Annotated in this window: 91 protein-coding genes and 1 tRNA gene (1 of these 92 running past the window's edge); 48 read left to right on the plus strand and 44 right to left on the minus strand. The window is 55.6% G+C overall.

Annotated features, from left to right (window positions below; translation table 11 throughout):
• Positions 1-598 precede the first annotated feature (598 nt).
• From AC2FJF_RS08405 to AC2FJF_RS08425, 5 genes are all read right to left on the minus strand, one after another.
• Complete coding sequence (locus AC2FJF_RS08405; protein ID WP_496724598.1) at positions 599-1,495, minus strand: EamA family transporter; 897 nt, start codon at positions 1,493-1,495, stop codon at positions 599-601.
• Positions 1,496-1,553: 58 nt separating this feature from the next.
• On the minus strand, positions 1,554-2,177 hold the full coding sequence (wrbA, locus tag AC2FJF_RS08410; protein ID WP_496724600.1) for an NAD(P)H:quinone oxidoreductase: 624 nt from the start codon (positions 2,175-2,177) through the stop codon (positions 1,554-1,556).
• Positions 2,178-2,283: 106 nt separating this feature from the next.
• Positions 2,284-3,153: a LysR family transcriptional regulator gene (locus AC2FJF_RS08415; RefSeq protein WP_496724602.1), complete on the minus strand. Its 870-nt coding sequence runs from the start codon at positions 3,151-3,153 to the stop codon at positions 2,284-2,286.
• A 1,309-nt stretch (positions 3,154-4,462) separates the two neighbouring features.
• Positions 4,463-4,834, minus strand: coding sequence for a helix-turn-helix domain-containing protein (locus tag AC2FJF_RS08420; RefSeq protein WP_496724604.1), 372 nt, complete (start codon positions 4,832-4,834; stop codon positions 4,463-4,465).
• A 170-nt stretch (positions 4,835-5,004) separates the two neighbouring features.
• Positions 5,005-5,493, minus strand: coding sequence for an Lrp/AsnC family transcriptional regulator (locus tag AC2FJF_RS08425; RefSeq protein ID WP_496724606.1), 489 nt, complete (start codon positions 5,491-5,493; stop codon positions 5,005-5,007).
• Positions 5,494-5,575: 82 nt separating this feature from the next.
• On the opposite strand from AC2FJF_RS08425, the gene AC2FJF_RS08430 reads away from it, so the two are divergent.
• Together AC2FJF_RS08430 and AC2FJF_RS08435 are read left to right on the plus strand one after the other, a co-directional pair.
• Complete coding sequence (locus tag AC2FJF_RS08430) at positions 5,576-6,775, plus strand: methionine gamma-lyase (RefSeq protein ID WP_496724608.1); 1,200 nt, start codon at positions 5,576-5,578, stop codon at positions 6,773-6,775.
• A gap of 14 nt (positions 6,776-6,789) precedes the next feature.
• Positions 6,790-9,162 carry a thiamine pyrophosphate-binding protein gene (locus AC2FJF_RS08435; RefSeq protein WP_496724610.1) on the plus strand — a complete coding sequence of 791 codons (2,373 nt, stop codon included), beginning with the start codon at positions 6,790-6,792 and terminating at the stop codon, positions 9,160-9,162.
• A 713-nt stretch (positions 9,163-9,875) separates the two neighbouring features.
• Here the strand turns inward: AC2FJF_RS08435 and AC2FJF_RS08440 are convergent.
• Both AC2FJF_RS08440 and AC2FJF_RS08445 read right to left on the minus strand, forming a co-directional pair.
• Positions 9,876-10,127, minus strand: coding sequence for an SH3 domain-containing protein (locus tag AC2FJF_RS08440; RefSeq protein ID WP_496725206.1), 252 nt, complete (start codon positions 10,125-10,127; stop codon positions 9,876-9,878).
• A gap of 318 nt (positions 10,128-10,445) precedes the next feature.
• Positions 10,446-10,583 (minus strand): hypothetical protein, encoded by a 138-nt coding sequence (locus AC2FJF_RS08445; RefSeq protein WP_496724612.1) that lies wholly within the window; start codon positions 10,581-10,583, stop codon positions 10,446-10,448.
• On the opposite strand from AC2FJF_RS08445, the gene AC2FJF_RS08450 reads away from it, so the two are divergent.
• Complete coding sequence (locus AC2FJF_RS08450; protein ID WP_496724614.1) at positions 10,582-10,755, plus strand: hypothetical protein; 174 nt, start codon at positions 10,582-10,584, stop codon at positions 10,753-10,755. The genes AC2FJF_RS08445 and AC2FJF_RS08450 overlap by 2 nt on opposite strands.
• Positions 10,756-11,041: 286 nt before the next feature.
• On the opposite strand, the gene AC2FJF_RS08455 is transcribed toward AC2FJF_RS08450, so the two are convergent.
• Positions 11,042-12,733: a thiamine pyrophosphate-binding protein gene (locus AC2FJF_RS08455; RefSeq protein WP_496724616.1), complete on the minus strand. Its 1,692-nt coding sequence runs from the start codon at positions 12,731-12,733 to the stop codon at positions 11,042-11,044.
• A 434-nt stretch (positions 12,734-13,167) separates the two neighbouring features.
• Here AC2FJF_RS08455 and AC2FJF_RS08460 point away from each other — a divergent pair, with 434 nt between their 5' ends.
• The 3 genes from AC2FJF_RS08460 (at position 13,168) to AC2FJF_RS08470 (ending at position 16,131) form a co-directional block, all read left to right on the plus strand.
• On the plus strand, positions 13,168-13,731 hold the full coding sequence (locus AC2FJF_RS08460; protein WP_496724618.1) for an AMP-binding protein: 564 nt from the start codon (positions 13,168-13,170) through the stop codon (positions 13,729-13,731).
• 10 nt (positions 13,732-13,741) lie between these two features.
• On the plus strand, positions 13,742-14,728 hold the full coding sequence (locus AC2FJF_RS08465; RefSeq protein ID WP_496725208.1) for a class I adenylate-forming enzyme family protein: 987 nt from the start codon (positions 13,742-13,744) through the stop codon (positions 14,726-14,728).
• A gap of 215 nt (positions 14,729-14,943) precedes the next feature.
• On the plus strand, positions 14,944-16,131 hold the full coding sequence (locus AC2FJF_RS08470) for a YbfB/YjiJ family MFS transporter (protein ID WP_496724620.1): 1,188 nt from the start codon (positions 14,944-14,946) through the stop codon (positions 16,129-16,131).
• Positions 16,132-16,230: 99 nt separating this feature from the next.
• Here AC2FJF_RS08470 and AC2FJF_RS08475 read toward each other — a convergent pair whose 3' ends face one another.
• Together AC2FJF_RS08475 and AC2FJF_RS08480 are read right to left on the minus strand one after the other, a co-directional pair.
• Positions 16,231-17,883 carry an NAD-dependent malic enzyme gene (locus tag AC2FJF_RS08475; RefSeq protein ID WP_496724622.1) on the minus strand — a complete coding sequence of 551 codons (1,653 nt, stop codon included), beginning with the start codon at positions 17,881-17,883 and terminating at the stop codon, positions 16,231-16,233.
• Positions 17,884-18,124: 241 nt separating this feature from the next.
• Entirely contained in the window at positions 18,125-19,093 is a 969-nt protein-coding gene (locus AC2FJF_RS08480; protein WP_496724624.1) for a LysR family transcriptional regulator, read from the minus strand.
• A 129-nt stretch (positions 19,094-19,222) separates the two neighbouring features.
• Between AC2FJF_RS08480 and AC2FJF_RS08485 the strand changes: the two genes are divergently transcribed.
• The 6 genes from AC2FJF_RS08485 to AC2FJF_RS08510 all read left to right on the plus strand — a co-directional run bounded on the left by AC2FJF_RS08485 (position 19,223) and on the right by AC2FJF_RS08510 (position 26,404).
• Positions 19,223-20,230, plus strand: coding sequence for a TAXI family TRAP transporter solute-binding subunit (locus AC2FJF_RS08485; RefSeq protein ID WP_113788396.1), 1,008 nt, complete (start codon positions 19,223-19,225; stop codon positions 20,228-20,230).
• A gap of 81 nt (positions 20,231-20,311) precedes the next feature.
• Positions 20,312-22,525, plus strand: coding sequence for a TRAP transporter permease (locus AC2FJF_RS08490; protein WP_496724627.1), 2,214 nt, complete (start codon positions 20,312-20,314; stop codon positions 22,523-22,525).
• Positions 22,526-22,529: 4 nt separating this feature from the next.
• Entirely contained in the window at positions 22,530-23,768 is a 1,239-nt protein-coding gene (locus AC2FJF_RS08495) for an NAD(P)/FAD-dependent oxidoreductase (RefSeq protein ID WP_496724629.1), read from the plus strand.
• Positions 23,769-23,796: 28 nt separating this feature from the next.
• Positions 23,797-24,540 carry an aspartate/glutamate racemase family protein gene (locus AC2FJF_RS08500; RefSeq protein ID WP_496724631.1) on the plus strand — a complete coding sequence of 248 codons (744 nt, stop codon included), beginning with the start codon at positions 23,797-23,799 and terminating at the stop codon, positions 24,538-24,540.
• Between the two features lie 102 nt (positions 24,541-24,642).
• On the plus strand, positions 24,643-25,377 hold the full coding sequence (locus tag AC2FJF_RS08505) for a TSUP family transporter (RefSeq protein WP_496724633.1): 735 nt from the start codon (positions 24,643-24,645) through the stop codon (positions 25,375-25,377).
• Between the two features lie 55 nt (positions 25,378-25,432).
• Positions 25,433-26,404, plus strand: coding sequence for a D-cysteine desulfhydrase family protein (locus AC2FJF_RS08510; protein WP_496724635.1), 972 nt, complete (start codon positions 25,433-25,435; stop codon positions 26,402-26,404).
• Positions 26,405-26,640: 236 nt separating this feature from the next.
• Here the strand turns inward: AC2FJF_RS08510 and AC2FJF_RS08515 are convergent, their stop codons facing one another.
• Positions 26,641-30,324 carry a DUF3857 domain-containing transglutaminase family protein gene (locus tag AC2FJF_RS08515; RefSeq protein WP_496724637.1) on the minus strand — a complete coding sequence of 1,228 codons (3,684 nt, stop codon included), beginning with the start codon at positions 30,322-30,324 and terminating at the stop codon, positions 26,641-26,643.
• A gap of 736 nt (positions 30,325-31,060) precedes the next feature.
• Here AC2FJF_RS08515 and AC2FJF_RS08520 point away from each other — a divergent pair.
• Positions 31,061-33,853 carry a bifunctional aconitate hydratase 2/2-methylisocitrate dehydratase gene (locus AC2FJF_RS08520; protein WP_496724639.1) on the plus strand — a complete coding sequence of 931 codons (2,793 nt, stop codon included), beginning with the start codon at positions 31,061-31,063 and terminating at the stop codon, positions 33,851-33,853.
• Positions 33,854-33,890: 37 nt separating this feature from the next.
• Here the strand turns inward: AC2FJF_RS08520 and AC2FJF_RS08525 are convergent, their stop codons facing one another.
• The 6 genes from AC2FJF_RS08525 to AC2FJF_RS08550 form a co-directional block, all read right to left on the minus strand.
• Positions 33,891-34,823: a hypothetical protein gene (locus AC2FJF_RS08525; protein ID WP_496724641.1), complete on the minus strand. Its 933-nt coding sequence runs from the start codon at positions 34,821-34,823 to the stop codon at positions 33,891-33,893.
• A 6-nt stretch (positions 34,824-34,829) separates the two neighbouring features.
• Positions 34,830-36,143, minus strand: coding sequence for a TRAP transporter large permease (locus tag AC2FJF_RS08530; protein WP_496724643.1), 1,314 nt, complete (start codon positions 36,141-36,143; stop codon positions 34,830-34,832).
• A 4-nt stretch (positions 36,144-36,147) separates the two neighbouring features.
• A complete protein-coding gene (locus tag AC2FJF_RS08535; protein ID WP_496724645.1) occupies positions 36,148-36,681 on the minus strand; it encodes a TRAP transporter small permease in 534 nt (177 codons plus the stop codon).
• Between the two features lie 68 nt (positions 36,682-36,749).
• Entirely contained in the window at positions 36,750-37,727 is a 978-nt protein-coding gene (locus AC2FJF_RS08540) for a TRAP transporter substrate-binding protein (RefSeq protein WP_496697866.1), read from the minus strand.
• 52 nt (positions 37,728-37,779) lie between these two features.
• Positions 37,780-39,030, minus strand: coding sequence for an NAD(P)/FAD-dependent oxidoreductase (locus AC2FJF_RS08545; RefSeq protein ID WP_496724647.1), 1,251 nt, complete (start codon positions 39,028-39,030; stop codon positions 37,780-37,782).
• Complete coding sequence (locus AC2FJF_RS08550) at positions 39,027-40,160, minus strand: enolase C-terminal domain-like protein (RefSeq protein WP_496724649.1); 1,134 nt, start codon at positions 40,158-40,160, stop codon at positions 39,027-39,029. The genes AC2FJF_RS08545 and AC2FJF_RS08550 overlap by 4 nt, the downstream gene beginning before the upstream one ends.
• Before the next feature lie 99 nt (positions 40,161-40,259).
• Between AC2FJF_RS08550 and AC2FJF_RS08555 the strand changes: the two genes are divergently transcribed.
• A complete protein-coding gene (locus AC2FJF_RS08555; protein WP_496724651.1) occupies positions 40,260-41,180 on the plus strand; it encodes a LysR family transcriptional regulator in 921 nt (306 codons plus the stop codon).
• Here the strand turns inward: AC2FJF_RS08555 and AC2FJF_RS08560 are convergent.
• A complete protein-coding gene (locus tag AC2FJF_RS08560; protein WP_496724653.1) occupies positions 41,141-42,835 on the minus strand; it encodes a thiamine pyrophosphate-binding protein in 1,695 nt (564 codons plus the stop codon). The two genes, AC2FJF_RS08555 and AC2FJF_RS08560, sit on opposite strands and share 40 nt — an antisense overlap.
• Before the next feature lie 110 nt (positions 42,836-42,945).
• Between AC2FJF_RS08560 and AC2FJF_RS08565 the strand changes: the two genes are divergently transcribed.
• The 7 genes from AC2FJF_RS08565 to AC2FJF_RS08595 all read left to right on the plus strand — a co-directional run bounded on the left by AC2FJF_RS08565 (position 42,946) and on the right by AC2FJF_RS08595 (position 48,808).
• Complete coding sequence (locus tag AC2FJF_RS08565; RefSeq protein WP_496724655.1) at positions 42,946-43,650, plus strand: GntR family transcriptional regulator; 705 nt, start codon at positions 42,946-42,948, stop codon at positions 43,648-43,650.
• Entirely contained in the window at positions 43,647-44,366 is a 720-nt protein-coding gene (locus tag AC2FJF_RS08570; protein WP_496724656.1) for an aspartate/glutamate racemase family protein, read from the plus strand. Before AC2FJF_RS08565 ends, AC2FJF_RS08570 begins: the two co-directional genes overlap by 4 nt.
• A 129-nt stretch (positions 44,367-44,495) precedes the next feature.
• Complete coding sequence (gene queC / locus AC2FJF_RS08575; RefSeq protein ID WP_496724658.1) at positions 44,496-45,194, plus strand: 7-cyano-7-deazaguanine synthase QueC; 699 nt, start codon at positions 44,496-44,498, stop codon at positions 45,192-45,194.
• Positions 45,194-45,547, plus strand: a complete 354-nt coding sequence (gene queD, locus AC2FJF_RS08580) for a 6-carboxytetrahydropterin synthase QueD (RefSeq protein ID WP_496721555.1) — start codon at positions 45,194-45,196, stop codon at positions 45,545-45,547. The genes queC and queD overlap by 1 nt, the downstream gene beginning before the upstream one ends.
• Positions 45,544-46,245: a 7-carboxy-7-deazaguanine synthase QueE gene (gene queE / locus AC2FJF_RS08585; RefSeq protein ID WP_496724660.1), complete on the plus strand. Its 702-nt coding sequence runs from the start codon at positions 45,544-45,546 to the stop codon at positions 46,243-46,245. The genes queD and queE overlap by 4 nt, the downstream gene beginning before the upstream one ends.
• Before the next feature lie 16 nt (positions 46,246-46,261).
• Positions 46,262-46,726 carry a preQ(1) synthase gene (gene queF / locus AC2FJF_RS08590; protein WP_496724662.1) on the plus strand — a complete coding sequence of 155 codons (465 nt, stop codon included), beginning with the start codon at positions 46,262-46,264 and terminating at the stop codon, positions 46,724-46,726.
• Between the two features lie 225 nt (positions 46,727-46,951).
• A complete protein-coding gene (locus AC2FJF_RS08595) occupies positions 46,952-48,808 on the plus strand; it encodes an SLC13 family permease (RefSeq protein ID WP_496725210.1) in 1,857 nt (618 codons plus the stop codon).
• A gap of 53 nt (positions 48,809-48,861) precedes the next feature.
• Here the strand turns inward: AC2FJF_RS08595 and AC2FJF_RS08600 are convergent, their stop codons facing one another.
• The 3 genes from AC2FJF_RS08600 to AC2FJF_RS08610 all read right to left on the minus strand — a co-directional run bounded on the left by AC2FJF_RS08600 (position 48,862) and on the right by AC2FJF_RS08610 (position 54,007).
• Positions 48,862-50,124 (minus strand): HlyD family type I secretion periplasmic adaptor subunit, encoded by a 1,263-nt coding sequence (locus tag AC2FJF_RS08600; RefSeq protein WP_496724664.1) that lies wholly within the window; start codon positions 50,122-50,124, stop codon positions 48,862-48,864.
• A gap of 62 nt (positions 50,125-50,186) precedes the next feature.
• Complete coding sequence (locus tag AC2FJF_RS08605; RefSeq protein ID WP_496724666.1) at positions 50,187-52,283, minus strand: peptidase domain-containing ABC transporter; 2,097 nt, start codon at positions 52,281-52,283, stop codon at positions 50,187-50,189.
• A complete protein-coding gene (locus tag AC2FJF_RS08610; protein ID WP_496724668.1) occupies positions 52,280-54,007 on the minus strand; it encodes an ABC transporter transmembrane domain-containing protein in 1,728 nt (575 codons plus the stop codon). Before AC2FJF_RS08610 ends, AC2FJF_RS08605 begins: the two co-directional genes overlap by 4 nt.
• Before the next feature lie 155 nt (positions 54,008-54,162).
• Between AC2FJF_RS08610 and AC2FJF_RS08615 the strand changes: the two genes are divergently transcribed.
• Complete coding sequence (locus tag AC2FJF_RS08615; protein ID WP_496724670.1) at positions 54,163-57,441, plus strand: PA14 domain-containing protein; 3,279 nt, start codon at positions 54,163-54,165, stop codon at positions 57,439-57,441.
• Between the two features lie 6 nt (positions 57,442-57,447).
• Here AC2FJF_RS08615 and AC2FJF_RS08620 read toward each other — a convergent pair whose 3' ends face one another.
• From AC2FJF_RS08620 to bioB, 6 genes are read right to left on the minus strand one after another with little or no spacing between them, the layout of a single operon-like run.
• A complete protein-coding gene (locus AC2FJF_RS08620; RefSeq protein WP_496724672.1) occupies positions 57,448-58,206 on the minus strand; it encodes a methyltransferase in 759 nt (252 codons plus the stop codon).
• Positions 58,203-58,823, minus strand: a complete 621-nt coding sequence (locus AC2FJF_RS08625) for a pimeloyl-ACP methyl esterase BioG family protein (protein ID WP_496724674.1) — start codon at positions 58,821-58,823, stop codon at positions 58,203-58,205. Before AC2FJF_RS08625 ends, AC2FJF_RS08620 begins: the two co-directional genes overlap by 4 nt.
• Positions 58,820-60,106, minus strand: a complete 1,287-nt coding sequence (gene bioA / locus AC2FJF_RS08630; RefSeq protein ID WP_496724676.1) for an adenosylmethionine--8-amino-7-oxononanoate transaminase — start codon at positions 60,104-60,106, stop codon at positions 58,820-58,822. The genes AC2FJF_RS08625 and bioA overlap by 4 nt, the downstream gene beginning before the upstream one ends.
• Positions 60,103-60,723 carry a dethiobiotin synthase gene (gene bioD, locus AC2FJF_RS08635; protein ID WP_496724678.1) on the minus strand — a complete coding sequence of 207 codons (621 nt, stop codon included), beginning with the start codon at positions 60,721-60,723 and terminating at the stop codon, positions 60,103-60,105. Before bioD ends, bioA begins: the two co-directional genes overlap by 4 nt.
• Entirely contained in the window at positions 60,720-61,853 is a 1,134-nt protein-coding gene (locus tag AC2FJF_RS08640; RefSeq protein WP_496724680.1) for an 8-amino-7-oxononanoate synthase, read from the minus strand. Before AC2FJF_RS08640 ends, bioD begins: the two co-directional genes overlap by 4 nt.
• Positions 61,850-62,830: a biotin synthase BioB gene (gene bioB, locus AC2FJF_RS08645; RefSeq protein ID WP_496724682.1), complete on the minus strand. Its 981-nt coding sequence runs from the start codon at positions 62,828-62,830 to the stop codon at positions 61,850-61,852. The genes AC2FJF_RS08640 and bioB overlap by 4 nt, the downstream gene beginning before the upstream one ends.
• Before the next feature lie 388 nt (positions 62,831-63,218).
• On the opposite strand from bioB, the gene AC2FJF_RS08650 reads away from it, so the two are divergent.
• Positions 63,219-65,198: a bifunctional 2',3'-cyclic-nucleotide 2'-phosphodiesterase/3'-nucleotidase gene (locus tag AC2FJF_RS08650; RefSeq protein ID WP_496724684.1), complete on the plus strand. Its 1,980-nt coding sequence runs from the start codon at positions 63,219-63,221 to the stop codon at positions 65,196-65,198.
• A 102-nt stretch (positions 65,199-65,300) separates the two neighbouring features.
• On the opposite strand, the gene AC2FJF_RS08655 is transcribed toward AC2FJF_RS08650, so the two are convergent.
• The 5 genes from AC2FJF_RS08655 to AC2FJF_RS08675 all read right to left on the minus strand — a co-directional run bounded on the left by AC2FJF_RS08655 (position 65,301) and on the right by AC2FJF_RS08675 (position 72,735).
• Entirely contained in the window at positions 65,301-66,335 is a 1,035-nt protein-coding gene (locus AC2FJF_RS08655) for an AI-2E family transporter (protein WP_496724686.1), read from the minus strand.
• Between the two features lie 81 nt (positions 66,336-66,416).
• A complete protein-coding gene (locus AC2FJF_RS08660; protein ID WP_496724688.1) occupies positions 66,417-67,208 on the minus strand; it encodes a TIGR03084 family metal-binding protein in 792 nt (263 codons plus the stop codon).
• A gap of 100 nt (positions 67,209-67,308) precedes the next feature.
• On the minus strand, positions 67,309-69,282 hold the full coding sequence (locus AC2FJF_RS08665) for an acetyl/propionyl/methylcrotonyl-CoA carboxylase subunit alpha (protein ID WP_496724690.1): 1,974 nt from the start codon (positions 69,280-69,282) through the stop codon (positions 67,309-67,311).
• Positions 69,283-69,331: 49 nt separating this feature from the next.
• A complete protein-coding gene (locus AC2FJF_RS08670; protein ID WP_496724692.1) occupies positions 69,332-70,951 on the minus strand; it encodes an acyl-CoA carboxylase subunit beta in 1,620 nt (539 codons plus the stop codon).
• The gene (locus AC2FJF_RS08675; protein WP_496724694.1) at positions 70,951-72,735 is read right to left on the minus strand and encodes an acyclic terpene utilization AtuA family protein; all 1,785 of its coding nucleotides are present in this window, start codon (positions 72,733-72,735) and stop codon (positions 70,951-70,953) included. Before AC2FJF_RS08675 ends, AC2FJF_RS08670 begins: the two co-directional genes overlap by 1 nt.
• A 167-nt stretch (positions 72,736-72,902) precedes the next feature.
• On the opposite strand from AC2FJF_RS08675, the gene AC2FJF_RS08680 reads away from it, so the two are divergent.
• The 3 genes from AC2FJF_RS08680 to AC2FJF_RS08690 all read left to right on the plus strand — a co-directional run bounded on the left by AC2FJF_RS08680 (position 72,903) and on the right by AC2FJF_RS08690 (position 75,003).
• Entirely contained in the window at positions 72,903-73,484 is a 582-nt protein-coding gene (locus tag AC2FJF_RS08680; RefSeq protein WP_496724696.1) for a TetR/AcrR family transcriptional regulator, read from the plus strand.
• A complete protein-coding gene (locus AC2FJF_RS08685; RefSeq protein ID WP_496724698.1) occupies positions 73,481-74,638 on the plus strand; it encodes an acyl-CoA dehydrogenase family protein in 1,158 nt (385 codons plus the stop codon). The genes AC2FJF_RS08680 and AC2FJF_RS08685 overlap by 4 nt, the downstream gene beginning before the upstream one ends.
• Before the next feature lie 167 nt (positions 74,639-74,805).
• Positions 74,806-75,003, plus strand: coding sequence for a hypothetical protein (locus AC2FJF_RS08690; RefSeq protein WP_496724700.1), 198 nt, complete (start codon positions 74,806-74,808; stop codon positions 75,001-75,003).
• 212 nt (positions 75,004-75,215) lie between these two features.
• Here AC2FJF_RS08690 and AC2FJF_RS08695 read toward each other — a convergent pair.
• Positions 75,216-75,300: transfer RNA gene (locus AC2FJF_RS08695), tRNA-Leu, on the minus strand.
• 787 nt (positions 75,301-76,087) lie between these two features.
• On the opposite strand from AC2FJF_RS08695, the gene AC2FJF_RS08700 reads away from it, so the two are divergent.
• The 12 genes from AC2FJF_RS08700 to AC2FJF_RS08755 all read left to right on the plus strand — a co-directional run bounded on the left by AC2FJF_RS08700 (position 76,088) and on the right by AC2FJF_RS08755 (position 91,878).
• Positions 76,088-76,483 carry a hypothetical protein gene (locus AC2FJF_RS08700; RefSeq protein ID WP_174822482.1) on the plus strand — a complete coding sequence of 132 codons (396 nt, stop codon included), beginning with the start codon at positions 76,088-76,090 and terminating at the stop codon, positions 76,481-76,483.
• A gap of 2 nt (positions 76,484-76,485) precedes the next feature.
• Positions 76,486-78,498, plus strand: a complete 2,013-nt coding sequence (locus tag AC2FJF_RS08705) for a dynamin family protein (protein ID WP_496724702.1) — start codon at positions 76,486-76,488, stop codon at positions 78,496-78,498.
• Between the two features lie 8 nt (positions 78,499-78,506).
• Positions 78,507-80,231: a dynamin family protein gene (locus AC2FJF_RS08710; RefSeq protein ID WP_496724704.1), complete on the plus strand. Its 1,725-nt coding sequence runs from the start codon at positions 78,507-78,509 to the stop codon at positions 80,229-80,231.
• Positions 80,232-80,263: 32 nt separating this feature from the next.
• A complete protein-coding gene (locus AC2FJF_RS08715) occupies positions 80,264-80,665 on the plus strand; it encodes a hypothetical protein (RefSeq protein ID WP_058276616.1) in 402 nt (133 codons plus the stop codon).
• Between the two features lie 23 nt (positions 80,666-80,688).
• Positions 80,689-81,549, plus strand: coding sequence for a hypothetical protein (locus AC2FJF_RS08720; protein WP_496724706.1), 861 nt, complete (start codon positions 80,689-80,691; stop codon positions 81,547-81,549).
• Between the two features lie 66 nt (positions 81,550-81,615).
• On the plus strand, positions 81,616-83,658 hold the full coding sequence (locus AC2FJF_RS08725) for a dynamin family protein (protein ID WP_496724708.1): 2,043 nt from the start codon (positions 81,616-81,618) through the stop codon (positions 83,656-83,658).
• Positions 83,655-84,941, plus strand: coding sequence for a dynamin family protein (locus tag AC2FJF_RS08730; protein WP_496724710.1), 1,287 nt, complete (start codon positions 83,655-83,657; stop codon positions 84,939-84,941). Before AC2FJF_RS08725 ends, AC2FJF_RS08730 begins: the two co-directional genes overlap by 4 nt.
• 338 nt (positions 84,942-85,279) lie before the next feature.
• Positions 85,280-87,442, plus strand: a complete 2,163-nt coding sequence (locus AC2FJF_RS08735) for a serine/threonine protein kinase (RefSeq protein WP_496724712.1) — start codon at positions 85,280-85,282, stop codon at positions 87,440-87,442.
• Positions 87,443-87,647: 205 nt separating this feature from the next.
• Entirely contained in the window at positions 87,648-88,649 is a 1,002-nt protein-coding gene (locus AC2FJF_RS08740) for an FHA domain-containing protein (RefSeq protein ID WP_496724714.1), read from the plus strand.
• 3 nt (positions 88,650-88,652) lie between these two features.
• Positions 88,653-89,438 (plus strand): PP2C family protein-serine/threonine phosphatase, encoded by a 786-nt coding sequence (locus tag AC2FJF_RS08745; protein ID WP_496724716.1) that lies wholly within the window; start codon positions 88,653-88,655, stop codon positions 89,436-89,438.
• 22 nt (positions 89,439-89,460) lie between these two features.
• Positions 89,461-90,723, plus strand: a complete 1,263-nt coding sequence (locus tag AC2FJF_RS08750; protein WP_496724718.1) for a type 2 periplasmic-binding domain-containing protein — start codon at positions 89,461-89,463, stop codon at positions 90,721-90,723.
• A 45-nt stretch (positions 90,724-90,768) separates the two neighbouring features.
• Positions 90,769-91,878, plus strand: a complete 1,110-nt coding sequence (locus AC2FJF_RS08755; RefSeq protein ID WP_496724719.1) for a peptidoglycan-binding protein LysM — start codon at positions 90,769-90,771, stop codon at positions 91,876-91,878.
• Positions 91,879-92,154: 276 nt separating this feature from the next.
• Here AC2FJF_RS08755 and AC2FJF_RS08760 read toward each other — a convergent pair whose 3' ends face one another.
• The 8 genes from AC2FJF_RS08760 to AC2FJF_RS08795 all read right to left on the minus strand — a co-directional run bounded on the left by AC2FJF_RS08760 (position 92,155) and on the right by AC2FJF_RS08795 (position 101,524).
• On the minus strand, positions 92,155-94,368 hold the full coding sequence (locus tag AC2FJF_RS08760) for an NADP-dependent isocitrate dehydrogenase (protein ID WP_496724721.1): 2,214 nt from the start codon (positions 94,366-94,368) through the stop codon (positions 92,155-92,157).
• A 333-nt stretch (positions 94,369-94,701) separates the two neighbouring features.
• Positions 94,702-95,250, minus strand: coding sequence for a tetratricopeptide repeat protein (locus AC2FJF_RS08765; protein ID WP_496724723.1), 549 nt, complete (start codon positions 95,248-95,250; stop codon positions 94,702-94,704).
• A gap of 124 nt (positions 95,251-95,374) precedes the next feature.
• Entirely contained in the window at positions 95,375-96,400 is a 1,026-nt protein-coding gene (locus AC2FJF_RS08770) for a trans-3-hydroxy-L-proline dehydratase (protein ID WP_496724725.1), read from the minus strand.
• A gap of 9 nt (positions 96,401-96,409) precedes the next feature.
• Positions 96,410-97,648: an NAD(P)/FAD-dependent oxidoreductase gene (locus AC2FJF_RS08775; RefSeq protein ID WP_496724727.1), complete on the minus strand. Its 1,239-nt coding sequence runs from the start codon at positions 97,646-97,648 to the stop codon at positions 96,410-96,412.
• A complete protein-coding gene (locus tag AC2FJF_RS08780) occupies positions 97,645-98,577 on the minus strand; it encodes a 4-hydroxyproline epimerase (protein WP_496724729.1) in 933 nt (310 codons plus the stop codon). Before AC2FJF_RS08780 ends, AC2FJF_RS08775 begins: the two co-directional genes overlap by 4 nt.
• Entirely contained in the window at positions 98,568-99,527 is a 960-nt protein-coding gene (locus AC2FJF_RS08785) for a dihydrodipicolinate synthase family protein (protein ID WP_496724731.1), read from the minus strand. The genes AC2FJF_RS08780 and AC2FJF_RS08785 overlap by 10 nt, the downstream gene beginning before the upstream one ends.
• A gap of 135 nt (positions 99,528-99,662) precedes the next feature.
• Positions 99,663-100,721 (minus strand): ABC transporter ATP-binding protein, encoded by a 1,059-nt coding sequence (locus AC2FJF_RS08790; protein WP_496724733.1) that lies wholly within the window; start codon positions 100,719-100,721, stop codon positions 99,663-99,665.
• Positions 100,718-101,524, minus strand: a complete 807-nt coding sequence (locus AC2FJF_RS08795; RefSeq protein WP_496725212.1) for an IclR family transcriptional regulator — start codon at positions 101,522-101,524, stop codon at positions 100,718-100,720. Before AC2FJF_RS08795 ends, AC2FJF_RS08790 begins: the two co-directional genes overlap by 4 nt.
• Before the next feature lie 150 nt (positions 101,525-101,674).
• On the opposite strand from AC2FJF_RS08795, the gene AC2FJF_RS08800 reads away from it, so the two are divergent.
• The 10 genes from AC2FJF_RS08800 to AC2FJF_RS08845 all read left to right on the plus strand — a co-directional run bounded on the left by AC2FJF_RS08800 (position 101,675) and on the right by AC2FJF_RS08845 (position 112,939).
• Positions 101,675-102,934 carry an ABC transporter substrate-binding protein gene (locus AC2FJF_RS08800; protein ID WP_058271992.1) on the plus strand — a complete coding sequence of 420 codons (1,260 nt, stop codon included), beginning with the start codon at positions 101,675-101,677 and terminating at the stop codon, positions 102,932-102,934.
• Between the two features lie 96 nt (positions 102,935-103,030).
• The gene (locus tag AC2FJF_RS08805) at positions 103,031-103,954 is read left to right on the plus strand and encodes a carbohydrate ABC transporter permease (protein WP_058271993.1); all 924 of its coding nucleotides are present in this window, start codon (positions 103,031-103,033) and stop codon (positions 103,952-103,954) included.
• 1 nt (position 103,955) lies between these two features.
• Complete coding sequence (locus AC2FJF_RS08810; protein ID WP_058271994.1) at positions 103,956-104,804, plus strand: carbohydrate ABC transporter permease; 849 nt, start codon at positions 103,956-103,958, stop codon at positions 104,802-104,804.
• 22 nt (positions 104,805-104,826) lie between these two features.
• Entirely contained in the window at positions 104,827-106,167 is a 1,341-nt protein-coding gene (locus AC2FJF_RS08815) for an alpha-glucosidase/alpha-galactosidase (protein WP_496724735.1), read from the plus strand.
• A gap of 25 nt (positions 106,168-106,192) precedes the next feature.
• Positions 106,193-107,902 carry an IlvD/Edd family dehydratase gene (locus AC2FJF_RS08820; protein ID WP_496724737.1) on the plus strand — a complete coding sequence of 570 codons (1,710 nt, stop codon included), beginning with the start codon at positions 106,193-106,195 and terminating at the stop codon, positions 107,900-107,902.
• Positions 107,902-108,669 carry an SDR family NAD(P)-dependent oxidoreductase gene (locus AC2FJF_RS08825; protein WP_496724739.1) on the plus strand — a complete coding sequence of 256 codons (768 nt, stop codon included), beginning with the start codon at positions 107,902-107,904 and terminating at the stop codon, positions 108,667-108,669. The genes AC2FJF_RS08820 and AC2FJF_RS08825 overlap by 1 nt, the downstream gene beginning before the upstream one ends.
• Before the next feature lie 4 nt (positions 108,670-108,673).
• Positions 108,674-109,567, plus strand: coding sequence for a 2-dehydro-3-deoxygalactonokinase (locus AC2FJF_RS08830; RefSeq protein ID WP_496724741.1), 894 nt, complete (start codon positions 108,674-108,676; stop codon positions 109,565-109,567).
• A complete protein-coding gene (locus AC2FJF_RS08835; RefSeq protein WP_496724743.1) occupies positions 109,564-110,169 on the plus strand; it encodes a 2-dehydro-3-deoxy-6-phosphogalactonate aldolase in 606 nt (201 codons plus the stop codon). Before AC2FJF_RS08830 ends, AC2FJF_RS08835 begins: the two co-directional genes overlap by 4 nt.
• Positions 110,166-111,026, plus strand: a complete 861-nt coding sequence (locus AC2FJF_RS08840; protein ID WP_496724745.1) for an SMP-30/gluconolactonase/LRE family protein — start codon at positions 110,166-110,168, stop codon at positions 111,024-111,026. Before AC2FJF_RS08835 ends, AC2FJF_RS08840 begins: the two co-directional genes overlap by 4 nt.
• Positions 111,023-112,939 carry a beta-galactosidase gene (locus tag AC2FJF_RS08845; protein ID WP_496724748.1) on the plus strand — a complete coding sequence of 639 codons (1,917 nt, stop codon included), beginning with the start codon at positions 111,023-111,025 and terminating at the stop codon, positions 112,937-112,939. The genes AC2FJF_RS08840 and AC2FJF_RS08845 overlap by 4 nt, the downstream gene beginning before the upstream one ends.
• A 37-nt stretch (positions 112,940-112,976) precedes the next feature.
• On the opposite strand, the gene AC2FJF_RS08850 is transcribed toward AC2FJF_RS08845, so the two are convergent.
• The 3 genes in view from AC2FJF_RS08850 to AC2FJF_RS08860 are tightly spaced (at most 11 nt apart) and all read right to left on the minus strand, a layout consistent with a single transcriptional unit that may run on beyond the window.
• Positions 112,977-114,242 (minus strand): ABC transporter permease, encoded by a 1,266-nt coding sequence (locus AC2FJF_RS08850; protein WP_496724750.1) that lies wholly within the window; start codon positions 114,240-114,242, stop codon positions 112,977-112,979.
• Positions 114,239-115,159, minus strand: a complete 921-nt coding sequence (locus AC2FJF_RS08855; RefSeq protein ID WP_058272003.1) for an ABC transporter permease — start codon at positions 115,157-115,159, stop codon at positions 114,239-114,241. Before AC2FJF_RS08855 ends, AC2FJF_RS08850 begins: the two co-directional genes overlap by 4 nt.
• An 11-nt stretch (positions 115,160-115,170) precedes the next feature.
• Positions 115,171-115,343, minus strand: the end of a protein-coding gene (locus AC2FJF_RS08860) for an ABC transporter ATP-binding protein (RefSeq protein WP_496724752.1). 940 nt of this gene lie beyond the right edge of the window; the window shows 173 of its 1,113 coding nt (coding positions 941-1,113); its start codon lies beyond the right edge, outside the window; the stop codon is at positions 115,171-115,173.

A 115,343-nucleotide genomic window follows, 5' to 3' on the forward strand; every position in this document is an offset into this window, starting at 1 on the left:
ACTTCGGAGAGAACCAAGACCCCGGCGGACAACAAATCCAACGCCCTTGACAATACCGCGATCAGAGAACCGCTTTCCGCCCATTCTGTTAAAAGACAACCTGTCGCTGACGCAGAATGCGATGATCTGAACACGGCGCAAACGCCTTTCTGATCAGGCTTTTCGTGTTTGCTGCGGTGCGGGAAGGCTTTGGTCGAGATATTATTACCGGGCGGCGACCGTTCAAAAGTGCACTTCATCCGGAAATGGGCAGTTGCAACCGCGCTTCGATGGGGACGACAAGAGGAAACACCGAAGCGGTCGCCTCTGTACTCCGGCAGCACTTCTGATTTCGTTGACAATGTGGCACTCAGAAAGAGTTATCTTGATCTTTATGATGTGCGCTAGAGAACCCAGACAACCCAAAATTTGGCATAGCGCGTTTATGGGAGGATCCAACCACCGCGACGCTGCGGCACCAGAAACCATCCCCTTTATCATACGTTGGAAAACCTAGGACTTCGATATTGTTGGGTTCTGGCGAACGGGCTTGAGCGAGGCGCTGAGCCATTCCTCGCCCACTTGCGTGATCGGGCCCATTGTTTGCGACTCAAACCCATCAAACAGACCCAGCTGGTGCAGGTCTCCATTTTTTCAAACCCGAATTGTCCCTTCGACTCACGCTCTGGCCAACCACAACAGAACCGATAACTATGGCTGCTCCTACAGACTGAGTGATGCTAAGCGTTTGTCCCAGGTATGCCCAGCCGAGCACGACGGCAGTCAAAGGACTCATCATGCCAAGCATCGAAACTGAACTAGGTTCAAGGCGCGTTATCCCACGAAACCAAAGAGCATAGGTTGCTGCAGCACCAATCAACCCAAGCCAAATCAGACCGGCGACATTTGTCGCGCTGAGCGCAGGTAGAGGCGGCTCAAGAAACAGAGCGACTGGCAGCAGTATCAAACCACCGGCTGTTAATTGCCACGCAGTGAAACTAAGCGCCGAGACCGGAGGTTGCCATTTCCGACTGAGAACAGTGCCAGCAGCCATTGACGCGGCTCCTCCCAATCCCGCTGCTATACCGATCCAATCAAGTTGTGCTTCTGGTCCGATCAGCAGCAGAGACACACCCATCACGCCAGTCGCGGCGGCACCGAGTGCACCAAGTCGTATTGGGGTTCCCAGCCATCCCCACGCCATCAAAATCACGATCATTGCTTGCAACGATCCTAGGGTGGCGGCCACACCACCGGGTAACCTATACGCAGCAACGAAGAGGAGCACCCAGAACAGAGCGAAATTGAGGCTGCCTAAGACGAAAGTTCGACCGAGCCAATCGCGTGGTGGAACGCAGCGCGTCACTGCAAGCAATAACAAGCCAGCCGGCAGAGCTCGTAACGCAGCCAGGGTAATCGGATAGCCAGCCGGGAGCGCTTCCGTAGTTACCAGATAAGTGCTTCCCCATACCGCTGGGGCGAGGGAAGTAAGAAGAATATCGGTTGAGCGTGACATAGTATGTCTCCCGGCTGAGGCGTTTGAGAATTTGAGTGAGACGCCAGAGGCGCTCGGATTAAGCTGCTTCCGCTTGCAGGTTTGATCCAGCGAGGCACGCTGCAATCCTTGCAACATGAGCGCCCTGGAACCGCGCTCCGGCAAGGTCAGTTTCGGTAGGTGTGCGGGAACCATCAGCGCCGGCGATCGTTCCGGCACCATATGGTGCGCCGCCAATGATATCTTCTGATGCAGTCTGGCCAGCAAATGTGTAGGGCATTCCGGCAATCAGCATCCCAAAGTGTTGAAGAGGGACTTGCGTTGTCAGAAGGGTCGCCTCGTGCCCGCCATGTTGCGAACCTGTTGATGCAAAGACCGCTCCGACCTTACCAACCAGTGCATTCCTGGCCCAAAGCCCTCCGGCCTGGTCAAGGAAGGACTTCATTTGGCCAGCCATCATTCCAAATCGGGTCGGTGTTCCAATGATGATTGCATCATAGTTTTCCAGATCTGTCGGCAAGGCGGCAGGCGTATCATCCACGACATAGCCAGCCTGCTGGCGGACTTCCTCAGGGACAGTTTCGGGCACACGCCGAACGTCAACTTTGGTGCCGGGAACACTTCTGGCGCCTTCAGCTTCGGCATCGGCCAATGTGCGGACGTGGCCATAGCTTGAATAATAGAGAACGAGAATACGTGACATAGGATACCTCTCAGGGCTGTGACTTGTTCCCTGAGAGAATGGAATTTGTGGCGCCGCCAATTAAGTCACGCTCTTTGACATCACTCTTTACCTGTATTGAATAATGTCAGGACCTGAGAGCCAGACGCAGATGATCAAGAAAGGCTGTAACCTTTGCGTCCATTCCCAAGCGAGATGCTGTAACGGCGAATACTTCTGGCGCGGGCAATTCGTGGTCAGGAAGAACTCTCACCAAGGCCCCGCTGGCTTCAGGAGCATCAGAAACGAACTCGGGCAGAGTTCCAATACCCTGCCCCGCTATCAGCAGATCCCGCAAAACGAGGCTGTTGCCAACCCTCACACGCGGATCAAGTTCCAATGATGTGACGCCGTCGGCGGCCGAGAGCTTCCAACTCGTCAAATGATCAGCAAGCAAAAAGCCGATGATTGCGTGGGTTTTCAGATCCGCCGGCTGGGTCGGCGTCCCACATCGCTCCAAATAGTCGGGAGACGCAAATATTCTTTGCCGCATCACGCCGATCCGTCGGGCAACAAGTGCCGAATCCGGCATGGCAGCGCGGATACGTATCGATAGATCGAAGCCGCCCTCGACCATATCGATCACCTTGTCGTCCATCGAAAGAGTAAATCGCAGATCTGGATAAGTTTCCAAGAACTCTGGAAGCATCGGTGCGATAACGGTTTGGCCGAAGGAACTTGACGCATTCACCCGAAGGTGCCCACGCATCGCTTTGGAACCTTCCCTGATGGTCTGTTCCGTTTTTTCGACCGCGTCGAGAATTCCAATTGCATCTTCGTAATAAAGACTGCCGGTGTCAGTCAGTGACATGGATCGGGTCGTTCTGGTGAGGAGGACGGTTCCCAGACTTTCTTCCAGAAGCTTGATTTCTCTGCTGAGAAGCGCAGGAGAAACACCAAGGTCTTCCGCCGCACGGGCAAAGCTACCGCGTTCAACGATACGGCGAAAAGCTTGCATGACTGACAGTTTGTCCAACTCCAGGCCCCCGAGCAGTTTTTTTGAGCCGCCCAGTTGGGCGTAACGAACTGCAAGTTATACGACTGCGTCACTGGTGCGAAGGGGCGACGCGCCTGTGGTGCTGGCGTTGATCTCCGGGCGGTTGCCAGAAAACAATCATCGGTCTGTTTTCGTTAAGGCTAGGAGTTAGGGGCAATGGCAAAATCTAAGAATCCGCATACACCGAAAAACGTTCCAAGCCGGTCGAACAATGAAAAGTCGGATCGCCCTGTCGAGAGCAGGCCCATACCAGTTAGCGACGCTGTTAGTGAGCCAACTCGACAGGAAAGACTCATGGCGATTGCAAAAGATGCGGAACGACGCCTCAAGGGTTCAATGAAGCTGCTCTCTTGAAGTCGCAATAGGATCTTCCAAAGGAATAACAGCACATACAATCGAAGCACTGCCTTCTTTACGCTGCACCGCAAGTTACCGGCTCTCCAATGAGTGCATAGAAGCAACGGAGCATATAAGAGGTCTGGTAAACACAAGCGCAAATTGGGTGCCGCCGCTGAGCACTCCCTCCTACGATTACCCCTCTACACACGCGCATCTCTTTCCTCTAGGCACATGCTCATCTCTTACACGCATTCTCTCTATCGGTCGCTCTCTAGGTGCATCTATTACCGCTCTATGTGCAATCGTCGGTATTTCGTCTCCGGAGTAGCTCAATAGCTTTGCTGGCCTAGACCTGTGTGTTTGCTCTCTATGAGGTTTTAGCTCAGGCGCTCTCTACGCTGGCCTGAGTTGTGTCCGTCTTCTTCTATGTGTCAGGTGTTAGCTGGCCTGTGTTTCGTCGCTCTGTGCGCTTTTCTGGCCTTGGTTCGGATGTGTTATTTTCAGAGAGCCATGTTTTATTGGGTTTCTCTGGTTCAAAGGTTTACATTTTGGTCTGAAAAACTGGTTTTGAGCCGAAATCTGTCAACTTAATGTAAACTTAGTGTAAACCTTTTGGCCTGAAATCGGCTGCTTTTAGAGGTATAAGGTTTACATTCCGTCGATCCCGGGAGAGCGGATGTAAACCTTTGTCAACCTTATGCAACCTCAGTTCAATCAGCGAGGGACCCGGCGAGGCAGGGTTCACGAGCCATTCCTCGCCGCAATCTCGAAAACCCATTTCATTTTTCTTTGTGAGGTCGACAAAGGCGCCTCAATAGCTGCACTCTCCGTAAGGTAGGCTCAGGATCACTTCCGTTGCTCACGTCACGGAGGAACCGCAACCAGGCGCGCTCATTCAATGTCAGGTCGTCTTTCTGGTCATACATGGCACTTACTTCCCGAAGATGGTCTTGATCGCCGTGTCTGACCGGCTGGTCAATCGAGGATCGGCGTTGTTGGAGGCCTTGCGAATTGCTTTCAGCCAGCCAAGTTCATTCGACGTGACAGGTTCTCCGAACACCTCGACAACTGCCTCGGCTGCAGTCAGGCCGATCGACTGCTCAATTGAGAGGCGCATAAGGTAGGCAGCGTCGCATTCCAGAGCTTTCGCCAAAGCCGGGACGCGATCCAATGCCACCTTGGAACTACCCTGCTTGATCATCGTGATCATGTTCGGGTTGACGTATCCCACCTGCGCCGCGATCTCGGCTTGGCTCTTGGTAGGTTTCAATTCGAGCACCCTCCGTTCGACATACTTCGCCATCCGGGTGTCTCCATACGGTTTATTTGTCATCGCTATCCTCTCAGAAGTGATACAGCACGCGCTGCATGTCTCCGATATAGCGACGGTGAGAATGGGAAATTGCGGAGGGAAAAAATCAATTAACTAAAATGTTTAGCCGATTGGCAACAAGTCATTCTAACTGGGCCCATCTATCCGGGCGGAAAAACAGCGGTCTTTTTTACCGTTCCATAGACAAAGCTGGTATCGATCGAGGCTATCCCACCGATAGGATGAATTCGGTGACGAATAAATTCCTCGTAGGCCTCGAGATCCGATACCAAAACCCGCAACTGGTAGTCCATTGCCCCGGTAAGAACATGGCATTCAAGAACTTCATCGATCATCCGAACCCGCTTTTCGAAGTTCTGAACGTCCGTTTCATTGTGTCGCTCCAACCTGATACGCACGAAGACGGTAATGGCCATCCCATACGCTGCGGCGTCAACGTCGGCACTGTATCCCTTTATCACTCCGTTGGCTTCAAGGTTTTTGACCCGGCGCAAACACGGTGAGGGAGACAAGTTCACCTCGTCAGCAAGATCCTGGTTCGTCATGCGCCCGTCCCGCTGCAGCGCTCGAATGATTTGCCTGTCCTTAGCGTCCACTCTACCTTCTTTCTTAGCAGAATCTGCCAACATTGACTCTCGGATTGGCATACTTTGCAATCATAAACTCAAAACTAAGGCGCAAACTAGCTCCAACATGATTCAGGAGCTTGTAATGACTCGTTCAACCGGATTTGCCACCCGCGCCATTCACCATGCTTATAATCCACTGGAAAATGACGGGGCGCTGACACCACCGCTGCATTTGACGTCCACGTTTACCTTTGAAACCGCAGAGGCTGGCGGAGAGATGTTCGCTGGAGAGCGTGAAGGTCATATCTACAGCCGTATTTCAAACCCCACATGCGACCTTCTTGAACAACGTATTGCCGTGCTTGAAGGAGCCGAGGCCGGGCTAGCTCTCTCAAGCGGCATGGGGGCGATTACGGCAGCGCTTTGGACCCTGCTGTCGCCAGGTGACGAAGTCATCGTGGACAAAACGCTCTATGGCTGCACCTTCGCCTTCATGCGTCACGGTTTGGCAAAATGGGGAGTCACGATCACACACGTCGACATGACAGACCCTGAGAATCTGAAAGCTACCGTTTCTGACAAAACCCGCGTTGTCTATTTCGAAACTCCTGCCAATCCGAATATGCGATTGGTGGACATCTCCGCGAGCGCCGAAATTGCGCATTCGGTCGGTGCAACGGTCGTCGTCGATAATACCTACGCTAGCCCGTATTTGACCCGCCCGATCGAGCACGGGGCAGATATCGTTCTGCACTCCGCCACCAAATACCTCGGTGGGCATGGCGATGTGGTTGCCGGTCTGGTTGTCGGGTCCGCCGAACAGATTGCTGAGATCCGCCTTGTTGGGATGAAGGACATGACCGGCGCGGTAATGGCGCCTTTCAACGCGATGCTGATCCTGCGTGGTCTGAAAACACTGAACCTGCGTCTGGATCGTCACTGCGCGTCCGCCAAAGTCGTCGCAGGTTTCCTCGAAGCACATCCCGCCGTCGGTGAGGTTTATTTCCCCGGTCTTGAGAGCTTCGCACAGCACGATGTAGCGAAGCGACAGATGTCCGAACCGGGCGCTATGATAGCGTTTGAAATCAAGTCCGGTCTGTCCGGTGGAATTGAATTCATGAACCGCCTGAATATGATCCAGCGTGCGGTGTCGTTGGGCGACGCGGAAACACTGATCCAACACCCAGCCTCCATGACTCATTCGACGTATACGCCCGAAGAACGGGCCGAGCATGGGATAAGCGATGGCCTAATCCGCCTGTCCGTCGGGCTGGAGGATGTCGAAGATATCCTTGCAGACCTGGAGCAAGCTTTGCCCTACCCTGCCCGCAGCGCCGCCTAAACCCGGAGACCACCATGCACATTGATCCCACCCAACTGAAGATCGTCGAACAGCGCCTGCTGTGGTTGTCTCATTGGGTGATCCACCATTCCAACCACGTCCGACCAAAGGTGGATGGGATCAAGATCGGTGGCCATCAGGCTTCGTCTGCTTCGATGGTATCGATCATGACCGCGCTCTATTTCTCAGCCTTACGCCCTGAGGACCGGGTTGCAGTCAAACCTCATGCTTCGCCGGTGTTTCATGCGATGCAGTATCTCATGGGTAATCAGACCCGCGAAAAGATGCAGAATTTCCGCGGATTTGGGGGTGTGCAAAGTTATCCAAGCCGGACAAAGGATATTGATGATGTTGATTTCTCGACCGGGTCGGTGGGTTTAGGTGTCGCGATCACCTCGTTTGCCTCGATCATTCAAGACTACATCAAGGCCAAAAGCTGGGGGTCCGACGCGCCAATGGGACGTATGGTTGCCCTGGTAGGCGATGCCGAACTGGATGAAGGCAACGTCTATGAGGCATTACAAGAAGGCTGGAAAAACGACCTACGCAACACGTGGTGGATCATCGATTACAACCGACAGTCGCTGGACGGTATCGTCCGGGAAGGACTGTTTGAACGGATCGAGAAAATCTTCGATGCTTTCAGCTGGGATGTCGTTCGCGTGAAATATGGTGTCTTGCAACGCGCTGCCTTCGACGAGCCCGGCGGCGACCGACTGCGCGACTGGATTGATGCTTGCCCCAACCAGGATTACTCCGCTTTGACTTTCATGGGTGGTGCGAATTGGCGGCAGCGTCTCATGGACGATCTGGGGGATCAGGGGGATGTGACCGCTCTGATCGAACGGCGCACGGATGCAGAGCTCGCGGCCCTTATGGAAAACCTGGGCGGCAACTGCGTCGAGACCATGGCCCAAACATTTGCCGACATCGATCACGATCGCCCGACATGTTTCCTGGCCTACACGGTAAAAGGATGGGGCACCCCTATTGCAGGCCACAAGGACAATCACGGCGGGCTGATGAACAATAGTCAGTTTGCCGCGTGGCAGTCGCATATGGGCGTGCCAGAAGGCGAGGAATGGGAGCCGCTTGCGACGGTGCAAGATCCAGACGCATTCAAAGGTTTTCTGGCCAGCACCCCGTTTTTTGCCAAAGGTCCGCGCCGCTATTTTGATGACAAATTGGATGTGCCGACAATCGAAATCGACACCAGTCGCGAAATCTCGACCCAGATGGCGTTTGGCAAGATCCTAGACGATCTATCAAAAGGCGACAGCCCAATGGCTGAACGCATAGTGACAACCTCTCCGGATGTGACAGGCACGACAAGCCTTGGTCCTTGGGTGAACCGGCGCAAACTGTTCGCCCGATCCGAGCAAGCCGACGCCTTCATAGAACACCGGATCCCTTCGACGGCGAAATGGGAATTCACGCCGGAGGGGCAGCATATCGAGCTTGGCATCGCCGAAATGAACCTCATGTTGCTCCTAGGAGCGGCGGGTCTGTCGCATTCCCTGTTCGGTAAGAGGCTGATCCCAATTGGCACCGTCTATGATCCATTTGTCAGCCGCGGCCTCGATGCGTTAAATTACGCCTGTTATCAGGACGCGCGTTTCATGCTGGTTGGCACACCTTCGGGTGTCACACTCGCGCCAGAAGGTGGAGCACACCAATCCGTTGGAACACCGCTCATCGGGATGAGCCAAGACGGGTTGGCCGCTTTTGAACCCGCCTTTGCTGATGAACTGGCGGTGATCATGGAATGGGCCTTCGACTACCTGCAGCGCGATGGCGAAGGGCAGCCCGACGAGCGCACATGGCTGCGCGATGAAACCGGAGGGGCTGTCTACCTGCGCCTGACGACCAACCCGATTGAACAGCCCGGCAAACGTTTCGATGACGAGTTCCGCCAAGGTGCCATTGATGGGGCCTATTGGTTACGAAAACCGGGACCCAATTGCGAAGTTGTAATCGCCTATCAAGGAGCAGTCGCGCCAGAAGCAATCAAGGCTGCCGGTATGATTGGTGAAGGCCGTCGCGACATAGGTGTATTGGCCGTGACATCCGCAGATCGCCTGAATGCCGGATGGACCGCCGCTCAACGAGCGCGTTCGCGCGGCAATCGAGCGGCATGCTCTCACATCGAAACACTGATGTCCGACCTTCCGCCACACTGCAAGCTCGTCACTGTTATCGATGGTCATCCTGCAACTCTATCCTGGCTCGGGGCAGTGCTTGGACATCAGACTATCCCAATGGGTGTCGAGCATTTTGGTCAGACCGGAACAATCGGCGATCTATATCGCCACCACTGCATTGACGCAGACGCTATCCTGGAGAAAGTGAATGGCCTGACCCATGGCAAAACTCTTCACCGTGTATAAGTGGATTGGAGTTGGGCAATAATGCAGAGACCAAACTGGCACTGAGCATAAGGTGCTGGATGACCTACTGAAAAACAAGAGCTTGCCAACATACGACAGAGGCCGGGTTTGCTCGCAATGAAACCGCAACGTTATCGCAGCGCTATCTGCCACTGAAGTGCAATGGTTGGCATTCAAGGCCCTTATTTTATTTACTTTCACCCCGGGAGCTCGCCTTCGGGAGGCAGGGGTCGGAGGTTCGAATCCTCTCACTCCGACCAATAAACAAGGCGTCAAATGCAGGGATAATTGGCCTTTTGACCAGTTAACTTACCGTTTCGCCAACTAAAGTTACCTCTGGTGGTCTGATTTTTTTGCAAGTTCCAGCTCTCGTTCTGAAAAATCGGCTCTGCCCGGATCTTCGACTACCTGACAATTGCTGCTGTGGGGCCGACCAATCCGGCCATTTGCGACGCATGGAAAATCTTAAACTGGCAAACTCACGTTCAGCGGACCAAATCGGAGTCTTCAAAGCGGCTCTGGTAAACAGGTTTATACGCGTCGCACTCAATAATTCCTTTTAGGCAGATATTTTCGGCAGGGTCGCGACTGATCTAGCAACTGAGTTACTTACGGCGGCCAGGAAAAACAGTCGCCGGATAGCCAAACAGAAAAGATAGCTTTTTCCGACCTTTCATAGCGCTGAAAATTCGGCGGCCGTTGGAATCGTCACATCACAATTTTCGCAAATAGGCCCAAGACACATATCCCTTAAGCTGACGTGCACGATCAAGCGACACTCGGCACCAACGCGTGCCGCCAGTTTGTTCGCAACTGTGAACCCGCAGAGCGGTTCCATTCGGAAGCCCAACGATAACGATATAGCCTGTCCCCGGCCCAGCACGCATTTTCAGCATGTCACCCTCTTCGACCGCAAAAACCTCGTATCGTCCAAGTGAGGCCGCTGTTGCAGTCTCAGTGGTCATAAAAACCCCTAGAACAAATGCCGCCAAGGGGAAGAAGATTGTGTTACGCATCGGGTTTTCCTGCTTGTTGCCTCGGGCACCATCTTAGCGAACCGGATCGACAAGCGGAACAATTCCCAGCAATTACTTTAGACGCCGTTCGGCATCCAAAGTGTGGTCAGCCCGAAATAGCGCTTCGCAAAGGCAAACGGATGTTTGGTTTGTCGATGCTCCTCCAGCGCAAGGCACTTCGACTGCATCCTGCAGTTGCAGCGTTGTGACCTCATCCCAATGACCTGAATTGTTAGACACCATCGGGGTCCGGAAGGTGACGCAATCCTAGTCACCGTAGCTGAGAGCGTTTTCCACCAGAACCGCGTCCACGTTCTTTTGTACGTGGGTATTCGGCACCTGAATGGCAATCCGCAGACCAGTCTCGGGAGTGAACCTCTCATTATTGAGCTTGGGAAAGATCATGGTTATCGCCAACACCTTTTCCGATCAGAAAGCCCAAGTTGGCGGCTATTCGGGAAAAGACGGTTCGTTATCGGCCGTACCATCACTCTCGTTTCCGGCAGCCGATCGTTTCTCGGCTCAGAGCAACCTGGCGTTCCAAGCCGTTAGACCCGTCATCGGCTACTGGTCGTGACTTGCCGGGAATGGACGACGACATGCAAGTCGAAAAACAAGCCGACCAGACCGGTGTATAACGTTACGAGTATCCATGCTGTTCGCTGTACCCAACTTGTTACGCCGTTGCTGATCGAATCCCAAATGACAGAACCCACGCTGACGCTAGTTACAAGAAACCAGACGAGCATCGCCCCATTCAGCAGACTAATCCCCTATGTTCGGCGGAATAATCGCTGTGGATTGGATTGCGCCCGCCAGACTTTGTCAATCAACCGACAGCCCGGTTTTTCCCGAGTAACTCTCTATTTGCATCGATTGGGTCGGCCGTTGTTTCGCGCGACCTGATTGCCCCACCGCAACAGGTTGACGTTGCAATCGTCCCGATCAATCAGAACCTCGATCAGGCAAAGACCATCATGGTCCAATGCTGTTTTGATGGCCAGGTCCAACTCGCCTTCTGTTTTCACCTTGCATCCCCAGGCGTTACCCTCTCCGGCGCTAAACACGTCAATCAAACCGGCGTAGTCCCAATTCTTGATGGTATTATAAGGGCCATCGTGGATTTGAACTTCGATGGTGTAGCCGCCGTTGTTGATGAGGAAAATAATCGGCTTTGCGTCATACCGGATCATGGTCGAAATCTCTTGGGCGGTCAGTTGGAACGAACCGTCGCCAATGCATGAGATCAACCGGCGCCTCCTGTTGCCTAACGCGTATCCCAGCGACGCACCGACAGACCAGCCAATGGATCCATACTGCATTTGTATCTCGAACCGCGTGCCTTCGGGCAGTTTGGTCTCAATGCCGTTGAACCATGAATCACCCGTCTCCACGAGTAACGTGCTGTCCTCATCCAGCATCTTCTGCACACGGGCGAATAGTTGGCGAACCGTCACCGGTGTTTCGGCATCATCAGGCTCGGGCGGGATTTGTTCGGTTCTGACACGTTCGAAGGCCGCGACAGCACCGCTGTTCGGCGTAAGTTTGTCAGTCAACGCATCCAGAAACTCATCCATGCGGACATTGCTGAAATGTGTGTCACCCAGCTGTATGGACGTCGGATGCACCATAACCGCTTTACCGGGATCAAAACCAAGCTGATGACCCGTCGTGGTGTAATCCGTGAAAACAGGCCCAACAAACAGCAGCCCGTCCGCGGCATCGACAATTTCCCCACAGCCCGGTGTGCTGACTGGCCCCCAATAAATCCCAATGAAACTTTCGTTTGTCTCAGACAGAAAACTCTTAGCGTTGGGCATTGATGCCTGGGCGTATTCGCAGGCCACGGCAAGGCTTCGCAAGGGGCGTTCGGCCTGACCCGCGCGCACTTTGCTTCCGGCGACAAGTACTGGCCGCTTTGCCGCATTCAGGAATTCAGAAACTTGTGCGACCGCAGTCGCTAATGTGTTCGGATCACTGCTGGACTGCCTGGCGAAACTACGCGGAACGGGCGCGGACGTAGGTGCACCCGCAATGTTCGAGGCGATTTCGATATAGACCGGTTTGCGTCGAAGCATTGCGGTGTCTATCGCCCTGTCGATTGCTACAGGCGCAAGGGACGGATGATGAATCGTGACAGCCTCTGCAGTGACGCGGGCGAATATCTCGCGCTGGTAATCGTAATCAACTTCGCCAAGCGTGTGGTGCAGGTATTCCCACTCGGCTTCTGAATTTGTGTTCGGCCCACCGGAAATCGCGATCAATGGAAGATCTTCGGTATAGGCGCCTGCGACGGCATTCAAAAGGCTCAACCCTCCTACCGAATAAGTGACGACAGCCGCTGACGGCCCCCCGGTTGCGCGGGCATACCCGTCTGCTGCGTAGCCTGCGTTGAGCTCGTTACAGCAACTGATCATTCGCAGATCCCGATTGCCAAGCAGCTCATCCAGCAGCACCAAATTGTAATCGCCGGGAACCACAAAATAATCCGCAATTCCAGCCTCTTGCAATCTCCTTGCCAGATATGATCCGACAGTCCAGCGCTCTGTTGCCATGCCCTTACTCCAATACAATTTATCAAAAAGAACTGGGCACATCCTATTCACGAAAGCCGGATTCGCAAAACCAAGAGAGTTGCGATTGGCTCTGTCACAGAGGTGTTGGAATCGGAAATCTGTATTAGATTAGTGGCTGCTGTTTGCGCAAAAGCTCTACTATCGGTCTGCGCGGCCAACCTGGCCAATGACATTGCGCGATCAAATCAACGGAAAGGAATCTGAACCTGAGGGGGCTTTGGTGGCAACTCGAACCACGGATTGGGCAAATTCGCGTTCTGCAGGCGTTCCTGCCGCTCCCTATTGGAAGTGGATAACAATGCAGTATGCTCGATCCACCGACCAACCGATTGAGTGGTTGGTTTCCGCTCGTTGGGTGTCCACTGAGGAAAGTTGAAGGCCCTTCGGAAGCGGGTTGATTTGGAGAGAAAAGCATGCCGGTAACCGGGCCGCCGCTGGCCGCTCCTGCGGATTTGACGAACCTTTTTCGCCGGGGATTGTCGGCGGATCCCAAGGCGATTGCGCTTTACGCTTTGGACGGGGCTTTGACCTGGCAGGAGCTGGATGCCGCCTGTACGCGGCTGGCGCTTCGGTATCTGAGCCTGGGGCTTAATCCGGGGGACCGAATAGCTTCGATTATGCCGAACCGGGCGGTGTTGGTGATCCATTATCTGGCCTGCATGCGGGCCGGTTTGGTGGCGATGCCGCTCAATTATCGCTACACAGCCGCGGATATCGACCATGCGCTGCGGTTGGCGACACCGGCGGCGCTGTTGGTGCATGGCGAACGCGCAAAGGATGTGGCCGCAGTCCCAGGCATAGGGCGGCTGCCTTTGGGGTTGGTTTCCTATGCAGGCGAAGTGGACGGGGCACTCGCCTTGAAGGACCTGATGGATGGTGAGGCTGAGGGGACACTGCCGACAATTGGGGCGGACGCGCCAGCGTTAATATTTTTTTACTTCCGGGACCACGGGCAAGCCGAAGGGCGTGACGCATAGCCATGCCAGCATGGGGGCTATGGTGGCAAGCAATGCTCAGGGGTTGGGGTTGAGACCTGGGGATGTGGTGCTTCCGGCGTCGTGGATTTCCCATACTGCCGGGTTGCGGCTGACGTTTGCAGGGCTTTGGGCCGGTGCCAGAACGAACGTAGTGCGGCAGTTTTCACCCGCCGAGCTCCTGGGGCTCCTGCGACAGACAAAGCCGACAGTGGCGCAGATATTGCCCGCGCCATTGGCTGCATTGGTAACGGGGCACGGTGCAGTGCGCGAAGACTTTGGTTCATTAAGAACGATGATGGCAGGTGGCGACAAACCCTCGCAGACACTGGTCGACGCATTTGGCGTGCTGGCAGGTGTGCCGATCGGGGCGTTTTATGGAATGACTGAAATGGGGACGTCACATTCGAACACCCATGGAGGAGTTGAGAAAGTCGGTGCCATTGGATTGAACAATCCAGGGTATGTCTCGGCGCTTCGTGATGAGGCCGGGGTGGAGGTGCCCGTGGGAGTGGACGGCAGGCACTGGGTCAAGAGCCCGACTATGATGACGGGGTATTGGGACGACCCGAGTGCGACAGCGGCAGCGTTTCGGGATGGCTGGCTCGATACTGGCGATTTGATGCGACGGGATGAGTATGACTATTTCTGGTTCCGGGGGCGGCAAAAACAGATCATCGTGCATGACGGCTCGAACATCAGCCCCGCGGAGGTGGAAGATGTACTGACAGCGCACCCCGCCGTTGCAGCGGCAGTGGTGGTTGGGGTGCGAGATGAGATGCACGGTGAAGATGTATGGGGCTTTGTGAGCTTGGTCGAAGGGGCGAAACCGGTGCGCCCCGGAGATATTGTCGACTTCGCGCGGAAACAGATCGGATACAAGGCGCCGGATGTGGTGCGGGTAGTTAATGCATTGCCATTGACCATGGGTGGCAAGCTGGACCGAATGGCGTTGAAACGGATGGCAGCGAAAGAAAGCGGTGCCGCGCACGTGCTCTAAAGCTTTGGCGGTTGGATCGCATTGGCGGACGGCTTGCTCATATGACGTAAGCAAAGACTGCAGACAGATCGACCGGAAGCAACCCTTCAACTCACATCAAAATAGTACAATCTTAAATTGTCCAAGCAGAGCTGCAATGCGCTGGGGCCGATTAGCTGGGATTGCACGTCCAAGCGCATTGGGGCACGGTGACCGTTCAACTTGGAAGAATGTTCATGGCCACCGCAAAACCTACTAACCCGTGGCTCATATTGCTGGGCCTTGCGCTTGGGGTCAGCATATCCAACGCATTTGGTCGCTTTGCATACGGACTAATCCTGCCATCCATGAAAAGTAGCCTTGGCTGGAGCCTCACTCAATCCGGTTGGCTCAATACAGCCAATTCGATTGGCTACATAGTGGGTTCGATTTTAACGCTTTTGCTGATCCGGCATTTTTCTCCGTCGCGGTTGTTTGCAAGTGGAACTGTGGCGACCGCACTGTGCCTTTTGACGACCGGGTTTGATGAAAGCCTCGTGTTTCAAACTGCCTGTCGTACTTTGGTGGGACTGTTTGGCGCTCTTTCCTTTGTGTCAGGCGGCGTGCTGGCAGCATCGCTGTTCCAGAGCAGCGCCCGAAAGAATGCGCTGGCCATCGCCTTATACTTTGGCGGTGGCGGCGGATTTGGTATCGCGTTATGCGGCGCAACCCTTCCGAGTATGTTGGACGTATTCGGACCACAAAATTGGGACTGGGCGTGGATCGGGGTCGGGTTGGTGGCCCTAGTCATTTGCCCATTTTCGGTTTGGGCTTCCACAAAATTGAACGAAACCGAACACGACACCGCGCTTCCTTCCATCCCACCGGTGCGCAAAATGCTTGGCCAACTCGGGGGGTATGCGCTGTTCGGATTGGGTTACATTGTCTACGTCACTTTCATCTCTGTCTGGATGAAAGAGCAGCATTCCAGTGTCCTGTTGACTACGGCAACATGGATGGTTCTTGGGGTCAGTATTATGGCGTCTCCTTTTGTTTGGCGCGGGGTCTTGGCCCGCTTTTCATCCGGAACGCCGTTGGCGCTGATCCTTACCGGGGTTGCATTTGGATCAGCCCTGCCAATCCTGGTTCCATCTGGATATGGGCTGATTTTGTCGGCACTGGTGTTCGGGCTATCGGTCTTTATGCCACCCACTGCAGTCACCAGCTTTGTCCGTCAGAACGTGGATCAGCAGGATTGGGGTGCAACCGTAAGCTTTTTCACAGTTGTTTTCGCTATTTCACAGACGCTGGGACCTATCGGGGCTGGTATCATTGGCGACTTGACCGGGGAAATTGGAGATAGCCTTGTGGTGGCCTCTGCGGTCCTGCTGATGGGTGCCCTTTGTGCTGCGATGCAAAAGCCGCTCAGGCGTAAGGTGGCGTAGCTGTCGTATTCAGAACTATGCTGAATCATTCCCTACTTGGACGCCGTGGGTTCTGAATGCGCAATGAGTGACCTTCCGGTCACTCCAACCTGACCTGCCTTAGGCAATCTCCTCATAATGCGGGGTCCAGAACTTCGCATCCATTGCCGCTTTCAAGTCATCCCCCGTGGATTTAGGCGCAACCCCATCCAACTGCGCCTGTTGACCAACGGCAAATGCAATAGCTTTGCTGACCTCGCGAATGTCCCCCACATCGGGCAGCAAGCTGGCTGTGCGATCGGAATTCGCAGGTGACAACGTGGCGAGCGCCTCGGCGGCGGCCATGAACATTCCGTCCGTGACGCGACAAGCGCTTGCCGCCAGAACGCCCAACCCCATACCGGGGAAAATGTAGGAGTTGTTGCACTGCGCCACATGATGCGTCTTACCGTTGTAGACAACAGGATCAAATGGGCTTCCGGTGGCGACCAATGCATGACCATCTGACCAGCGGATAATATCCGCAGGCACGGCCTCAATTCGCGATGTCGGGTTTGACAGCGGCAATACGACAGGATGATCAGTGTGAGCTGCCATCGCCCGAATGATCTCTTCAGAGAACAAGCCTGCCTGACCGCTGACACCCACCAATATGTTGGGTTCGGCGTTGTTAATCACATCCAGCAGTGAAATTTCACCATCGGACCAGCTCCCCACTTTGGTGAGAGGTTGGACAATTTGCGTTTGGAACGGCAGAAGGTCCGTCATCGCATCGGTTAACAACCCATTCCGGTCCACCATGTAGATGCGCGCGCGTGCCTCGCTTTCTGGTAATCCTTGGCGGATCATGAACTGAACCAGTTGCTCAGCGATACCCACTCCTGCTGATCCCGCTCCAAGAAACGCGATGGTAGCGTCCTTTAGCGGAATTCCGGTGACATTTGAGGCAGCCAGCAAGGTGCCGGCCGTTACCGCCGCCGTGCCCTGAATATCATCATTGAATGTACAGAGCTGATCGCGATACCGCGCAAGCAGAGGCGCTGCATGTTGCTGTGCGAAATCCTCGAACTGCAGCAACACATCCGGCCACTTGCGCTTTACCGCCTGCACAAAAAGATCGACGAATTCAAAGTACTCATCCCCGCTGACGCGCTCATTCCGCCAGCCGATATAGAGGGGATCTTCCAGCCGTTCCTGATTGTTGGTACCGACGTCCAGTACCACCGGAAGCGTTACAGACGGGCTTATTCCACCCGCAGCGGTATAAAGTGAGAGCTTTCCGATCGGAATTCCCATGCCGCCCGCGCCTTGATCGCCCAAACCCAAAATCCGCTCTCCATCGGTGACGACTATGGCCTCGACAGAGGGCAGGACGGCGTTCTCAAGTATGTCATCAATCCGGTCAAGCTCGGGGTACGAAATGATCAATCCGCGTGGGTGATCGTAGATCTCACTGAACCTCTTGCAGGCGTCGCCCACAACGGGTGTGTAAATTATCGGCATCATCTCGGTTAGATGCCGCACCAATAGAGCGTAAAACAGAACCTCGTTGTCATCCTGTAGGCCGCGCAGATAAACATGCTTTTCCAGCGGCGTCTCCTCACGTTCAAAGGCGGCATAGACACGGTCAACCTGGGTTTCGAGCGTTTCGATGTGTGGCGGAAGAAGACCCAGCAATCCAAGTTTTTCTCGTTCGTGTAGAGAAAAGGCAGTACCTTTGTTCAGCAGCGGGTTTGTCACATAGTGCAAATTTGCAGGATCAGTATCGGCCATTGGATGCCCTTTCGGATCGGCATGCACAGGTTGCACGCATCTGTCCGGTAAGGTCAGCATTATACGACAAAAAATGCAACGAACTTGCGACTGGAACTTTCCCGCATTGGGCCAACACACTCGCGCGCGATCGCGTGCCCGAGTAATTCGCGGCCCAGAGCCACCATTCGTCGCGTTACTGCATATTGGTCAAAGCCGCCCGTCGATCTCGCTGAATTTAGGGTACGCCAGCTAAAAAACTTCAACTTTGCTCGCCTCGCGTGCCTTCAATCGATGTGGCGCGAGGGTTTGCCATCACCGCTTCCAACTTCCTCAACACTTCGGCTTTCCAACCTGCTTTGATCTGTATTGCCAATTGGGACGGTGGCCTGTGGTCGGGTTCGAGGAGAGCGTATTCATATCTTAATGGTTTCTCGAAAGGTAAAAACACAAGCTTTCCATTGGATAGATTAAGCTCTTTTTCGGTCGCAACAGTTAGCGGGTCAACGATGCTGCAACACTGCCCCGAACTGACAAAGGGGATAAGAGGTAGAAAATACTGGCAGGTAACAGTCTGATTGTACTCGGCGGCAACGTCCTCAAACTCCTGCCGGACTTTCCGTTGGAACGGGTGTGAAGGATGCAGGCCGCCCATTGGCGTTCCGTCAAGATCCGATAGTTTCAGGATCTTGCGCGACGCAAGAGGATGTTCACAGTCAATAGCACAGAAGCAATCAGCCCGGATAAGTTCAGCGGAATACTGGGGTTCTTTGCCGGCTGAATGCTCGAAGTCAGCAAAGCCGAAGTCGATATTTTGCGTCCCCGCAAGCTCCATAATCTGCGGTGAACTGCGTGTCGAAAGCGTGATGCGAATATCGGGGTTTTCACCAACTGATTGGCTTATGAAACGTGGGAACAAAAAGGCAGATGGACCCGGCATCGTTGCAATATTCAAGCTTCCGGCATGCCCTTTGATAAGTCCTTCCATCGTGCTGGAAATTGTCGCCAAGCGGTCCAAAATACCCGTAGTTTCGGCTAAGAGATAGTGCGCCTCGGGGACTGGCACCAATCTTCTTCCCTTACGTTCGAACAACGTCAGGCCCAATGTCTTTTCAAGGTTTTTCAACGCTAGGCTAATCGCAGGCTGCGTGCGATTTAGTTTCTTGGCGGTTTGAGAGATGGATCCGGTCTCCATCACCTCACGAAATACGGTTAGCTGAGTTAGGTTCATATTCTTAAACATAAGCAAAACTTTAGTTTAGTGAAATATAACAAATTTGTATTTATGCAGTTTGTCTCTACGCTTGTGGGATCGAAGTTTGGGAAAACCAAAACCGAAATTCCAACAAGGGAGATGATAATGAAATTTGTGAAATGCTTGACTGGTCTTGCATTGGCGGGCGCGCTGGCAGCCCCCGCGCTGGCGCAGGACCCAACGTTCTTCCGTATTGGCACCGGTGGCGCTGGCGGAACCTATTTCCCCATCGGTGGCACCATTGCAAATGGAATCTCCGCCCCTCCGGGATCGCGCCCGTGTGAAGAAGGCGGCCAGTGCGGTGTTCCGGGCCTGATCGCGATCGCGCAATCCACCACCGCTTCGGTCTTCAACAATGCCGCTGTGCAGAATGGAGAACTTGAGGCCGGGCTGGCTGCAGCCGACGTCACCCGTTCGATGTATCTGGGTGAAGGTAAGTTCGAAGGCAAACCCCATCCCAAACTGCGCATCGTAGCCAATCTGTTCCCAGAAGACCTGCATCTGGTGCTTCCGGCCGGCTCGACGATTAACGATCTGAGTGACCTGGAAGGCAAGCGTGTTGGTATTGCTCAGGCTGGTTCTGGCACGCAGGTAGCCGTTTTGCAGATGCTGGATGCTTGGGGTGTCAACCGTGACAACATGGATGAGGCCGAGTTGAACAACAGTCAGAGTGCCGAACGTCTGGCCGATGGTCAGCTTGACGCCTATTTCTATGCCGCAGGCTGGCCGGTTGCTGCGATGGTGCAGCTATCTTCGACCAAAGGTATGAACCTGCACTCTTTCTCCGACGAAGATCTGGGCAAGATCAACGAGATCATTCCAGCCTATATCCCTTCTGCCATTCCAGGTGGCGTTTATGAAGGCATCGACGGCGAAACCAAGACCCCTGCGGTCAGCGCGATGCTGGTTGTGTCGTCGGACCTGTCTGACGACCTGGTCTATGAGCTGACCAAGGCGATGTGGAACGACAACACCCGCAAGCTGCTGGATAACGGTCATGCCAAGGGCAAGCAGATCACCCCTGATACCGCTCTGGATGGTGTCGAAGCACTGGGCGTTCCGCTGCATCCGGGTGCTGAGAAGTTCTACAAAGAAGCCGGGCTTCTTCAGTAACCTGATCTCAACTCAACTCATCGTCCGGTGCCCCTATTTGGGGCACCGCACACTCGAAATGCGCGAAATCAGGGGGCCATCATGTCCACGACTAAAAATCTTGATGACCACGAACTCACAGCCGAAGAATTAGCGGCTATCGAAGAACAGTTCGACGAGGGTGCTGCCGTCCGGCAGGTTACGCCGTCAACCGGAAAGGTCCTGCGCGTTGTGGCCCTGATCTTTGCGTTTTACGAATTCTTCACGGCCGGTTTTGGCCTGCCGGCCGATCACTGGCACATGGGCATCTATCTGGCACTGCTGTTCATTCTGGTCTACGCGACGATCCCGATTATCGGGGCCAAAAGCCTTTACGCGCTAAAGGTCAGCCGGTTTCGCATCGGCAACATCCCTCTTTACGATCTGGTCTTCATGGCCCTTGGGATCATCGCGGCGCTGTACGTGGGCGTCGCCTGGCGCGGCATTCCGTTTCTTGGGATTGAGGAACAGACCTTCCGTATGGGTAACCCCAACAGTTATGACGTGATTTTGGGTGTGATCATCATCCTGCTGGTGCTGGACATCGCACGCCGCACGCTTGGTTGGGTGCTGCCGCTGATCATCTGCGTATTTATCTCATACGCTTTGCTTGGGCCGTATTTCCCCGGATTGTTGCAGCATCCTGGCGTGAACTTCAAAACCTTCGTTTCGTCGATGTACTTCCCGCAGGAGGGCATCTACGGCGTCACGTTGTGGGTCGTCTCGACAATCGTTTTCCACTTTGTGTTGTTCGGCGTGATCGCGCAGCGCACAGGATTGGGACAGCTTTTTATCGATAACGCTACAATTTTGGCGGGCCGCTATACTGGCGGTCCGGCAAAAGTGTCGGTGGTATCCTCGGCCTTCTTCGGCACGATCTCGGGTTCTTCGGTGGCCAACACCGTTTCAACCGGCGCGCTGACAATTCCCAACATGAAGCGCCTTGGATACCCCGGCCATTTTGCGGGTGGGGTCGAAGCGGCTTCTTCGGCCGGTGGTCAGATCACTCCGCCGATCATGGGTGCCGCTGCCTTTATAATGGCAGAGTTTCTTGAGGTTCCCTACACCACCATCGTTATTGCTGCTATTTTCCCAGCACTCCTGCACTATGTTGGCGTCTTTGCTGTCGTGCACCTGATGGCACGCAAGCTGAATCTCAAAGGTCTCACCAAAGAGCAACTGCCGCAGCTCAAAGCCGTCTGGGCTGAAGGCTGGGCCAACATAGTGCCCCTAATCGGCCTGCTAGTGGTTCTGTTCACGGGTTACACGCCCTTCATGTCGGCCTTCTGCGGCATATCACTTGCGGTAATCGCGGGCATGTCGCGCTTGAGGCAACCACCGACATTGATCTACGCGGCAGCGTTCCTCAGCTTTGTACTGTGGAAGTTCTCAGACGGCGGCTTTGATCTGACCATGACAACAATCCTGTGCGGATTGACGGTGGTCGCAACTATGAACCCTCAGAAACGCATCGAAGTGCCCGAGATGCTGCAGGCGGTAGAATTGGGTGTGAAATACTCGCTGGCCGTGGGCGCCGCCGCTGCTGCGGTCGGTATCGTGGTGGGCGTGATCAACACCACTGGCATCGGGTTCCGCATCGGTTTCATGGTTACACAGGGCGCAGGCAACCTGGCATCGGATCTGTACAACATGATCTCGTTCGGCAGCTTCCAGTTCATTGTGATGGAAGACTTACAATTGTTCATCTCATTGGTGTTCATCGCCGTCGTCTGTATCCTGATGGGCGCCGGCATTCCGACCACTGCGCTGTATATCATGCTGGTGTCAGTGGCGCAGCCTGCGCTGGCGCAGCTGGGCGTGCCACCCATCGCCAGTCATCTGTTCGTGCTTTATTACGGTGTGGTATCCGAGATTACGCCACCGGTCTGTACTTCAGCTTATGCGGCTGCAGCCATTGCCAATTCAAACCCGTTCCGAACGGGACTATCTGCCTTTACCCTTGGATTGGGCAAAGTGATCGCGCCCATGGCCTTTGTCTATGCGCCGGTGCTGCTATTCGTGTCTTCAACCGGGTTTGACCTGTGGGAGTTCACTTATACTGCGACCAGTTGCATCGCCGGGGTTATTGCCCTGTCAGCAGCCGTGGTCGGGTATTGGTTGAGCCCGCTGAATATCGCGTCACGCATTCTGATGGCCATCGCTGGGATTATCTTTGTAGCGCCCAGCCTGACTGCTGATCTGATCGCGCTGGCTGTGGCATCACCTGTCATCGTCACCCAACTTATTGCCCGCAACCGCAGTCACTCTCCGGCGTGAAACCATGACAGATCAAGTGACCATCATCGGCGCGGGGGTCGTCGGCATTTGTTGCGCTTTGTCGCTACAAGAGCGCGGCATTTCTGTTCGGCTGATTGACCGCGGTCTACCTGGGCAGGAAACCTCTTTCGGGAATGCAGGTGTAGTGTCGCCGTGGTCAATCATTCCGCAAGCGATGCCGGGTATTTGGAAATCTCTGCCCCAGATGCTACTGGACCCTAAAAGCGCGCTTTCGGTCAGAACCAGTTACTGGCCAAAAATGATCCCCTGGGGCCTGCGGTTTTTGGGAAACTCCGGCGAAAGGTCAGTGCGTGAAATCTCGGACGCGATGGAGCTTTTGTGCCGCCCTTCTATCGACCTTTATCGTCGTCATCTTCAAGGCACCGGGCACGAAAATCTGATCACCGACAGCTACTATATTCACGCATTTCGCCATCGGAAGCAGGCTGATCTGAATGGGCTTGGATATCTGATCCGCCAGGAAAAAGGAGGAGATCTGGAGCTTGTCGATGGTGTCGAGCTACGCGGCCTGGAACCTGCACTGTCAGAAGAATTCAAAGCCGCGATCGTGATAAAAGGTCAGGCACGCGTAACCTCACCAGGACGTGTTGGGGCAGTTCTGGCTGAAAAAGCGCGCTCGCAAGGCGCAGAAATAGTACAAACCGAAGTCACCAGGCTGGCACCGGCTGAAGATGGTGGTTGGCAGATTACAACCTCGCAGGGCACGATGCGTGCTGCCAGCATCATCCTCGCGGCCGGTGTGTGGTCCGCCGACCTGCTGAAACCATTGGGGATGCCTGTGCCGCTTGTGGCCGAACGGGGCTACCATGTCGAATTCCCTAAGCCCTTAGCCCAATTGAACAATTCGGTCATGGATGTAGACGCAAAGGTGGTCGCAAGTTCGATGCAGGACGGTCTGAGAGTCGCTGGCACGGCCGAATTTGGTAGCGTCGACGCGCCCGCTGATCCACGCAAGAAAAAAATCCTGACCGAACAAGCCAAGGCCATGATGCCGGGCCTCGATGCAGGCGAGGCGCAGTTTTGGATGGGTCGACGTCCGTCCTTTCCGGACAGTTTACCCGCGATTGGGCCAGTTAACGGCAGAGAAGGGCTCTATACTGCGTTCGGGCATTCTCACTATGGGCTGATGATGGCCCCAAAAACCGGCGAGCTTGTGGCCGATCTTGTGTCCGGTCGCAGCCCAAACATCGATCTGGCCCCGTTTTCGCTGGCCCGGTTTTGAACCTTCAAATCAAAAGGAACAGATGACAATGCCTATCTACAAGGGTGGCCAGAACATTTGCGGCGCGTCAATTGGTGTTCTGTGCCTTGAAAGCTATTTTCCAAAACCGCCGGGTCACATCAAGAACCCTTCCAGTCTGCCATTTCCGGTTCTGTATGAGATGATCGACGGCGTGACGGTCCCGACCTTGCTGAACAACCCTTCGCCCGAGTTACTGGCACCGTTCATCGAAGGCGCCAAGCGGCTTGAGGCTGAAGGTGTGCGAGCCATCACGGGCAGTTGCGGCTTTCTAGCCTTGTTTCAAAAAGAATTGGCAGCTGCGGTTTCAATTCCTGTCTTTGCCTCCAGCCTGATCCAGGTGCCGCTGGCCTTTCACATGACCGGGGCCAACGCGCCAGTGGGCGTGCTAACCGCAGATGCATCCGCATTGACGCCTCGGCATTTCGAAGGTGTCGGTGCATCAGGTGTTCCTGTGGCCGTGAAGGGATTGGAAGATACCACAGAATTCGCCGAAGTGATCTTGCGGAACACACGGACCCGGATGGACACGGACCTGATCGAGACCGAGGTCTTGGATGCGGCCCGTAATCTGGTTCTTGAAGCTCCGGACATTCGGTCGTTGGTTTTGGAATGCACGGACTTGCCGCCTTACGCATCGCGGCTTCAGGAAGAACTGCAGCTTCCTGTCTTTGACCTGACCACACTGGCGCAAATGGCGCACGCTGTGACGACCCGAGCGCCCTACTCGGGACTGATGCCGTGGCAGCGCTGACCGTACCAAAGCGGTCACTGAAAGAGAAAAAGAATGGACGCTGGCGGGGACCTCGGAATATCTGAGGCCTTGCGACATTGCCTTGATCCATAGGAGTTTTGAGTGTCCGTCGACCTGTCAATCCTAATGATTGCCATCTGCCTTGGCGCAATGCTGCAAGTCGGAGTTGGTATCGGGTTCAGCATCATCGCTGGACCGCCCATGATGATTTTGCTTGGCACGTCGACGGCAGTTCCAGTCTTACTCTTGTTGAACACGTTTGTTTCATTGGTAGCGACAGACCGGCATGTTCTAAAAAACAACCGTCAACTAATCCGCACCGCGGTCATTGGATGCTGCGTCGGAGTGGCCGCCGGCCTTGTTGTGTATCCCTTTTTGACCGAAGCATTTGTTCTTGCCCTGACGGCGTGTCTACTGCTGATCGGGTTGATTACGACCTTGCTTCCCTTGCGGGGATCCATTGGCAACGCAGGGTTTTCAGTCGTTACAGGACTGTCTGGGCTTGCGACTGTTTGGGCGGCGACACCGGGCCCTCTAATGGTGTTCGGTTTGATAGCAAAGGGTCGTTCCGCCAAAGAGGTGGCAAAGTTGGTTCAACCCATAGCGCTGGTGGCATACGGCATCGCCTTTTTGTTGCACAGATTGTCCAACGCGCAGGCAATCTCATTTGAGCCGCAAATACTGGGGTTTGTTGCGATAACTCTGATCGGCAGCCTACTTGGTCGTGTGGTAGGCCCTTACTTACCACAGTCGGTGGTCATAACAGTGATCCGCGTGGTATCCCTGATTGCCTGCTTAGTTTTGTTCTATCGCGCGCATTTAATAGCTTGGTCTTGAAGGTTACACGATGACACAAAACGATTATCTGCACAAATTTCCACGCGCCCAACTCATGTCCGGCCCAACTCCTTTGGAGCGTCTGGACAACTTATCGACAGAACTGGATATCGATCTCTGGCTGAAACGTGATGATCTGACTGGGCTTAGTTTTGGTGGCAACAAAACACGGCAGCTTGAATTTTATCTCGGAGATGCGCGTCAACAAGGTGCTGATACCATTCTGATCACCGGCGCCGTTCAATCCAATTTCGTTCGGTCTGCGGCCGCTGCCGCAGCCAAACTGGGCATGCAATCCGTGCTTCAGTTGGAAGAGCGTGTCTCTGACATGGGGGCGGAGTACTATTCGTCCGGGAACGTGCTGCTGGCGCAAATCCTGGGTGCCGAGCATATGAGTTACCCAGAAGGAGAAGACGAAGCGGGAGCTGACGCAGCGCTGCATGCGCGCGCAGTTGAATTGAAAGCCAAAGGTCACAAACCGTACGTTATTCATCTGGGGCTGGGCCATCCGCCCTTGGGTGCCTTGGGCTACGTTGTGGCCGGGCAGGAATTGTATCAACAGATGCCGGATTTCGACGCGGTCGTTGTCCCCTCGGGTAGCGGTGCCACGCATGGCGGACTGCTGACCGGTCTGGCGTTAGAAGAAAGCACTGCTTCGGTGTATGGGATTTGTGTGCGCAGAGATCGTGAAAAGCAGCAGGCCCGAATGAAGGTCGTTCTGCAAAAACTTGCGGACTTGCTGGATATTGACGCAGGACTTCTACAGGACAAGATCGATGTTTTTGATGAGGCCTTGCCGCCGGGATATGGCAAAGTAAATGCAACCACGCGCGCTGCATTGAAAAAGATGGCCCGGGTCGAGGGGGTTTTCCTTGACCCCGTTTATTCTGCAAAGACATTCGCTGGCTTGTTGGACCTCGTAGAAAGCGGAAAGATCAAGTCGGCGGAGAAAGTCATTCTGCTGCACACAGGCGGGCTGCCTGCACTCTTCGGATATCAAAGTGAATTGATGGACAGCCCGACCTGAAGCATTCGTAGCCCATATACGTTTCAGTAACTTGCTTGCCTGCATCTTTGGTGCCCAAACAAAAGCTACAGGTGCTGAAACCTGAGCCGCCTGCAAAACGGTCCAACTACTGAGGAATATCGCAGGCGTCAGAAATCTGCCCCCCGAAATCGGGGGCAAATTGCTAAGCAATATTCACAAGTAGAGTGAAAAACGACGCGGTGGGTTCATCAGTTTTTAGCCCAACAGTAGCGGCGTCAGGGTGCGCAACCCTCACGCTCTTCTTGCTTGGCTTTCGCGGCAAGCACCTCCGCTCGTATTCCTTGTCGAAAGAAAAACAGCATGAGCATTGCAACTATCAAGAAGACTGGGAAAATCATCAACTGCGTTGCATTCAGCCCCATGTATATCGGTTTTTCTTCCACGACTTCAAATAGCCGACGATGCAAGTAGACGTAGTACCCATCGTTATTGTCCACGTAATCTTCGGCTTCTCGCCATGCCTTTTCGTCACCTGGCTTAAGCGTTGTTTGTTTTGTTTTGAGATTCCACTGGTATGTCCAGGTTGCCCCCGCCTCATCCCACTCGCCGCCGGTCTCGAATTTAATAAAGTCATTTTCGAACTCAAGCGAACTGGGCTTTTTGATTGGGGCGGGAACATTGCGCATCACGATCTTATGGACGTTGTGCATCGGAGCGTTTACGCGAGATTGCCCTTCAAGCACCTCATCGTCATCAAATTCATAAAGCTCGTCCGAAATAGCGTAGCCATAATGGTTCAGTTTGTTCCAAAGTTCCTTTTCTTCAAACCCCTCGCGCGGCAACGTGTAGCGCTGGACGAGCTGAAAAACATTGGCGTCCAGATCATCCTCAATGATCATTACCTCTGAGTGCGTGGCTCCGGGAAACCGTTTGGCGTACCACTTTTCATATTGCTTGCGCCGGTCTTCCATGTCCTCGCCGTCATAGCGCCAGCGCATGTTGTCCGCTTCGACACCCCGCCATGTGTCTGTAACATTGAGTACGGCGGCAATCGGGCCTTCATCCAAGAACACATATTCCTGTACAGCCTCTCGGGTCGGTTCATCAGAAAGATTCGTTACGACTTCAACAAGTCCGGTGCTGTCCTCTGCCAGTGGCAGGCCCCAGGCAAAATCCTTCAATGGGATCGCCCGACCTACGCCGCCTTGCAGTAGATCGGTTGCATCAACAAACCAGTCACCTTGCGGATCGCGAACACGTACTATGGCGTGATCAAAGATAAACGGTGAAGGTAACATGCGCGGCAAAGCAGGCCCGATGTCTTGGTCGACGAGAACGACATCGGCCTCAATCTGCAAATAGGCCAGCATGGAAATCAGAAGAAGCGCCTTGTCTTTGCAATCGCCATATGCGCTCAGCCAGACTTCGTCGGGGGATCGAGGTATCCAGCCGCCTTCACCAATTGAAACGCTGAAATACCGGACCCGGTCCTGTACCAAACGCAAAGCTTGCGTCGCGCGCCATTGCGGATCTTCGGACTGCTCCAGCATTTCATCAAGCAGTTTGATCAGGTCACCGGGCAATAAGTCCGGTCTGGGTTTGTAGTCGCCGGTTAGTCCCTGAACGATCTGAAACCAATCCTGAAAGGTCGAGAGCTGCAACCCATCGTTGGAGACATCCCAATCATCCGCAGAGCGTGTGTTTCTGTCATCTTCTTCAGACTTTTCCAAGGACCAACTCAAGATCGTCCTGCCGGCAGCCTCTTCGCGCTGAACATCGAACTCATCCGTATGGTTCAGCTCGAAACGCGTTGCAGCGGGCAAGTCAATGGACGTGCGCCTCTGTTCCCAACCCCAGTCTCTGAGCCCGTCTGATCGATAGTGAAACTGGTTTGGGAAAACGGGTGTGGTGGCAGTGATCGACCAGATCATCTCGACGGTGTCACCAACACGAAGATCCGCGATCTGACCGAAATACTCGATGTCGCCCAGCATCACACCTGAGCTGAGCGCTGGTTCGCGCCGGAGTTCTTCGAACGGCAAGTCGAGTTGATCTATCACTAAACCATCTCGGTGGATCTGCAATCGATGAAGAGTGGCACGCTCAAAATTCGGGTCCACCAGCAATTGGACCTCGCCATAAAGTTCCAGAGTTGAACGATCATGCACGGCAAAGAAGCTCTGCCTGACCCTCTGATATCCGTTGTCTTCGACCCGGATTTTTTCGTCGTGAATAGGGAGACTTACAGATGTATCAGCATGCAATGCCGCTTCTCGATCCCGCTGCGAAACCTCCTCGTGCCACTCAGGTAGGTTTTTGTCGCGTAGCAATTCTGCTGATGCAGGTTTGGCTCCAGCCAAATTAAAAAAGCCCAGTATGACAAGAAAGACGATGACCCAAATTGCAATGTTGGCGAATGTGGATTGCCACCACTTCTTTTTCTCAACTTTCGGCGCAGCCGTTCGTTTGTTGTCTGACCATGGACCCAGCCCCTGAGACACTCTGTAGGCGGAAAGAAGATTTACCGCGGCGGGTATTTCTGGAACAACATGCAACTGATCATCCTTCGTTTCGACAATGGTCAGGTCATTTTCAATATGAACGGCACGAACCGCAGACCAATCGAGGCGCAATCGTTTACCTTCGCGCCAGATTTCAATGGCCGCCTTGTCGCAACTCACTGCCGTCGGCCCCCAATCGAAGCCTCGTAAAAGCCCGTGACGGTAATAGTGAAGATGGCGCAGTTTTGGCAGATAGGGCCAATCATTTACCGCTGCTGTGGTCATCGCGACAAACAGCAATATGACACCGATTTGATTAAACAACGGAAAACCCGCATCCAATGACTTCCCGGTCAACAAAACAATAAAGAGAAAAATAGAGAGACCCGAAATCCATGCATACGCCAAATAGTTGAAGACTGAGTCCAACCAGGCGGGACAGGGTGTCCCCAGTTTTTTGGATAGCCCTTCCAAGGCATGAAAGGCTGCGGTCGCGGATATATACTGGTGTTTGGCTTCTATCGGAGCGTTTTTTGGGTCAAAACCGCTGGAATTCTTCGCCCTGCTTTCCTCTTTCACCTTCTTCACGAGCTCTCTGGCGTCTTCATCCGAAGGCATTGGAAGAAAAAACAATCCGTAGCTCGCTCTTTTCCAGATCACAAACCGCCCAACGTGAATTGGTTTTGATACATGTGAAAAATGCCAGGCCTCTGTCTGGTGGGCTTCAATTGCTTCGACGTAGTCTTTCTTGACAGTGTACTGCGTTTTGCCACCATGGAGTTCAGCCGCCCTGAGAATTACAGGCGCGCGGCCCCTCCAAACCGCCCATAGACTTCCAGCGCTCAATGCGTGTGACCGCGCGAGAAAAAAACAAAATAGACCAAGCGGGATTGGAGCCCAGAGTTTGGCTCCAGCGGTGCTCAGGTCAAGACCGGAATTCCAGGCCGCGACAAAGCCGCCCAGAAGCTCGGCTAGAAATGTTACTGCCAGACATCCCACCGCTATTGCCAATAGAAGAAACTGCTTGAACCCTCTTCGCGCATCCAGCCGACACCGCTCAGAACGAACTTCGCTCGTCAGTTCGGTTTCAAGGGTCAGTATTGACGAATTGCTTGGTGCTGGCACTAGCTCCGAATGAATCGCGTTCACAATAGTATTTCCCAACAAATTCAATACTCGCCAAAAGATTGAACATTCATGGCAAAAATATGGTTCTGGTGTAGTGTCAGGCGTTGTTTTGACCTCTTGCAGCCCGCCATCAATTGCGGCTTCTCTCTCCACTCCAATTTGGTTGATCGCCGAAAAAATATAGAGCCAGCTGAAGTTCGCCCCCCCTTTTTCAGTTCCCGGTCGGTAACGTGGAAGGCGCGGACTCAGACAGTACGCATTCGTGAGTCGAGCGGCGAAGCTGTATGGAGAGCCCATTTCGACCAATGCTGTGCACTGTAAGAACGACATTTATTGGTGAAATCGAACGTAATCGCTTTGTGAAGGCTCAATGATCGACCGTACGAGAGTTTGCCGCTAGTTGCGACTGGCGTGACTGTACGCGCCGTTGCATGCAGTCAATAACGCGGTTCCGAGCATCGCCCAAATGCTGACCCGCGCACCGACTACGACGAACCTGATGCCAACGCTTATGCCACGCTAACCACACCATCAAAGTTGAGTTAATGGAAACAGCCGAATTACTGATGAACAACGTGAACGTTCGTGTTGAGGTACATGTTATTCCGATGCAGCGATACGGATCGCTTCGGCGGCTTTACGGAAGCCTTTGCCCGTTCGTAGGAAGGTGCATCGAAGGATCACATACAGCCGCGTGGCTCCGCCCACCCGTTCTTCAAACCGCGAGCTTTCGACCAAAACGACGAGATTGTGCAGGGATCAACGTGTGACCCATGCCGTCGTCGCGAATGATTTTTTTTGGCCCGCAGGCGTTGTATCAAAAGGCACAATTGAAAACACCAAGCCCCGGCCCTTAGGTTCCAGCGAGTTTAGGAAAAGGCTAGGTTTGTATTTGCGACCGTTGGTCAAGGTTGGAACCAAGCATAGAAGTATACAGTACCTGCAAATTTCCACGGTGGCACCTTGAAACCTCCGCAACAAATGTATACCGGTGCATACAAATACGATCGAGCGAGTTGCCCCACGCCTCTCAACAGCAGCAGATTCACACAAAGCGGAAACAGCCATGAGCCAGTATTCAGATTACTTGGATGAAATTGAAACGCGCAAAGAACAAGGGCTTAGCCCAAAACCCATCGACGATGGTGCGCTGGTCGAGGAAATCATCGAACAAATCAAGGATACCGGTCATCCGCATCGTGCAGATTCGTTGCACTACCTGATTTACAACACGTTGCCTGGCACAACCAGTGCTGCGGGTGCGAAGGCAACGTTCCTGAAGTCCGTCATCGTCGGCGAGGTAACTGTTGAGGAAATCTCGCCCGAATTCGCGTTCGAACTGCTGTCCCACATGAAGGGCGGACCTTCGGTTGACGTGCTTCTGGATGTTGCACTGGGCGACAAGCAAGACATAGCGGTTCAGGCGGGCGAGGTTCTGAAAACTCAGGTCTTTCTGTATGAGGCGGACACGGACCGTCTGAAAGCTGCCTATGAGGCGGGCAACAAGATCGCTGCGGATCTCCTTGAGAGCTACTCCAAGGCTGAATTTTTCACCAAGCTGCCTGATGTGGACGAGGAAATCCAAGTTGTCACATATATTGCAGCCGAGGGTGACATCTCCACTGACCTTCTGTCGCCGGGTAATCAGGCGCATTCGCGTTCCGACCGCGAGTTGCATGGCAAATGCCTGATTTCCGAGGCCGCACAAAAAGAGATTGAAGCGCTGAAGCTGCAGCACCCCGACAAGCGCGTGATGCTGGTTGCGGAAAAAGGCACTATGGGTGTTGGTTCGTCGCGGATGTCGGGTGTCAACAACGTGGCGCTTTGGACCGGCAAGCAAGCCAGCCCGTACGTACCTTTCGTCAATTTTGCACCGGTCGTGGCCGGCACAAACGGCATTTCGCCCATCTTTTTGACAACCGTGGGCGTTACCGGTGGTATTGGTGTCGACCTGAAGAACTGGGTCAAGAAAGTGGACGAGGATGGCAAGGCGATCCTCAACAACGATGGCAACCCGATTCTGGAACAGCGCTATTCGGTTGAGACCGGCACCGTGCTGACCATCAACACGAAAAAGAAAAAGCTCTATAGCGCGGATGGCAGTGAAGAATTGGTCGACATGGCCGGCTCATTCACCCCGCAAAAGATGGAGTTCATGAAAGCCGGCGGCTCTTATGCCATCGTTTTTGGCAAAAAACTGCAGACATTTGCATGTGAGACACTGGGCATCGAGCTGAAATCGGCCTTCGCCCCGGCGAAGGAAGTCAGCCATGAAGGTCAGGGACTGACGGCCGTCGAAAAGATCTTTAATGCCAATGCGCGCGGTGCGACCCCGGGCAAAGTGTTACATGCCGGCTCTGACGTGCGCGCCAAAGTCAATATCGTGGGCTCTCAGGACACCACCGGTCTGATGACCAGTCAGGAGCTTGAGGCTATGGCTGCCACCGTCCTGTCACCCAGTGTCGATGGTGCCTATCAGTCCGGCTGTCACACAGCTTCGGTCTGGGACCTCAAGGCGCAGGCCAACACCCCGCGCCTGATGGCGTTCATGCACAAATTCGGCCTGATTACTGCGCGTGATCCCAAGGACGTGTACCACGCGATGACAGACGTCATTCACAAGGTGCTCAACGACATCACCGTGGATGACTGGGCCATCATCATCGGCGGCGACAGCCATACGCGGATGTCCAAAGGCGTGGCCTTTGGTGCGGACTCGGGCACGGTTGCACTGGCGCTGGCCACGGGTGAGGCGACAATGCCTATCCCGGAATCCGTCAAGGTGACGTTCAAGGGCGAAATGGCACCGCACATGGATTTCCGCGACGTGGTGCACGCGACGCAGGCGCAGATGCTGGCGCAACACGGCGACAACGTATTCCAGGGTCGCATCATCGAAGTGCATATCGGTACGCTGCTGGCGGACCAGGCCTTTACCTTCACCGACTGGACGGCCGAGATGAAGGCCAAGGCGTCGATCTGTATCTCGAACGACGATACGCTGATTGAATCGCTGGAAATCGCCAAGTCGCGGATCAAGATCATGATCCAAAAGGGCATGGATAACGATGTTCAGATGCTGCAGGGCCTGATCGACATCGCGGACAAACGTATCGCCGAAATCCACTCGGGCGAAAAACCGGCTCTGCGTCCAGATGACAACGCCAAGTATTTTGCCGAAGTCGTCGTGGATCTGGATCAGATCGTTGAACCGATGATAGCCGACCCGGATGTGAACAATGCCGACGTGTCCAAGCGTTATACCCACGACACGATCCGCCCGATCTCGTACTACGCTGCTGAAAAGAAGGTTGATCTGGGCTTTGTGGGCTCCTGCATGGTGCATAAGGGCGATATCAAGATCGTGGCCCAGATGTTGCGCAATCTCGAAGACGAGTATGGCAAAGTCGAGTTCAAGGCCCCGCTTGTTGTTGCCGCACCGACATACAACATCGTTGATGAGCTGAAAGAAGAAGGTGATTGGGCAATTCTGCAGAAGTACTCGGGCTTTGAGTTCGATGACTTGTTCCCCAAGCAATCCGCACGGACCGAGTACGAGAATATCCTCTATCTTGAGCGCCCAGGCTGTAACCTCTGCATGGGGAACCAGGAAAAAGCCGCCAAAGGCGACACCGTTTTGGCAACGTCCACCCGTCTGTTCCAAGGCCGTGTTGTAGCGGACAGTGAGACAAAGAAGGGTGAATCCCTTCTGGGTTCGACCCCGGTTGTTGTTCTGTCAGCTATTCTGGGTCGTACGCCGACGCTGGAGGAATATAAGGTCGCGGTCGAAGGCATCGACCTGACCAAATTTGCACCACCGATGGAAGTTCCCGGTACTGCCCGCTCGGTGCATTTCTAATACAATAGCGGGTGCGGCGAATGTTGCCGCGCCCGCTTTACCCCAACCTGCCCGAAGCTTGGTAAAAACGGCGCATTACTATGGGGGTCAGGTACATCGGGATCTGATAGGCCCCGATGAACACCAAAAGTGGCGCTGTCACCTCGGGTGGTAACGCAATCAGGAAAATCGCGACATTCCGGTTTCCGGCGACAATTGACAAAGCGGTGGCTTTGTCGGCAGCCACTCGGTTGCGTGTCAAAAAAAACATCACCAGTTGCGCGCCGAAATTGGCCAGACATGCGATCCCGACCCAAAAAATCGCAAGACCGGGGTCAACAAGCGCTGTCGCGGTCACGGACGGCATCAAGCCGATCACAAATACGGCAAGTGTGATTGTTGCCAACCCTTCCAGATTTTTTAGCGTGGTTTGGGATGGGTTTCTCAGAAACGCGAGGCGCAACAACACGGCTGCAACAGTCGCCCCCGCAATTGTCAAAAACAGGCGCAAGACGGCGATAAGAACGGATTGAAAGTCTCCCAGTTCGGGCATCAGCACGAATATGGGAAACACGGTCAACGGCAATACGGCGGTCCCGATCACCATCAAGCGCATAGCGTGTTCTGCCGGATGTCCCATCATCAGGCACATATTCGCACTGCCCGAGATGGACGGAGCCGCGGCCATGATCAGCAGAGACAAAAAGACCGGCGTGCCGGTCCATCCACCGATCATGCCAATAGTCACAACTATTAGCGGCAAAACCAGCTGGAACGCGATCACTGTATTTGCCACCTGGCGTAAATCGACCAAGGACCCCAACAACAAAGAAGGTTCAATTCGAAGGACAGTCAGGAACAGCAGCAGTGCGACTAGCGGCGGCAAGACCGCCCGCATCGGCTCGGCCAGCGCAGGCAGCAACAATCCAGCAGCCAGTCCTGCGACCAGTACATAAGGACCGTTGCGCGCCGCCAGATGAAGTGGGTTCAATGCCCCCTACCCGCCCGGGCTTTGCCTAAGGTTTTCCGGCAGCCATGTGGCCAGATCCGGGAACCAGATCAGGACGAAGACCATCACCACCATGATCAGGAACATCGGAATTGCCGCGCGGGCAATATAGCTCATCTCATGGTTCGTCATGCCTTGCATCACAAACAGGTTGAAGCCGATCGGCGGCGTGATCTGCGCCATTTCAACGACAACCACGATAAAGATACCGAACCAGATCAGGTCAATACCCGCGTCCCGGATCATCGGTTCCACCACGGCCATGGTCAAAACAACCGAGGAGATGCCATCAAGGAAACAGCCCAGAATGATGTAAAAGACCAGCAAAACCATCAAAAGCTCAAACCGAGTCAGCTCCCACCCTGCGATCAGATCAGCCAGACCCCGCGGCAGACCCGTAAATCCCATGGACAATGACAAGAACGCAGCCCCAGCAAGGATCAGGGCGATCATCGCACTGGTCCGGGTGGCCCCCATCAGGCTTTCGGTGAAGGTCTTCCAGGTCAGGGATCCCTGCCCTGCCGCCAGCAACAGACCACCGATCACACCAAAGGCCGCGGCTTCGGTCGCGGTGGCATAGCCCAGATACATCGACCCGATCACCACCATGATCAGCAGGATTACGGGCAACAAAAAGCGAGAGTTCTTGAGTTTTTCAGAAAAGCTCAGTTTGTTCTCACTGTTTGGGTTCCAGTCTTTCCCGAATTTCGAATAAATTGCGACGTATCCCATGAACATCGTCGCAAGCACCAATCCGGGCAGTATGCCTGCAAAGAACAGCTTGGTGATCGATTCATTGATAGTCACACCATAGACGATCAACGTCAAAGAGGGCGGGATCATCAGGCCCAGTGTCGCAGCGCCGGTCAGCGTACCAATTATCATCCGTTCGGGGTAGTTGCGTTTCCTCAGTTCCGGGATCGACATTTTACCCACAGTCGTCAGGGTGGCGGCTGACGACCCAGAAACAGCGGCAAACACCGTGCAGCCGACAATGTTGGTGTGCACCAAACCACCGGGCAAAGGTGCCATCCAAGGCGAAAGTCCCTTGAACATATCCTCGGATAATCGCGTTCGATACAGGATTTCGCCCATCCAGATGAACATCGGCAGCGCGGTCAGTGTCCATGACGATGAGGCCGACCAGATGGTCGTGATCATCACGTCTCCGACAGGGCGTGTCGTGAAAAGCTCCATCCCGACCCACGCGACGCCCATAAGGGCAAGGCCAACCCAGACACCGGTGCCAAGCAGAGTGAAAAGAACAAAGAGGAAGAGGATGATGACTGATACGTTTTCCATGCTCTCACTCCCCGTGGCTCTGATCGGCCAGATCACGGACGATGCGGTGATCGCCCTTAAAAACGACGTGGATCAGATGATCGGTCAGGGCGATTGCAAGGATGACTGCGCCAATCAGCATTGTTGACTGCGGAATCCAAAGCGCGGTTTTGTCCTGTCCCTGGCTGACATCGTTGAATTTCCAGCTCCAGTAGACAAAGCGGTAGGCGTACCAGCAAAAATACCACATTACCGCCGCGCCAACTGTAAAACACCATATTTCAAGGACGCGGCGCAATCGGTCGGGGACCGCATTCAACAGGATCGACACACGAATGTGGCTGCCTCGGTTCAGCGCATTGGCAAAGGCCAGAAAGGACGCGGCAGCCATGGCATAGCCCGCATAGTCGGGCGCGCCCGGGAAAACCTCTCCGGTCCAGCGGGCCAGCATTTGCACAACGATCAGCACCAAAATAGCAATCAGGCTAAGTGCTGCCAGAACCCCTGCTGCCTGATAAATGAAATCCAATACGGACCTGAGCCCTCGTAGTGCCGCCATGCTGTCCCCACTATTAGTTATTCTATGGAAACGGGCGGCAGGTTGATCCGCCGCCCATCCTTGGCCAATTACTGAGACGAGTTGAACGCATCGACGATGGCCTTGCCTTCGTCACCTGCGGCCTCAAGCCACTCATTGGTCATTGTCACACCGATTTCTTTCAACTCGTTGGTCATCTGTTCAGAGGCCGGACCAACCGTCATCCCGCCATCACGCAGACCTTGCAGGGTAAAGCCGGTGTATTCCTTGGCGCGCCAGTTGCCCGCGTATTCGGCAAGCTCTGCACAGCCTTTGATGACGTTCTTGTTGGCATCAGAAACGCCAGCCCAGATGTCTGAGTTGACCATGACGTAATTGCGCGGCAGCCACGCGTCCACCTCGTAGAAATAATTCAGGCTTTCCCATACTTTGCGGTCATACCCGGTCGAACCCGACGACACCATCGAGTCCGCGACACCAGTGGCAAAAGCCTGGCTGATTTCAGCGGCTTCGATTGTCACGGGCAGCATGCCGGTCAGTTCCGCCAAACGCGACGTGGCATTGTTGTAAGACCGGAACTTGATGCCTTCCATGTCGGCGACCGAGTTCACCTCGTCTTTAAAGTACAGTCCTTGCGGCGGCCATGGCACGGCGTAAAGCAACGTCAGGTTCTGTTCGGCCAGCAGATTTTCAATCGAAGGTCTTGCGGCCTCCCAAAGCTTGGCGCTGTCATCGAACGAGGTTGCAAGGAACGGGATCGAGTCAAAGCCAAACAATGCATTTTCATTCTGGTGACCGGACAGCAGGCGCTCACCAATCGGTGCTTGTCCGGTCTGAATGGCACGTTTGATGTCGGCACCTTTGAACAGCGACCCGGACGGATGCGTGACGATTTCTATCTCGCCCCCAGTGCCTGTGGTCACGCATTTGGCAAATTCCGCACCCGTGGCCGAGTGGAAGTTCGACGCCGAATACGCCATGGGCATATCCCATTTCTCGGCCATCGCCGGTGCGGTTGCTGCGGCTGTCAAAGCGGTTGCCGCCAGAAGGCTTGTCAATTTCTTCATCTTTTTCTCCCTGTTTAATTTTGTTTTGCCGGCTTGTGTTACCGGACATTTCTTAAGTCGCGTAGCGAGACGGCGCATAGACGCTCATGTCTGCGTTTGGGGTCCTGCCCGCGATCATCTGCGCGAGCAGACGTCCTGTTTTTGGCCCGCCTGTCAGACCGATATGATGGTGGCCAAACCCCATAAATGCTCCGTCAATTCCCGGCACTTCGCCGATGATCGGGATCGAGTCTGCCGGTGCGGGCCGGTGCCCCATCCATTCTACTTCGTCCTTCCATGTCACGCCCGGAAAGGCCGCCCGGGCATTCTTGCGCATCAGTTCGAACGGCGCCCTCGAAGGCGGCGCGTCCAGCCCGCCGAATTCGACAATCCCGGCCAGCCGAATGCGGCCATCCATCGGCGTGGCGACGAACTTGCCCGAAGCAACCATAACCGGACTTTTTGGCATCGCGGAAGGTTCCACCAATTCAAGATGATAACCACGTTCCGTCTCCAGAGGAACAGAAACGCCCAATTTGCTGGCCAAAGGCCCGGACCAGACGCCCGCAGTGACAATGGAAGTGTCACAAGCAATTGTCTCACCAGCGGTCCGCACGCCGGTGACCCTGCCGTTATCGTGGACGACATCTTCAACAGCAGCACGGATGACCCTGCCGCCGTTGGTCTCGACATGTGCGGCGAGGTCTTTCACGTACCGCCCAGGATCGGTAATGTGTCCGTGATCAGAAAGTTTGGCAGCAAACCCGATATCTTTGCTGTAGATTGGGTCGTAGGCGTGGAATGCGGCCCCCTCTAGTTCTTCCCATTTGAAACCGAGCTTGCGCCGAATACCCCAGCCAAAGGCATCGCCTTCGAAATGCTGGCGGTTTTCGTAGAGGAACAGGTAGTCGGATGGCACAATCCATTTCTCGGCCGCCGTACCCTGAGCCAGGGCCTGATGATCGTTCAGGCTGTCTCCAACTATGGGGGTTAGTGCGGTCGCGATACGTTCGACGTCAACTGCGTTTGCGTGTTTCAGGTAGCGCGTTAACCACGGCAACAGCTTGGGTACGTAGCCCCATTTCATGAACAAAGGCTGCGACGGGTCAAACAGCATCCTGGGCGCTTTTTTCAAAAGCCCCGGCACCGTGACCGGAATGATCGAGCAAGAGGCCAGCACACCCCCATTGCCATGCGAGGTGCCCTCTCCGGGGCCGGCCTTGTCGATCAGGATGACGTTATGTCCGTCACGTTGCAGCCAGACGGCGGTCGAGACACCAACGATACCAGCACCGATAATGGCAATGGTCTTTTTCTCGCTCATGCCGCCACCGCTTTGGAAACAGCATAGTGGTTCAGCTTTGCCTCGTCCGGCTTCCCTCCAAGACCCGGTGTGTCAGGGACTATGACCTGGCCCCTTTTCACCTCGAAAGGCTCCTCAAGAATGTCTTCTGCCAAGAAATATGAGGCCTGATAAAACTCGCAGCCCAGCGTGATTTCCGGTGTGGCGGCGATCATGTGAGTGCCTGCCAGATGCGCCAGACCTGCCTCGAACATATCTCCGCCATAAGCACTCAGGCCGTGTGCGGCGGCCATGCGAGCGACTGTTTGCCCGCGCGTCAATCCTCCGGATTTCATGATTTTGACCGAGACACCGTCGCAGATCCCTTCCCCTGCAGCGCGTTCCATATCCTCGGGGCCAAAGACGCTTTCATCAGCTAGTAGCGGCACATCCGTCATTTGCCGCAGCTTCGCCATCATGCCGTAGTGATGTGCGCGTACCGGTTGTTCGATGAAATCGGGATTGAACGATGCCACGTCCCGCACCTGCGCCGGAGCGTCCTCGATTGACAGGCCTTGATTGTAATCAACACGCACTGAGAACTGTTGGTAATGCTTCGCCAAATACTCAAGGCGCATGATATCAAAAGCATGATCCTTGAACCCAGTCTTCAACTTCACGATCGTCACGCCGTCGTCCTGCAAACGGCCCAGCAATTCGATATCCTGCGCAAAATCGGGATTGGCGATGGAGCAGCTAAGCGGGATCGCGTCGCGGCATTTCCCTCCCAACAAGGCCCAGACCGGAACGGCGCTGATCCTACCCGTCAAGTCAAGCAATGCTGCTTCCAACGCCGCTTTAGCCTCGGTGCAATGCGCCACCGCATATGAAGCACGCTCCATGATGGCGGCTCTATCAGCAACCCTCGCCCCCATGACCAACGGACGGAGGTAGCGATTCAGGGCGGCGTATGTCGCTTCGGGCGTTCCGGTGAATACCGACCATGGTGAGGCTTCGCCATATCCGTGGCTACCATCCTCGGACGTCAGGCGAAGGACAACGACCTCGCACACGCCTTCGACAGATCCAATGCCGTGGTCCCGGCGGGATGTGACGGGCAGTTCAAGGTGCCACAGGTCGTAGCCGATGATTTTTTGTGACAGATCGACCATTCGTCCTCCCCAGCGGTAGGTGGAAGCCTGCCTTGACCTACATATCATTTCAAATACTATGTTTTCATAAGTCCATCATAAGAAATGATAGGTTAGGCTATGTCTCTGCGCTTTCGTCAGTTGCAGGCGTTTCACGCCATCATGGAAACGGGTACCGTAACTGGGGCCGCGTCGGTTCTGGGAATCTCGCAACCGGGCATCAGCAATCTGTTGGCCCAGCTGGAACGCGAGGCCCGGTTGCCCTTGTTCGAACGCAACAAAGGACGTCTTTTGCCGACGCCAGAGGCCGAGCTTTTGTATCGAGAGGTCGATACCGTGGTCCGCGGGCTGGATCACGTCGCGCAGGCCGTGTCGGATCTTCAGAACAAGCATCCCGGGCAGTTGCAGGTCGCGGCGCCCCATTTGTTGTCGTTCGGTTTCATGCCGCGAGAGATTGCACGCTTTGCCAAGTCACGCCCCAATCTATCCGTCAGCTTCCAGTCGCAGTATTCTTCTAAAATACAGGAGTGGGTAACCTCGGGCTTGTTCGAGATCGGCATCGTCGAGATGCCAATACTCCACGATACGCTGAACTATCAGGTCTTCCATTTTGAAACGATGGCCACGTTCCCCGAGGGTAGCCATTTGGCGACACATGACGTTCTGACACCAGAGCTGTTGGAGAATGAGCCGTTCATCGTCATGGGCCCCGAGCACCAAACACATCGCAGAACCCGTGACATTTTTCAGACTGCAGAGCGTACCTGGCAGACGCGAATACACACGCACTTGTCGGAAAACCTGCTAAGCTTTGTCAAACAGGGCATGGGCGTGGCGATGATTGATCCGTTCACAGTGACATTCGATGAAGAGGGCGGATATCAAACCCGCCCTTTCACACCAGCCGTCACGCTGGATCTTGCGATCATTACCGCAAAAGGACGCCCTTTATCAATGATTGCGCAAGAGTTTCTGGCCCAACTGACCCCGTCCATCGCGTCTTACGCCACCCATTCCGACACCGGTGCCGCAGCTTCGTGAAGCTGTTGTGAGTGGATGTCGACCAGCGTCGGGCCATCATGCTCAACGGCCTGCTTCAAAACTCTGCGCAGATCATCCGGATCTTTCACTGTCCAGGATTTGACCCCAAATGCCGCCGCAACAGCGGCGTGATCGGTCCGATTGAAATCGACGTTGTAGTAACGCTGCCCAAAGCCTGCATCCTGACCCGCTTTGATCCAACCAAAGACTGAGTTCGAGAATACGATCGAGGTAATCGGCATTTTGTGCCGCACCATCGTTTCAAACTCACCGCAAGTGAAGCCAAACGACCCATCCCCCATAACGGACAGTGTCTTGACCGATGGCCGACCCACATGGGCGCCCATCGCCGCAGCAAGCGAATAACCCAACGCTCCATGCGCCCGATTGGTGATAAAATGCCGCCCCGGTTTGCGCCAGCGGTAATGGGCGCTGAAGTAAGGGCACGGAGTGCCCGGATCAGCGACGACAATCGCATCATCGTCCAGGATGTCTGCAAGAGCCGCCATTACGGCTTCGGGCCGGATCGGAGTTTCGCGACTTGCCGCAAGCGGTGCGAACGCTTGCAACTTGGCCTCCCAGGCCGCACGGGCTTGGGCCGCTCCACCAAAACCTGGCAGATCGTGCCGCGTCTCAAGCGACCCCGCCAAAGCCTCTAACGCCAAACGGGCATCGGCACAAATGGCGACTTCGGTCTGATAATTTGCGCCGATCACCATCGGGTCGCTGTCTATATGGATGATGGTGGCATCCCGCCCGGGGCTGCGCCAGCGTTCGGTCGTGACCGACCCCGCGCGGCAACCGACAAACATGACCACATCTGCCTGATCCACAACGGCGCGCGTGGCCGGAACACCACCGTTCGATCCGACGACGCCCAAGGCCAGCAGATCCGTTTCGGCAATGGAACCCTGACCGGAAACTGTTGTGGCAACTGGGATATCCAACAGGGTTGCAACTTGGCGCAACGCCTCCTCGGCCCCGGAAAGAACCGGCCCGCCGCCACAAACGATGACTGCTGATTTGGCTTTGGCCAGGATATCCGCGGCCGCTTCAATGGCATCCAGGTCCGGTCCTGCCCGTTCTGCGGGATAGCTGCGGTGGCGTGCATCCGCCCAAACCTCAGCCTCGTCCACCGGACCTTTCTGCGTATCAAAGGGCAGCGCCAGATGTGTGGCGCCCGGCGTTCCGGTCGTCATGGCCCGAAACGCCGCGCGCACCATCGCAGGTAAACGCGAGGCGTCGTCCAGTGACGCGTTCCACTTTGCCAACGGTTTGAACAGCGCGGTCTGATCCAACTCGGTCAACGGGTATTTTCCCCGACTTGTTGTCGCCACGTCAGAAGTGATCGCCAGAATGGGAACCGAGCTTTCGCTGGCCTCGACTACACCCGGCAGTATGTAGGTCGCCCCGCCTCCGGACGGGCCTTCGCAGACGCCCGGCTTGCCAGTAACGCGCGCATATCCGTCGGCCATGTAGGCGGCGTGACGTTCGTCCCGGGTTAGAATGTGCTGAATGCCATGATCCATCCGCGCCAAAGCGTCATAGAATGGCAGCGTTGTATCACCGCACAGGCCGAACATATGTTTCACGCCATGTGCTTCCAACATGCGCACCATTGCTTCGGCTCCCGTCAGATAATTCGTCCCGGTCATGGCTGGGTTTCCTTTGATTTCAATCTGCACACAGAACTGTATACAGTTTTGTATATTGATTTCAAGAGCAACCTGTGGCACGCCTTGGCAAACGGAAAAAGGCGGCACTTATGGCAGGTCCACGCGTTGACGACATCTATGATCAGGTAAAGGCGATGGCCGTCTCGTTTCACCTTCGACCCGGTGATCGGTTAAACGAGGTGGCGCTGTCGAAAGAATTGGGTGTCAGCCGAACCCCCCTGCGCGAAGCTCTAAACCGATTGGTGGCGGAGCGCTTATTCGACTTTCGCCCCGGTCAGGGGTTTTTCTGCCGCCCGCTCGACGCCCAGAGCGTGTTTGATCTGTTCGAATTGCGCCAAATCATCGAATCTGCTGCCGCGCGCAGTGCCTGCGACAAAGCGTCAGCCGCAGATCTACAAACAATTCGGGATGAGCTTTACGCGACCGGCATCGACATCACCGGCCTGACCGTCGAAGAAGCTGTCAGCAGAGACGAAGATTTTCATCTGGGCATTGCCAGGCTATCGGGCAACAACGAACTGGTGCAAACCCTGACCCGGATCAATGAACGCATCCGATATATCCGCTGGGTTTCCATGAGCTTGGATCGGGTTCAAAGCTCGAAAGACGAACATAAACGGGTCATGCAGGCCTTGCTGGATCGCGACGCGGATGAGGCCGCGCGAGTACTGGGCGCGCATATTTCCAAGCGAATGGATCAGGTGCAGGAAGCCGTGCGCCATGGCATATCCAGCATCTACATGGAAGGATCCGAAGACATCTCGGCCCGCATTATCGAGGAGGCTCACGGATGATCGCCCAAGGTGGCAAATCCATTTACGGAGCGTCGGTCGGCATTCTTATGCTGGACGCCCAATTCCCACGCATCCCCGGTGATATGGGAAATGCGCTGACATGGCCTTTTCCGGTACTCTATCGCATTGTTCGGGATGCCTCGCCGGACCTGGTCGTTCGGCACCGGGCCGAGGGCATGTTGGACGCGTTCATTGATGCCGCGCGAGAACTGGTCAAAGACGGCGCGGATGGCATTACCACCAATTGCGGGTTTCTGTCCCTGTTTCAGAAAGAGCTATCCGTGGCTGTGCCGGTTCCGGTCGTGACTTCATCTTTGATGCAGGTGCAGTTGGTGAACGGTATCCTTCCGGCCGGAAAACGCGTGGGAGTTCTGACCATTTCCGCCTCCACTTTGACCCGTGATCATCTGCGCTGTGCTCAGGTACCAGAAGACACACCCATCGGTTCCACCGAAGGTGGGCGCGAGTTTACCCGTGCGATACTGGGGAACGAAGTTAGCCTGGATGTCGATAAGGCCCGTGCCGATAACATTGAAGCCGCCCTTGCCTTGCAATCCGAAAACCCTGACCTCGGCGCGATTGTGCTGGAATGCACGAATATGTGCCCATACGCGGCAGATATTCAGCGCGCTACCGGTTTGCCCGTCTTCTCCATTGTGACATTGGTCAGTTGGTTTCAAGCTGGACTTGTGCCGCCACGCTTTCCCAATCCCTAAAGGGCGCAGCGGTCAGGCCTAAGGTCTCTTTTGCCCACCAATTCGTGCATTGCGCTTACCGGAAAAAGACCGTAAGCGTCCCGCCCGCCGGTCGCAGCCTACCCGGTTATCAAAACAAGGACTGAAGACATGAAAACTACATTGGTCTGCTCCGGCGGACTGGATTCCGTGTCGCTTGCCCATGTGCTGGCCGCGGAAGGAAACCTCTCGCGGCTTGTGTCTTTCGACTATGGCCAACGCCACACCAAAGAACTGACCTTCGCTGCCCTCTGCGCGCAGAGGCTGGACGTGCCCCATCACGTTATTGACCTGCGTTCTGTCGGGGCGTCGCTGACGGGCTCGGCCTTAACCGACGACGTGGACGTGCCCGACGGGCATTACGCAGAAGAGACGATGAAGGTCACGGTTGTCCCCAACCGCAATGCGATCATGCTGACCATCGCTTATGGTGTTGCAGCAGCGCAGGGGGATGATGCGGTGGCTGCTGCTGTGCATGGCGGCGACCATTTCATCTATCCCGATTGCCGCCCGGCATTCACAGATGCGTTTGACACCATGCAGCGCGCCGCGTTGGACGGCTACGCGGATGTAGTGCTGCATGTGCCATTCGTGCACCGCAGCAAAGCCGATATTGTCCGCGAGGGCGCGCGCGTGGACACCCCGTTCGATCAGACGTGGTCCTGCTACAAGGGCGGCGACTTACATTGTGGCCGATGCGGAACATGCGTTGAACGGCGTGAGGCGTTCGAGCTGGCCGGAGCGCCGGACCCAACGCAATACAAAGACGCCGAATTCTGGAAATCGGCCATCGCAGGAGCAAGTGTCTGATGTACCGGATTACCAAAGAATTCCACTTTTCCGCTTCACATCAGCTGACCCACTTGCCCGATGATCACCAATGTGCCCGGATGCACGGCCATAACTATATTGTCGTGGTCGAATTGGCCGGGCGCGATTTGAATACGGATGGGTTCGTGCGGGATTACCACGAGCTGAAACCGCTCAAGACTTATATCGACGATGAATTTGACCACCGGCATCTGAACAATGTGCTGAACGTCGTGTCGACCGCTGAAAACCTCGCGCGCCATTTCTTTGACTGGTGCGCGGCCCGCTGGCCCGAAACCGCTGCGGTGAAAGTGTCCGAAACGCCCAAGACATGGGCCGAGTATCGCCCATGACCCTTAGAATATCTGAAATATTCGGCCCCACGGTACAGGGCGAAGGCGCGCTGATCGGTCAGCCGACGGTATTTGTACGCTCGGGCGGATGCGATTTCCGGTGCAGTTGGTGCGACAGTCTGCACGCCGTCGACAGCGCCTATCGCCACGATTGGGCGGTAATGGACACGCTGGCCGTCTGGTCCGAAGTTCAGCGTTTGTCGGGCGGGCGGCCTCTGACTGTTTCCCTGTCTGGCGGCAATCCTGCCATTCAGGATTTTGGCCCTTTGATCCAGCAAGGCAAAGCGGAAGGCTATACCTTTGCATGCGAAACCCAAGGGTCAATCGCAAAGCCGTGGTTTGCCGACCTCGCTATGCTGGTTCTCAGCCCGAAACCGCCCAGCAGTGGCGAGGATATGGATTGGACGGCGTTTGACGCCTGCCTCAACGTGCGCCCTGCGCAAGCTGCCCTCAAGATCGTGATCTTTGACGACACGGATTTCAGTTGGGCACGCAGTGTAGCCGACCGGTATCCGGACCTTCCACTTTATCTTCAACCCGGCAACCCGGAAACCGATCCGACCAGCCCGGTTGATTTGACCAATGCCACCAGCCGTATGGAATGGCTGATCGACAAGACTTTGAATGCCGGTTGGTTCGCGCCTCGCATTCTGCCCCAGCTACATGTGCTGATCTGGGGCAACAAGCGCGGCGTCTGACCGCAGGAGAGATAACATGACCGATAGTATCTACAGCAACCTCACCCAGTTGGGCGGAGACACCAAAATGCCAGCCAGCCCGGAAGAGGCGGTTCTGGAACGCGTGCAGAACCCCCAGGCTGATGTGGATTACAACGTGCGCTTTACCGCGCCCGAGTTCACCTCGCTTTGCCCGATGACAGGCCAGCCGGATTTTGCCCATCTGGTGATAGATTACGTACCCGATCAATGGTTGGTGGAAAGCAAGGCGCTCAAGTTGTTTCTGGGCTCGTTCCGCAATCATGGCGCCTTTCACGAAGATTGCACCATCTCGATTGCCCGCCGGCTGCAAGAGTTTCTGGAGCCAAGGTGGCTGCGTATCGGAGGCTATTGGTATCCGCGCGGGGGCATTCCGATCGACGTGTTCTGGCAAACTGGCCCAATGCCCGAAGGCGTCTGGATCCCGGATCAGGGTGTTCCGCCTTACCGCGGGCGTGGCTGACCCCGATGATTTGAGAGGCGTGAAGGCCCCAGCTTGACAAGCAATCAAAGGGGCTCCACGCGCCGGTTCGAAACATGACGTTTTGGCAGTGGTAGTAATTTTGTTTCGCTCAAGCTTGCGGTTTTGAAACATCATGACAATCCAACATTGATGGGTTAGATGTTTTTTTAATGTAAGAACAAATTCCTGGTGACGATTGTGGAACAGGTGGCCTTCAATTTTGAGATGGGTGTCGTTTGCGCCCTTCTTGCCTTCACCGTATTTCTCTTTGTATCCGAAATCGTCAGGATTGACCTTTCTGCCATACTTGTTCTGGTCATTATCGGCCTCCTCAGTTACGCGCCCGGGCTCGAAAAACTAGCTGACGTGCCGCACCTGTTTGATGGATTTGCATCCAATGCGGTGATTTCCATTATAGCAGTCATGATCGTTGGCGCGGGGCTCGACAAGACCGGCATAATGAACAAAGTCGCCGCTGTTATTCTGAAATATGGCGGAACGTCCGAGAAACGCGTGCTGCCGATTATTTCGGGCACCGTAGGGGTCATTTCCTCGTTCATGCAGAACGTTGGAGCTGCCGCGCTGTTTCTTCCGGTCGTCAGCCGAATATCTTCCCGATCAGGCATCCCATTGTCGCGCTTGCTGATGCCCATGGGGTTCTGCGCCATCCTTGGTGGCACAATGACGATGGTCGGATCTTCGCCTCTTATCCTGCTGAACGACCTGATCCAGTCGGCCAACAACGGCCTGCCCGAAGGTCAGAAAATGGAGCAGTTCGGCCTTTTCTCTGTGACGCCGATAGGGATTGTTCTGATCCTGACCGGCATCGCCTACTTTCTGCTGCTGGGTCGGTGGGTTTTGCCGGGTGATGAGGGATCGGAAAACACCGGGACCGGACAGGGAACGCAAGAGTATCTGCAACGTGTCTACGGCCTGAAAGCCGATGTTTTCGAAGTAATCGTTCCAGCCGAAAGCCCTTTGGTCGGGCAGATTTTGGCCGACATAAACCACGAAAATCACCTGTACATCATTTCGACATTCTATCGCGGAAAAACCTCAATGGTACAGGTCCTGACGGCCGAAATTGCCGCGCCTTGCCGATTGGCGATCATCGGCAGGCGCTGGGTCGTAGAGGAGTTCGCGCAGAAGTACGGGCTGACCGTCCTGCCGACGTTGGACATCTTTGTCGAAGAATTCGCACCGACCAATGCAGGCATCGCTGAAGTTGTCATAACACCCGACAGCAAGCTGATCGGGAAATGCCCACGCGAGCTATTGTTCCGCAAGACATACGGCATGTCGTTGCTTGCCATCCATCGCGGCGAGGAAACGCTCAGCCATGTTGAATCCGAAACGCACGAGTCTACTCAAATCGGGCTTGAGGAGTTTCACGCAGGCGACATGTTGGTCGCCCATACCCGCTGGGACAACCTGATGCGGATCAAGCGCGACCCCGATTTTGTGGTGGTGACCACCGACTTCCCCCAAGACGAGCTTCGCCCGCAAAAGGTCGGTTGGGCGCTGGCGTTTTTTGCCATTTCCCTGTCGATGATCCTGTTCACCGACATTCGGCTGTCTCTCTGCCTTTTGACGGGAGCCGCGGGAATGATGTTGTCTCGAGTGCTGAGCGTTGACGAAGCCTACCGGGCCGTTGGGTGGAATACGGTCTTTCTGCTCGCATGTCTTATTCCATTAGGTCAGGCCGTTCAGAATACCGGCACGGCAGCGTGGATCGCGCAGCAAATCATGATCATTCTGGATGGATGGCCGACCTGGTCCCTTCAGGCAGGCGTTGCGGTTCTGGCTACGGCGTTTTCGTTGGTGATGTCCAATGTCGGCGCCACCGTTCTGCTAGTGCCATTGGCCGTTTCAATTGCAGTGGCAGCAGGCGGAAATCCGGCTGTATTTGCCCTGACAGTTGCCATATCAACATCGAACAGCTTCATAATCCCAACCCATCAGGTAAACGCCCTGATCATGGGTCCTGCAGGGTACAAAGTTATGGACTTTGTACGCTCAGGTGGGGTCATGACCATACTGTTTCTTGTTGTGTCACTCCTTATGCTCAATTTGCTGTACTGATCGTTTCGATAAACAGGAATTACTACATGATTGCAAGGTCTTACATCTGAAAGCTAACGCTCTCTGAATGCGCGTTCCATTGTCATCTGCACCGGCTTTAACAGGTAGGAAAGCAGGGTCTGTTCGCCGGTCGTCATTTCCGCAACAACGGTCATCCCAGCTTGAAGCGGACGCTCCCACGGGCCCGTGCCAACCTTGGCTTCGGTCAGTTTAAACGAGGCCCTGAAATAGGTTTCACCGGTTTGTTCATCCGTCAGAGGCACAGGATAGATGGATTGCAGGCGTCCTTCGACCTTACCGAAACGTCGGGCATCGAATGTGTCTACGCTTACTGAAACCGGCTGTTCCAACTCAACATGGCCGACCTCGGAATTTGCGATACGTGCTTCTACGACCAAAGCGCGACGGGTCGGCAAAATCTCAAAAATCACTTCGCCCGGCGCGATGACTTCCCCTGGGTTAGGATATGTTATCGCCTGAATAATTCCACGTGCTGGGGCAGAAATACGCAGTGCCGACAATTTTGAGTTTACGACGTCCAGCGATATCTCCAACTCCACGCGCTTTTGCTCAAGTTCGGCCCATCGAGTTAGCACCTCATCTCGCAACGCCAGGGTTTCTTCAGCTTTGGCTGCACGGGCCAGCATCAATGCGCTCTGGGCTTCGGCAAGGCGCACCCGGGCGTCCGATGCAGCCGCGCGAACCGCGTCCACTTCATCCTCTTCCTCAAGGAAATCGCTCAGGGATTTTAGACCCTGCGTCCGTAGCTGCGCATATCTCTCCAGAATCTCCTCTTTCTTTCGAACGCGGGCCTGAGCGAACTGCGTGGCCCGTGTCAGGATATCCAATGTCCCCTCTTGCTGCTTGATCGTGGCCAGCTGAATGCGTTGGCCTTCAGCATAAAGGTCCAACCTTGCCGCTGCAGAAATCAGGCCCTTGCCTTTGAGCGCATCAATTTCCGCCTTGTCAGGCACAGCTTCGCGATCCAATACCGCCAGTACAGCGGACGCTGTGGCCAAGTCTCGCTGAACCGCAGCAAGCTGGCCCGACGTGACGTCTCTTTCCCGCGTCAGATCCGGGTGATGCAGTTCAACCAGTAAATCCCCCGCCTCAACCAACTGGCCATCGCGGACATGAACAGCCCGGACAATGCCGCCGGGCATCGTTTCGATTTGTGGATACGCGCCAACTGGCAGGATCGTCCCTGGGGCGCGGGTTACCTGGGGAACAGTAGTTTGCCCTGCCAGAACCACCAAGCATCCAACCGTGGCCGAAACCGCAAGCGAGAGGAAGGCCGCAAATCTAGGCCGCCGCATTCGGCGCCTCCAATTTGCACGTTGCATTGGACCGGACGTGTCACTTTTCTTTGAACCTGATTTCACTGTGCCCTCCCCAGCGTTTTCAATACGGCCTGAAGTTTCTTGCGCCCCGCATCACCAGTGCTGTTCACGACAACCTTGTCGCCATTCAGAAAGATGAAACGGTCGGCGATCTGCATGAATGAGCGATCCGCCGTTGCGATTATCACAGTCCTGCGCCCGTGCTGCGCGCGAATCCAGTTTCTGAAACACATCCGTCGATGATCAGACAGGCCGTTGGTTGGCTCGGAAAACAGATAGACCGAAGAAGGGCGCGCCATGCTGCGTGCAAGAACCAGCGACTTTAAGGTTGCCGATGGCATCTGCGCCAGGTCACCGTCGGTCAAACGAGTGTCGATGCCGTCTGGCTGAAGACCTTGGTCATCCAGCAAATCCATATCGGTCAGAGCAGCTATAATGTTGTCATCATTGAGAGACGGCGAGGCCAATCGAAAATTCTGGGCGACGGTGCCGTAGAACATCGACATGTCGTAAGTGGCGTAGGTTATGGATTTACGCAATTCGTCCCTGGCAATTTGACGAATGTCGATGCCGTCATGTTCAATCGTACCTGCCAGAGGCGCGTAAAGGCCGTCGATCAGATCCAGCACCGCTGTGCGACCGGCCGCATCGCTGCCCATGACCAGCACCACTTCGCCCGGATCACAGTTGAAACTGGCTTGCGAAAGGACAGGCGCGTTCAAAGGGTCCGGCCGGTACGTGACCGAAGAAAACGCAATCGCGCCGCTTAATGTTTTTTGATGCGTTTGTTCCAGCCCCACCTCGATCTCCACGCCAAGACTAAGGACACGATCCGCCTGATTTCGACTGCTTCGGAAGGAAAGGATCTGGGGGAAGCTGGAATACAGAGACTGAATCGGCGCCAGAATTTTGGACACCAACGCAATCGAGGCGATCAACGCGCCAAAGCTGATATCACCGCGCAACGCGCCATGCGCACACAAGATGATGGCCCCCATCGTCGCAAGTGCCGTAACGGATTGAACCAATGATTGCGCAAGCGCCTGAAACTGACGGCTGCGGCGCGCGGCCGCTTCTGAGCGCTCTGCAAGAGGCATGCAGCGGTCCAACCATTGGTTTTGCATCCCCAGATTTGCAATGGCCCGCTGGTTAAGAATAGCGTCCTGAACGGCTGACTGGCTGGCGGCGGCGGCCTCTGCCGTTTTTTGATCCAACCGTTTTTGGTGTGGGACGATGATTGCGCCGAGCAAGACAAGAAAGACCGCCAAGCCGAGCGTCAGCAGCCCGACCTGCGGTGCGAGATAAGCAAGGACCGCAAAGAATATCACCACAAATGGCAGATCCAGAAGGGTCGTCATGACCTGCCCGGTAAATGCATCGCGCAACGATTCGAATTGACGAAAACGCGATAGCTGTTGGTTTATGTCCGTTTTCCCTAGCTGGCTCAGCGGCAAAGACATCAGTTTGCGAAACAGGGCAACCATCAACTGACGCTCTCCACGCCAGCCAACATATGCCAGCGCCCGCGTGCGCGCATGGCGGAAGCACAGGTCTGACGCCCCTACAATCACCACACCGATCATCAGCGAAACCAGCAAACTAACAGAACCCGACGGGATGACCCGTTCGTAGATGCCCATGATCAGCAAGGGTGCCATGAGCCCCAGAACATTGGACAACAATGAGGCGATCAGCAGCCAGGGCAACATCGGGCCTAATTCTGCGAATGCCGAGCGGACAGATGTGAACCGCCTGTCTGTCTGGTGATGCGTGAAGCGGTCGATCCGGATGACGGTGCACCATCGGCGGCTGGGCTTGAGGTGGTTCAGATCTGGGTTCAGATCGTCGTTGATTTGCAGCGTGCCGCCTATCCGATCCAACGCAAGGTAGCAGGCACCATTGCTTGGTATGATCAGTGCCGGGCATTCGTGATCCGTGATCTCGCGTTCGCGACATCTGATCTGCGTGTGGGGGATATTGAGGTTTTCCAACGTCTCGAAAATGTCATCTGGGCGGAGCCGATCCAGCACGTGCGGAAACGCCTCAAGCAGCCGGTCTTCATTATTGCGCCAGCCGCCCGCCAATAGCAGTCTAAATAGCAACCCGCTTGCAATCTGAGTGTTCATTACGGTCATGCGGCACCCTTTTTCCAGGCTTCCGCGGCAGTGCGTTCAAGATCTGCGTCCACCGCCCATGCCGCCAGATCCCGGGTGTTTGAAGAACTTAAGCGAACGCACTTGTCCATTATCTGCCTCATCCGAGGGTCCGGGCTTGCAACAAATATCGTGGGCCGCGGTGACACGGATTGGAGGTAATCCGCCAAAGCTTGGCGTTCCGTTGTATCTAGAACCGCTGTTGGTTCATTCATCAAAAGCACCCGCGGCCGCAGCGCCAAGGCCCGTGTCAATGCAATGAGATGCCGGTTCACCGGGTCGGCCTCAAACCCGGTTCCGGTGTTAAGCTGGGTTGCATAACCCATGGGCAAACGGTGAATGCGTTTCTCTAGCCCAAGTGCGACGGCAACTTGCTTGGCGCGATCAACGGTCTCTGCGTCACCAAAAGCGCTGATGTTTTCAAGCAGTGTTCCCGACAGGATCGCGGGCTCAGCTTCGAGCGCAACCAGCGCATCGTGCCCGCGCCACCCGATCAGCTGTGAGGCCGGTATGCCACCAATGGACAACCTGCCCTCATCTGGCTCTCGCTGCCCCGTCATTGCGTCAAACAAAGCTTCGACCATCCAGCTTTCTTCGGGCTCAATCAAAACGCCATGCCCTTGCTCCACCTGTAAGTTGAGGGGCAAGAAAGCTCTCCCCTCTCCTTTCAAACGGCGCATGGACAAACCGGACACCTTGATCTGACCCAAGTGATCGCAGGAAAGCCCTGCACTTTGCCCGATTTCAAGCTGTTCCATTTCGTTCAATCGTGCTTGTGAAATGGCAGAGTTTTCCGACTGAACCCACATCGCCATGAGTTTGGTCAAAGGCTGGATAATTCGGCCATTCAACAGCATGCAGGCAGCCAATTCGGCGATACCGATCAGGTTGATGATCACCAAGTAGGCCCCCAGCAGCCCCATCGCGGCAACAGTCATCTGCGAGAAAATGGCTCCAAAGCTTTGTGCGAAGCTCGAGAAATGGATCAGCTTATTGCTGATATCGACGGTCTGATCTTCAAGCAATTCAAAGCGGCGGGCCATTTGTGGCTCCATCCGGTTTGCCTTGATCGTGGGCATATTCGACAAAATCTCGGACAAGAACGCGTATCGGCGTGTGTCCAGGGACTTGCGGTGCTTGAACAAAGCCCACTGCCCCCGCTTCATGACCGCTGCGAAGATGATCACAACGCAGAACGCGCCCAATGGCACCAAAATCAGCCACCCCCCGATCAATCCGATCAAAATCGCAAACAAGACCGTAAAGGGCAGATCAATCGAGAGTGTTTGCCCCTGCCCTGAATGGTAGTCCCGCAACTGGCCGATAGCTGCGTAGCGTTCCGCATAATTGCTGGCGGGTTCGCGCGAGAAGGCCAGAGAATTCGCGTTCAGGACTTTGGTCATAAAGCGGCGGTAATTCCAGACCGCTGCCCCCTCAGCCGTGGTTGTCAAAAGGACGGCACGGCACTGTCTCAGCATCAGCTCCATACCGGCACCGATCACCAGTGCCACCGTCAATACGCGCAGCGTGTCTGTAGACTGAAATGGGATAACCCGATCGAATATCAGCAAGATGGAAATCGGCATCAAAAGCGACAGAACATTCATAGTCAGAGAGGCAACCCAAAGCGGGATATCAAAGTGAGGAGCCGAAATGCGACCAACAAATCCACGCGGTTCCATGATGCTTTCCACCCCCTTGGTCATTTCAGCAGGAGTGGTCGGTTTCCGTTTAAGACCCGTAAATTCCCCGGCGCATCTTGCCTAGGATTTACCTTTAAATTTAAACGCTTAGTTACCAAATATCGACGGACGCGTGTTACCAAATTCGGTGAATCAGTTGTTGTTTGGGGAATTGTGCGATGGGTAAACAAGAGAACGACCTGAATTTTCACACAAGGTCCGCACAGGCGGATATGGACGAACAACACGAGATCGCCTCTCATCTTTCCCGCAATGTTGTCGGGCCAAGCGAAGATCCGACGCGCAGTTCGTTACACACAGGCCAACAGTTCTCTGGGACAATGGAACCTAGCACTCGGAGCGAAGGTGCCCCGGAAGAGTTGAACCCACGCACCGTGCATGCACAACAATCCGGCAACGTCACAAACACTGATCCTGTCGCCCACACTTTTCATTCAACGAGCTCGTCGGCTGGGTCAATTGCACAAAACCCCAAGGCAGAGGCGACGGAAATTGACGAAAGCGCCGCCGGAATGGAAACATTCCGTGCTGCAATTTCAACGCCCCAAACAACCGAAGGTGTGGCAAAAACCCATGTAAGCGGTCCGGCCTCTCGTCCAGAGCCGCCAAGCGTACCCAATCTGGATGCAGCGCCGGCAGCTTCAACCGACACACAGACCGAAAACAACGCGCCACAAGAGGTCACTCTGGAGAACACATCTGTTGCGGAGAACGCCAATGGCGCGGTGATCGGAAACATTTCCATCGTGGACTTGGAAGCATCGGAAACGCACAACATTGACATCTCGGACGACCGTTTGGACATCGTTGACGGCAAGTTGCAGCTAAGGCCTGGCATTGCTCTGGATCATGAGGAAGCGGCACAGATAGAAGTCGACGTCACGGTCATGGACTCTCGCGGGGCCACCCTGACCGAGCGTTTCATCGTGGAGGTTCAGGATGTGAACGAGGGCCCGACAGGGCTGGCGCTGGACAACACCTCTGAAAACCTCATTCAGAATGGCAGTTTCGAAGAATTTGACTTGGATAAAGGCAAGTGGAAAGGCTTTGGCTCGGATGAAAGCGGGTCCTGGCAAGACGCGCATGGAATGGAAATCTGGGATCATTTAGGCGGTACGAGTGCATCCGATGGCGATCAGCTGCTCGAGATGGATCATGGTCGGGGCATCGACAGTATTTCCCAGGTCGTCCAGACAGAGGATGGTCAACTCTATGATCTGGGCGTTGACCTGCGTGAGCGTCTGGCAGGTGGAACCGATACGGTCGAGGTCTATTGGAACGGCAATCTGGTGGCGGAGCTGGACCCGCAATCCGCAGATTGGGAAACGTTCCAGCTGCAGGTCGTTGGGACCGGACAAGACACGCTGGAACTGCGCGAACCTGAGGGACAGAATGATACCTACGGTGCCTTGGTTGATAACATCACACTGACCGCCGCAGAGCTGACCGTAGCCGAAAATGTTGATGGGGCCGTTGTCGGGCAGCTCAGTTTTGAGGATCCGGATCAGGACGACACCCATAGGTTCGAAATCTCGGATGACCGGTTCGAAGTCATCGGTGGTCAACTGCGTCTGAAACCCGGTGTTGCGTTGGACTATGAAGAGGCATCCTCGGTCACCGTTGATGTCACGGTGATCGACGCAGGCGGGTTGCGTCACTCCGAAAGCTTTACTGTCAATGTGGCGGATACGGACGAGATGACGTTTTCGTCAGGGTTTCACGCCAAATATTTCGACGTTGATCATCGTCTTTCCAAACTGGAAGACATCAACTGGACCGCAGAACCGACCCATGAAGAGGTTACGTCCGAAATCAACTACGCTAACGGTCACGACACATTTTGGGATGGAGGCGCGAAAGACACGTTCGGCGTCCAGATCAATGGCGGCATCGAAGTTGAGCAAGGCGGAACATTCACTTTCTTTCTGGGCGCCGATGATGGGGCGATGTTGGTAATCAACGGCCAACAGGTCGTTGAAAATGACGGGCTGCACGGGTTTCGAACTCGAACAGGTGAAATTGAGCTTGAACCGGGAACACATTCGATCGAAATCCGATACTTCGAAAATTACGGCCAGGCTGGACTGAAGCTTGAATGGGAGGGCCCAGGTCTTGACGGGCGTGAGGTGGTTACAGCCCCAGACGTGTCCGAGGCCCAAACCGTTTCGGGCATGCCACTTGCCATTGATGTGGATATGGGAACGCTCAGCGTGACCGATGAAACCACGTTCGAACTGACAGGTCTGCCGACTGGAACAATTGTCGAGGCTGGCGGAATCGCATTCGCGGCAAATGTGGACGGGATCGCAGAGATGGAAGGCTGGCAAGGTGAGATGATCACCATAACACCGCCGCCAGAATTTGCGGGAACAGTCGAAGCAGCCCTGCATCATTCTATGCCGACCAGTGAAAACAGCAATCACGACGGCGTACAATACCTGACTTTCGAAGTAACTCAGGCTGACCTGCCCTTACCAGATGCCAAAATTGTGGGCGGGTTCCGCGCAAGTTATTTTGACATGGACAACAGGTTGTCAAAGCTGGACGACATCGACTGGTCCGCTGACCCGACGCAACAGGAATTTGTGCCTGAAATCAATTTTGATAACAGTCGCAACTCATTCTGGGAAGGCGGTTCAAGGGATACGTTTGGGGCAAAACTCGAAGGTAAAATCACAATAGAAGAAGGCGGCTCCTACACTTTTTTTGCCGGTGCGGACGATGGCGTAGCACTCTTCGTCAACGGCGTTAGGATCGTGGACAATGATGGTCTGCATGGGTTCCGAACGCGGTCCGGAGAAATCGACCTGGAACCCGGCACTTATGATATCGAAGTTCGGTATTTTGAGAATTACGGTCGTGCAGGATTGAATTTGGAATGGGACGGGCCGGACACAACGGGGCGCGAGCTTTTGCAGGCTGACCCAGCCCCAAATTTCGGCGAAAACGGGGCCTTTGAAGTCGCAATCGAGATGGACCAAGCAAGTGATCAGGCTGCTGTATCTTTGGAAGGGCTGCCACCAAATACTTTGCTGATCAGCGGTGAGGATTCACTGATGACAGATGGCGGCTCTGCGGATCTATCTGGCTGGGATCTCGACTTTCTTGAGATTTCCCCGCCCCCAGGATTTCAAGGCGCAATCGAAGGGGAAATCTTGGTGACGGACACCGGGTTTAACGGGGCGCAATTGACTTCAGTGACTTCCTTTGCGCTGGACGTCGGGCAAACAGATGAAATCGCAAAAGACCTTGCCCTTGATCTGTCCGAAACGCTTGCTGCGACAACACTGGTTGAACCGCCCGTGCCGTGGCACTTGGATTTTGTGCAAAGTGACGGGGAAACCGACGGCGATGTCATGGCCGAAGCGGTACTGACCAACCCGGGCTCTGAGATCTCGTGTATCCAGACTGAAGCCTATGAGCGCATTGATTGGTAACAGCACTCAGCTATTTTTGTGAGCCACGATCCAAGTTGGGTTATATGTCAGGGACACGCCATTATCGTCGCCAAAGTGTCGGACATATTGTTCCGAGAACTGGGCAAGACTGGTTTTGGTCCAGACCTTCTGCGCGCGCCCGTTGACCCCAGTTCTTCGAAGGTGATTGAGAACGCCTCGGGGTGTATCAAAGTGCAGTGCAGAAAGGCTTTCGCCGCAACTGATTATCTCTAACTGGCCTTCGACTGCCGCGGCCAAATCTTCAGATCGGCACAGGCCCGGCGCTTTGGCTGTGGAGCCGACTTTCACCAGTTCCCGGTACTGTTCTGGTCCAAAGCCCGAAACCGCCAACCACCCTCCAGGAGCCAATGCGTTGGCCGCCTTTTGCAAGAAGGTTGCGGGATCGAACAGCCATTGGATCATGGATGCGGAAATGACCAAATTGGGCTGAGATGGCCATTCAACAGTTTTGGCATCACCACACAAAAAGTCCGCGCCGACCGCAGTTGCGGTCTCAGCCGCTTCGGGCGACAGGTCATTGACCGTCAACTGACCAATGTCGAATGCGCTACACACCCGATGCGTGAGGTGGCCGGTACCACACCCAAATTCCAAACCGGCCGGGAAACGGTCCGGCGCGCCGCCGGCCCGCATCTCATGGACCAGCCGATCCGCGATTTTGGCCTGCTGGCTCGCTGATCCGTGGTAGCTGCGGAAACTGCGACTGAAACTGCGCTGGACGCGGTCTGCGATCTGCACGTTCATGAGACCCACTCCTGCCAGTTCTGACCGTCGCGAAACGGGACATGCGGGGTGGCAATACCACGCACGGCAGATTGTTGGTGCGCCCATGCCGCCTCTTGCGCGGGGGTCGGGATGATACGGTCCCGCTGGGGGATCCAAATCCGGTCAAATGCCACCTCGGGTGCGCCACCACGGTCGATCACGGCGTGAAGCTCTGCCTGCGCGGCCTCCATATCAATTTCGGGAACCGGCCCGTTCAATCCGGCGCGGCGACAGAACTTTGCGAAACTGGCTGCGGTCAGGTTTTCCGCCGTGGCGCGGATCATATCCGGCGCGATGCCACGCTCGGGGTCAGCCGGACATAGCGTGCCGCTGACTGCAATCAGCCGATCAGGGCAATATCCGGTTTGCGTCAGCCAATGGGCCGCAGACGCGACGCCAAAAGAAAAGGCAATCAAATTGACACAATCATATCGCGCAATGTCAGGCAGAGGATCGTCAAGGTGGCGAAAGTCGTCGACGAACAGCACATCGCTGCGCCCTGAAAGCCCAGCAAAAGGCGCGGGCCCCAGCGCCCAACCGCCAAAAATCAGGATCAATTCATCCGTTCCCGAACGCGATAACCACCGCTGTTTCATGACATGCCTTTGACGAGCGAGATCATGGCCGATGTGACACGGCTTAATTCATTCGCAGAGATGATGTAAGGCGGCATGCAATAGATGTTGCGGGCAAACGGGCGCAACCAAACGCCGGTATCGGGTGCCAGCGCATGCGCGACCGCGGGATCAACCCATTGCTCCATTTCGATGACCCCGATCGCGCCAAGCACGCGCACATCGGCAACGCCTGGCAATTCACGTGCGGGGGCAAGTTCTTGCTTCATCTGGTCGGCGATCGCGTGCACTTCGGCGCGCCAATCTCTGACCGATAGTTGGTCCAGACTGGCCACCGCAGCAGAACAGGCCAGCGGGTTGGCCATATAGGTCGGGCCATGCATCAAAACGCTGGCTTCGCTTTCCCCAATTCGGCGCGCGACATCTTCAGTCGTGGCGGTCGCGGCCAGAGTAATATGGCCGCCAGTCAAAGCTTTGCCCAAACAGATGATGTCCGGAACCACTTCGGCGTGGTTCATCGCGAACAGTTCGCCCGTGCGACCAAACCCGGTCGCGATTTCGTCAAAAATCACAAGAATTCCAAGTGCTTTACACAGGTCTTGCGCGCCTTTTAGCCACTTGGGGTGATAGAAGTACATACCACCCGCGCCCTGCACCACAGGCTCAAGGATCAGGGCCGCGATTTGATCGGCCTTGGTTTCCAGCAGCTCTTCCAAAGCATCCAGCCCATTCAGGGTTGGATCATCCGTCCATTCCTGCTCAAACGATATCGGCGGGCGTGGCAGGAAATGTTGGATTGACAGCGCGCCACTGAACAGCCCGTGCATCCCATTCTCGGGGTCGCAGACGCTCATCGCTTTCCATGTGTCCCCGTGATAACCGCCGCGAATGGTCGCAAACTGCGTGCGCCCCGTGTGACCCAGCGCCATCTGAAACTGCACGGCCATTTTCAAAGCGACTTCAATCGCGACCGATCCGCTGTCGCTGTAGAAAATGCGATCCAGCCCGTCAGGCAACAGCTCGACCAGCTTGCGTCCCAGGTCAATTGCAGGTCGATGCGTCAGGCCACCGAACATGACATGGGGCATTTGCCGCAGCTGTTCCTGCATCGCAGCAGTAATGGCCGGATGACGATGCCCGTGCACCGCACACCACCACGACGACATTGCGTCGATCATCCGAGTGCCGTCTTCCCGGGTCAGCCATACCCCTTCGGCCTCGGTGATCAGATGCATCGGACCGGGGTTCAGAACATTCGTATAGGGATGCCAAAGGTGGCGAGCATCAAACTCTAGAGCGGTCACAGAGCCCTCCGAATTGTTGCGGAATCGATCGCATGGAAGGCATCCGACAGCGTACCCCGCGACAGGGTTTCAAGGTGCGGCAAGCGTCCCAAATGGGTAACCTGACACATCTCGGCGATGGTCTGTTCAACCTCTGGCTCAGCGTCGCCTACAAACGCTACGCCGACGACGTTGCAACCTGCGCCCCGCAAAGCCATCAGGGACAGGCTTGTGTGGTTGATCGTACCCAATGCGGTCCGGGCCACCAGAACCACGGGCGCCCGCCACACCGAGATGACATCAAGGAAAAAGGTCTTGCGGTTCAGCGGCACCATGATCCCGCCTGCCCCCTCGACGACCAGGGGTCCGTTGACCTGCGGCAGCGCAAGCCGATCCGGCGAAATCTCGACGCCCATGTCTTCGGCCGACAAATGTGGTGAGGCTGGCATGTTCAGGCGATAGGCTTCCGGCAAAATTACAGCACCGGAAAGCGCCGCGACGGTTTCTGTGTCCGTTGCATCCTCAAGCCCGGATTGCACCGGCTTCCAATAGGTTGCGCCAAGCGCGGCCGTCAGGCCCGCAGCAAAAACCGTTTTTCCGACACCAGTGTCGGTGCCTGTGACGATTACAGCGCTCATGCCGCCTCCGTCTGTTGATGCGCCAGTGCTTCGAACAGGGCGCTTATGTCATCCTTGCCCACGTTGCCGGTGATCGACACGCGCAGGCGCGACGTGCCCCGTGGCACGGTCGGCGGCCGGATACCACGGACATCAAAACCTTTGGCCTGTAACGTTGCGGCCATTTCCATGGATTTGGCGTCATCGCCCAAAATTATGGGGATAATCTGGCTGTTCAGCGCCTCTTGGGGTGTTCCGATCTGACGTGCAACGGCATGCGCGTGGCGGGTGCGGGACAGGGCGTTCAGGGGCAGCGAACTATCTGTTTGAAGATGCTGCAGAACCACGCGAACAAGGGCCGCATTGAGCGGAGATGGGGATGTCGCAAAGATAAACGGGCGCGCGCGGTTGATCAATGTTTCGATCAACACCCGCGGGCCACAAATCAGCCCTCCAGAAACCCCCAACCCTTTGCCGCATGTGTGCAAAGTCAGCAACTCAGCCTTGAGGCCATGCGCCAGACCCTTTCCGTTCGGGCCAAATACTCCGGTCGCATGGGCCTCATCGACGACCAATATGGCACCGTGTTCACAGGCCAGATCAGACAGCGCGACCAAGGGCGCAAGGTCGCCCTCCATGGAATAGATGCTTTCCACGGCGATCCAGATTTGGCCAGACCCGCCTTCTGCCAACCACGCCTCAATGGCCAGACGTGCTGCGGCAACATCATTATGGGCAAAAGCACGTGTTTGGCCGCGTCCCATCCGCATGCCTTCATGCGCGCTTGCATGAACCAAAGCATCGTGAAGGATCAGATCTTCGGCGGCAGGAAGGGTCGAGAAAATCGCCTGATTGGCCTGAAACCCGCTGCCCATGAACAAAGCAGCCTCAGCATCAAAAAAGGCGGCTGCTTCGTGTTCAAGTGCCTCATGTTCGGGATGATTGCCCCGCAAAAGGCGAGAACCACCGGATCCCAGCGGTACGCCCTGCGCCAATGCGGTTTGCGCGGCATCGCGAAGGAATGCCGATTGCGCCAATCCAAGGTAATCATTGGACGCAAAGTCCAGACCACGCGGCGGTGCCAACACCCGGCGGCGGTGCCGGGTGTCCAGCTGTTCAAGCATCGAGTTCAGACGACTCAATGCCTTCATTCAGCAGCATCCAAACAGGATTTTTCAGCCGAGGTTTCGGCCTGCAGCCCAAGCTTCTTGAACAGAATGGCGTCGGTGTCCTCTTCAGGATTTTCTGCCGTCAAAAGCGTTTCGCCTACGAACATCGAGTTTGCGCCAGCAAAGAAACACATGGCCTGCAATTCATCACTCATGTCGCTGCGCCCAGCGGACAAGCGCACGTAGGACTGTGGCATCATGATCCGCGCAACAGCAATGACCCTTACAAAGTCGATTGGATCGATCGGTTTGGCGTTTGCCAGAGGCGTGTCTTCTTGCGGCATCAACATGTTGATCGGCACTGAATCCGGTGCCGGTTTCATATTGGCCAATGTGACCAGCATATCGACGCGGTCTTGAACCTCTTCCCCCATCCCGAGGATGCCGCCGGAACAGACCTTGATACCCGCTTCCTGCACGCGGTTCATCGTGTCAATGCGGTCCGCAAAGGTGCGCGTGGTGATGACTTCGGGATAATACCGCTCGGACGTGTCGATGTTGTGGTTATAGTAATCCAGCCCCGCATCGCGCAGACGAACCACCTGATTATCGTCCAGCATGCCAAGAGTCATGCAGGTTTCCATCCCCATCTCGCGCACGCCTTCGACCATGGCAACAAGGGCATCCATATCCCGGTCTTTGGGTTCGCGCCACGCAGCGCCCATGCAGAAACGGGTTGCCCCACCGTCGCGGGCCTTGCGGGCTTCGGTCAGAACGCGCTGAACCTCAATCAGTTTCGAGGCCGACAGTTTTGATCCGTTCCGTGCTGATTGCGAGCAATAGGCGCAATCTTCGGCACAGCCACCTGTTTTGATCGACAGCAGTTTCGATGTCTGGACCTTGTTGGGATCAAAGTTCTCGCGGTGCACTGTCTGCGCGCGAAACAGCAATTCCATCAGCGGAAGGTCATACAGAGCTTGAGCAGCTTCACTGGACCATATCGGGGTGGTGTTTTTCATTTTATAGATACTTTTCGAAAACTCTCATGGCTATGCATACTTTTATAGATAAAGATTGCTATCACAACCAGATTCTACCTTCCGCGTCACTCAGGCGGAAAAACGCGGATGCTTGCGATAGCCCGATGTACCAACGCCGCTTTAGCAAACGATACCGAGCATTCTGCCCCAATTCGGCTGCCGCCATTTCCGCAATATGCACCGCGCGATAATCCACCGTCTCAAAACGACATATGTTGCCATGATTGGGTAAGCAGATCACAATGGGCATCAGTACCAAACATTCCCGCATGCGCCGCGCCGCTGCAAACGCGTAGGATACCAGTGTCACACGATTGTTTTGTAAGTCATGCAGAAGGCGCGTTAGCCACATATTGAAAGGTTCCCAATGACCTCCTCCAGCCGTTTTTCGATGTCTCGCCGCCAGTTCCTTGCCACAACTACGGCCAGCGCCGCCGCAATCACCCTACACCCGTTTTCGGCCGCTGCTGCCGACAATCAGGCGCATCTTCGGATCATGGAAACCACCGATATCCATGTGCATGTCTTCCCTTATGATTACTACGCAGACAAGCCGCGCGATACGGTAGGCCTGTCGCGTACCGCATCGATCATCAATGACATTCGGTCAGAGGCAACCAACTCGTTGCTTGTGGACAATGGCGACTTTTTGCAGGGCAACCCAATGGGCGACTACATCGCTTATGAGCGTGGCATGAAAGAAGGCGACAGCCATCCGATCATCGCCGCATTCAACACCGTAGGCTATGACGCCGCTACTTTGGGCAACCACGAGTTCAATTACGGTTTGGATTTTCTGGAAAAGTCACTCGCCGGTGCAGATTTCCCGGTCGTTTTGGCCAATATTGTCAAGGAACAAGGCGCGGGGCCACGCGACGACAAAACTTTGGTCAAGCCTTACGCCATTCTGGACCGCGAAATTGAAATGGGCGACGGCAGCAAGCATCCAATCAAGGTTGGCGTTATTGGCTTTACCCCACCACAGATCATGAATTGGGACCGCAAGCACCTTGAAGGCAACGTTCAGGCCCGCGACATCGTCGATACCGCGAAAGCCTATGTGCCAGAAATGCAAGAGCAAGGCTGTGATTTAATCATCGCCCTATCGCATTCGGGTATCGGTGAGGCCGATCACACTGATGGGATGGAGAACGCCTCAGTCGTGCTGGCCGGTGTCGATGGCATCGACGCGCTGGTCACAGGCCACAATCACCTGGTCTTCCCTTCGCCCACCTTCGCGGATCGTCCAGGCATCGACGTCGAAAAAGGCACACTATTGGGCAAACCGGCAGTCATGGGCGGATTCTGGGGCTCGCATCTGGGTCTGCTGGACCTGCTGCTGGAACGCGACGGGAATGAATGGCGCGTTGTAACAACGACGTCCGAGGCGCGCCCGATATCAAAGCGCAACGAAGATCGCTCAATCACCGCGCTGGTTGGCGACGACCAGACCGTGCTGGATTCGGTTGCCAAAGATCACGACGAAACACTGGCTTATGTGCGCCGCGCCGTTGGGAAGACGTCCGCGCCTTTGCACAGCTACTTCGCGCTCGTCGCGGATGATCCGTCGGTGCAGATCGTTTCGATCGCACAAAAATGGTATGTTGAAGAGATGATAAAGGGCACAGAGCATGAGGGGCTGCCCATCCTATCGGCCGCTGCCCCGTTCAAGGCCGGTGGTCGTGGTGGTCCAGAGTATTATACCGATGTTCCAGTGGGCGATGTGGCCATCAAAAACGTGGCTGACCTGTACCTCTATCCAAACACCGTGCGGGCGGTCCGCGTGAACGGGGCACAGGTCCGGGGTTGGCTGGAGCGTTCGGCAGGCATGTTCAATCAGGTTGAGCCGGGCTCAGCCGACGCAATTCTGCTGAACCCGGAATTCCCGTCCTACAACTTTGATGTAATGGACGGCGTGACCTATCAGATCGACCTGTCTCAGCCCTCGCGATTTGGACCAAAAGGCGAAGAAGTAAACCCGGACGCGGCACGGATTGTGAACCTGTCCTTCAACGGCACGCCAGTTACGGATGATATGGAGTTTATCATCGCCACCAACAATTACCGCGCGTCTGGCGGCGGGTCCTTCCCGGGCGCATTGGGTGACACGATTGTTTTCGAGGCCCCAGACACCAACCGCGACGTCATCGTGCGTTACATTGTCGAGCAGGGCACAATCGATCCAAAGGCGGACGCCAACTGGTCCTTCGCCCCGCTCGCAGATACCACGGTGCTTTTCGAAACCGGCCCCAAAGCGCGCGACTATATGAGCGACGTCAATGGAGTGGTGATCGAAGACGCAGGCGAAGGCGCCGATGGTTTTGCCGCGTTCCGCATCAATCTTTAAACGTCAGAACTTATAAACCGACCGTCACCCCGACCAATGGGTGGCGGTCGCGCACCAAAGATGACGAATTATTCGATCACTTAAAACCGGGCTTTGGAAAAATCAGTCAAGTTCACCGCTTTCTGACATCAAAATCGCCAGCGGTCGCGTAGAATGGATTTGCGACAAGATGATCATCACCACGGCAGTCAACGGTATCGCCAATATGGTGCCTGCCAGACCCCACATCGCGGTCCAGATCGTCAGCGAAAACAGCACCATAAACCCGCTCAGGTTCACCGAGTTTCCGACCAGGCGGGGTTCAAGGAAGTTTCCGACAAACAGCTGAGCGGCCATGAGCGCGATCAGCGCGACACCGGCGTGCCAGATGCCGCCGAATTGCACGAGGCTCAGCATGACGGGAAACAGAACACCAACAATGGAACCCAGGTATGGGATATAGTTCAAAAGGCCGATCAATATGGCCCAGAACATTGCGAACTCGATGCCAAGCAACAACATGATCACATATGAGATCACAGCCAAAATGACGTTGATCAGTGTCTTTGCGCTTAGGTAGCTGCCAATCTTCTGGTTTATCTGGGCGACAATTTGCAGCGACCGGTCAGCTGTTTCAGCATCACCCAAAGCCTTTCTAACTTTTTCCGGCATATCGTCCAGATCGGACAGGATGAACACAATATAAAGGATTGTCATTAACATGACCGTCCCGAAACCCTGCACTGTGGAAAGCGTCCCCTGCACAAAACCCAAAACATCGAACTTGCCAGCAATCGTCTGCTCGATCGTGGACCAGTCTGGCAGTTTTTTGACACCCAAAATCGCCATTGCCGAGTCAACCAGCGCTTTTAGGTTGGTTTGGTAACGCGGGATATTCTGGGCGACCGCTTGCGCGTTTGCCTCAAGAAAAACCCCTATCAGAATCAGCGTTAGAAATATGGCAAGCAGTGCAAGTAAACGGCGCCCGCGGCGTGGAATGTGGCGCAACCCCGGAACACGGCCGATTGTCGAGGCGGTCGAGTCCAGAATGTATATTCCGATAATGCCCAAAAGCACCGGAAGAAAAATGCTCTTGCCCAGCACCAGCAGCCAGCCGATGACAACAGCGACGATCAGGCCAGATGCAAGTTTTGTCACATTAAACTGCAGCATATCTTCGCTTTCGGTCGGACGTGTGGGTCCTTTTGTGCCGGGTTCTAGGCTTATATTCAACGTCTTTCACGCAATCTGAGCGCCCCGAGCGCAGTGACGGCTACCCGGTGCTGGAGGCGTTTCGCGACCACCGGCAAAACACTGCGCGATTGACATCCATTCGGCAGAAACCGGCCCTTCCACCTTTAGAGATGTATCTGCGATGTTGCGGGTTTGGGCCGAGACTTGCGCAAACTCTACCGCAGGTCCTGTTATCCGATTGTCCCCCGGTTCACCGAACTCCCATAAGGCTCCGGAAGGTGCGGTCAGTTCAAGTCGCGGCATCGCCTCGGGCACAGGTTTGCCGTTGACCTGATAAGCCCAACCAAAGGTATTCACACCCAGAATGACGATGTTCTTGACTCGGTCCTGTTCGACGCGCTCGACACCAAGAACGTCAAAAATCTCTTGCCCGTGTGCCCAAGTCTCCATCTGGCGGGCCGTGATCGACGAGCGTACAGACATATCCGGACCGGCCCATTTCACCCGGTGCTTGGGATCGAGATCGGCCCAACGTGTGCCAATATCTGTGTAAAGTGTCCGCCAAGCATCGCGCAGCTCGTTCCCACGCAGCAAAATCGCTTCGTTCTCGGCTGCGCGCAGCCCTTCGGCATTGGCTTTGACAAACAATGCGCCAATGCGCGCAGCAAATGCGTCGGGGTCCTGAAGCGACAAATCGGCCATCTGGTTCCAATAGTGCAGATGCACCAGAACATCGTTCAGCGTCCATCCCTTGAACTGGGTTTGGTTTTCCCATTGGTCGCCCGAAATATCGGCTAGAATGGCAAACAATGCCTCGCTTTCTTGCAAAAAATCCATTGCCTGTTGCACTGCTTGTTCCCTCGATTTTGTGTTTGCCTGTTCGATGTCCCCGGATGCAGTGCCTGAGCGGCGGTAGCCGACACACACCCAATTCTACCTATGTTTCGTCAATCTCGATCATAACATCCCCCGCCGCCACCTGTTGTCCGATCTCAACGTGTACAGAGGTCACGACGCCCGCAACGGCGGCAGTGATTTGGTGCTGCATCTTCATGGCTTCGAGAACGGCCAGACAGTCGCCATTCGAAACGCTTTGACCAGGTCTTGCCGCCACCTCGACCAGGGCACCCGGCATGGGGGCGGTGACGCGACCGCTAGCGATCGTTCCCGCATCCAATGCACCGGGACGCAGGCGTCGAAACGTCAGGCGCTCGGCGCCGATGGCGATCTGGGCTGTGTCGCGGGTTATGTGTGCGGTGGCGTCGACGGTGTTGTCATTTATGCGTGCCCGGACCTTCCCGCAACTGCGCTTGATAAACGAGACATCATACGCGTTGCCCTCAACCCATACGGTCCATCCTTCGGGGCGGGCGAGTGCGCGCGTTTGTATCTCTTCGTCAACATAGGCAAGCGTCACGGCGAACGGCGGCAAGGCTGCGCTGGACCAACCCAACTGTTCGGTTGAGACATATCCCGCCGCCGCCCTTGCGCGGGATTGATCCGCATCCAACAACAGCGCGGCCGCCAAGGCGATGTCCGGCGCAGTTACCCGGTACGCAGGAAAGCCCCGGGGGTAGGTCTGATCCAGAAATGTTGTCGTTGCATCGCCGGCAATGAAATCTCTGTGCTGCAGCACATCTGCAAGAAACCGCGAATTTGTCACCGTTCCCAGCAAAATAGATTCGTTCACAGCCTTGATCAGCCGCGCACGTGCCGTTTCGCGGGTTGGACCATGCGCAATGATCTTTGCAAGCATGGCGTCATAGAAAGGCGATACCTCCTGCCCTTGTTGAATGCCGGAGTCCACACGCACTCCGGGTCCAGTCGCAGCCTGCCAGAAATCAATTGGACCGGTTGCCGGTAGATATCCGTTAGCGGGGTCTTCGGCATAAAGCCGCGCCTCAATGGCGTGGCCGTTCATGGTGACGTCTTCCTGAGAGATCGGAAGGGCGTCACCCTGCGCGACAGCGATCTGTAGCGCCACTAGGTCGATGCCAGTGACCATCTCGGTGACAGGATGCTCAACCTGCAGTCGGGTGTTCATTTCAAGGAAATAGAAAACGCCGGACGGTTCCAATAGGAACTCCACGGTTCCGGCGCCGCGATAGTTCACCGCACGGGCCGCCTCAATCGCCACGGCTCCCATTTTTTCGCGCAATTCTGGCGTCATGGCGGGGCTTGGGACTTCTTCGATGACTTTTTGGTGGCGACGCTGAATCGAGCATTCCCTTTCGCCCAGATGAATTACGTTCCCGTACCTATCGGCAAAAATCTGAAATTCGATATGGCGCGCATCACCGATCGCTTTCTCAAGGATCAATTTGCCGGATCCAAAAGCGTTCTCGGCCTCGGATCTGGCAAGCGCAATCGCCTCAGAAAGAGCGTCGGCGGATTGGACCACGCGCATTCCGCGTCCACCGCCACCAGCTGCGGCTTTAACCATAATGGGAAAGCCGATCTTGTCCGCTTCTGTGACCAGAGCGGTATCCGATTGATTATCGCCTTCATACCCTGGAACGCAGGGAACGCCCGCGCCAATCATGAGGCGTTTGGCGACGGCCTTGTCGCCCATCAGCCGGATCGCTTCGGGATCGGGTCCTATAAAAGTCAGACCCGCGGTCTCGACTGCCGCTGAAAAACCCGCATTTTCGGACAAAAACCCATAGCCCGGGTGAATTGCCCCTGCCCCGGCTTTCTGAGCGGCAGCAATGGTCTTTTCTGCATTCAGATAGCTATCACCAACCGGCCCTTCACCGATCCAAACCGCCTCATCAGCAAGTTCGACATGGGGTGCTCGCGCGTCAGAGGTTGTATAAACGGCCACTGTGCGCAGCCCAAGCGACCGGGCGGTTCGCATGATACGCGCGGCGATTTCCCCACGATTGGCAACGAGAAGCGTGTCGAATGTCATGCCTCAGCCTCTGCTATCTGTCTTGGATTTGGTGAGCTATGCAGCATGTTCAGAACCTGTGCACCCCGTACGAACTGGGTTTGACCGTTCGCGCGCGCCCCTCAAGGCAGGTTTCAAGGCAAAAGCCCAGCACGCGCCGTGTGTCGCGGGGGTCAATGACGCCATGATCGATACACCGGCCCGAGGTATAAAACGCATTTTCCTGTCGTGTGAAATGCGCTGTTATCGCTGCCTTCTGCGCAGACAGTTTGGCTTCGTCGTGGTCGATCCCTTTGCGTTTGAACCCTGCGCGCGCGACCAGTTCCATCGTCCCGGCGGCTTGCGCGCCGCCCATCACGCCCGTTGCCGCATTGGGCCAGGCGAACAGGAAGTCCGGGTCATAGGCGTAGCCGCACATCCCGTAATTGCCAGCCCCGAAACTTGCCCCGACATAGAGCGTGATCTTGGGCACATCGACCGACGTAACGGCCTGGATCATCTTGGCCCCATGCTTGATCATGCCGCTTTGTTCATATTGGGTGCCGACCATGAACCCTGTGATATTATTGAGAAAAATAAGGGGAATATCGGCCTGACCACATAACTGTATAAATTGTGCGGCTTTGTTCGCGCCTGCAGGGTCCAGTGGCGCGTTGTTTCCAAGAATACCCACAGCGATACCATTGATTGCGGCCTGCAAACAGACAGTCGCTGAGCCATAGTCGGGCTTGAAATCCTCAAAATCCGAGCCGTCAACTATGCGGGCCACAACCTCGCGGACGTCATAGGGAACGCGATAATCGGTTGGAACAATGCCTGCGATCTCATCCACATCATATTTCGGTGGCTGCACTTCTTTGCTGCGACGCACAGGCAAGGATTTGTTCCAATCCAGCCGGGCCATCACGTTCCGCGCCATTTCGATACCGTGCGCATCATCCTCGGCCAGATAGTCGACCAGCCCGGATGTGGTGGCATGCATCTCGGACCCGCCCAGATCACGGTCATTGGCCTTTTCGCCCGTCGCCGCGTGAACCAAGGCGGCACCGGCCAAGGCGGCCATACCGTTGTTCTTCACGCCAACGACATAGTCTGCAAGGCCGGGCATATAGGCCCCACCGGCGGTTGACGGGCCGTGCAGCACTGCAATGTTGGGCAGCCCTGCGGCCGAATGGCGGGCCAGATTGCGGAACAGTTTGCCGCCATTGGCCCAGAATTCGACCTTGTATTCCATCAGGTTTGCACCGGCGCTTTCGACAAGATGCACAAAAGGCAGGTTCTGTTTCAATGCCATGTCTTGCGCGCTCAGGAAGGCCGCAGCTGACATCTCGACCATCGCGCCGGCCTTGATCCCTGAATCGTCCACGATGATCATGCAGCGCACGCCCGAGATGAAGCCGATGCCGATGACCAATGACGCGCCCGGAACCGATTGCTCGGGATCGCCTGTATCGACACAGTAGCCCGCCAACCCGTGCAGTTGCAAAAAAGGCATTCCGGGATCCAACAGTTGGGCCAAACGGTCACGGGGTGTGATCTGCCCCCGGGCCTCCATCCGTTCGCGCCGTTTCTCTGACAGGGCGACAGGACGCGCTTCAAGCGCGCGCATCTCGTCGACAAGAGCCAGCATATCGCCTCGGTTCTTGGCAAAGCTGTCAGAATCGCGGACGACTTTACTGACAAAACCCATCAGCTTTCTCCTCGCTCGGTGTATAAGGATAACTCTGCAGGAATCCTGATCGGTGTGGCCAGCAATATCTGGGCATAACTCTTGCCTTGCGCGTCGTTGCGCAACGAGGCGACGCCACCGCCACCCAGCGCATTGTGCAGCAGAATGTTGATGGAATGTGTTCCTGGAAGATAGAACCGCTCGACCCTGCCGGATAGATGGTCAGAAAAAACAGCTGCCAGCGTCGCTTCGGACAGCGCAGCCCAAATATAGGGCAAAAAGGTAGCATGGCGCGCAATGACCCCAATGTTTGCGGTGTCGCCTTTGTCCCCAGATCTTGCCCAGGCCAAATCTTCCAAAGGGCATGTGATCCACTCGGTCACCTTTTCATCGGTAATTTCCGGGGCTTTTGCCGGGACAGGTTCCGGGTCTTGCAGGAACGTTTTCGGCTGATTGTATGCGATATCGTCCCCATCCATCGTTACGCAATAGGTCAGCGTGTCGTTTGGCACCAAGAAGGAAAACAGGACAACGACTGGCGAGGGCTTTGGACGCCCTCCTCCGGTAAAGATGTGCAACCCCGGCGGTGCGGCCAGTGCGCACCCGGTCATCTCACGCAGGAATACACCAACCGCGCGAGGGTCGTCGTGTTTCACGGCTGCCTTGAGCGAGATCTCTTCGTAATCGCTGTCGCCAGGCCGACCTCCGAAGGTTTCAAACGACACCTCGCGATAGTCGGGAGCACCGATCCGGTGCAGGACAGCGCGCGCACGATCCAACCCCGCTTGGGCAAAAGCCTTCGCCTTTTGTCGTGCCTCACGCCCGTTGATCAGAATCGTAATGCCCGCGCGATAGCCATCCGCCCAGGTGGCGGACACTTTGAGCTGCCCGGTCGGCGCGCGGCCTTTTGCACCCAAAACGGTTACATGGTCTGGCTCGGAGTGCTTAATCCTGACATTGGAAAAGTCGCAAATCACGTCAGGCAGAATATAGGACTGCGGGTCGCCGATCTCATACAGCATCTGCTCGCAGACCGAAGCCGGGGTCACACATCCAGCTGTGCCCTGCGGCTTGGTCAGGACCAGCCCGCCATCGGCGTTTACCTCGACAATTGGATAGCCGATCTTGGCGATGTCGCCTGCCAATTTCCAGCCCGTGAAATTGCCTCCGGTGGCTTGGGGTCCACATTCCAGCAGATGCCCCGCAAGCGACCCGGCAGCCAGTAAGTCGTGGTCTTCGGGCCGCCATCCAAAATGATACATGCACGCCGCCAGAGTCAGAGCGCTGTCGACGCAGCGGCCCGTGATGACGATATCAGCACCGCCGTGCAGCGCCGCCAATATCGGCCCAGCCCCAATATAAGCATTCACCGAGGCGATCTTTTCGATCGGTGGCATCGGTGCACCGGAAAACATCTCAGTCCGATCGACAAACTCAGCCACACGCGGTAGCAGGTCGTCGCCTTCGACCACTGCAACTTTCAAGTTCAATCCCAACTCTGCAGATTTGCGACGTAATTCACCAGCACAGGCAACTGGGTTGACCCCGCCTGCATTTGACAAGACCTTGACGCCTTGCTCGGCTATTTGGGTTAAATTGTTGGCCATAACGTCAGAGACGAAATCCACCGCATATCCCTTTTGGGGGTCTTTAAGACGGGCGCGCGCCATGATCGACATGGTGATTTCGGCGAGGTAATCGTAGACCAGAAAATCGAGCCCTGGGGCACGCAGCAATTGCTGTGTCGCATGAGGGGCATCCCCCCAAAAACCACTTGCTCCTCCGATCCGCAGAGAATGTGTCACGCCACGTCTCTCCCGCTTGAGTGCGATCCGCAGTTTACAGACCGACTGTTCTGTTTTTATGATTTACTGACCACCTTGGTCAACGAAGATTTACCACTGCGACGCGACGGAAGATGACGGAATCGATGCCAAAAAAACCCTCAGTCCAGGATCAAAGGTCCCGAGATATGCAGGCCAAAATCAGCAATGCGACGGTCACTTGTCTGGATCAGCTTGGGTATGCCGAGACCACTTTTGCCAAAGTACAAGCCAAGGCGGGTATCTCACGCGGGGCAATAACGCATCACTTCCCCACGAAGCAGGCATTGGTCGCAGCGACCGCGATGCGACTATTGGGCAATGCGCAAAACCCGCTCTGGCCACATGATCGCGCGCCTCAGCCCGTCTATGACCTGATTATGTCTGCCTGGGCCAATATCGTAAATTCCGCAGGTGGGCGCGCCATAGTCGAGATTCTGGTTGCTTGCCGAACCGATCCGGAACTGTTCGGCATGCTTGAACAGAGCCTGAGAGACTGGGACAAGTCGAACCTCAGCCTGATCTCCGCCCGGTATGTCAGCGCAACGGGTGACCGTAACGACACTGAATTGTTGTGGAGCATCGCCAGGAATTTCCTGCGTGGTTTGTTGTTGCATGAGAAATTCGTTTCATCGCCAGAATACCTTACGCAGATGATGGATCGCTTCGCCCGCATGATGGAAAGCCAGCTTCAGGTATTGCCCGAAAATGACGTTGAGGAGGTCAAATGACCCTGCCATCCCCTTTCATGACCCCTGAACGCGAAGCTTTCCGCGGAAATTTCCAGCGTTTTGTCGATGCCGAAATCAAACCTCATATTGAGCAATGGGAGGCGGATCGCAGCGTCCCGTGGGAGTTGCATGCCGCAATTGCTGAGTTCGGCGTATTTGGCTTTGGGATCGATGAGGAATACGGCGGTCTAGGTTTCGACAACGCCTTTATGCGCCATGATTATAGTGAAATCCTGTTCGGCTGTGGGGCATCCGGTATCGGAGCCGCCGTTGGGGGACGTACGATTTCAATCAGCCCAATTGCGAAATTTGCTTCCGAGGAGTTCAAACAGAAAGTGCTGCCCGAGATCATCTCGGGGCGCATGATGTCGGCCCTTGGGATCACCGAACCAGGCGCAGGGTCGGACGTTGCCAATATTCAAACAAGTGCCGAGCGCAAAGGCGGCCGATGGATTCTGAACGGGGAAAAGACCTATATCACCGGGGGTATGGATGCCGAATGGTTTGTGATCGGCGCCCGCACTGGCGGTCCGGGCCTGACCGGTATCTCATTGTTTTTGGTCCCTCATGACGCGCCCGGGTTCAGCCGCACGCCGTTGGGTGGCAAGATGGGTTGGCACAGTTCACAGCAAGCGACGCTGCATTTCGATGATTGCGAGCTGGATTCTACTGCTTTGTTGGGGCCTGAGAACAGGGGCTTTATCGCAATCATGAACAACTTTAACTTTGAACGGCTTGGCCTGACATCCGCTTCGTTGGGTATGATGAAACTATGCTACGATCGTGCCCTGGACTGGGCACGGGAACGCGAGACATTCGGCAGGCGACTGGTCGCACATCAGGTCATTGGCCACAAGTTTGCAGAAATGTCTGCCCGGATTGATATGAATGAGGCATATATCGAACGGATCTGCTGGGCAATTGAACAGGGCCTGATGCCAGTCGCCGAAATTGCAAAGGCCAAGGTTCAGGCCACGACGTCACTGCAATTTGTTGCTTCCGAAGCGATGCAGATCTTTGGCGGTGCCGCATACATGCTGGGTAATCCGGTCGAGCGGGTCTGGCGCGAAATCAAAATAATGGCAATTGGCGGCGGATCCGAAGAGATAATGCGCGACCTGGCCGTGCGCCAGATGGGATTGGCCGGGCAATAGTGGCGGCGTTGTGGGTCCGCAAGCGCGTGCTATGGACGTGAAGAGATCGCTGAAAGGCCGAAATTAACCAAATTCTTTGGTCAGCAATTGCCGAAAATGATCAATGCACAATTGCGCAATCATTTTTGACAACCTAAGTTGCGCCAAACTCATCACGCGAGGGAATTATGGATATTTGGTTCTATGTGGGGCTTGGCTTGTTGTTATGGGCTATCAGAGACTTGGTGTTTGGTTCGACCTACTTGTGGGAACGGGTAACTCGCGCTGAAAATCCGGGAACCTACTGGGTTTGCGTTTTGGTTTGGCTTGTCGTTGCACTGGCTATTTTAGCCACGTCCCCAACGACCTACTACCTGTTCTCCTGACTGCGCGTTCCGAAATGCAGGCCATGTAACCTGCATTTCCAAATCATAGAGGCCGGTGTTTTCACCATGGATGCAGTCACCTAATCGTTCGCTTGGCGAGCGGACCCGACTGTTCAAACATCAAAATCCAGTCGGCTGTCCAGTACAAAACTTTGGTGATTGCCTGAAAGCCCTCAAAGGCGGTCCGGACAGGAAAATTCTCTAAAATGATATGGTGCGGGTGGAGGGACTTGAACCCCCACGCCTTGCGGCGCCAGAACCTAAATCTGGTGCGTCTACCAATTTCGCCACACCCGCAACCCAGGCACTCGGTGCCGGAATGTCGGGGTGAATAGCAAAGCTTGCCACGGAGTGCGAGAGGGAAAATTGAGTTGTGCGCAAGATTATTGATGACATCGGCGCAATATGCTTCTGAACTGACCGTCGTGCAAATATGGTGTCTGCCGGACGCTGCCGCTAAACGGGATGCGGGATATCCTCATGTGATGCTGTTCGCGGCAGGAAAGTAGCCTGATTTTTGGCGTTCTACGAGTAGATAGAAAAGATTACTTGGGCAAGTTTGACTAATTTTATTGTTTTGTATTTAGCAACATTCAGGTCCTTTTGGTGAGAAGGAGAAAACTATCTTACGTTGAGTAAAATGCCCCTCATCTAAGGGCGGGCTATGATGAGAACCCAAAGACGAATGCATTATACATATATTTTACAGACGTCCTCTGGGTGGATTTGGTGTCAGGTTGATTTCAAAAAATAGAATAATTACTGTTTATATACAGTGATATAGACGCATTGCCAAAAATACCACACGTGCGCATCGTTGCAAGTTTTCTGCTCTTGAATGCTGCTAACGATAAATGGCGCTGTTCACATTGACGTCGAAAATACGCTCGTAGGTTGTGGTTGAAAAATACGATCAAACACAATTGCGCCACAATTCAAACGCCAAAAAATCTTATTCGCGTCAAAATAAGACCGCCTTGAAAGTCACTTATGAGCAGTAGGAGTTAATGAGTCTTTTTTGCCTTCGGGCGCTGTACGAGTTTTTTCGCTCAACTCCAGTACAAGGGTCTGAAACGTGACCAATATGATGAACTCCGCTGCTGCCGAGCAAGAAGCCGTTGGCCTTGCGCGTGAAAGTTTTCTTGGTGAACTCAAATCCCTGAACCGCGACCATCCAAACACCGGGTTTGGCGTTTCGTTGCGCACCCGCTCCGGGCGGCGATATTTGCTAGCCAACTCGCGTATGCCGCTGCCCGAAACCAAATCCGAGGGCTTTCCGACCGGGCGTCGTCTTGCCCGCCTTGAAAACAGCGAGCGATTTAGCTCGATCGAAGTTCTGGCGGATTGCCACACCTTCGAATCGATTTCGCCGGGGGCCGAAGCTGCGATCCTGGGCAATGCCCTGAATCTGATTGCCCGAATCGACACCATGACCAGCACGCCAACAGACACGTTGGCCGCGACAGGAACCGGAGGCTGAACATGGCGCGCAACGACCATCTTTTGTCAGTTGGCAATGAGGCACTGACGCCCATGACGTCAGCGATGAACTCGCTGACCGCACAGATTGATCAACTGACAGAGGTGGCGGATGCACGTTCGTCCGCACGTCTTGCCACGCTCAAGACGCGGATGGAGAATTTCTCGGCCAGCGTTACAATGGTCGGGCAGGTCAAGGCTGGTAAGTCCTCGATCGTGAACATCCTGGCCGGGCGCCCTGCCCTGCTTCCATCGGATGTAAACCCGTGGACATCGGTGGTGACCACGTTGAACATCAACACCCGCGCCGAAGGCGACAAACGCGCCAAGTTTACCTTCTTTGAACAAGAAGAATGGGACAACCTGATGGTCGGCGGCGGCCGCCTGGGTGAGCTGGCAAACCGCGCCGGAGCCGATGACGAGATGGATGACATTCGCCGCCAGATCGGCGAGATGAAGGCTAAATCCGAATCCAGATTGGGCCAGCATTTCGACCTGATTCTGGGGCAGAGCCATCAATATGATTACTTCGACGAAGAGCTGATCCAGCGCTATGTCTGTCTGGGTGACGAAGATGACCCGGACATCAACCCCAAGACCGGGCGGTTCGCCGATGTGACGAAGTCGGCAGAGCTGTATATGGATATTCCGCAATACCCGATTGCGCTCAAACTGTGCGACACGCCGGGTGTCAACGATACCTTTATGGTCCGCGAACAGATCACCCTGCGCAGCTTGCGCGGATCTGAGGTCTGCGTTGTTGTTCTGGCTGCCAGCCAGGCGCTGACGACAATGGACATGGCGCTGATGCGCATTATCGCGCAATTCGAAAACCGGCAGATCATCCTGTTTGTGAACCGAATTGACGAATTGGCTGATCCGGTCAATCAGGTGCCGGAAATCCGCGACCGCATTCAGGATACACTCAAACAGAACAATATCGACGCCAATACCAGTGTTGTCTTTGGCAGCGCCTTGTGGGCCGAGGCCGCGTTGACGGGCAACCCCGAGATTCTTTCCGATGAATCCCGCGAGGCGTTGAACACGTTCTATCTGGCCGCCGGTTTTGGCGATCAGGCACCCTCGCTCGACAAGATTTGGGCACTGTCCGGCTTGCCCGATTTGCTGTTGGCCATGAACGAACGCATCGCTGAAGGCGCAGGCACCCGTTTGCTGGATCGCGTCCGTCACCGCGCCCGCAATATCGCCAGTCAAATCCGCGCCACGGCCGTTGCCAAGACCCTTTCGGGCGGCGAAGGCCTTGTGCGTGATTTGGACGGGGTATCGCCAGAGGAAGCGATTGCCACACTCTCGGATCAATATGAAAAGAAAGCGGCCGAATTGACCGCATCCCTGCGTGCGAAGGTGTTGGAGCGACTGAATTCAGCGGAATCGAACTTTGTCAAACGTGCAACGGATTCGCTGATTGCCCACCTTGAGCTGAACGGCGAACAAGGCACATGGCAGTATGACCCAGCGGGGCTGCGCACCTTGCAAAAGGCCGCATATTTCAGCTTTGCGCGGTCGATGCGCAAAGAAGCAAGTGCGCTGTACAATACGGCGGCCGCAGATATTGAGACGCTTTATCAGAAGATACTGGGCAACCACTTGGGTGAGTTCAGTATCGAAGCGCCCATTGTTCCGCGTGTCCCACCCCCACTCGGAATTGGGCGAACAATCGCTTTGGACTTGCAAAGCACCTGGTGGCGTCGCTGGTGGCAGCGCCGCAAAGGGTTCGAAGCTTATGCAGCCGACTATACGCGCCTGATCGCGTCCGAGGCGAATTCGATCACCAAGGATATCGAAGAAAATCAGGTCGCAGCCGTATTGGAAAACGTACGTGCCGTCCTGTCGGATTTCATGCGCGAGCAGAAAGAGACGTTGCTTAGCATTTCGGCCTCGGCCGAGAATGACCCAAGCCGCAACGCAGCTCTGATGGCAGGACTGACACCACAGAAATCGCGTGACGATATTCTGGGCGACATCCTGAAAGATCTAAGCAACGAGGCAGCATAAGTAGCGATATGGCAAAAGACTCACAAACCCGTTTCGTCTCGCCCAAAGCATGGGAACGCATCGAGCAGTGGTCCCGCCGCAAGCCGGTCTTTGCCCTTATGGGAGAGTTCAGCGCCGGCAAATCGACGCTGATGAACTTTCTGCTTCGGTCGCACGCGCTGCCAACCCAGGTGACGGCCACACAGTTACCGCCGGTCTGGTTCAGCTGGGGTAAGCAATCAGCCTATGTGCAGCGCCATGATGGTACGCGCGAGAATATTGAACTGGATGCGTTGGAATCGGTCGGCGTAAACGACGCCCAATTCATTCGTATTTTTCTTGAATCCGATATCCTCGAAGCGGTTGATCTGATCGACACGCCGGGTATCTCGGACCCCAAGATTTCAACCGATGTTTGGCGTCGCGCCGTAGGTCAGGCCAATGGCGTGCTGTGGTGCACACATGCAACCCAAGCCTGGCGCGAGACCGAGCGGGCGACTTGGGTCGCCCTGCCCGAACGGTTGCAGCACAACTCGCTGCTGTTGGTAACACGTGCGGATACACTGGGTCCGAAAGACCGCCAAAAGGTGTTGCGCCGCGTCAACCGCGAGGCAGGGCATCTGTTCAACCGGTCGATTTTGTTCTCAGCTCGCGATGCGATCACCGCCCGCGACAAGAGCGGCGATGCCGAACTGTGGGGACGAAGCGGTGGCGGCAAGATGGTAGACAGCTTTCTTGAGATCACCGAGCAGATCATGGACAATCGCGCAGACATGCTGGCGCGGTACCAGATCGACAATAGCCTTGCTGATGGGCCACGTGTCCAACCGATCCCCCCACGCAAAACCACTGAAAGCGCCGAACAGCCCACTCCACTAAAGCTGGTCAATCCCGTTCAGGACGAAAATGCGCAGGACGAAGTGGTGACAAGCTTTCCTGTACGCCCTGCCCGCGTTGAAGCACGCTCAAACGATACGGAACGTGCCCCCCGGATTGATGCGGATGAGGCTGAACGGTTGCGCGCTGAGATGACCGCGATATCGGAAGAAACCAAACCTGAGACCGAAACCGATCAGGACGAGCTGCGTTCTTTCTTCCGGGAAACGCCCAGTCAGCCTCTGAATTTGGCCGATGTTGCCGAGATCCCTTCGGAAGAAAACGCGTTTCTTGAACTGGATGACGAGGATTTCGACGAAGAAGAGACCTTGGAACTGGAAGCCGAGAGTGAAGGCGAGGCAAATCAGCCTGACACCGGCTCCGATGGTCAGGATCACCTATTGGCGTCGATTGAGGATAAGCTGGCTGACGGAGCTGAAGATGCTGTATCCGAAAACACCGAAGCAGACGCGCAACGTGCTGACACATCTGTGTCGTCAATCGTTGCATTGCTCGCCGAGCAATCGGATGGTACGGCCGATGAGTTCGAACTGGAACCCGAAACCAGCGGCCTGATCGAAACACAGGTCGTGCCTATGTCAAACGGAACGTCCGAGGCCGAGCCTGAGTCTGAAACCCTTGAGAAATTGCTGAATGCGGACGCCGGATCAACACTCAGCGCATCGGCGATGTGGCGCGAGATCACCGCTGGTGAGGATCTTCCTGAAGACTCCGAACGCCTGAAAAAAGTTTTTGTGGCCTTCCTGGAAGAGTTCGACAAGATCGCCGCTGAACACGGCGCCCGCGACGCAAAAAAAGACGTTTCAACGCTTCCGAAAGCCGGGAACAAGGGCGGGGCTGAATGGCATGTTTTATAACGTGAAATCAAGGTAGAAGGACGGGAAGCCCGATGTCTATCGAAGCCGCACTGAAATCTGCGATGGAAACGATACCCGACTGCGTCGCAGCCGGGTATATCGACATGGAAACAGGGATGTTATTGGGGACCAGTGTCCGCGATCAAGAGGACGCCGAAGTGCTGGACAGTCTTGCGCTTGCAGTGGCGAACCTGTTTCAGGGCGGCGGCGTGGGCGCTTTTGAAGCATTGCTGCGGAAATCGGGTAACGCTGATACCGAAAATCCGGGATTTGGGGAAATCGCGGTGTTTTCAAAAGATCGGTTGAACATTTTCTTGCGGACGCAGGCCTATCCGGATCATGTGGTCTGCTACATCTGTCGCAACAGCGCGAATGTAGGGTTGGCACTGACAAAATCGCATCTCAGTCTGGGGCCCGTCGCGGCCGCAGTTTAGACGGGACCAGAGGGGGTCACGGCATGATGGATACAAACATACTCGATTTGCTCGAGGACATTGGGCGATCATCGGTTGCCCGACTGGAGCCAGCCGTCGCGCTTGCTGGAGACACTGCGCTTGAGCGCCGCGAAAAGGTATTGCAGTCCATCCGTGGCACTGTTTTGCCGCGCCGGTTGGAGTTTACGGCTGCCAATGGCGATAGTCTCGCGATTGAGGTCAACAGCTCTCGGGTTACTGATGTCTTTCGTGTCCGGTCCGGCGTTGCGCCTGATTTTGAAACCGAAGAGCGCGATACGCTGGCTGGACAATTGGCGCAACTGGTAACCGATATTGCCGCGGCGCCTGCACCGCTCAGCCTGATATCCCTACGGCCGGACGCCACGCTGGAAGCGGACGATGTCGGAATCACTTTTAGCGAAATCGCTAGTGCTTGCACGATGATCGAAATGCCCGCTGAACCCGTCATAGCGATCGTTCCGAACGCAGCCGAGCCCGCAAATGACGTGGAAGCAACAGACGATGCCAGCGATTTGGCCAACCAGTTCTATCTCGGTAGCCAGCGTTTGGCTGTTGGTCGCATCCGGGTCAAAGCTGAAGGCGGGGAAATGGTTCAGTCTGACGGCGATTGTAGTGAAGATCAGCCATTACATGCAGATGAAACTTTGCTGGCGCAGTTCGCGCGTGACCTGTCGGGCTGGGATGATGACGCGGCCGCCGCGCTGGATCATCCACAACTGATCGTCATGCGTCCGTCCGGTGGCAAGGGGTCTGGTTTGGCCGTCCTGAATGACGGCAAAGAATTTTCCATGGTCGTTCACGAGGCGCGCAAGCTAGGCGCCATTGTGAATCTGTGGACATCTCTGACGGAGCGTTCCGAATGAGCGCGCCCGTAATATTCAATTTTTCGACTAATTCAATCTGTGATTGCAAGTGCCCAGGGTAACAGTATGAGTGAAAATAACCGTCGTGAGTTAATAAGAATCGCCGAAGATATGAACGGGGTCAGCAATGACGAGACCCGCCAGTTCATTTCGCGTATTGTCGGCGACCTTTCAAATCTAAAACCGTCAATCGCATTTGTCGGGCAGATCAAGGCTGGCAAGTCTCGCCTGATCAATGGCTTTACCGGGCAGGCCGAATACCTGCCTTCGGATGTGAATCCGTGGACGACCGTGATTACCGATATGCATTTCGGTCACCCCTCGGGTCGGACCGAAGGGGCCGAATTTCATTTCTTCGATAACCGTCAGTGGCAGGCGCTGATCGCCGAAGGTGAAGAGCTGCGCAACATGTTCCCCGATGACGAGGACAGCTATAAACGCGAGATGATCGAAGAGCAGGTCGACGCGATGAAAACCCGCGCCCAACTGCGATTGGGCGACAGCTATGAGCAGTTGCTTGGTCAGCATCACGATCTGGAGCAGCTGAACTCGGACGATCTGGCCCGCTATGTTTGCGCCGGTGACGATCCAACCGACGGTGAAGAATACGACCCCGGTTCAGATCGGGGACTATACAGTGACATCACACGCAAAGCCGAGGTCTACTTTGACATTGGCCATTTTCCGTTCCCGCTGACGGTCACGGATACGCCCGGCGTCAACGACCCACTGCTGATCCGCGAAGAAATCTCGCGCCAGTATCTCAAAGAATCCGATTTCTTTGTTGTGGTTTTGTCAGCGCATCAGGCCCTTTCACGGGCAGATCTGAAACTGTTCCGCCTGATGCAGGCGCTGGAACTGGGACAAATCGTCGTGTTCATCAACCGAGTGGACGAGTTGGGCGGCGGGGCCGAGGATGCCGGAAAAGTCCGGACGGATGTATTGGAAGGCCTGGAAAAAGCCCTGGGCAACTCGGACATTGATGTTCTGATGGGCAGCGCCCAATGGGCCCATTATGCCTTGACCGGCGACGATACCGGCGTGAACCACGATCACGTTCTGGCTTGGCTGCGCGCCCACCCCGAGCAGATGAAACAATATCTGGACGGTGTAGAAGAGATCAAACAAGGTCCCGGCCCGATCAGCCGTGAGGGCGTGTTGCGCTTTGCCGCAATGATCGCCTCGGGTCTGCCCGATCTCCGCCGCCATGTTACCAACGCCTTGACGCATGGGCCCCGTGACGAACAGCTCAAGATGGCCTGGCAGCACCTTAACAGTTTTGCCCAAGGTGAGCTGGAACGGTCCAAGGCCCATCTGCGCGTAATTGACGACGAAAACTCCGCCGACATGACCGACGGCGACGAAAACGACAAAACATTGGCCGAGCTGCGTGCGCTGGTTTCGGAAAAAACCACACAGATCATTGACGATATGGATGATGTGTTGGCCAATCTTCGCGGCGTCATGGATGACACTGTGTCCGAGGCCGTTTCTGCTGTTGTCCGAGGGCCGAATGGCGATTCCCCTTTGTTGGCCAAGGGCGGTGACACCGAATTGAACTTTTCGCCGCTGCGGGACCGCATGCGCGAACTGGTTCAGGGTGCGACACAGGTGGTGCGGCAGCGAATGCTCAGCGAGCTTTATGCGGTCGACATGAACAGCAATGCCGCACTTCGCGCCCTGCCCGGCTGGCAAGACCCGACCGACAGTCGGATGAATACCAGTGCGGTTCGGTGGTTCCGTCCGGATACCACCGCACTGACGCGTGGCATTACCGTGGAACTGCGCGTCAGTTGGCTGTCCCGTCTGATTTCGCGTAAAAGTGTGGTCGCTCGGGCCGAACGGATGATCGTTCAGGAATTCGAAATGATCGGGGACGATCTGGTGGACACGGCGCGCGCCGATCTGCTTGAGCGTCTGAACACCGTTCTTGATCACTATCTGGCCTTGTTGGCCGGACATCTTGAACAACGCGCCGGAACCGGCCAAACCAATGTTCGTGCAGAAGCACAGGCAGCATTCGATCAGGCACAACGTGTTGCAGATGATCTGGATGCGGTATTTGGCGGCAATAGCGCCGACAAGAAATTAGCAGAGGCTGCGGAATGATTGAATTTCCCGGAACCGAACAGGAAGTACGCAAGCTTGAACGCTTCCTGACCGCCACCGAAAACCTGCCTTCAGAGGCGGGTCTGGACAAGATGCGCGAGCGCGCCTTGTTCCATGCCGAACGGCTTTCGAATGCGGTAAACATCGGTTTTGCCGGGGAATTCGGGGCCGGAAAATCCAGCCTCGCAAACATGCTAGCCGGGGCGGACATTCTGCCAACCGGCCCTCAACACTTGAAATTGCCATTGGTTATCGTGGCCTATGCGGATGCACCGGAAACCACCGTTGGCTGGTGGGACAAAGAGCCCAAAGTTTATTCCGGCATTGCGCTGGAAAAAGCCGCGGCAGATGACCCGGACTTTATCTCGATCGGGCTGAATACCCCTGCCCTGCAAGAGATCTCATTGTTCGATCTGCCGGGAACCGGCGCATTGGATGACACCTACAAGTCCACTTTGGACCTATTGTCCTATGTCGATTGTGCCATCTGGTGCACGAACGGAACCAATGCCTGGCGTGAGACTGAGCGCCACCTGTGGGCACAAGTTCCGCAAGAGTTGCGCTCGAATAGCTTGCTAGCCGTAACCCACGCGGATCTCCCCCCGGTTCGCGACGCGCTGGACCGTGTTCTGAACCGATTGGAAAAAGAAAAAGGTAAATTCTTCCGGTCTGTCGTGTCTATCGGCACACCAGTCGCGGTCAAAGCCATGGCGCAAGAACCCGAGCCCGATTTTGATCTGTGGGAGACCTGTGGCGGTCAAAATTTGGCCGAACAGGTCCTGCAAGTAGCATCCGAGCGGCGTTTGAAGGATTTGGAAGCTGCCCGAAATGACATCGAGCAAGAGTTTCTTCCGTATCTCTCCACCCTGAACGTCGCAGAAGCTGAACCAGCGCAGGTCGAAGCGCCCTCGATTCATGCAACGTTGGAATCCGCCCTTCCCCCACTTGAAAACCCAATCCTTGAAGACTGGCTGGCGGCAATTGCCAGCATCTATGACGACTTGCGCGAGACATCAGATATAGAACCGGCTTCATTCCTGAACAGTTGTCAGGAAATCGTCGAAGATTTTGCAGAGCGTCTGGAGCAAGGGGGCGAAATCGCCACTGAAGCCGACTGGATTCCTGGTGAGTTTGAAAAGGCCACTGATCTTCTTTTACTGCTGCAATTCGAAAGCGGTGACGCGCCGCTGAAGGACGCAATCAGCATCCTCGCCCAACTCAGCGACAACCTCGCCTGGGCCGGCAGCCGCGTCGATTCCGTTCAGGCAAAAACCGGAACCTGACGCCTACCCGTTTTAATTGAGCCGCAATGCAGCGATTCGAAGCCCTCAGAATCGCGCGTTTATTGTTTCGGGTTTAGTGACCAATCCGCAAAAAACAGGCACTCAGTCCGCAAGTTTTACCGGTAAAAAGTCAACATTTAGGGTTATGCGCTCGCAAAGCCACCATATGTGGATTTTCTTTGCTCTGAGTTCTTAGTGAAGCCATCAGGCGGCCCCAATAAAGTCAAATTTGAAACGTCTAACGTACTTGAGTGTCCTGCGGTTGTGTTTGGTTGTGAGTTCGCGGGCTGAAAGCCCAGTTAAGTAAGCCGCAAAACGATTAGAACGGGCGGAAAGAAATGAGCCACAACCAGGCCGTCGGCGCGACGCACGACGAACCGAAAATTGAAGGTCTTCAACCAGGCGCCAAGCTGTTGCGCGGGCAGTATGAAATACTGCGCTTTATCAGCAATGGCGGGTTTGGGATCACCTATCTAGCGCGTGACAGCCTGGAACGTGAAGTGGTGATCAAAGAGTGCTATCCCGGTGCCCTTTGCCGTCGCAATGGCGACTTGGTTAAACCGGTTGAACCGGGCTACAAAGACGATCTGCGCGCGATCATCGACCTGTTTATCCTCGAAGCGCGCAATCACGCCCGTCTGGTGCACCCCAACATTGTGGATGTACATCAGGTCTTCGAAGACAACGAGACAGCCTATATCGCGATGAACTACGTCCGCGGCTGCGATCTACTGGATTATGTCGAGAACCCCGAAAACAAGGCTGGCCCCGATTTTATCGTTCAGGTCACTGAAAAGATGCTGTCGGCGGTGTCTTTCATCCACCAAAGTGGCATGCTGCATCGGGATATTTCGCCCGACAACATCCTAATAGACGAAAACGGCGATCCGGTTCTGATCGACTTTGGTGCCGCGCGTGAGCAGGCGGCGCACCAGTCCGCCGCGTTGATGACACTGCGGGTCATAAAGGATGGGTATTCACCGCACGAATTTTACGTGCGCGGCGCAGAGCAAGGGCCGAGCAGTGACCTTTATGTTCTTGCGGCGACGCTATATCACGCAATCAGTGGCGAACGTCCGATCGACGGCCAAACCCGCCTGAACGCCTTCAACAACAGCCAGCAGGACCCCTACACTCCACTCGCCGGGCGCTTCGAAGGCTATCCCGACGGGTTCCTTGAAGCCATCGACAAGGCGATGGAAGTTCACTCAACGGACCGCCTGCAGACGGCACTCGATTGGTTACGCATGTTCCGCGGCCCCAGCGTGATGTTCGACAGCTTTGACTATCGGCCGGTGTCTGTGATCGTGGCGATGGACCAGAAAGACGAAGAAGAAGAAAAGGCCAGGATCAAGGCTGAAAGCGAAAACGCCGAAGCCGTTGTCACCGCATTGCTTGCCGGAAACACTGACATTGCACTGGGCAATGAGGACAAGAACGACGACGGGCTCGCCACGTTCACATTGAAGGATGAATCTCCCGTCGCGGTGGATACCGTTGTCAAAAGCGGATCCAGTGGTGCAGGCAAAATTGTTGCGGGCGTGGCCGTGGTCGCCGCTTTGGCGGCAGGCGGGTTCTTCCTGATGTCCGGAGAGGAAACTCCGGTCGAGGACACCGCATCGACGCAAGCCCCTGTCGTGACGAAAACGGTGGAAGAAACCGCCGCAGTCGAAACATCTGAGCAGGAACCGGTCGAGCAAGTGACCGCAGCCGAAGTGGAGCCGACACCAGAACCAACTGAGCCCACGCAGGCCGAAGTCGCATCCACTCCAGAGCCTGTCGAGCAGGCGCAAGAAGACCCGGTTGCCACGGAGCAGGAAGAAGCTGCGGCGACAGAAACGGCTGAAGCCGCGACCGTCGAGCCGACGCCGCTTGTTCCGGCGGAACCGGTGAACCTGGCAGAACAGCAGATCGCATTCTCTCACTGGGACGTAGACATCCCGTTTCAGACATCACGCCGCCGGGCTTCGACAGGCAATGTGATTGCGATAACCGGTGTTGACCAAGATATGGACGCGTCAGTTGTGGGTGAGTGGGTCAAGCGCGGCGCCACGATCTTTACTCTGAATGGCACACCGGTGCAGGCGGATACGACTTTTGCCGCTCAGGTGTTGAACGATCTGAAGGTAGATCCAGACGGCTACATCCGCGTTTCTGCCCGGTATCGCACGTTGGGTGAAACCCGCCCTCAGAACGGATTGTTGGCACTGCCCGCGATGCGCGTGCTCGGCCTGGAAAATGGCTACGTTTTTACAATTCAGAACAAAGACGGTGCGGGATGGAAAACAGTCCTGAGCTCGGTTCCGCCCGAGGCGATAGGCAGCTTGCAGGAAGGGGATGTCCTGGTCGCAGAGACAAATTCGGGAACTGGCATTGATGGCTCGGACAGCCTTGATGTTTTGTTGACCAAACTTGTTTCCGAAAACCAGCCGCAGGCCCGTTTTAGCGTTTTGCGCAGTGGGGTCGAAACGAATGCTGACATGCCCTTAGCGCAGGAGTGATCTGACCGGTTCGTGTGTGATCTGCCAGTAAGTGTTTGCTGAGGGTTGTGTCAAATTCGGCACCCCTGACGGGAACCGGCCCGTCGCGGAAGTAGAAAGTGACTTGTTATCGCAACTATCCATGCCGTTGTGCAACCGCGCACAGAGGTAAGAAGCAGCCCCATGGGACCGTTGTCCTGTGCCAAGAAATAAAGGTGTCGACACCATGTTCAAATACAAAAGCCCTCTTAGCCGGCTTCTCGAAGGTGCCGGCAAACCGAAAGAGAACGAAGCCGAGGAAGCTGTAACGCCAGAGGCGGAAAAGACCGAACCAATCGCCGATTTCAATGCCCTGCGCGAAGCGCTGGCAGGTGGCAATATGACCTCGGATAGCTACGAAGAAACCGATGAGTTGGTACCCGAAGAGAAAATGCCAGATTTCTTTGAGGAAGGCGCGCTGGACACAACTGAGGCTGAGGATGAAATCGTCGTCGCTGAAGTTATCGCAGAAGTTCAGGACGTGGCGGACGAGGCACCCGCGCCCGAAGCAGAGACCGTGTTGACGCTGCACTCGGCAGTTGAGGAAGAGGTCGAAGCGGTCACTGAAGAGGTTGTCGAGCACGAAGTAGTTCAAGTCGAGGACCCCGAGCCGGAACAGATTATCGAGGTCGTTGCTGACGAACCCGCCGCTGAACCAGTGGCAGAAACACCAGTCGCCGAAGAACCACTGGTTGAGGTTGCACCGGTTCCGCAACCCGCGGCTGCCGAAGATCGTCGTGGTCGCGTCAAGACAACCTTCCTGGGTTTCGAACGCGCCGATACACATGTGCAGGACCTCATTGAAACAGCAGAACCTGCAGCCAAAACCGACAATGCCGAACAGTCTTTCCCGGTTGGTTGGCTGGTCATCACTGGCGGTCCGGGTCGGGGTGCAAGCGTAACGCTGACCGAGGGCTTGATGCAGATTGGACGCAATGACGATCAGGCCATTCAGCTGGACTTTGGAGACACTGGTATTTCCCGCAGCAACCATGCGGTGATTGCCTATGATCCCGAGGACCGCAAATGTTACTTGGGACACGGTGGCAAGGCCAACTTGGTGCGCCTGAACGGCAAGCCGGTCCTCAGCACCGTCCCACTGTCCAGCGGGGACCTGATCCGCATCAGTGAAACCTCAATCCGCTTTGCCGCCTTCTGTGACGATGGCTTTGACTGGCGGGATTCCTGATAGATGCTGGCGACACCGGCATATGATATTGCGCTGATCCTGGACAAGGGCCAGCGTGACACGCAGGAGGACGCGGTTGCCTCGCGCATGTTCGATGCGGCGAATGCAAGCTATGTCATCGTCGCTGACGGCATGGGCGGGCATGCGGCGGGAGAAGTCGCCTCTGACCTTGTGATCCAGGCCTGGCGTGACGCGTTAGATGCCGAGCTTGAAGGTGCAACAACACCCGAGTCCGCATTGATCGACGCGTTGCCCCTGGCGGCGATGCAGGCCAATGCCTCCATCGCCGGCTATTCCGAGGGACAAGGGGCTGGATTCAACATGGGCTCGACCATGTTGGGCACTTTGTTGCTGGGCCAACGGCTGTTCTGGATTTCGATCGGCGACAGTCCACTATACTTGTTCCGGGACGGAGAGCTGTCGCAGATCAACGAAGATCACTCGATGGCACCCATGATTGATGCGCAAATGGCCGAAGGCACTTTGACCGAAGCCGAAGCGCTGGCGCATCCTGACCGCAACCAACTGACTTCGGTCATCATGGGTGCTGCAATTCCAAAGGTCGATTGCCCGGAAACCCCGTTGGACCTGACACCTTCGGATGTTTTGGTTCTGGGAAGCGACGGCCTGCAATATCTCAGCAACGCAGAAATTCAGGCCATTCTTCAATCCAATGCCAGCGGGCTTGCACAAGACATCGCCGGGGCGCTGCAGGCCGCGCTGAACGCTAAGGGCGACCCGGATCAGGACAACATTTCAATCGGTGTTGTCAAACTTACAAAAAACTAAACAAGGCAAAGCAACAGGACCCATGAGAAACCATCTGATCATATCAAGCCTGGCACTTGCTGCCGCAGCGGGCACAGCCTCGGCGCAACAGGCGTGCTCAACCTACGAAATCCAACGCGGCGACAGCCTGCGTGAGCTTACGATCGAAGTGTATTCGACCGAAGACTTTCGTATCATTTACGATGCAAACCGGGACGTGATCGGCAACAACCCGAATATCATCCGGGTGGGTGACGTTCTGACCATGCCTTGTCTGGAAGAGATCGGTCGTGCCCCGGCCGCTCCGCAGACCGAAGCCGAGGCAATGGCCGCGGAAATGGCAGCCGAGCTGGTCAAGGCCGCCGAGGATCGCGCGGCGAAAGCCATCGCCGAGGCGGAAGCCCGCGTTGCCGATGCCGAAGCAGAAGCCAAAAAGGCAAGCGAAGATGCAGTGATTGCCGCAAAAGCGGCAGCCAAGGACGAGATCGAAGCCGCCCGAGCAGAAGCCGCAGCGCTGATCCGTAATGCAGATGCCGGCGAACGCCCGGAAATCCGTGACCGTCAGTTGTTGCTTATCACTGGCGGTGACTATGCGCCGTTCACCGACGAGGCGCTGCCCAATCGCGGGCTCTACACCTACCTTGTCGAAACAGCGATGCTGCGTGCCGCGCCCGAACAGTCCTATAAAATCCAGTTCGTCAACGATTGGTCATCGCATCTGGACCTTCTGATGCCGACACTCGCGTTCGATGCCACCTTCCCCTGGTCGCGTCCAAACTGCGAAGAGGCCGGGGCGCTTTCTGAAAAAGATCGTGCGCGGTGTGATACATACAACTTCTCTAACCCGTTCTACGAAGTTGTGGACACGTTCTTTGCCCGCGACGGCTCGGGCTATGAGCAAACCCTGACCTATGCCGACTTCGCCGGGACAACCATCTGTCGCCCGGAAGGCTGGTCTCTGTCGCACATGGATACGGTTGGATTGTACGAACCGGCAATCTCGCTTTTGCGTCCGGTTTCACCCGATGACTGCTTTCACGCGCTTATGAACGGGACGGCCGATATCGTTGCGATCGAAGCCCACCTGGCTGTCGAGGCAATCGGACGTCTGGGCTATGAACACCGTATCATCGAGAACCCCAATCTGGCGGCTATCAAGTCGCTTAACGTCATGACCCACAAAGACAATCCGGATGGGGAAGCGATCCTTGAGACGCTCAATCAGGGTCTGGCGATCATGCAGCAATCCGGAGAGTGGCGAGACATCGTGGCAGCCGCTCTGCGTCATCAAATGGAAAACGGTTAAGGCCCCTTTTGGCCTAACTATAAGAAAAGTCTAGAGGAAGTGGAAATGTTTGAATTCAACCTTAAGAAAGTTGTAATGTCGGCCACCGCCGTCACCGCTCTGAGCGCCGGCGCCGCGGCTGCGCAGGAAGCTTGTACCAACTATACCGTTGCCGATGGCGACACGATGGCAACTATCGCGATCGCAGCTTACGGCACATCGAACTATCAGCCGATCTTCAACGCGAACCGTAACGTCATCACCAACCCGAACGCGCTTGCGCCGGGCCTGGTTCTGGCCCTGCCCTGCGAAGACGGTAGCCTGCCGAACGGTCAGACCGCCCAGGAAATCATCGCGGCGGAAGAGCAGCGGGCTGCGAGCGTGCAACGCTCCAGCGTTTATCAGCCGCCGATCAAGCTGGTCACCGGCAACGGTTGGGCACCTTTCGCTGATGAATCACTGAATGGTGGTGGCGCGATCACTCGTCTGGGCACAACCGCGCTGCAGCGTGGCGGCAACGCACGCGACTACTCGGTCAGCTTCGTGGATGACTGGAATTCGCACTTGGAAACACTGCTGCCGCTGGGGGCGTTCGACGTCTCGATGGCCTGGAACATGCCGGACTGCACCAACCGCACATACGAATGGTCCTGGGAAACCGAAGTGCGTTGCACTCAGTTCGACTCGTCGGTTCCGGTTTATGATATTGTCGTTGGCTTCTACACGCTGCCGGAAAGCCAGTACGCAAGCGCCACTACTTTCGATGAGCTTCAGGGTTCCACAATCTGCCGTATGGACGGCTGGTTCATCCATGACATGGAGCAGGAAGGCCTGCACAACGGCGATACCATGACGCTGATGCAGCCGATCACGGCGCGCGAATGCCTTGACGCCGTTCTGACCGGCACCGCAGATGTCGCTACTTTCGAAGTTCAATTGTTCTCGGACACCATGGTAGAAATGGGTCTGAACCAGAACGACCTGATCGAGAACCCCTTCGTCACCTCGCTGTCGTCGCTGCGCTTCATCAGCCACCGCAGCAATCCGTTTGGCAAGCAGTATTTGGCGATGCTGAACAAAGGTCTGAACGAGATGCGTGAATCCGGTGAATGGTACGCCGTTGTCTCGGACACGTTGCGTGAACACAACGAAAAACTGATGGCAGCTTCCAACTGATAATTCGGAAATCCGAACGCCTTGGGCCGGTCTTCTGACCGGCCCTTTTTCATTTTTTATCGGAATTTATGAGAAGTTTGGACCTTAAAACTCGAAGATTACGGGAATCCCCTAATTTCCAAGAATTGTGGATTGGTTAACATGAAATCAACTGCACCGGTGAGGCTTCGGCCTGACCACTCACTCAAAAAAGGGTCGACTTTGGGGGTCGCCCCTTTTTTCTATTGATCTCATCAATCCAAAAATACCCACGCCGCAAAGCGTGGGTACTGTTTATCAGCCGATGATCGCGTTCAGTGTTGCGCTGGGGCGCATTACCGCTGCGGTCTTCGCAGGATCGGTGTGGTAATATCCACCGAGGTCCGCCGCAGCACCTTGAACGGTCGCCAATTCAGACAGGATCTTGCCTTCGTTGTCCGCCAGCTCTTTTGCAATCGGCGCAAATTCTGCTGCCAATTCAGCATCATCGGACTGCGCGGCAAGGGCTTCGGCCCAATAACGCGCGAACCAGTAGTGGCTGTCGCGGTTGTCCGGCTGTCCAACTTTACGGCTGGGCGATTTATTGTTGTCCAGGATGCCTTGCGTGGCCGCTTCGGCCGCAGCACCTAAAACACCCGCTTTGGCGTTGCCTTTGTTGTCGGCCAGGAAGTTCAGCGATTCACCCAAAGCACAGAATTCACCCATCGAGTCCCAGCGCAGGTGGTTTTCCTCGACCAATTGCTGCACGTGTTTCGGAGCGGACCCACCCGCACCAGTTTCGAACAGACCACCGCCATTCATCAGCTTTACAATCGACAGCATCTTGGCCGACGTGCCCAGTTCCAGAATCGGGAACAGGTCAGTCAGGTAGTCGCGCAAAACGTTGCCCGTGATTGCGATGCTGTCCTTACCTGCCGTGATGGTTTCCAACGACTGGCGGGTCGCCTCGCGCGGAGCCATAATCAGGAACTTGTCGGCAACCCCAGCCGCCTCAAGCGCCGGTTTGACGTATTTGATCAATTCCGCATCGTGAGCGCGGTTTGCGTCCAGCCAGAAGATCGCTTCGGATCCGGTCAGGCGCTGACGGTCCATGGCCAACTGGATCCAGTTTTCGATCGGAGCTTTCTTCACAGTGCAGGCACGCCAAATGTCGCCCTTTTCAACGTCGTGTGAATGCAGCCTTTCGCCATTGGCCAGAACGATACGGATGGTGCCGTCGGCCGGCGCTTGGAACGTCGTCGGGTGCGAACCGTATTCTTCCGCTTTTTGCGCCATCAGGCCGACGTTGGCGACAGCACCGACAGTGGCTGGGTTCAGCGCGCCATTGGCTTTGAAAAAGTTAATGCTCTCATCATAAACCGATGCATAGCAGCGGTCAGGGATCACACAGTTGGTGTCGCCCTTGGCACCGGCCTCGTCCCAGCCTTTGCCGCCTGCACGGATTACGGCAGGCATCGAGGCATCGATGATCACGTCCGAGGGCACGTGAAGGTTTGTGATGCCCTTGTCTGAATCGACCATGTACATGGACGGCCGGTCAGCCTTGATCGCGTCAATTGCCGCCATGATTTCGGCATTGTCCTGAACACGTTCCCGCAAATCGCCAAGACCCGAGTTTGGGTTCACTCCCAATGCGTCCAGCTCTGCTCCAAATTTCTCGAACACCGGAGCCAACCACGCTTTGACGGCGTAACCAAAAATGATTGGGTCCGAGACCTTCATCATCGTGGCTTTCATGTGCAGCGAGAACATCGTGCCGTCTTTCTTTGTGTCCTCAATCGCATCAGTCAGGAAGGATGACAGCGCCTTGACGGACATGAATGTGGCGTCTGCAACGGTGCCCTCGGCCAGTGGCCAGGCGTCTTTCAGGACAGTGACGCTGCCGTCTTTGCCGACAAATTCGATCTTGGCATCACCGGCCTGAGCGGCGGTAATGGTGGCGGACTTCTCGTTGGCATAGAAATCATTGCCAGACATCGACGACACTTTGGTTTTGCTGTCCGACGCCCACTCCCCCATCGAATGCGGGTTCTTCTGAGCATAGTTCTTCACCGCACGCGCCGCGCGACGATCCGAGTTACCTTCGCGCAGAACCGGGTTCACGGCCGAGCCCTTGATAGCGTCGTAACGCGCACGGATCGCCTTTTCCTCATCGGTCGACGGCTCTTCGGGGTAGCTCGGGATGTCATAGCCTTGTGACTGGAGTTCCTCGACGGCCGCCACCAGTTGCGGGACCGATGCCGAGATGTTTGGCAGTTTGATCACGTTGGCGTCGGGCGTTTTCACCAGCTCGCCCAATGCGGCCAAATCGTCGGTGATGCGCTGTGCATCAGTCAGTTTTTCCGGAAAGGTCGAGAGAATACGACCGGCCAATGAAATATCCTTGGTGCCAACACTGACACCTGCGGCACCAGCAAACTTGCGAATGATGGGCAGAAACGAGGCGCTGGCCAGTTCGGGCGCTTCGTCTACAATGGTATACAATATGTCGAAGTTCGAGTTATCTGCCATATTCTTTTACCTTTTTTAAACCTTTCGGGACGTGCGATCCAAGAGTGTTCCACTTTTGCGTGGCGTAGGTGGGGCGCGTTTCTCCTACCGCCCCGACGGTGACTCTGATTTGACAGGGCCTCCCATAAATCAGGAAGGGCCTGGGATCAATCATCTAAAGCGCGCGCATATTGCCACGGGTAGTCAGATTTACGGATTGGACCATGGGTATAACTATTGATCAGTAATTTTGCGGGTAGTTATTGATCCAGCTTTTTGCCGGTCCAAAACGCCTTGAACCCGCCTTCGTTTGCAATTTGGTTCACGTGATCTTCAATTGCGGTGTCCAAATGCTCAACAGAACCAGCGTCCGCCTCGCGTGGAACCGAGGTTCCCGCTCCCCGCATGACTCGGGTCGAGATCCAGAACCTTCTCAAAACCATGAATAGCGGCAGATGTGTTTCCTTGATCCCTGTCGAACTGGGCCTTGTGAAACAATGCCTCAGTGCTGCTTGGGGCAAGCGACAGAGCTTTTTCATACGCTGTTTCAGCAGATTGGACATCGCCCGTCGCGTGATAGGCAATAGCACGCCACAAAGTTGAATGTGGGTCGTCGAGAGCGAGAGCCAAAGCACTGCTATAGTCCGAAATTGCCTTTTCGTACTGTTTGCCGCTGTAGTACGCCCAACCACGAGATCTCAGCAGCGTGCTCCGGTTTTTTGGGGTAACATCCACGCCATTCATCAAAGTTGTGCAGGCCGCAACCACATTTGCCATGCCGCCTTTGTTGCCAAGGCATGACTGGGCCAGCTGCGTGTAGTTTGGTCCAGATTTTGATGGTGAATTGAAGGACAGCAACAACGTGGCGATCACAATAGCCAGGGCGGCAAGACGAATGTGCATTACACCTCCAATCTGTTCAAAGCACTCACCTTAAAGTGGCAATCCAGAACCTATACTCAAGGAAACGGGTCGCCAAATTTGCGTAATGAAACGGAAAAGACACAAGCGCAATCGCAGAAGTTGATCAAACGCCCCAAGTGTCACTCAACCGATACCCACCCGGCCAGGGATCGTCTGGGTCAAGCATGTGCTGATGGGTTCCGGTGATCCAGCCGCGCCCGCTGATTTCTGGGATGATAGCGGGTTGGGCGCCAACCTGCGTTTCCCGAACAATTCGCCCGGTAAAGCGCGAGCCGATGATCGAGACGGCCTCAAAGGTTTGCCCGACCGTCATCTGCCCTTTGGCCGCCATTAGTGCCATGCGCGCAGATACCGCTGTGCCAGTGGGCGAGCGGTCAACCTTTCCGGGCTGGATGGCAACAGCAGATTTACCGCGCCAACCAGTCGGGGTTTTTTCAAGCGGGCCACAAAAAGCGCAAAAGGAAATGTGGGGCCAATCCGGGTTCTCGGGATGCGAGAACCCTAATTGCGCGTTGGCGGCATTCGTAATTGAAACGCCGATCCGGGCGATTTCACAGGCTTCGTCTTGGGTTATGTCAAACCCCAGCTTAGCGGCATCTACAACCACGAAACTGTCGCCTCCAAAAGCCGTATCAACAGTCAGCGTGCCCAAACCCGGAACCTCTAACGGGACAGAGAGCTTACCCGCAAAACTGGGAAGGTTTTGCACGTGGATCCGTTCTGCCTTACCGTCTCGGCATTCAGCGCGCACGCGAACCAGGCCTCCGGGCGCTTCGAGCGTCAGATTGGTTTCAGGCTCTTGGATCGGGATGATCCCGCTATCCAGCAAAACCGTCGCAACACAGATTGAGTTTGAGCCGGACATGGGTGGAGTGTCCTCGGGCTCCATGATGATAAAAGCGGCGTCGGCATCCGGGTGTTTGGGCGGAACCAGAAGATTGACGTGCCGAAATACACCGCCTCTCGGTTCGTTCAGTACAAAGTTTCTTAGCGTCTGATCGTTGGCAATATGCGTTCGTTGTTCCCAGATCGTGTCACCCGGCGGCGGTGAGACGCCGCCAACGACAACATCGCCGACCTCGCCTTCGGCATGGGCCGACACGACATGAATGGTCTTGATACTGCGCATATCCCCTCCTCAAAACCGGGTGGCGGCGTAAGGCGACAATGATATTGGTGGGTCTTGCCCATCGACCAGCGCCCCGACGAGTTCCGCAGTTCCCGCAGATTGGGTCAAGCCCAAGTGCCCGTGCCCAAAGGCGTAAATGACATCCACCGATCTACGAGACGCGCCAATCACCGGAATGCTGTCTGGCAAGGATGGACGAAACCCCATCCATTGCGTGCCACCTTCTGTTTTTAGTCCAGGCAGGAACGCCGCCGCCTTTTCCAACAAAATATCGGCGCGCTTGTAGTTTGGCGGCGAGGTCAATCCACCCAGTTCGACAGCCCCCCCTACGCGCACGCCGCCGTTGATCTTGCTGGCAACAAAGCCGTGGCGCGAGAATGTTAGGTGCATACGCAAATCAAATGCGCCCTCCGGCAAAGTCGTATTGTATCCACGCTCGGTTTCCAGTGGGATGCGATCGCCCAATGTTTGCGCTATGTGATGAGACCAGGCACCCGCGGCAATCACCACTTTGGCCGCATCAATTGTTCCGTTCGCGCATGCGACGCGCACACCATTTTCCAGCGGTAACAGCATTCGGATATCTTTCCGTTCGATCTGACCGCCGCGACCCTGAAAAACCTCAGCAAGATGTTCGACCCATCGCTTCGGATCAACAGTGTTCAGCCAGTTCGGTGTAAACCCCGCATGGGTGAACCGAGGGCTGAGGCCCGGCTGCATCTCAGCAATCGCGGCGGGGCTTTCAAGCAGTTCAAATTCGATCCCGTGTTCGCGTCGCAAGTTCCATGTCGGCAAACTGGCGCGATATTCAGCCTCGCCTTCATACAACTGCATCTGCCCATCGCGTTGCAACAAGTATTCGGCGTCGACGTTTGGTATCAGCTGATCAAGCGCAGTTTTGGATAACGCCATCAAACTGGCTTGTGCGCCGAGTAAGTTTTCATAGCGATCCGGTCGACTGGCCCGCCAAAACCGGTACATCCACGGTGCAATTTTCAAGGCGTAGGCCGGCGGGATAGACAGTGGGCCCAACGGATCCAACAACCACTTTGGAGCTTTTCGCATGATGCCGGGCGTGGCTAGTGGTTCGACCTCAGAAAAGGCAAAGGCACCGGCGTTGCCGGCTGATGTTTCGGCCGCGATGCCCTTACGGTCCAATACAAGGACGGAATGGCCGCGTCGTTGCAGTTCGAGCGCGGTCGTAATCCCAATTACTCCGGCACCGATGACAACGACTTGTGGGGTCATGTTTCGATCCCGGCTTTGAAAGGATCGTGTTCGTCGAACAACAACGTGGCCTCAGCCATGATAAAGGCCTGCCCAGTGATCGAGGGGATAACACCCCCGTTTGGCCCGGGCTGGTAAGACAATTGATAGGAACTGCCAATCACGCTTTGCTGGATGATCTCCTGACTCGGCGCCAAACGGCCGTCGGCCGCCAGACAGGCCAGCCGAGCCGAACTGCCCGTTCCACATGGTGAGCGGTCGTAATTGTCATCGGGGCACAGAACGAAATTGCGACTGTGTACCGCCGGGTCCGGTGAAGATTCCTGTAAGATGACATGGTCAATCGGTTCGCCATTTTCTCCACCAGCCCCTTGCGCGATCGAGGCTTCGCGGATGGCGATCGACATGTCCGTTAGGTTACGAATGTTCACGGGCTCGACGGGGATCGGGCTGGGGTCAACGATAAAGAACCAGTTTCCGCCATATGCCACGTCGCCTGTAATCTGGCCGAAACCCGCGACATCCAGTGTAACGGCCTGATGAATCCTACGGCTTTCAATGTTGGTCACGGTAACGGTGTTTGCATCGTGCAGCTGGACCGTCACCACACCGGCGGGCGTTTCGATCCGGTGTTGGCCCACGTCGATTCGTCCCAGATGAGCCAATGTGATCGCCAAACCGATGGTTCCGTGCCCACACATGCCCAAAACGGCGTCGACATCGAAATAGATCACACCGGTCACGCATGTCGGATCAACCGGCTCGACCAGTAACGCAGCGACCATGGCTGGCTGACCGCGCGGCTCTAACATGACCGAGCGATAGAACGCCTCATGTTCGGTCGCCAGGCGACTTGCCCGCTCAGTCAAAGACCCGGATCCAAGTCCCGGCGCGCCATCCAGAATGACGCGCGTCGGTTCACCGCCTGTGTGACTGTCGATCACATGCATTCAGCGATCACCCCACCCTGCCTCGACCAATCGGCGAACCATGTTTGGAACAGATCATATTGCTGCTCGCAATAATTACGCTGTGCATCGGTCAGTTCATCCGTTTCGTTAAAGTGCAGACGGTATTCCTGCTCCCCGTTCAGGACCAGCAAGTGCTTGTAGTACAGCACCAAATCCGGGCCTTCGTCAAAGCTGGAAAGCACTTGAATCGCCTCTGTGAGTTCCTGCGCACGTTGGCGGGCCTCGGCATGGCCTTGCGCCGCCTTTTTGGACAGGGCGGCCAGCAGCAATGCTTCGCGCGGCAAGGCTGTGCCTATTCCCGTGATCGATCCGGTTGCACCGCAATTTACGATACCGTGGTAAACCTCGGTATCAACACCAACCATTAGGGTGACCTGATCATCCTGACTGGTGATGTTTTCAGCCGCATAGCGCAGGTCGTCTTTGCCACCGAACTCCTTGAATCCGATCAGGTTTGAATGTTCCGCGCGCAGAGCAAAGAACAGATCGGCCCGCGTAGCAAAGCCATAATACGGACTGTTGTAAATGATTGCCGGAACATCGGGGGCGGCTGTCAAGATCGCTTTGAAGTGGTTCTTCTGTGCGGTAGGTGAACTGCCGCGAGACAGAACGCGTGGAATGACCATCAGGCCAACGGCGCCTACCTTTTGCGCATGGGCTGCATGGGCTACGGCGGACTTGGTGTTGATGGCGCCGGTCCCGACCACAACGGGCAAACCCCCATCGACCAAACGCTCGACGCCTTCCATCCGCTGCGCATCTGTCAACAAGGGCCAATCCCCCATCGAACCGCAGTAGACCACCGCGGACATACCCGCCCCGATCATCTGCTTTCCTTTGTGCACCAAGGCATCAAAGTCAGGCGTCCGGTCGGGTTTGCATGGTGTCATCAGAGCGGGCATCGTGCCGGTGAACACATTGGTCGACATTGGTAAATTCCTCGATGGCTGGGCGGTTACACACGCTTTTGGAATCGCCATAACGGATATTGGATACAAAATCCAGAAAAATTGAAAACGCGCCGGATCGATGATCGGGCGCGCTCAAATTACAAAATGGATTTTTCAGCGAAGGCGGTGACCTGTTTCGGGATCAAATAGCATCGCGCGTTCCGGCCGCACTGACAGCCCGATGCGCTCACCTTGCTTGCTGCGCTGATCTTCTCGTTCCTCGACAATCAACTTATCGCCATTGGGCGTCAGCAAATACGTATAGCTCACGCCGCCAAGCGCTTCGGTCAGATCAACCGTGCAAGTGTCGCCTGCCCGGTCCACTGTGATGTGCTCCGGACGTATACCAAGAGTCACTTTGTTCATCCCAGCCGGTACGTTTACAGGCACATCCAACGGTTCACTAAGGGCCGGGTGCGAGACCTTCCCATCGATAATATCGCCGTCAAGGAAGTTCATTGCAGGCGATCCGATGAACCCCGCTACAAACCGATTGTCCGGGTCCCGATACAAGTCCATTGGCGCGCCGACCTGCTCGATCCGGCCATCGCGCAGCACCACGATCTTGTCGGCCATTGTCATCGCTTCGACCTGATCGTGGGTCACATAGATCATGGTCGCGCCAATTTCATTGTGCAGTCGCGCAATCTCGACCCGCATTTCTACGCGCAGCTCCGCATCAAGGTTGGACAGAGGTTCGTCGAACAAAAACACCTCAGGGCCCCGCACGATGGCACGCCCGATGGCGACACGCTGGCGTTGCCCGCCGGACAAGGCCTTGGGCTTGCGCTTAAGGTATTGATCCAACTTGAGGATGTTCGAGGCGTCTTGCACTTTCTTGTTGATCTCGGACTTGGGTACACCATTCATGCGCAATCCAAAGCCCATGTTCTCGGCCACGGTCATGTGCGGATAAAGGGCATAGGTCTGGAACACCATGGCCACGCCGCGCTTGGCCGGATCCATATGGGTCACGTCGCGTGCGCCGATATGGACTTGCCCTTCGGTCGTTTCCTCAAGGCCCGCTATCATCCGCAGCAAAGTGGATTTACCACAGCCCGAAGGGCCGACGAAGACACAGAACTCTCCATCTTCGATCTCCAGATCAATGCCGTGAATAACCTGCGTCTCGCCATACCGCTTGATCGCCTGGTTCAGAGTCACACCTGTCATGTCGCTTGCATCCTGTTTGTTTCGGAGCTCGGGCGGGTCTCGGGGAACCGCCAGGCCTGTGCTTCGGCTCCGATTTGTTCGGCCACACGGCGAACACGGGGAACCCAGGTTTCCAATTGGTCGAAATTCATCCGTTCGGTCGATCCGGTCACGGAAATCGCCCCTAACATCCGCCCGCCCGAGGTGAGGATTGGACAGGCAATGCAGATGATGCCGGGCTCATGCTCTTCGTCATCGACGGCGTAGCCACGACTGCGGATCAGGTCGAGATCGGCGCGCAACGCCGCCTCGGATGTCAGTGTTTTGTCGGTAAAGCGGTGGTAGCTTTGCTGAGACGCGGCGCGGTCCAGCGCGGCCTCATCCAGAAACGCCATCATGGCTTTACCCACGCCTGTGCAATAGGCCGGACCGACCTTGCCAGCCTGCGAATACATCTCAATCGGCTGGGCTGCGTTGCGTTTATCCACGTACAGCACCTGATTTGAATCAAGCTGTGCCAAATGCACCGTTTCCCCGGTTTCCCGGCTCAATGCATCCAGAAACGGTCGCGCAATCGGCGCGAGCGAGCTTTGTGTCCACGCTGCATGAGCCAGCCGAACCAATCGCAACCCTGGCGTATATGTCTGTCGGTCCGGATCATACGACAGCATTCCCTGATTGGTCAGCGTTTGCAGGAACCGATACAGGGTCGCCTTGGGGAAATTGCTGCTTTCCAACAGCTCTGCGAATCGGACCGGGCGCGCGAACGCAGCCACCTGATCCAGCACATCACATGCTTTTCCTATTGTTCCGTCACCAGCCACGGGTGCCTGTTCTCCTCCCATTAACCCATCGCAATCGACACGAGGGTCTTGACAAGACTAACCGAGTCGATGTGTAGTTTTCAATATATAAAACACGGTTTCATTATTTGGAACCTTAAAGACATAAAATGGAAGCTAAGGGAGGAAACCATGCATTCCATGTACAAGCGCACTGCCGCCGCTTTGGCAGCCAGTGTCGCACTTGCGGCACCTGTTGCCGCCGAACTGACCGGCGAGCTGCGAATCTTTCTCGATACCTCCAACCCGGCGCCACGCGCGACGATGGAGGCGATGATCGATCGATTCGCGGAACAGCATCCGGGTCTGGAAATCGAAACCACCGTGATCGACCGCGAGGCGTACAAAACTCAGATCCGTAACTTTCTAACTGCGGATACGCCGGACGTGGCGACGTGGTATGCGGCGAACCGCATGAAGCCCTACGTCGAGGCGGGCCTGTTCGAAGATGTATCGGATTTGTGGGCCGAACCTGAGATCGCCGAAAATCTGGCGTCGACCAAAGGTGCGATGACCATTGACGGCAAGCAGTGGGGTGTGCCCTACACATACTATCAGTGGGGTGTTTACTATCGCAAAGACATCTTTGACGAGTTAGGCCTGACCGAACCCACAACCTGGGAAGAAGAGCTGGCAAACTGCCAGAAGATCGTCGATTCCGGTCGTGCCTGCTATACCATCGGCACCAAGTTCCTGTGGACCGCTGGCGGTTGGTTCGACTATCTCAACATGCGCACCAACGGGTTCGACTTCCACAACCAGCTTGCCAATGGCGAAATCAGCTGGGAGGACGACCGGGTCAAACAAACCTTCGCCAACTGGAAACAGCTGATCGACATGGGCGCTTTCGTCGACAACCATCAAACCTATAGCTGGCAAGAGGCCCTGCCCTTCATGGTGAACGGCGAAGCCGCCGCGTACCTGATGGGTAACTTTGCTGTTGCTCCGCTGCGCGAAGCGGGATTGACCGACGACCAATTGGACTTCTATCAGTTCGTTTCTATCAACCCGGATGTAGAATTGGCGGAAGATGCGCCAACCGATACCTTTCACATCCCGGCCAACGCATCGAATAAAGAAGCCGCGCGTGAGTTTCTGCGCTTTGCCGTTTCCGCAGACGAGCAAACTCAGATCAACAACGGCGCAAACCTGGGCCAGCTGCCTGTGAACGCCCAATCGTCCGTCGATGAAGACAAGTTCCTGCAGCAAGGCTTTGAGATGCTGTCCGCCAACAGCCCCGGCGGCGTCGCCCAGTTCTGGGATCGTGACGCACCTGCGGAAATGGCGAAGGTGTCGATGGAAGGGTTCCAGGAATTTATGGTCAAGCCGGATAATGCTGACCGTATCCTGTCCAAACTGGAACGCGCACGTCAGCGTATCTACGAAAACTAAACCGGTCGGGTCGGGCTTTTGCCCGGCCTGCACCACTTCTTGTGTAAGGCGGGTGCATACCCGGCTTACTCCTTTGATCCAAAACCGAGTGAGCACATGTCAGCCGTCGATGTCCCTGAACAAGAAAGCTGGTTCCACAGAAATCAACAGCGCATAGCGCCCTGGCTCTTTCTGGCTCCGGGTCTGCTGTTCTTCATGGTCTATGTGATCATTCCGGTATTCCAATCCTTCAACTTGTCTTTGTACGAATGGGATGGGCTTGGCGCAGCGGAATATGTGGGTTTTCGCAACTACGAAGACCTGTATTGGGAATTGGCCGATCGCGACGCGTTTTACATATCACTGAAGAACAACCTGATCTGGTTGATCATGTACCTGCTGGCAATCCCAGCTGGTCTGTTCATTGCTCTGTTCCTGAATCAAACCGTCTGGGGCATTCGGCTCTATAAGTCGCTGTTTTTCTTCCCCTTTGTCATCTCTCAGGTCGTCGTCGGACTCGTTTTCACGTGGTTCTATGATCCGACTTTCGGCCTGTTGAACGAATTCCTAGGCTTCTTCGGCTTCGGCCCGCTGAATGTTCTAGGGGATGAGCGTTTCGTCACCTACGGCATCATCTTTGCCGGACTCTGGCCGCAAACAGCCTACTGCATGATCCTGTATCTCACTGGCCTGAACGCTGTGGATCCTGAACAGATCGAGGCCGGACGTCTGGACGGTGCAAAAGGCGGGCGGATGCTGTGGCATATCATACTGCCTCAACTACGCCCCGCCACCTTCATTGCTTTCGTTGTCACCATCATCGGCGCGCTTCGGTCTTTCGATCTGATCTCAATCATGACCCAAGGTGGCCCGTTCGGTTCATCCCGTGTGCTGGCCTATTACATGTTCGAAGTCGCGCTGTCTGAATACGGCTTCCGCATGGGATATGGCGCCGCCATCGCGGTGATCCTGTTCCTGATCATGCTGTGCTTCATCGCCTATTTCCTGTGGTCGATGTACCGCGAAGAAAGGGGGCATTAAGATGTTTCCCAAACCCATCGAAAAACAACCCCGCGGGGCTCAGATCACCTACCAGGCGATGCTGCCCCTGGCACTGCTGCTGTGGCTCGGCCCCCTGCTGGCGGTAGCGCTGTTCTCGGTCAAGCCGGCAGCCGACTTTACCAATGCGAACTACTGGGGGATGCCGTCCAGCTTTGAGGGTGCCTACAACTATGGGCAGGTATTCTTCAACTCGGACATGCCACGCTATTTGCTGAACTCGTTCATGATCACCATTCCAACAGTGATCGGTGCCGTTGCGCTTAGTTGCATGACCGGGTTTGCACTGGGGATCTATAAATTCCGCTCAAACATCTGGATCTTTTTCATGTTTGTTGCCGGGAATTTCGTACCATTTCAGATCCTAATGGTTCCTGTGCGAGATCTTACTCTAGAACTGGGTCTCTACAACACCAAAACCGGCCTCGTTTTGTTCCACATTGCTTTCCAAACGGGCTTTTGCACATTGTTCATGCGCAACTTTATCCGCGCCCTGCCCTTCGAACTGATCGAGGCGGCTCGCGTTGAAGGCATCAGTGAATGGCGCATTTTCTGGTACGTGGTCCTACCGCTGATGAAACCGGCGATCGCGGCCCTCAGTGTGTTGATTTTCACCTTCATCTGGAACGACTACTTCTGGGCTGTTGTCCTGACACAGGGTGCGGAAAGCCAACCCGTGACAGCAGGTATAACCAGTTTTAACGCCCAATTTCGGGCGGCCTATCAACTAATGAGTGCCGGTTCCATCGTCGCGGCTCTGCCGCCGGTGGCCATGTTCTTCCTCATGCAGAAACACTTCATCGCGGGTTTGACCCTCGGTGCCGTAAAATAACGTCAAACCAAAGGTTTGCCACATGACCAAGATCACCTTTATCGGGGCAGGCTCCACGATCTTCATGCAGAATATCGTGGGCGACGCCCTGCTGACACCTGCACTGGCCGACAGCCATTTTGCGCTGATGGACATCGATCCCGTGCGCCTTGCCGAAAGCGAGGCCGTCGCCAGGGCGATGATCCGCTCTGTCGGAACAGGGGCATCTGTCTCAAAGCATACCGACCGGCGCGCCGCGCTTGAAGGCGCCGATTTCGTCATCACCGCCTTCCAGGTCGGCGGCTACAAACCCTGCACGGTGACGGATTTCGAGATCCCCAAACAATACGGCCTGCGCCAGACCATCGCTGACACCCTGGGCGTCGGCGGCATCATGCGAGGCCTGCGCACGGTTCCTGTGTTGTGGGACGTTGCACGAGACATGATGCAGCTCTGCCCAAACGCAACGCTGCTGCAATACGTGAACCCGATGGCGATCAACACATGGGCCCTGGCAGAACGTTTCCCGGCGCTGAAACATGTCGGCCTGTGTCACTCTGTCCAAAACACCGTTGAAGAACTTGCTCACGATCTGGACCTGCCCAAGGACGAGTTCCGCTACAAGGTGGCAGGCGTGAACCACGTGGCCTTTTTCCTGAGGCTAGAGCATGACGGGCGCGACCTCTACCCGGCATTGCGGCAAGGGTATTCCGGCGGGCAAATTCCCAAACCACCGCTTTTGATGCCACGTTGCCCCAACAAGGTGCGGTATGAGGTGATGGAACATCTGGGCTATTTCTGCACGGAAAGTTCAGAACACTTGGCGGAATACGTTCCATGGTTCATCAAAGATGGCCGCCAGGACCTGATTGAGCAGTTCAGCATCCCTCTGGATGAATACCCAACCCGTTGCGAGGAACAGATCGCCAGTTGGAAAGAACAGGCAAAGACCCTGACTGACGGGCGTGATATTGAAGTGATCCGAAGCCATGAGTTCGCCGCCGACCTGATGAATGCGATCGTGACTGATACGCCCTACGTGGCGTATGGGAACCTGCCCAATACTGGACAGATCCCTCAACTCCCCCTTGGCGCGGCTGTCGAAACACCTTGCCTTGTCGACACTAACGGTGTCCAACCTTCGGTCGTAACAGATATTCCGCCCCAGCTGATCGCGCTGATGCGCAGCCAGATCAACGTGCAGGAACTGACTGTGCGGGCATTGGTTGAGCAGAACCCAGAATACATTTACCACGCCGCTATGATGGACCCGCATACGGCCGCTGAACTGGACCTGCGTCAGATCCGCAGCTTGGTTAGTGACCTGTTGGTGGCACATGCCGATTGGTTGCCAGACTGGTGCAAACCCGCCAAGGCGGCCTGATCCCAATTTTGAAAGGCTGAAAATAATGACAAAAAAACGCCGCTCTCAGCATTGGTATGGCAAGCTGGACAAGGATGGCTTTATCCACAGATCGTGGATGAAGAACCAAGGCTTTCCTGATCACGCCTTCGATGGTCGTCCGATCATTGGCATCTGCAACACGTGGTCGGAACTCACACCCTGCAACTCGGGCCTGCGTGATCTGGCCGAGGGTGTCAAACGCGGCGTGTGGGAGGCTGGAGGGTTTCCGGTCGAATTTCCCGTCATGTCGCTGGGCGAGACCCAAATGAAGCCCACCGCCATGCTGTTCCGCAACCTGCTGGCAATGGATGTCGAGGAATCTATTCGCGCCTATGGCATCGACGGCGTAGTCCTGTTGGGTGGTTGCGATAAGACCACGCCGGGGCAGCTGATGGGGGCCGCTTCGGTAGATCTGCCCTCTATCGTGGTCAGCTCTGGCCCGATGTTGAATGGGAAGTACCAGGGAAAAGACATTGGTTCGGGCACGGATGTTTGGAAATTCTCAGAAGCTGTGCGCGCGGGTGAGATGACACTGAAGGATTTCATGAACGCCGAGTCCGGCATGTCACGCAGCGCCGGGGTCTGCATGACCATGGGCACGGCCTCGACCATGGCATCGTTGGTCGAAGCAATGGGCATGTCCCTCCCAACCAACGCCGCCCTACCAGCAGTTGATGCCCGCCGGATGGCGCTGGCGCATCTGACAGGCAAACGGATTGTGGAGATGGTGGACGAAGATTTAAAACCGTCGGACATCCTGACCAAGGAAGCGTTCGAAAATGCCATTCTGGCCAATGCAGCCGTTGGCGGCTCGACCAATGCAGTGGTGCATTTACTCGCGCTGGCGGGCCGCGTGGGCGTAGACCTGACGCTGAAAGACTTTGAAATCGGGTCGGAAATCCCGCTACTGGTGAACTGCATGCCTTCAGGGAAATACCTGATGGAAGATTTCTGCTACGCAGGCGGTGTGCCCGTGGTTCTGAACGAGTTGAAACCCTTCCTGCGCCCTGCAAAAACCGTTCTGAACAAAGATATCTCGGCGCATTTTGAAGGGGCAGAATGCTTTAACCCCGACGTCATCCGCCCCTTCGACGATCCGGTGAAACCCGCCGCTGGTCTGCGCGTGCTGCGCGGTAACCTCGCGCCCAACGGGGCCATTGTGAAACCCTCGGCCGCGACGGATGCGCTACTGGAAACAGAAGCCGAGGCCTACGTTTTTGAGAGCATCGAAGACTTGAAAGCAAATATTGACCGGGATGATCTGCCAGTAACGTCTGAAACCATTCTGGTCCTGAAGGGTTGCGGCCCAAAGGGCTATCCCGGCATGCCCGAGGTCGGCAACATGCCGATCCCGGCCAAACTGGTGAAGGAAGGCGTCCGCGACATGATCCGCATATCCGACGCCCGCATGTCCGGCACCGCCTATGGCACCGTCATCCTGCATGTCAGCCCCGAGGCACAGGCAGGCGGTACGCTGGCACTCGTCAACACCGGGGACCGTATCCGGGTTTCTGCCAGCAACGGGGAATTGGAGTTGCTTGTCGCCGCTGAGGAGCTGGAAACCCGCCGCGCCGCGTGGCAACCGGATGATCCGCACTACACGCGCGGTTATGCGAAACTCTATGTCGACCACGTGCTGCAAGCCGATCAGGGCGCGGACCTAGACTTCCTCGTCGGCAAAGACACCCGCCTTGTGACCAGAGAGAGCCACTGATGGACCATCCAGCCACTTTTCACGATCTAAACGGCGCCTCGGTCTATATTACCGGCGGCGGCTCTGGTGTCGGGGCCGCCCTGACAGACGGTTTTTTGGCCCAGGGCGCAAACGTTGCCTTTATCGGCCGCTCGGACGCCAGCGCATTCGTTGAGGAAATGCGCGACAAACATGGCCGCGCGCCGCTGTTCATGCAGGGCGACATGACGGATACCGGATTGCTGCACGCCACAATGCAAAAGGCTGCCGAGGCACACGGACCTTTGGATGTGTTGGTCAACAACGCAGCCAATGACAAACGCCACTCGCTTGACGAAACCACCCCCGACTTCTGGGATTGGATGATCGAGGTGAATCTCAAGGCCTACTATTTCGCCTGTCAGGAGGCCGCGCGCCAAATGGCTGGCAAAGGCGGATCAATCGTCAACTTCAGCTCAATTAGCTACATGATGGGGAATGCGGGGTACCCTATCTATACGACGTCGAATGCCGGGATTACCGGGATGACGCGATCTTTGGCACGCGAATTGGGGCCGCAAAAAATTCGTATCAATGCGCTGGCTCCCGGATGGGTATTGACGCAAAAGCAACTTGATATGTGGGCCACGCCCGAAGACCTGGCGGCGCATTTGGAGCGCCAGTGCCTAAAAGAACACCTGACGCCCGATGACATGATCGCACCGACATTGTTCCTGGCCTCGGATGCCAGCCGCGCGATGACCGGACAGTGCATTGCCGTCGATGGCGGCGTTGTAGTAACGGGGTAAAGCCATGAATGCAGAGTGGATAGCTGTCGACTGGGGAACATCCCAACTGCGGGCCTGGGCCATGCAAGGCGACACCGTACTGGCGCAATCCCAGTCTGATCGGGGAATGGCCCGGCTGAGCAGAGATGCGTTTCAATCTGCCTTGCTTGACCTGATCGCCGACTGGCTGGGTCCTGAACCTGTCGACGTTGTGGCCTGCGGCATGGTCGGTGCGCGGCAAGGCTGGGTCGAAGCACCCTACTCGGCCGTCCCGTCAGCACCGCTGCCGGATGCGCCTATACGGGTACCCGGTACCGATGCCCGGATACGCGCATTCGTGGTGCCTGGGCTGAAGCAGAACGCACCGCCGGACGTTATGCGCGGTGAGGAAACTCAAATATCTGGCTTTCTGGCAACCCGCCCGAACTGGGACGGGGTTATCTGCCTGCCCGGGACGCATTCAAAATGGGTTCAGATCAGCGCTGGAGAAGTCGTGAGCTTTCGAACGTTCATGACAGGTGAGATGTTTGAGCTTCTCTCCGAGCAATCAGTGCTCAAGCATTCGGTCGGTGACGGCTGGGACGCCGATGCCTTTGCAGAAGCTACGGCAGACACGTTGTCAAAACCCGAACAATTGGCTGCACGTCTGTTTGGACTGCGGGCGGCGGATTTGTTGCACGATCAGGACAAGGGGACAGCCCGGGCAAAATTATCCGGGCTCTTGATCGGGGCTGAACTGGGCGCAACACGCCCCTATTGGTTGGGGCAGCAGCTGGCAATCATCGGCGCTGAAGGGATTTCCCAAATCTATGCGGGCGCGTTGCAACTGCAGGGTGCTTTCGTGGACACCGCTAGTGCAACCCAATGTACATTGGCAGGCCTGTCGCAGGCCCGCAAACTAACGAGGCAAACCGCATGAGCCGACCCATCATCGCCATTTTGCGTGGCTTGCAACCAGCAGAAGCCGTCAATGTAGGCCATGCCGTGATCGAATCCGGTATCGACAAGATCGAGGTGCCGTTGAATTCGCCTGACCCGCTGAACAGCATTGAATCGTTGGCCAGCTCATTCGGCGATCAAGCTCTGATCGGCGCTGGCACGGTTCTGACCCCCGAACAGGTCGAAGCCGTTGCACAAGTTGGCGGTAAGCTGATCGTTTCCCCGAATTATGACGCCGAGGTTATTGTGCGTTCTGTCGCACTAAACATGCAAAGCTGGCCGGGCGTCTATACCCCGACCGAGGCGTTTGCTGCGCTTAAGGCTGGCGCGACGGGATTGAAATTGTTCCCGGGTGTCACCGCCGGGCCAAGTGGTTTGGCCGCACTGCGACCCGTATTGCCATCGGGTACTTTGGTCTATGCCGTTGGTGGCGCTGGACCTGAGAACTTCGCCGAATGGATCAAGGCTGGGGCAGACGGGTTTGGCATCGGATCGGCCCTGTTCAAACCGGGGATGTCCGTCGCGGAAATTGCCGGTCAGGCCAAGCGGATCGTCGCTGCCTATGACGAGGCAGCTGGATGAGCTTTGTTTTTGACGACCGTCCATGTGAGCTAGGCGAAGGGCCTCTGTGGCATCCTGAACGCAAGCAACTGTTCTGGTTCGACATCATCAACAAACGTCTGATGACGCAGACAGCGGGCGAGCAACACGGCTGGCAGTTTTCGGAACATGTCTCAGCGGCAGGTTGGGTGGACCGGGATACAATAATGATGGCCTCGGAAACCGGTCTGTGGCGGTTTGGTTTGAACAGTGGTCAAAAAGACCTGATCGTCTCGCTTGAGGCGAACAACCCGGTCACCCGCTCCAATGACGGGCGCGCAGACCCGTGGGGCGGGTTCTGGATCGGGACGATGGGAAAGAACGCTGAAAAGCAGGCTGGCGCGATCTATCGGTACTGGCAGGGTGAGCTGCGCCTGCTTGTGCCCGAGGTCACAATCTCGAACGCGATCTGTTTTTCCTCAGACAGGTCCTGCGTCTATTACACCGATACAGTCACACAACAGGTCAGGCGCTGCTCGCTGGAGCCTGACACGGGCTGGCCCGAAGGCAATAGCACGGTGTTTCTCGACCTGAGCGCTGATGACCTTTATCCCGATGGCGCTGTGGTCGACGCAGAAGGCAATATCTGGATCGCCCAATGGGGGGCAAACCGTGTCGCCTGCTACGACCCGAACGGACGGTTTCGGCATGCGGTCTCGTTTCAGGCCGCACATACATCTTGCCCTGCCTTTGGCGGCGACGATCTGACGACGCTGTTTTGCACCACTGCCCGTCAGGGGTTGGACGCAGACACTGTTGAAACACAACCAACCAATGGCATGACCTTTGGCGCATTGGACGCGGGCACAGGCCAGGCAGAACACAGAGTCCTTCTATGAAACCAGAACTTGGTGTTTGCTATTACCCGGAACATTGGCCCGAGGCCATGTGGGCCGAAGACGCGGCTCGAATGGTTGAAACTGGCATAAGCTGGGTCCGGATCGGTGAGTTTGCCTGGAGCCGAATGGAGCCGGTTCCAGGCGATCTGCAGTTGGATTGGCTGGACCGTGCAATCGAAACGCTTGGGGCGGCTGGGCTCAAGGTTGTGCTGGGGACACCCACTGCGACACCTCCGCGTTGGATGCTTGAGAAATATCCCGACATGCTGGCAGTGGATGCGCAAGGAAACCCCCGCAAATTCGGCTCGCGCAGGCATTATTGTTTTAGCCATCCGGGTTATGTCCAAGAATCCGTCCGCATTGCCCGGATCATGGGCGAGCGCTATGGACGAAACCCGAATATTGCTGCTTGGCAAATCGACAATGAATATGGCTGCCACGATACGACCGTCAGCTATGGCCTCGCCGCTCTGCATGCCTTTCGGCTTTGGCTAAAGGATCAATACGGCAAAATTGACGCGCTAAACGAGGCATGGGGCAACATATTCTGGGCGATGGAGTATCGCGATTTCGACCAGATTGATCTGCCCAATCTGACAGTAACCGAACCCAACCCGGCGCATGTTCTGGCGTTCCGGCGTTTCAGTTCGGATCAGGTCGTTGCGTATAACAAAGCCCAGGCAGATGTACTGCGCGCTTTGACCGATGCACCTTTGTTGCACAACTATATGGGCCGAGTGCTGGATTTCGATCATTTCAAGGTTGGCGAAGATTTGGATATCGCCACATGGGACAGCTATCCAATCGGTTTCCTCTCTGATCGGCTTGAGGCGGATGAAGCCCACAAAACCGCCTTTCTTCAGCAGGGCGATCCAGACATGCAGGCTTTTCATCATGACCTGTATCGCGCGGTCGGCCGCGGGCGTTGGTGGGTGATGGAGCAGCAACCCGGCCCGGTGAATTGGGCCCCGTACAATCCGGCACCACTACCCGGAATGGTTAAGCTGTGGTCCCTAGAGGCAGTGGCGCATGGTGCAGAGGTTGTCAGCTATTTCCGCTGGCGGCAGGCGCCGTTTGCGCAAGAGCAAATGCATGCGGGGCTGCTGACACCCAACAACCGCCCTGCCCCGGCCCTGACCGAGGCAAAGCAGACTTCGGACGCGTTGTCAGAAATCGGCAACGTTGTGCAAACACGGGCCCAGGTGGCCATCCTGTTCGACTACGCCTCGGATTGGGCTTGGTCGACACAGCCCCAAGGCGCGGGATTTGACTATTTCCGTCTGGTTTTCTCGGCGTATCGCGCTTTGCGGCGGGCGGGCTTGTCTGTGGACTTCGTGTCCTCAACCAACATTCCGCGCGTTGGCTACAAGTTCATCCTTGCTCCTGGGATAGCCACCATGAGCGACAATTTGGAACGTCAATTGGCGGAGGCCTGTGATCTGCTCATCCTAGGTCCACGCAGCGGGGCGATCACACATGATTTCCAGATTCCCCGGGAACGACCCGGTCTGAACGGTCTGAAATGCGACGTCGATCTGGTCGAGACCCTGCCGCCCAACATCCGCCGTGGCGTCGATGGCGGCGGTGCGGCGCAACATTGGATCGACAGGGTTTCGGGTACTGCCCCCAATTTGCTGACATTTGCAGATGGCACCCCTGCGCTTTTGGGTGAAAATCGTCTTTGGTATCTGGCAGGTTTCCCGGATGACACATTATGGGACCGGGTTGTTGAAATGGCCGCGCGCAAAACCGACGTTGCCCTTCATCCGATGCCCAAGGGGTTGCGCCGTCGCGAGACGGCCACGCATGTTTTCCTAATAAATTACAATGCGCAACCGGTCGCATGGAACGGTGACGTCGTTGACGCCTGTGACGTTGCTGTCACGCAGAAAGACGCGCCCGAAGAGGAATAGCCTCTCCGGGCGCACGTTTAGGATTTAACTTCGGAACCTACTGGTCAGTCTGCAGGCTGTTGGGATCGAACACCCCCCCAAAGCCACCGTTGTTTGAAGGCGGAGTTTCAGTATCTGAACTCTCCTCCTCGGCATCACCACCCAGAGTATTCGGCGCGAAGACATTGCCAAAACCACTGTTGTTGGATGGTTTCGGTGTGGATTGCTGCGCACCACCTTGATCGGCTTCTTCGGCCTCGCGCTTCTTACGCTGTTCTTCGCGCTGCTTGCGCAACTCTTGAATGCGTTGTTCGGCTTCCAGGCGTTTCTGCTCTTTCACATTGGCGATGCATTGGCCGGGGTTGTAGGCCGTTGCGGTGCCAACGACAGTGATCGTCGCAACCGCAAACACAACCAGCAGGACAGCCGCCATGTTGCCAGCAAAGAAGCTGGGCAGCTTAATCTTGCCGGCCAGCTCCTCAACTGTGGCGCTCTTGCGGGCTGCGGCCACCAGTTCCTGACGCTTCAGCTTGGCTTCGTTCAACAAGGCAAAGAACACTGTCAACGCCACGATGATGAAGGCCAGAGCCGAAATGGCGGGTGTAATGCCGTAGCGCACCTTTTGGGCCAGTTCGATCGTAAGCGTCGGGTATTCACCAAAGGTGAAAGTGGTCGTGTTGTAGTTCTCGAACGAAGCGAGGAATGCCAGCACAGCAGCCGACGCGATCGCAGGACGCATGAAGGGCAACAGGATCTTGCGGAAAGCCTGAGCATGCGTTGCACCAAGGTCCAGTGCCGCTTCGGTCAATGCCACATCGTAACGCTGCAGGCGCGCCACAAGAACCAGCATGCAATAGCTTGCAATGAAGGTAGATTGGCCGATTACCGTCAGGAAGATACCGTTGGACAGGAAGCTATCTGCACCCAGTCCCAGCATCCGGTTGATCCGATCCCAGAACACCAAAGTCGAGATGCCCAGAACAACACCCGGGATCAGGATCGGAGCGATTATGATCGTATAGTAGGTCGCCCGCAACTTGGGCCAGATCTGGGTCAGCATCAGCGCACCGGCCAGACCCATCGCCACCGACAGAACAACCGTTCCGGCGCCAATGATCAGCGAGTTCTTGATACCGTTCAGAATGCGCTGATCCTGAAACAGCTCGCCGAACCACTGGAAGGTCAGACACTCCCACGGCGTCATCCGTGGGAAGGCCGACGAATTGAAGGCGGTGACCGACATGATCACCAGCGGGCCCAGCAGGTACAGGAAGAAGATGACCAGATAGACCCAGATGCTTACACGAAGGAAGGAATTATTCATTTCCCGATATCCCCCATGTTCACCTTGAACAGGCGCATCATCGCCAGCACGAACAGGATACATGTCACCAGAAGAACGATGGCGTAGGCGGCACCTTGCGGCCAGTCATTGTTGTCGTTGAATTGCTGGTAAATCAGCTGCGTGAACCACAGACTGGACGGTCCGCCCAGGATTTGCGGCGCGGCCAGCGCACCGGCGCTTAGCATGAACACCATGGTACAGCCCGAGCTGATGCCTGGCTTGGCGTAAGGAATGACCACACGCCAGTGAATCCGCCACCATGGCGCACCAAGATCACGCGCGGCCTCGATCTGGTTTTTGTCCAGACTTTCGATCACGTTGTACATTGGGAAGATCATCAGCAGGATGTAGGCATAACCCAGACCGGCATAGAGCGCGATGTCATTGCGAATAAAGTCAAACGGCGTATCCCAGATGCCCAGCCCCACGAACAGGGTATTCAAAACACCGGTCTCACCAAAGATGATCCGCAGGGCAAAGGCACGCAAAATCTCGTTGATCCAGTATGGGATGATCAGCATGATCGCGAAAATGCGAATGTGGTTGCCTTTGGACTGACCCAGGTAATAGGCAATCGGATAGCAGAGGATCAGATTGAAGATCGTCACACAGACTGCGGCCAGCAGTGTGCGGAAAAAGACCCTCAGGTCGACGGCATTATAGGACTGACTACCGCCTTCGGGGCCATAGATCAGGTACTTGTAGTTCTCCAGCGTATAGACGTCCTTGGGCCCGCCAATCTCGGGCGGTGGCAGGTTCGGACGGAAGGAAAAATCCAGCATCGACAGCTGGGGCAGAATGATCAGGCCGATGGTCCAGAACAGGACCAGACCCAATATTGCGGCACCCATGCCGATGCCGTTTCGGTTAAAGAATTCTTTCAGGAAGCCTGGCATAGTCGGCCCCCTTATTCCGCGGCCAATTCACCCGCCGGAACCAGAACCGCATTGCGGGTCTCATATTCCAACGTGATGTTTTGGCCTGTGTGGTCATCGAAGGATTGGCCGAGGTTTGGCAAGGACACCTTGATCTCTTTACCGCCGTCACCTTCGGTGAAGATGTTGAAGACGTTACCTTCGA

The organism is Ruegeria sp. CDSB013, assembly GCF_059611165.1.

Excerpts from the sequence above, each read along its gene's own strand:
- AC2FJF_RS08810 (WP_058271994.1), top strand. The coding sequence starts at position 103,956 with ATGTTTCCCAAACCCATCGAAAAACAACCCCGCGGGGCTCAGATCACC.
- queF (WP_496724662.1), top strand. The coding sequence starts at position 46,262 with ATGACCGATAGTATCTACAGCAACCTCACCCAGTTGGGCGGAGACACC.
- AC2FJF_RS08445 (WP_496724612.1), bottom strand. The coding sequence starts at position 10,583 with ATGATCTTTCCCAAGCTCAATAATGAGAGGTTCACTCCCGAGACTGGT.
- AC2FJF_RS08690 (WP_496724700.1), top strand. The coding sequence starts at position 74,806 with ATGGATATTTGGTTCTATGTGGGGCTTGGCTTGTTGTTATGGGCTATC.
- AC2FJF_RS08845 (WP_496724748.1), top strand. The coding sequence starts at position 111,023 with ATGAAACCAGAACTTGGTGTTTGCTATTACCCGGAACATTGGCCCGAG.
- AC2FJF_RS08550 (WP_496724649.1), bottom strand. The coding sequence starts at position 40,160 with ATGGTCGATCTGTCACAAAAAATCATCGGCTACGACCTGTGGCACCTT.
- AC2FJF_RS08780 (WP_496724729.1), bottom strand. The coding sequence starts at position 98,577 with ATGCATGTGATCGACAGTCACACAGGCGGTGAACCGACGCGCGTCATT.
- AC2FJF_RS08790 (WP_496724733.1), bottom strand. The coding sequence starts at position 100,721 with ATGACAGGTGTGACTCTGAACCAGGCGATCAAGCGGTATGGCGAGACG.
- AC2FJF_RS08770 (WP_496724725.1), bottom strand. The coding sequence starts at position 96,400 with ATGCGCAGTATCAAGACCATTCATGTCGTGTCGGCCCATGCCGAAGGC.
- AC2FJF_RS08700 (WP_174822482.1), top strand. The coding sequence starts at position 76,088 with ATGATGAACTCCGCTGCTGCCGAGCAAGAAGCCGTTGGCCTTGCGCGT.
- AC2FJF_RS08680 (WP_496724696.1), top strand. The coding sequence starts at position 72,903 with ATGCAGGCCAAAATCAGCAATGCGACGGTCACTTGTCTGGATCAGCTT.
- AC2FJF_RS08850 (WP_496724750.1), bottom strand. The coding sequence starts at position 114,242 with ATGAATAATTCCTTCCTTCGTGTAAGCATCTGGGTCTATCTGGTCATC.
- AC2FJF_RS08480 (WP_496724624.1), bottom strand. The coding sequence starts at position 19,093 with ATGAACCTAACTCAGCTAACCGTATTTCGTGAGGTGATGGAGACCGGA.
- queD (WP_496721555.1), top strand. The coding sequence starts at position 45,194 with ATGTACCGGATTACCAAAGAATTCCACTTTTCCGCTTCACATCAGCTG.
- AC2FJF_RS08440 (WP_496725206.1), bottom strand. The coding sequence starts at position 10,127 with ATGACCACTGAGACTGCAACAGCGGCCTCACTTGGACGATACGAGGTT.
- queE (WP_496724660.1), top strand. The coding sequence starts at position 45,544 with ATGACCCTTAGAATATCTGAAATATTCGGCCCCACGGTACAGGGCGAA.
- AC2FJF_RS08620 (WP_496724672.1), bottom strand. The coding sequence starts at position 58,206 with ATGAACGTGCAGATCGCAGACCGCGTCCAGCGCAGTTTCAGTCGCAGT.
- AC2FJF_RS08470 (WP_496724620.1), top strand. The coding sequence starts at position 14,944 with ATGGCCACCGCAAAACCTACTAACCCGTGGCTCATATTGCTGGGCCTT.
- AC2FJF_RS08625 (WP_496724674.1), bottom strand. The coding sequence starts at position 58,823 with ATGAAACAGCGGTGGTTATCGCGTTCGGGAACGGATGAATTGATCCTG.
- bioD (WP_496724678.1), bottom strand. The coding sequence starts at position 60,723 with ATGAGCGCTGTAATCGTCACAGGCACCGACACTGGTGTCGGAAAAACG.
- AC2FJF_RS08565 (WP_496724655.1), top strand. The coding sequence starts at position 42,946 with ATGGCAGGTCCACGCGTTGACGACATCTATGATCAGGTAAAGGCGATG.
- AC2FJF_RS08825 (WP_496724739.1), top strand. The coding sequence starts at position 107,902 with ATGGACCATCCAGCCACTTTTCACGATCTAAACGGCGCCTCGGTCTAT.
- AC2FJF_RS08805 (WP_058271993.1), top strand. The coding sequence starts at position 103,031 with ATGTCAGCCGTCGATGTCCCTGAACAAGAAAGCTGGTTCCACAGAAAT.
- AC2FJF_RS08740 (WP_496724714.1), top strand. The coding sequence starts at position 87,648 with ATGTTCAAATACAAAAGCCCTCTTAGCCGGCTTCTCGAAGGTGCCGGC.
- AC2FJF_RS08800 (WP_058271992.1), top strand. The coding sequence starts at position 101,675 with ATGCATTCCATGTACAAGCGCACTGCCGCCGCTTTGGCAGCCAGTGTC.
- AC2FJF_RS08670 (WP_496724692.1), bottom strand. The coding sequence starts at position 70,951 with ATGGGTTTTGTCAGTAAAGTCGTCCGCGATTCTGACAGCTTTGCCAAG.
- AC2FJF_RS08710 (WP_496724704.1), top strand. The coding sequence starts at position 78,507 with ATGGCAAAAGACTCACAAACCCGTTTCGTCTCGCCCAAAGCATGGGAA.
- AC2FJF_RS08720 (WP_496724706.1), top strand. The coding sequence starts at position 80,689 with ATGATGGATACAAACATACTCGATTTGCTCGAGGACATTGGGCGATCA.
- AC2FJF_RS08455 (WP_496724616.1), bottom strand. The coding sequence starts at position 12,733 with ATGGCAACAGAGCGCTGGACTGTCGGATCATATCTGGCAAGGAGATTG.
- AC2FJF_RS08725 (WP_496724708.1), top strand. The coding sequence starts at position 81,616 with ATGAGTGAAAATAACCGTCGTGAGTTAATAAGAATCGCCGAAGATATG.
- AC2FJF_RS08435 (WP_496724610.1), top strand. The coding sequence starts at position 6,790 with ATGCACATTGATCCCACCCAACTGAAGATCGTCGAACAGCGCCTGCTG.
- wrbA (WP_496724600.1), bottom strand. The coding sequence starts at position 2,177 with ATGTCACGTATTCTCGTTCTCTATTATTCAAGCTATGGCCACGTCCGC.
- AC2FJF_RS08760 (WP_496724721.1), bottom strand. The coding sequence starts at position 94,368 with ATGGCAGATAACTCGAACTTCGACATATTGTATACCATTGTAGACGAA.
- AC2FJF_RS08830 (WP_496724741.1), top strand. The coding sequence starts at position 108,674 with ATGAATGCAGAGTGGATAGCTGTCGACTGGGGAACATCCCAACTGCGG.
- AC2FJF_RS08605 (WP_496724666.1), bottom strand. The coding sequence starts at position 52,283 with ATGACCGTAATGAACACTCAGATTGCAAGCGGGTTGCTATTTAGACTG.
- AC2FJF_RS08535 (WP_496724645.1), bottom strand. The coding sequence starts at position 36,681 with ATGGCGGCACTACGAGGGCTCAGGTCCGTATTGGATTTCATTTATCAG.
- AC2FJF_RS08420 (WP_496724604.1), bottom strand. The coding sequence starts at position 4,834 with ATGGCGAAGTATGTCGAACGGAGGGTGCTCGAATTGAAACCTACCAAG.
- AC2FJF_RS08545 (WP_496724647.1), bottom strand. The coding sequence starts at position 39,030 with ATGAGCGAGAAAAAGACCATTGCCATTATCGGTGCTGGTATCGTTGGT.
- AC2FJF_RS08665 (WP_496724690.1), bottom strand. The coding sequence starts at position 69,282 with ATGACATTCGACACGCTTCTCGTTGCCAATCGTGGGGAAATCGCCGCG.
- AC2FJF_RS08650 (WP_496724684.1), top strand. The coding sequence starts at position 63,219 with ATGACCTCCTCCAGCCGTTTTTCGATGTCTCGCCGCCAGTTCCTTGCC.
- AC2FJF_RS08730 (WP_496724710.1), top strand. The coding sequence starts at position 83,655 with ATGATTGAATTTCCCGGAACCGAACAGGAAGTACGCAAGCTTGAACGC.
- AC2FJF_RS08555 (WP_496724651.1), top strand. The coding sequence starts at position 40,260 with ATGTCTCTGCGCTTTCGTCAGTTGCAGGCGTTTCACGCCATCATGGAA.
- AC2FJF_RS08515 (WP_496724637.1), bottom strand. The coding sequence starts at position 30,324 with ATGTCGTTCTTACAGTGCACAGCATTGGTCGAAATGGGCTCTCCATAC.
- AC2FJF_RS08835 (WP_496724743.1), top strand. The coding sequence starts at position 109,564 with ATGAGCCGACCCATCATCGCCATTTTGCGTGGCTTGCAACCAGCAGAA.
- AC2FJF_RS08745 (WP_496724716.1), top strand. The coding sequence starts at position 88,653 with ATGCTGGCGACACCGGCATATGATATTGCGCTGATCCTGGACAAGGGC.
- AC2FJF_RS08540 (WP_496697866.1), bottom strand. The coding sequence starts at position 37,727 with ATGAAGAAATTGACAAGCCTTCTGGCGGCAACCGCTTTGACAGCCGCA.
- AC2FJF_RS08500 (WP_496724631.1), top strand. The coding sequence starts at position 23,797 with ATGCCTATCTACAAGGGTGGCCAGAACATTTGCGGCGCGTCAATTGGT.
- AC2FJF_RS08490 (WP_496724627.1), top strand. The coding sequence starts at position 20,312 with ATGTCCACGACTAAAAATCTTGATGACCACGAACTCACAGCCGAAGAA.
- AC2FJF_RS08750 (WP_496724718.1), top strand. The coding sequence starts at position 89,461 with ATGAGAAACCATCTGATCATATCAAGCCTGGCACTTGCTGCCGCAGCG.
- AC2FJF_RS08450 (WP_496724614.1), top strand. The coding sequence starts at position 10,582 with ATGGTTATCGCCAACACCTTTTCCGATCAGAAAGCCCAAGTTGGCGGC.
- AC2FJF_RS08615 (WP_496724670.1), top strand. The coding sequence starts at position 54,163 with ATGGGTAAACAAGAGAACGACCTGAATTTTCACACAAGGTCCGCACAG.
- AC2FJF_RS08570 (WP_496724656.1), top strand. The coding sequence starts at position 43,647 with ATGATCGCCCAAGGTGGCAAATCCATTTACGGAGCGTCGGTCGGCATT.
- AC2FJF_RS08820 (WP_496724737.1), top strand. The coding sequence starts at position 106,193 with ATGACAAAAAAACGCCGCTCTCAGCATTGGTATGGCAAGCTGGACAAG.
- AC2FJF_RS08520 (WP_496724639.1), top strand. The coding sequence starts at position 31,061 with ATGAGCCAGTATTCAGATTACTTGGATGAAATTGAAACGCGCAAAGAA.
- AC2FJF_RS08735 (WP_496724712.1), top strand. The coding sequence starts at position 85,280 with ATGAGCCACAACCAGGCCGTCGGCGCGACGCACGACGAACCGAAAATT.
- AC2FJF_RS08600 (WP_496724664.1), bottom strand. The coding sequence starts at position 50,124 with ATGCGGCGGCCTAGATTTGCGGCCTTCCTCTCGCTTGCGGTTTCGGCC.
- AC2FJF_RS08715 (WP_058276616.1), top strand. The coding sequence starts at position 80,264 with ATGTCTATCGAAGCCGCACTGAAATCTGCGATGGAAACGATACCCGAC.
- AC2FJF_RS08495 (WP_496724629.1), top strand. The coding sequence starts at position 22,530 with ATGACAGATCAAGTGACCATCATCGGCGCGGGGGTCGTCGGCATTTGT.
- AC2FJF_RS08775 (WP_496724727.1), bottom strand. The coding sequence starts at position 97,648 with ATGACCCCACAAGTCGTTGTCATCGGTGCCGGAGTAATTGGGATTACG.
- AC2FJF_RS08595 (WP_496725210.1), top strand. The coding sequence starts at position 46,952 with ATGGGTGTCGTTTGCGCCCTTCTTGCCTTCACCGTATTTCTCTTTGTA.
- AC2FJF_RS08475 (WP_496724622.1), bottom strand. The coding sequence starts at position 17,883 with ATGGCCGATACTGATCCTGCAAATTTGCACTATGTGACAAACCCGCTG.
- AC2FJF_RS08765 (WP_496724723.1), bottom strand. The coding sequence starts at position 95,250 with ATGCACATTCGTCTTGCCGCCCTGGCTATTGTGATCGCCACGTTGTTG.
- AC2FJF_RS08755 (WP_496724719.1), top strand. The coding sequence starts at position 90,769 with ATGTTTGAATTCAACCTTAAGAAAGTTGTAATGTCGGCCACCGCCGTC.
- AC2FJF_RS08840 (WP_496724745.1), top strand. The coding sequence starts at position 110,166 with ATGAGCTTTGTTTTTGACGACCGTCCATGTGAGCTAGGCGAAGGGCCT.
- AC2FJF_RS08510 (WP_496724635.1), top strand. The coding sequence starts at position 25,433 with ATGTCCGGCCCAACTCCTTTGGAGCGTCTGGACAACTTATCGACAGAA.
- AC2FJF_RS08425 (WP_496724606.1), bottom strand. The coding sequence starts at position 5,493 with ATGTTGGCAGATTCTGCTAAGAAAGAAGGTAGAGTGGACGCTAAGGAC.
- AC2FJF_RS08815 (WP_496724735.1), top strand. The coding sequence starts at position 104,827 with ATGACCAAGATCACCTTTATCGGGGCAGGCTCCACGATCTTCATGCAG.
- AC2FJF_RS08705 (WP_496724702.1), top strand. The coding sequence starts at position 76,486 with ATGGCGCGCAACGACCATCTTTTGTCAGTTGGCAATGAGGCACTGACG.
- AC2FJF_RS08855 (WP_058272003.1), bottom strand. The coding sequence starts at position 115,159 with ATGCCAGGCTTCCTGAAAGAATTCTTTAACCGAAACGGCATCGGCATG.
- AC2FJF_RS08460 (WP_496724618.1), top strand. The coding sequence starts at position 13,168 with ATGCCGGTAACCGGGCCGCCGCTGGCCGCTCCTGCGGATTTGACGAAC.
- bioB (WP_496724682.1), bottom strand. The coding sequence starts at position 62,830 with ATGAAAAACACCACCCCGATATGGTCCAGTGAAGCTGCTCAAGCTCTG.
- AC2FJF_RS08530 (WP_496724643.1), bottom strand. The coding sequence starts at position 36,143 with ATGGAAAACGTATCAGTCATCATCCTCTTCCTCTTTGTTCTTTTCACT.
- queC (WP_496724658.1), top strand. The coding sequence starts at position 44,496 with ATGAAAACTACATTGGTCTGCTCCGGCGGACTGGATTCCGTGTCGCTT.
- AC2FJF_RS08785 (WP_496724731.1), bottom strand. The coding sequence starts at position 99,527 with ATGTCGACCAATGTGTTCACCGGCACGATGCCCGCTCTGATGACACCA.
- AC2FJF_RS08640 (WP_496724680.1), bottom strand. The coding sequence starts at position 61,853 with ATGAAGGCATTGAGTCGTCTGAACTCGATGCTTGAACAGCTGGACACC.
- AC2FJF_RS08485 (WP_113788396.1), top strand. The coding sequence starts at position 19,223 with ATGAAATTTGTGAAATGCTTGACTGGTCTTGCATTGGCGGGCGCGCTG.
- AC2FJF_RS08405 (WP_496724598.1), bottom strand. The coding sequence starts at position 1,495 with ATGTCACGCTCAACCGATATTCTTCTTACTTCCCTCGCCCCAGCGGTA.
- AC2FJF_RS08610 (WP_496724668.1), bottom strand. The coding sequence starts at position 54,007 with ATGACCAAGGGGGTGGAAAGCATCATGGAACCGCGTGGATTTGTTGGT.
- AC2FJF_RS08560 (WP_496724653.1), bottom strand. The coding sequence starts at position 42,835 with ATGACCGGGACGAATTATCTGACGGGAGCCGAAGCAATGGTGCGCATG.
- AC2FJF_RS08415 (WP_496724602.1), bottom strand. The coding sequence starts at position 3,153 with ATGCAAGCTTTTCGCCGTATCGTTGAACGCGGTAGCTTTGCCCGTGCG.
- AC2FJF_RS08430 (WP_496724608.1), top strand. The coding sequence starts at position 5,576 with ATGACTCGTTCAACCGGATTTGCCACCCGCGCCATTCACCATGCTTAT.
- AC2FJF_RS08685 (WP_496724698.1), top strand. The coding sequence starts at position 73,481 with ATGACCCTGCCATCCCCTTTCATGACCCCTGAACGCGAAGCTTTCCGC.
- AC2FJF_RS08465 (WP_496725208.1), top strand. The coding sequence starts at position 13,742 with ATGGGGGCTATGGTGGCAAGCAATGCTCAGGGGTTGGGGTTGAGACCT.
- AC2FJF_RS08660 (WP_496724688.1), bottom strand. The coding sequence starts at position 67,208 with ATGGATTTTTTGCAAGAAAGCGAGGCATTGTTTGCCATTCTAGCCGAT.